This is a genomic window from Halomonas ramblicola, assembly GCF_030409215.1.
In the GTDB taxonomy this organism is placed as follows: domain Bacteria; phylum Pseudomonadota; class Gammaproteobacteria; order Pseudomonadales; family Halomonadaceae; genus Halomonas; species Halomonas ramblicola.
This window is the reverse complement of sequence record NZ_JAUFPL010000004.1, coordinates 49,071-138,094: the sequence shown is the minus strand read 5'-3', so window position 1 is coordinate 138,094 and position 89,024 is coordinate 49,071. Positions and strand designations below refer to the sequence as shown.

Here is an 89,024-nt window from a genome sequence, read left to right as displayed (position 1 = left end):
GTCGGCGTTCCTCGGAGTAGCGAGGCATGAGCAGCTCCTATCGCCCCCTGGGTTTTAAGAACAGGGTACCAGAGGACACGACACTCATCCTGACACTGGGGGTGATGGACCGCCGAGTGCGGCATCGCCATCGGTGGTTTTCATGGCACCGGCGTATCCCTCATGATCGACGGTGAGGTTGGCCGCGTGGACAGATCGAGATAGCGGCCTGCCGAGGAGGTCGGGATGTCTGACACGAGAACCTTGAGGGTTTACTACGACGGGGCCTGCCCCGTCTGTCGCCGCGACCGGGCGCGTTACGAGCGCTGGGCCGGCGAGGCGGGGGAGGCGGTGCACTGGTGCGACGTGACCGAGCACCGGGAGACGCTGCGCGCCAAGGGCGTCGATCCGCAGGCGGCGCTGCTCTCGCTGCACGTGGAGGAGGACGATGGGCGCCTCGTCGAGGGCATCGATGCCTACATCATGCTGATGCGGCGGGTACCCCGGCTCAAGCCGCTGGGCTGGCTGATCGGCCTGCCGGGGCTCAAGGAGGTGCTGCGCTGGTGGTACGACCGCTGGGTGCGGCGCCGGCTGGAGCGGGAGGGGCGCCTGCCGCGGTGAACGGCCGCCCTCAGCGATAGCCGGCCATCAATTCGCGGATCAACGGGGTGTCGGCGTCGCGGTGGGTGGGCAGCTCGAAGCGGGCGCGGGCGATGGCGATGCGCGTGAGCTCGGCGGTGATCAGCATCTCGCGGCCCTCGGCCTCGGCCAGCAGTTCGCCGCGCGGGCCGAGGATGCGCGAGCCGCCCCAGAAGTGGCTCGCGCCCTCGGGGCCGTAGCGGTTGGCCATGATCACCGGGGTGCCGTAGGTCATGGCGTAGAAGCGCAGGTTGAGCGCCCAGTTCTGCTCGTTGGAGAACTCCTCGCTGACGATGCCGCTGGCCGAGTTGATCGGCGCGCAGAGCACGGTGGGGCGGGGCAGCAGGGCGGCGTGCACCAGGGCGGGGTTCCACAGGTCGGCGCAGATCAGCTGGGTGGCCGACCAGCCGGGGCGCACCGTCACCTCGGTGAGCCGGCTTCCGTGGGCGAACCACTTGCCCTCCTCGAGCCCGCCGTAGGTGGGCAGGTTGAGCTTGCGGTGCACCGCGACGAGCTCGCCGTCCTGGAGGATGGCCAGGGCGTTGTAGTACTCGCCGGGGCTGGCCTCCTCGACGAAGCCCACCACCGTCTGCATCTCGCCGGCGGCCCGGGCCAGCCGGGCGAGGCGCGGGTCCTCCAGGGGCATGGCCACCTGCATCACGCCGCCGCCCAGGCCGTAGCCGGTCAGCGAGAGCTCCGGGAACACCAGCAACTCCAGCCGACGCGCGCGGGCCTCGGCGATCACCTCGAGGTGGTGTTCCAGGTTGGTGTCCACCCGGCCGAGGGTGGCATTGATCTGGGCGGCGCCCACCTGCAGACGATCCTGGTAGTGCATCGCTCGGCTCCCGGTACGCGAAGGGCCGCCCGCGGGCGGCCCTTCCGGTCTGGCACGCTTGGCCGGCATTATGCCAGCCGTGGGCGGGCGGTCACAGCAGGTCATTGTCCTCCAGGAAGGCCTGGGCCACGTCCTCGATGGTCTCGCGGTCGACGTCCACGCTGGCGTTGAGCTCGGCCATGGTGTCGTCGTCGAGCAGCGCCGAGAGGGCGTTCATCTGTTCCTCGAGCTCCGGGTGCGCCTCCAGGGTCTCCTGGCGCACCACCGGGGTCAGGGCGTAGGCCGGGAAGAAGCCCTGGTCGTCCTCCAGTACATGGAAGTCGAAGGCGGGGATGCGCCCGTCGGTGGCGAACACCAGGCCCACGTCCACCTCGCCGTCACGCAGCGCCTGGTAGACCAGGCCGGAGTCCATGCGCTTGATGTCGCCGCGGTTCACCCGGAAGTCGTAGGCCTCCTGCAACGGACGCCAGCCGTCCTCCCGGGCATAGAACTCGGCGTTCATGGCGAAGCTGAGCTCCTCGCCGTCGTTGACCGCCTGGGCCAGCTGGCCGAGGGTTTCGATGCCGGTCTCCGCGACACTCTCCTGACGCATGGCCAGGGCATAGGTGTTGTTGGCCGCCGAGGGCTCGAGCCATACCAGTCCCTTCTCGCCGTCGAGTTCCTTGACCCGCTGGTAGGTCTCCTCGGGCGAGAGGGACTCGGTGACGTCGTTGTAGTTGATCAGCGAGGTGCCGGTGTACTCCCAGTAGAGGTCGATCTGGCCGTTCTCCTGGGCCTGGCGCAGCACGGCGGAGCCCATGCCGGCGCGGCTGTCGACGTCGTAGCCCAGCCCCTCGAGGTACTGGGTGGTCATGCTGGCCAGGATCTGTTGCTCGGTGAAGTTCTTGCCACCGACCACGATCTCCTGGGCCTGGGCGGTGGCCAGCGAGCCGGCCATGGCCAGGCCGGCGAGGGTCGTCATCAGGCGTTTCATGGGGGTTCTCCTCTCGTTGCATGCAGGGGCATCAGGCCCGGGACGGGTTGACGCCGCGTGGCACCACCAGGAAGGCGACGGTGGCGACGAGGGCGTCGACCACGATCGCCAGCAGGGCCGTGGGGATGGCGCCGGAGAGCATCATCACCGGGTCGTAGAGGTCGATGCCGGTGAAGATCAGCTCGCCGAGGCCGCCGGCGCCGATCAGGAAGGCCAGCGGTACGGTGCCCACGTTGATGGACAGGGCCGTGCGGATGCCGGCGAAGATCACGTAGAGGGCGTTGGGCAGCTCGACCCTGAGCAGGCGCTGGGCGGGCGACATGCCGATGCCGGCGGCGGCCTCCATCAGCGCCGGATCGACGCCCTTGAGACCAGCATAGGTGTTGCGGGCGATCGGCAGCAGGGTAGCGACGAACAGGCCGAAGATCGCCGGGACCGTGCCGATGCCCAGGAAGCTCATGGAGAGTGCCAGCACCGCCAGGGTGGGGATGGTGGTGCCCACGTTGAGCACCTGCATCAGGCTCTCGGCGAAGCGCGCCATGCTGGGTCGCGAGAGCACGATCCCCAGGGGGATGGCCACGGCGATGGCCAGGCAACCGGAGATCGCGGTGAGCCACAGGTGCTGCACCGCCAGGTACTGGACGTCGGGCAGGTACCACAGGAAGCCGTCGATCACCCCGCTCGACTGGCTCCACACCCCGGCGAAGAAGATCGCCACCAGCAGCAGTGCGCGCAGGGCGCCCTTCAGGCTCTGGATGGGCATGGGCTCACGCCTCCCCGGCGGCGTCGGCGTCGAGGGCGCCCGCCTCGCGGGAGCGGAAGCGGGCCCCCAGGTGGTGGGTCATGGCGCGCTGGGTGATCTGCCCGCACACCCGGCCGTCGTCGTCCACGCAGGGCAGCCAGGTGGTGTCCTGGGAGAACATCAGCGAGGCCACCTTGCGCAGGTCGTCGTCGAGGTTGACGGTGGCCGGCACGTGCTGGAAGTGGTCGCGGCAGTAGCCGCGGGTGGTGCGCGCCACGGCGCGGGAGATCAGCCCCACCGGCTGGCGCTGGTCGTTCACCATCAGGATGGAGTTCTGGTAGCCGAAGTCGTCGATGCGGGCGAGTGCCGTCTGCAGGGTGTCGCCGGGCGTCACGGTGCCGATCTCGTCGGAGACCACCTCGTGCACCTTGACCAGGTTGAGGCGCTTCAGCGCGCGGTCCTCGCCGAGGAAGGATTCCACGAAGGCGTTGCGGGGCGCCGCCAGCAGTTCGTCCGGGGTGGAGTACTGCACCAGCTTGCCCTCGCGGAACACCGAGATGCGGTCGCCCATCTTGATCGCCTCGTCGATGTCGTGGCTGACGAACATGATGGTCTTGTTGAGCTCCTGCTGCATCTTGAGGAACTCGTCCTGGATCACCGCGCGGTTGATCGGGTCGATGGCGCCGAAGGGCTCGTCCATCAGCATCACCGGCGGGTCGGCGGCCAGCGCCCGGGCCACGCCGATGCGCTGCTGCTGGCCGCCGGAGAGTTCGCTGGGGAAGCGCTTGAGGAAAGCGTCCGGCTCCATGGCGATCATCGCCATCATCTCGCGCGCCCGCGCCCTGTACTTCGCCTTGTCCCAGCCCAGCAGCCGGGGCACCACCGTGATGTTCTCCTCGATGGTCATGTTGGGGAACAGGCCGATCTGCTGGATCACGTAGCCGATGTTGCGGCGCAGGGTCTGGGTGTCCATGCCGGTGGTGTCCTCGCCGTCGATGAACACCTTGCCCGAGGAGGGGGTGATGATGCGGTTGATCATCTTCAGGGTGGTGGTCTTGCCGCAGCCGGAGGGGCCGAGCAGGATGCAGATCTCGCCGGCCGGCACCTCCATGTCGATATGGTCGGCGGCGACCACGGCGCCCTTGGGCGTATCGAAGACCTTGGTCAGGTTATCGAGTCGGATCATGCGCGTGTCCTTGTCTGCGGTGGCGTCGGGGCCGGCTCAGGGGGTGGTGGCGGCGGCCTCCATGCCCCTGGGAGTGAGTCGCTTCTGCACGTAGAGCAGGGTGTAGTCGACGACGATCGCCAGCAGGCTGACCGCCACGGCGCCGACGATCAGCTGGCGCGGGTCGGACTGCGAGATGCCGCGGCTGATGAAGGTGCCCAGGCCCCCGGCGCCGATGTAGGCGGCGATGGCCATCACCCCGATATTGAGCACTACCGCCGTCCTGACCCCGGCCATGATCACCGGCACGGCCAGCGGGATCTCCACCATGCGCAGGCGCTGGTTGGGGCTCATGCCGATGCCGCGGGCGGCCTCGCGCAGGGCCGGGTCGACGTTGTTGATGGCCGTGTAGGTGTTGCGGATGATCGGCAGTTGGGAGTAGAGCAGCACGGCGATCACCGCCGGCAGGTAGCCGATGCCCTGGCCGATCAGCGAGAGCACCGGGATCATGATGCCGAACAGGGCGATCGAGGGAATGGTGACGATGATCGAGGCCACGTAGAGCACCGCCCGGGCCAGTCGCTCGCTCCGGGTGATGGCGATGCCGATGGGCACGCCGGTCAGGGTGGCGATTCCCACGGCCACGCCCACCAGGGAGATGTGCTCGAGGGTACGGGCGAGCAGCAGGTCGAAATTGTCCAGCGCATACAGGATCAGTTCCAAGTGGCGTCTCCTTCGGTTGCCCTCCCGGCCAGGTGCGACGCATCGCCTCACTCGGGTCATCTGATCTTAGCAAAGCCCGGCATCTATAGGCGTTGCTAATGAATGACGATGCTCAATGAGTAGAATTGATGTTGCTGATTCGCCGCGCCTCCCGGTGTCGGCAAGGGGGCGTGGCCGCTACCCTTGATAGGATCATGCCACCTCGGTGCGGCAGGGTGGCAAGGCGCCGATCGGCCGGTCATGGAGATATGATGGACACAGCACTGCTCTACTTCCCCGACGAGGCCGCCCCGGCCCGACGCCTGGCCGAGGCTGCTGGCCTCGCGGCGCATCCGGTGGCGTGCCACCGCTTCCCCGACGCGGAGCTCAAGCTGACCCTGCCCTTCGCCGAGGCGGGGGGCTTCCCGGCGACCCTGGGGATCTACCGCAGCCTCGACCGTCCCAACGACAAGCTGGTCGAGCTGCTGCTGGTGGCCCGCCATGCGCGCGCCCAGGGCGTCGGGCGCCTGGTGCTGGTGGCGCCGTATCTCGCCTACATGCGCCAGGACATCGCCTTCCATCCCGGCGAGATTGTCAGCCAGACCCTCGTCGGTGGCTTCCTCGCCGAGCTGTTCGATGCCGTGATCACCGTGGACCCGCACCTGCACCGCATCGAGCGTCTCGACCAGGCGATCCCCATCGGGCATGCCGTCGCGCTGTCCGGTGCGCCGCGGCTCGCCGAGCTGATCGCCGACAGGCACGAGAACCCGTTGCTGATCGGTCCCGACGAGGAGGCCGGGCAATGGGTGCGCCAGGCCGCGGCGACCACCGGCTTCGACCATGGCGTGTGTCGCAAGGTGCGCCACGGCGACCGCGACGTCACCATCGCGCTGCCCGACATCGAGGTGGCCGGTCGGGAGGTGGTGCTGATGGACGACGTGGCCAGCTCCGGCCATACCGTGGCCCGGGCCGCCGAGGCGCTGCTCGCCGCCGGTGCCCGGTCCGTGGACGTGGCCGTCACCCATGCGCTCTTCGCCGGCGATGCCGTCGAGGTGATCCGTGCCGCCGGCGTCGGCGAGGTGTGGAGTACCGATTGCATCGCCCATGCGAGCAACGCCATCGCCATGGCGCCGGTACTGGCGCAGTCGCTCGCCGCGTCGCTGAAGGGATAGGCCCCGAAAAACGGGGCAGGAAGAAACGACAGGGGCGGGCCCGCTGGCCCGCCCCGGCTGTCATTCGTTCGGCACTCCGCTACTCGGCGTTCTTCGACCCGGCGTCCTGCTCCGGCTTCTCCGCCCCTTGGTGGCCCAGCGCCCCGGCCCGGTCCAGGCGCGGATGGTTGTCGCGGAACTCCCGGTGCGGGTCGGGCAGGGCGTCCAGGGCCTGCACGCTGCGGGTGATGGCGTGGATGGCCGCCAGCACGTCCCGGCTGTTGCCGCTCTCCGAGATGGTGTGCATGTTGCGGATCGGGAAGCCGATGGAGGTGGCGGCGCAGTCCACCGAGGCGAGCACTCCGGCCATGCCGTCGGTACCGGTGTCCACCCCCACGATGTCGCGCTGCATGGGAATGCCGTGCTCGCGGGCGGTGCTCTCGATGAGGCGGTTGAGCTGCTCGCTGGCGATGGCGCCCACCGACAGGGTGAAGCCCTTGCCCATCTCCAGCGGCTGCATGCGCCGGTCGCCGATGCCGGGGGCGGCCACGTAGTCGTGGTTGACGTCCACGGCGATGATGGCGTCGGGGCGCAGCTCGCCGGCCAGCACGCGGCTGCCGAAGCGACCGATCTCCTCGTAGCTGGCGATGGCGAACATGACCCGCACCCTGTCGGTGCCGCCCGCCTCGGCGATCAGCCTTGCCACCTCGGCGGTGACGAAGCAGCCCAGGCCGTTGTCCAGGTAGGCGCCGTAGAAGGTGTCGGGGCTGAAGCCCTGGCGGATGGGGCGGTTGAGGATGATGGTGTCGCCGGGCCGCACGCCCAGGTTCTCCACCTGCTGCTTCTTGTTCTCGCCGTGGATCTGCAGGTCGAGATAGAGCTGCTCCTTCTTGATGCCCTTGCTGCCGTCGCGCACGGCGGGGTCGGCGAAGTGGATGGCGCCCAGCGCCTCCACGGTGCCGCCCTCGATGACCCGGTACTGCCCGGGGGCCTGCGGGTCCTCGCTGAACAGCGTCACCTCGTGGCCGATCAGCACGTTGGGCAGGAAGGAGTCGCTGTTGATCCAGATCTTGCCGTCCTCGCCGATGGAGCGCACCTGCATGCGGATCTTGTCGGCATGGCCGATGATCATCACCTTGAAGAGGTCGTCGCGGCCCGGGTGGGTGTCCAGCACCACGCCGGCGTGGCCCTTGAACTGGTGCAGTTGCCACTCCGACGGGGCGAAGCGCGCGAAGTAGGGCTTGAGCACGCCGTAGGTCATGGCGGCCTCCAGGCCCACCGGGCTGGGAGCGGCCAGGATGTCGCGCATCAGCGCAAACTGCTCGTCGGGCATGGGCTGGGACCAGGGCGGTGTCGTATCGCTCATCAACGTCTCTCTGTCTGTGGCGTGTGAAGAAGGAAGCTACCGGCGGTGCTGGAAGCGGACTAGGCCTTCAGCCTGGCGAGGGTGTCCACCAGGCGCCGGCAGATGGCGTCGAGCTTCTCGGCCTGGGCGGCGTCGCGCAGGCCGCCGGCGTCGTCGAAGGCGTCGACGGCACGGGCCACGGCGAGCTGGTCGGGGAGCACGGTGACGCCGATGTTGGTCAGCAGCTGGCGAGCCAGGGCCAGGCTGCGCATGCCGCCGAGCCCGCCGGGGGAGGCGGAAACCACCGCGGCCAGCTTGCCCTCGAAGGCCTTGAGGCCGCTCACGCCCTCATGGGGGCGGCTGAGCCAGTCGATGGTGTTCTTGAGCAGCGGGGTGATGAAGCCATTGTACTCGGGCGAGGCGATCAGCAGCCCATCGTGCTCCGCCAGGCCGCGGCGCAGCACCAGGGCGTTCTCGGGCAGGCCCTGGGTGGCCTCGAAGTCGCCGTCGTAGAGCGGCATGGGGTGGTCGCGCAGGTCGATGAAGGTGGGGCGGCCGCCCGCGGCCTCGATGCTCTCGGCGGCCAGCCGCGCCAGCCGCTTGTTGAACGAGCCGCTACGGGCGCTGCCGGCGAAGACGAGGATGCGGGGGGCGTCGGGGCGTTCCGTCATGAAGAGGCTCCTTGTTGAATGCCTACTGTCGACCCCCGGGGCCTGCCCGGGGTTCAGTGCTGCCCGTGCGGGGGCGGCGAAGGAGGAGATGACCCGGCGTCCGGCTCCCCTGGCACCGCCTCGGCAGCATACCACGGCGCGCCCGACCGCCGGCAGGCGAGGGCTGTGCCAAGCTTTCAGGAAAGCCCCACGGGAGGCGAGCATGGATGACCAGCAACGCAGGGCCCTGGAACGGGAGCATCGCCCGGAGGCGATCCGCCGGCGGCTGCGCGAGCCGGCGGGCGGGCAGAGCCTGCCGGATGCCATCCTCGGCGGCATCGACGGCTGCGTGACCACCTTCGCCGTGGTCTCCGGGGCCTTCGGGGCGGGGTTCTCGGCCACGGTGGCGCTGGTGCTGGGCTTCGCCAACCTGCTGGCCGACGGCTTCAGCATGGCCATCAGCAACTACGAGGCGATCCAGGCCCAGCGCGAGCACCTCGAGGGGGTGCGCCGCGACGAGCACCGCCATATCGAGGCGGTCCCCGAGGGCGAGCGCGAGGAGATCCGCCAGATCTTCCGCGGCAAGGGCTTCGAGGGCGAGGTCCTGGAGCGGGTGGTGGCGACCATCTGCAGCGACCGCGAGCTGTGGGTGGAGACCATGCTGCGCGAGGAGCATGGCCTGCAGACCTCGGGGCTGAGCCCGCTGCGCTCGGGACTGGTGACCTTCCTGGCCTTCCTGGTGGTGGGGGCCATGCCGCTGCTGCCCTATGCGGTCCCCGGGCTCGCCACCGGCGTGCAGTTCCTGGCCAGCCTGGCCGTGGCGGGGCTGATGTTCTTCCTGATCGGCATGGGCAAGAGCCTGGTGTACCACCGGCCGGTGCTGGCCTCGGGCCTGCGCACCCTGCTGATGGGCGGCGCCGCGGCGGGGTTGGCCTTCCTCACCGGGCACCTGGCCCAGGTGCTGTTCGGCGTGGGGCCGTGACTGAGCTGGCCCGCGGCGTGGGAAGCCCGGTATCGGGCCCCGAGTCCAGTGCCGAGGTCAGTCCGGGGGTGGCCCGACGAAGGCATCACGGTGAAAGCCTGCCGCGGCCTCGACCTCGGCGACGCCACGCTGGCCGGGTTCCGGCGGCTCGTCGCCGGCCAGCACCCGAAGCACCGACCTGACACCGCGTGACAGCGAGATCAGGTTGTAGCCGCCCTCCAGCACGAAGACCAGGCGTCCCTGGCAGTGCCGGCGGGCCAGGGCCTTGAGGATGCCGGTCATGGCGGCGAAGCCGTCATAGGAGACATCCAGGGCCAGGTCATGGCTGTGCGGATCGAACCCGGTCGAGACCAGGATCAGGTCGGGCTGGAACCAGTCGGCCGCCGGTACCAGGATCTCGCGAAAGGCCTTGAGGTAGGCGGCGTCGCCGGCGTCGGCGGGGAGGGGAACATTGACGTTGGTGCCATCTCCGAGGCCCATGCCGATCTCCTCGAGACTCCCCGTGCCGGGATAGAAGGGAGCGGCGCGGTGCAGGTCGAAGAACAGCACATCCGGGTCGGCCCAGAAGATATCCTGGGTGCCGTTGCCGTGGTGGGCATCCCAGTCGACGATCATCACTCGCTCACAGCCCAGTGCCATGCGGGCGTGAGCGGCGGCCACCGCCACATTGTTGAACAGGCAGAAGCCGCGGGCGCGCACCGGCTCGGCGTGGTGACCGGGCGGTCTCACCAGCGCGAAACTGCTCTCGGCTCGTCCCTCGACGACTGCCTCGACGGCGGCGATCGCCGTGCCGGCGGCCACCTCGGCGGCGTCGACGCTACCGGGTGACACGGCCGTGGTGTCCACGTCCAGCCAGGCACTCTGGCCGCGCAGCTCGAAGATATGGTCCAGGTAGGAACTGGAGTGCACGCGCCCCAGCTGCTCCCGCGTCGCCGCCCTGCCCGATTCGTAGGTCACGCCGGGAACCGGCTCGAGTTCCAGAAGATGCCGGATGGCGGTGAGCCTGGCGGAGTGTTCCGGATACTTCCAGGGGACGCCCAGTCCCGACAACAGTGAGCGAACACGATTGTCCATGCGGCCCGGCAGGAAAGGCACCTCGATATTCGGCTCATGGGCCAGCATCCGCTCGTCATAGAAGGCGATCACGCTGTTCTCGTCGGCCACGATGCAAGCTCCATGTCCATGGGGGTGCAGCGAAAAGGCGATTCAGGCGAAGCAGCCTGGCTACAGCATAGATGGGGCAGGGTAGTCAGGGGAAGCCGGTGTCGACGAGCTCACTCGGTGGCCAGGCACTCCGGCAAGCTGTCGCGCAGCGAACGGGGCGCGATGCCCAGGTCGTCGAAGGTCCCGATGCCGTCACCGACGATGTTGTCCTGCTGCATGAGGATCACCTGGTCGCGGGTCAGGGGAGGGCTGGGCAGGACCGAGGCCAATGCCGCCAGCGTCCGCCAGGCGAGGAAGGGCACCGGCAGCAGCCGCCGGTCGCGCTTCAGGTGGGCCAGCACCAGCTCGAGGATCTCGCGGTAGCGCATCACGTCCGGCCCGCCCAACTCGAACAGCCGTCGTTCGGTGAGCGGTTCGCCGAGCAATCGGATCAGGGCCCGGGCGACGTCCACCACATGCACCGGCTGCAGCCGGGTCCCGCCGTGGCCGAACAGCGGAATCACCGGCAGGCGGGTGAGGCCGGCGAGGGTGGAGAGGAAGGCGTCGCCCGGTCCGAACAGCACGCTGGGGCGCACGATGATCGCCTTGGGCAGGGCGTCGAGCACCGCGGTTTCGCCGGCGGCGCGGGCGCGCACATAGGCGGAGGGCGAGTCGTCCCGGCTGCCGATGCCCGAGACGTGCACCAGTCGCTCGATGCCGGCCTCGCGCGCCAGTCGCGCCAGCCGGCCGGCGCCCGCCACATGGACGGCCTCGAAGCTCGCCTGGCGGGACTCCACGTAGAGGCTCACCGCATTGACCGCAGCGCTGGCGCCGGCGAGGGCGGCGGCCGTGCTGGCCTCGTCACGGATATCGGTGCTGGCGAGTTCGAGTCGGTCGCCGTCCTCGGCCCAGTCGGGGATGGCCGGGTGGCGGGCGGCGATGCGTACCGTCTGGCCGGCGTCCACCAGCTCGCGGACGATGACGCCGCCCAGCAGGCCGGTGCCGCCGAATACCGTGGTGAACCCCTCGGGCATGCTCGTTCTCCGTCGACCTGGGTACCGGCCTATCCTGCCAGGCGGCGGGGAGGGCGTCATGCGGCCTGATGATGAATAATAATGATAACGATTATATTTATTGATGTGATCGGCGTCGAACGTGCCGCCAAGATGACGCCCGGGTGCCGGAAACGGCGTGGCGGGGTTCACATCACCCGCATAGAGGACTAAAATGGTCCGCAATCGAGGCGCGGCCCCTTTTCGGTCCGCGTGCCACGCAGGAGGGCAGCATGCTCAAGCTTTCACGGCTGACCGACTACGCCGCCGTGGTGATGGCGCAGATCGCCCGTCACCCCGAGCAGCCCCATGCGGCGGCCGAGCTGGCCGAGGCGGTCCAGCTGCCGCATCCCACGGTCAGCAAGACGCTGAAGATGCTGGTCAAGGCGGGCCTGCTGGAGTCGCGCCGCGGCGCCCAGGGGGGGTACTCCCTGGCGCGGTCGGCATCGCGGATCACCGCCATCGACATCATCACCGCCATCGAGGGGCCGGTGGCGATGACCGAATGCAGCCATGCCGAGGGGGACTGCGACCTGGCCGCCACCTGCGGCGTGGCGGACAACTGGCAGCGGGTGTCGCTGGGCGTGCGCACCCTGCTCGACAGCGTGACCCTGGCCCACCTGGCCAGTCCCACGCCGATCAAGCTGCCGGTCCAGTTGCCCATCCAGAGCGTGAGCCTGGCCGCCGACGGCACGGCCTGAGCCGCCCAACGAATCACCGAGGCGAGCTCGGCTCGCCAGCCCAACCGCCCGGGAGGGGGAAACATCATGGCAAGTCAGGAAATGGAACAGCTCGTCCGTCGCGACTACAAGGAAGGCTTCGTGACCGACATCGAGAGCGATACGGTACCGCCCGGCCTGGACGAGAACACCATCGCCTTCATCTCGAACAAGAAGGGCGAGCCGGAGTGGATGCTGGAGTGGCGCCTCCAGGCCTACCGCCAGTGGCTGAAGATGACGCCGCCGTCCTGGGCGCACCTGGACTATCCGCCCATCGACTACCAGGCGATCTCCTACTACAGCGCGCCCAAGCGCCCGGAGGATCGCCCGCAGAGCCTCGACGAGGTGGACCCCAAGCTGCTCGAGACCTACGAGAAGCTGGGCATCCCGCTGCACGAGCGCGCGGCCCTGGCCGGCGTGGCAGTGGATGCGGTGTTCGACTCCGTCTCGGTGGCCACCACCTTCAAGGAGAAGCTGCACGAGGCAGGGGTGATCTTCTGCTCCATCTCCGAGGCGATCCGCGAGTACCCGGAGCTGGTCCGGCAGTACCTGGGCACGGTGGTGCCCCAGGGCGACAACTACTTCGCGGCGCTGAACTCGGCGGTGTTCACCGACGGCTCCTTCGTGTTCGTGCCCGAGGGCGTTACCTGCCCCATGGAGCTCTCCACCTACTTCCGCATCAATGCCGCCAACACCGGCCAGTTCGAGCGCACCCTGATCGTCTGCGAGAGCCGCGCCCAGGTGTCGTATCTCGAGGGCTGCACCGCGCCGATGCGCGACGAGAACCAGCTGCACGCCGCGGTGGTGGAGCTGGTGGCCCTCGAGGACGCCTACATCAAGTACTCCACGGTGCAGAACTGGTACCCCGGCGACGAGGACGGCAAGGGCGGCATCTACAACTTCGTCACCAAGCGTGGCGACTGCCGCGGCGACCGTTCGCGCATCAGCTGGACCCAGGTGGAGACCGGCTCGGCGATCACCTGGAAGTACCCGTCCTGCGTGCTGCGCGGCAAGCACAGCATCGGCGAGTTCTACTCCGTGGCGGTGACCAATGGCCGCCAGCAGGCCGACACCGGCACCAAGATGATCCATATCGGCGAGGGCACGCGTTCCTATATCGTCTCCAAGGGCATCTCCGCCGGGCGCGCCAACCAGTCCTATCGCGGGCTGGTCAAGGTGGGGCCGCGGGCGAAGAACGCGCGCAACTTCACCCAGTGTGACTCGCTGCTGATCGGTGACCAGTGTGGCGCCCACACCTTCCCTTACCAGGAGATCGGCAACAGCACCGCCACCGTGGAGCACGAGGCGACCACCTCGAAGATCGGCGAGGACCAGCTGTTCTACTGCCAGAGCCGCGGCATCTCCGAGGAGGACGCGGTGAGCATGATCGTCAACGGCTTCTGCAAGGACGTCTTCCAGGAACTGCCGATGGAGTTCGCCGTGGAGGCCGAGGCGCTGCTCAGCGTCACCCTGGAAGGCGCCGTCGGTTAAGCCGGCCGTGTAGGAGGCCGGCTCCGCCGGGCGCATGGAGGCCGAAGGCCTCCCCAGAAGCCAGGCGCCCCAGGCGCCGCTCAGGTAACGAATCCTATTGCCGGGTCGCCGCGGTGGCCCGCCAGAATCGAAAAGGTAGCGAAGATGCTCGAAGTCAAGGATCTGCACGTCTCGGTCGAGGGCAACGAAATCCTCAAGGGTCTCAGCCTGACCATCAACGCCGGTGAGGTGCACGCCATCATGGGCCCCAACGGGGCCGGCAAGTCGACCCTCTCGGCGGTGATCGCCGGCAAGGAGGGCTATGAGGTCACCCAGGGCTCGATCACCTTCGAGGGCCGTGACGTGCTGGAGATGGAGGTCGAGGAGCGCGCCCAGGCCGGCCTGCTGCTCGGCTTCCAGCACCCCATCGAGATCCCCGGGGTGAAGAACATCTACCTGCTGAAGTCGGCGCTCAACGCCCAGCGCGAGGCGCGCGGCGAGGGCGAGATCCCGGCGCCGGAGTTCATGAAGCTGGTCAAGGAGAAGCTGGCCAACATGCAGATGGACCCCAGCTTCCTGCAGCGCGCCGTCAACGAGGGCTTCTCCGGCGGCGAGAAGAAGCGCAACGAGATCCTGCAGATGCTGGTGCTGCAGCCCAAGCTGGCGATGCTCGACGAGATCGACTCCGGCCTGGACATCGACGCCCTGCGCGTGGTGGCCAAGGGCGTCAACAGCCTGCGCGACGAGAAGCGCGCCATCCTGCTGGTGACCCACTACCAGCGCCTGCTCGACTACATCGTGCCGGACCGCGTGCACGTGCTGGTCGAGGGCCGCATCGCCAAGAGCGGTGACGCCGAACTGGCCCGCGAACTCGAATCCCGTGGCTACGACTGGGTCGTGGAGGAGTCCGCCGCATGAGTGACGTCCAGAGCGAAGTGCAGACCTTTCTCGATCGCCTGGCCGAGCGCAATGCGCGTCGCGGCGAGGAGCCGACCTGGATCGCCGCACGGCGCCAGGCCGGTGCCGCGCGCTTCGAGGCCATGGGCTTCCCCAACCGTCGTGTCGAGGCGTGGAAGTACACCGACGTGCGCGCCATCGCCCGGGGCGACTTCGCCCTGGCCTCCGACGCCGACTTCTCGCCGGCCACCGCGGCGGCCCTGACCCTGCCCATCGAGGCGCACCGGCTGACCTTCGTCGACGGTGTCTTCTCCGCGGCGCTGTCCCAACTGGAGGGCCTGCCCGAGGGCGTGCAGCTGCTGCCGCTGTCCCGGGCGCTGGAGGAGAACCACGAGGCGGTGGGCGGCCCCCTGGGGCGGCTGACCGGGGTGGAGTTCTCGACCTTCTCGGCGCTCAATACCGCCTTCATGGAGGAGGGCGCCGTGCTGCGCCTGGCGCCGGGCACCGTGGTGGAGAAGCCCATCGTCCTGCAGTTCCTCTCCCGCGCCAACGAGGCGCCGGTGATGAGCCATCCGCGCATCCTGGTGGAGGCCGGCGGGCGCAGCGAGGCGACCCTGATCGAGCACCACGTGGGCGAGGAGGGCGCCGCCAACTTCACCAACCTGGTGGAGGAGGTCATCCTCGACCGCAACGCCATCCTCACCCACTACAAGCTGCAGGAGGCGGCGCTGGCCGACCTGCACGTGGCCAGCATCCACGTCGAGCAGGCCCGCGACAGCCGCTACACCTCGTTCAACCTGAACCTGGGCGGCGGCCTGGTGCGCACCGACCTGATCACCGACCTCAACGGCCAGGGTGCCGACGCCCACTTCTACGGCCTCTTCTACGGCCAGGGCCGCCAGCACGTGGACAGCCATACCCTGGCCAACCACAACGCGCCCCACACCACCTCCAACGAGAACTACAAGGGCATCCTCGACGACCGTGCCCATGGCGTGTTCAACGGCAAGGTGGTGGTCAAGCGCGACAGTCAGAAGATCGAGGGCTTCCAGAGCAACGCCAACCTGCTGCTCTCCGACCGCGCCGAGATCGATGCCAAGCCGGAGCTGGAGATCTACGCCGACGACGTCAAGTGCTCCCACGGCACCACCACCGGGCAGCTCGACGAGGAGGCGATCTACGCCCTGCGCAGCCGCGGCATCGATCGCCAGACCGCCCGCGGCCTGCTGACCCTGGCCTTCGCCGGCGAGGTGCTGGAGCTGGTCGACCTGGATGCCATCTCCGAGCGCGTGGAGCTGGCGGTGGCCGGCAAGCTGCCCGAGCGCTTCAACCTGGCCGGGCTGGTGGAAGCCGCCGTGGCCCTGGGCGATGAGTGAGCCGACCCGAGAGCCTGCGAAGGAGGAGCCTGCCATGACCGACCTGGCCACCCGCGCTACCGAGCTGCCGACCCTGGACGTCGCGGCCGTGCGTGCGGACTTTCCGATCCTGTCCCGCCGGGTGCATGGCAGGCCGCTGGTCTATCTCGACAACGCGGCCACCAGCCAGACCCCGCGGCAAGTGATCGAGACCTTCGATGACTATTACGGCCGCTACAACGCCAACATCCACCGTGGGCTGCATACCCTGGCGGACGAGGCCACCGCGGTCTTCGAGGGCACCCGCGAGACGGTGCGTGGCTTCCTCAATGCCGCCGAGAGCCGCGAGATCGTCTTCACCCGCGGCACCACCGAGGCGATCAACCTGGTGGTGGGCGCCTGGGGACGGGCCAACCTCAAGGCCGGCGACGAGGTGCTGATCTCGCGCCTGGAGCACCACTCCAATATCGTGCCCTGGCAACTGCTGGCCAATGAGCTCGGCTTCACCATCAAGGTGATCCCGGTGGACGCACGCGGCGTGCTGGACATGGAGGCCTATCGCGAGCTGTTCACCGAGCGCACCCGGCTGGTGGCGGTCAACCACGTCTCCAACGCCTTCGGCACGGTGAACCCGGTGGGCGAGATGGCGGCCATCGCCCACGGCCACGGCGCGCGGATCCTGGTGGACGGCGCCCAGGCCGCCCCCCACCAGCCGGTGGACGTGCGCGCCATCGACGCCGACTTCTACGCCTTCTCCGGCCACAAGGTCTACGGCCCCACCGGCGCCGGCGTGCTCTATGGCAAGGCGGCGCTGCTCGAGGCGATGCCGCCCTGGCAGGGCGGCGGCGAGATGATCAAGACCGTCTCCTTCGAGGCCGGCACGACCTTCGCCGACATCCCCCACAAGTTCGAGGCGGGGACCCCGGCCATCGCCGAGGTGATCGCCCTGGGCGAGGCGCTGCGCTGGGTGGAGGGCGTCGGCCTGCCGGCCATCGGCGCCTGGGAGCAGCGCCTGCTGGCGCACGCCACCGAGCGCGTCTCGCAGATCGACGGCCTGCGCATCCTGGGCACGGCCCCCGACAAGGCCGGGGTGCTCTCCTTCGTGGTGGACGGCGCCCACGCCCAGGACATCGGCCTGCTGATCGACCAGCTCGGCGTGGCGATCCGCACCGGCCACCACTGCGCCCAGCCGCTGCTGGCCCAGTTCGGCCTGGACGCCACCTGCCGCGCGTCCTTCGCCGCCTACAACACCCTGGAAGAGATCGACGTCTTCGCCGACGCCCTGCACAGGGTCATCGGCATGGTGCGCTAAGGAGCCCCATGAGCGATATCGAGCAGATAGCCAGCCTCCAGAAGGGCCAGGAGCTGCCCCTGCAGCGCGACGTGGAGGCGATCTCCATCCCCTTCGGCAAGACGGTGACCCTGGCCGAGGACAGCGTGGTCAGCGTGATGCAGGCCAAGGGCAGCTCGGTCAGCGTCGGCTTCGAGGGCCGGCTCTACCTGATCGAGGGCGCGAATCTCGACGCCCTGGGGCTGGAGGCGCTGCCGCGGCCGACCCTGCCCGAGGACGCCTCGGACGAGGCGATCGAGCAGTTCGTCTGGGACCAGCTGCGTACCTGCTTCGACCCCGAGATCCCGGTCAACATCGTCGACCTGGGGCTGGTCTACGGCTGCCGTATCGAGCGGCTGATCAGCGGCGAGCGCATCGTCACCATCCGCATGACCCTGACCGCGCCGGGTTGTGGCATGGGGGACGTCATCGCCGCCGACGCCCGCAACAAGATCCTCGGCGCCCCCCAGATCAGCCAGGTGCACACCGAGATCGTCTTCGACCCGCCCTGGAGCCGGGAGATGATGAGCGAGGAGGCCAGGCTCGAGCTCGGCATGTTCTGACCGGCGGTGTCCCAGCAGGGTGGCAGCGACATGAAAATGGCGGCGTGGAAGGCCTTCCGGGGCATCCTGATGGCGCTGGGGGCGGTGGTGCTCCTGGCAGCGCTGCTGTTCGTGGCGGCCAACCTCTGGGTGCTGGGCCGTACCCAGGCGCGCATCGAGCATGAGCTTCCGCTGTGCGCCGCCGAGCGGGTGGGCATCGTCTTCGGCACCTCCCACTGGACCCGCAGCGGGGTGCGCAATCCCTACTTCGATGCCCGCATGAGCGCCTCGGCACGGCTGCTGCGCCTGGGCCGCGTCGATCATCTGCTGCTTTCCGGCGACAACCGCACCCTTTCCTACAACGAGCCGGCCACCATGTGGCGCGACCTGCGCGGCCGCGAGGTCGCCGACGCCGACATGACCCTGGACTACGCTGGCTTCAGCACCTTCGACACCCTGGCGCGGGCGCGCGATGTCTTCGGGGTGGAGCGGGCCTTGCTGGTCACCCAGGCCTGGCACCTGCCGCGGGCGCTGTTCATCGCCGAGGCACTGGGCATCGAGGCCCAGGGCTGCGCGGTCGCCTCACGGTCGGTGGCGGGGGTGTGGCGGCTGCAGGCGCGGGAGTGGGTGGCACGCGTGGCCACCCTGGGGGATCTCTACCTGTGGGGCAGGGAGCCCTACTTCCTGGGCCCCCTGGAGCCGCTGGAGATCGCCCCCAGCGTCTGGGAGGTGCCGCCGCTGCCCGGCGAGCCGGAGGCGTGACTCAGCGGCGGCGCTTCTGCAGGGCGTAGAGTTCGCGGATCAGCGCCCGGCAGCCCTTCCAGCACTCCTCGACCTTGGGCTCGACGGGATCGGGGAGGGGGTGGGTCATGAGATTGGAGAGGGCCTGCATCAGCACGCGCTCCTGCTCGAGGAGCTCGCCGATCACCACCTGGCTCTCGTTGCCGACGAAGCTCTTCAGGCGGCTCCACAGCCACATGTAGTCGTCGCGCTCCACGTCGGCGTCTCGCGGCAGCATGCTGAGGTGCTCGCGGGCCAGCTCCTGCAACTCGCGCATCGACCGGTCCCTGGCTTCGTAGTGCGGTTTCAGGGCGTCGCGCAGGGAAGGCCGCAGGCGCTCCAGATTGTCCTGAAAGTAGTCGATGCTGTCGGCCAACGCTTCCAGTACGCTGTCCATCGCCACCTGGCGATTGTCGAGAAACATGAGCGGTCACCTCCTCCGGTGACGCAGATTGTGGCGGGGGAAACACTGTTTTGCTACCCCCGGTGACGAATATTTTCCCCTTTTGAGCCCCGCATGCAATCAGCCGTTGGGTTTAGGCGGAGCCTTGCGCTTGGGCGCGGCGTGCTTCTCGAGATGGGCGATGATCAGCCCGGCCACGTCCTTGCCGGTGGCGATCTCGATGCCCTGCAGGCCCGGAGAGGAGTTGACCTCCATGATCACCGGGCCATGGTTGGAGCGCAGCAGGTCGACCCCGGCCACGCGCAGGCCCATGGCCTTGGCGGCGCGAATCGCCGTGGAGCGCTCCTCCGGGGTGATGCGGATCACGCTGGCGGTGCCGCCACGATGCAGGTTGGAACGGAACTCCCCCTCGGCGGCCTGGCGCTTCATGGCCGCTACCACCTTGTCGCCGATCACGAAGCAGCGGATGTCGGCGCCCCTGGCCTCCTTGATGTACTCCTGGACCATGATGTTGGCCTTCAGGCCCATGAAGGCCTGGATCACGCTTTCGGCCGCCTGGTTGGTCTCGGCCAGCACCACGCCGATGCCCTGGGTGCCCTCCAGCAGCTTGATGACCAGCGGCGCTCCCTTGACCATGGTGATCAGGTCGGGGATGTCGTCGGGGGAGTGGGCGAAGCCGGTGATCGGCAGGCCGAGCCCCTTGCGGGAGAGCAGCTGCAGGGAGCGCAGCTTGTCCCGGGAACGGGTGATGGAGACGGAGTCATTGAGTACGTAGGTGCCCATCATCTCGAACTGGCGCAGTACCGCGCAGCCGTAGAAGGTCACCGAGGCCCCGATGCGCGGGATCACCGCGTCGAAGGGTTCGAGGTCCGCCCCTTTGTAGTGGATGGAGGGGTGATGGGCGGCGATGCTCATGTAGCAGCGCAGGGTATCCACCACCCGGGCGGTATGGCCGCGCTGCTCGGCGGCCTCCATCAGCCGGCGAGTGGAGTAGAGGTTGCGGTTGCGTGACAGCAGCGCGAAGTGCATCGAGTGACTCCGGTTGGATGGGCCGTCGGGGCTCAGGGTTCGCCATGCAGGAAGGCGGCACCGGGCGCTACCAGCAGGCGGCGCAGGGCGCGGCGGCCGAGCAGCATGGGGTGGCGCATGTCGCGCCGGTCGGTCAGGGTCAGTTCCACCTGGTACTCCAGGTCACCCAGTTGCATCGGCGTACGGATCACGTAGCGCCACTCGTCCTGGCCGTTGGAGCTGCGCACCTTGCGGCGGTCGTGGAGGTGCAGGCGGAACACGTGGGGCGGCGTCTCGGGCCCGCCGCTGCGGGTGGTGAAGCTCACCCAGAGGTGGCCGTCCTCTTCATAGGACTCGATGTCCTCGGCATGCAGCGCCGAGGTGCGTGCCCCGGTGTCGGCCTTGGCGCACAGGGCCAGGCGCAGCTCCGGCAGGGTGACCATCTCGCGACGGCCGATCACCGCCTTGGGGGTGTAGGGCAGTTCCTTGATCATCGTCATGCAGTGCTCTTGCCTCTCAGCGCGTCAGGGCGGCCAGGCGACGGCCGATGGGCGAGGCCGGCTCGGCCTCGCGCAGGGTCATCAGCACCGGCAGCCGTAGCCGCGGGATCAGGGCCAGGTCGCGGGCCACGCTCATGAAGTCGGCCGTCTCGCACTGCGCCAGGCGTTCCAGGAAACGTGGCAGGCGTTCGGCATCCTCCAGGTGGCGCCAGCCGCGGCCGGCGATGGCGGCGAGCAGGTCGGGCCCGCAGGCGCCGCGATCCGCGAGCAGGGCATCGTACCAGGCACCGGCGAGCTCGGGGGCGGCCCCGGCCATGGCGCGCACGCAGACGCAGAACCCCTCGACGTCGCCGGCGTCGGCGGCGGCCTCGCCACGGGCGCGCAACGCCCGGGCCAGGGCGTCACCGATCGCCACATGCTCCAGACAGTAGCACAGCGAGGTGAGGACTTCGTCGGGCAGGGCGGGGAGGCGTTCGGCGAGGCGAGCGGCCGCCTCATCGTCCAGGCGCACGGCGAAGTCGGCCAGTCCCTGTAACCCCAGGGCCCGCCAGTCGATAGCCTGCTGACCGCTCAGGTAGGCCTCCACCGGCTCCAGGTGCTGGCTGGCCGGCAGGCCCAGGTCCCGGCTGGCGCGGGCGTGCAGCACGGCCTGGAAGGGCAGGGAGGGAGTGAAGGCCAGGGGATTGTCCTTCATCAGGTTATCCACCGCCTCGCCGTCGTCGCGGCCGACGTTGGCCACGCTGCGGCCCAGGGTTTCCAGCAGTCGCTGGACGAAGGCGTCCCGCGGGGCCGGGTCGAGCCGGCCCTGCTCGTCCAGGGGCAGGGCGAGGAACCAGATCAGCGGGTCGTGGACGTCCCCCAGGCGGAACACCAGGCCGAGGCGTGCCTCCCCCCGCCAGGGCGCCGGCCAGGGAGACTCGCCGCTCTCGAAGGCGGCCAGGGTCGCCAGGTCGCAGGGTTCGACACGCCGGCCCAGGTGGTAGAGCCACACCTCGGCCCCGCTGCGCACGAAGAAGTCGTGAAGGGTGTGGATGGGTTGCATGCGGCCTCCGGTCGTCGAAGCGTGCACTCTACCTTGGCTGCAGGGTGCTGTCAGTAGCATGGGAGGCAGCGCTTCCGCGTCTGATCAATTCTTGATCGATGGGGGCGAGGCCCCATGTCGACTGGCCTGGCGCGGCCTTTCCAACGATTATCCACAGGGACATTCAGCCATGCTGTGAATGGACGGCCGGGAGGTGCACGTCCCGACTGAGCACCCCTGGCCAGCACGGAATCGGGACGGGATAATGAGGGCAAATGCAATTCGAGGGTTTCGACATGACGGTTCACGACGAGCTCGACGTGGCGCTGCGTCGGCTGGAGGCCACCATGAAGGCCACCGACCTGTGGCGCATGGAGCGTCCCAGCCCCTCCGCTTTCCAGAGCGCGCAGCCCTTCTGCCTCGATACCATGGCCCTGCCCCAGTGGCTGCGATTCGTGTTCATCGCGCGGCTGGATGCCCTGGTCGAGGAGCGCGCCCCCTTGCCGGAGAAGTGCGATGTGGCGCCGGCGGTGGACGCCTTTCTGGACCAGGAGGGTGTGCGCGCCAACGACCGGCTGCTGTTATGCAAGGCGGTGGAGGAGATCGACCGCCTGGTCACCGAGAACTGATCCGGGAGGCGCCATGCCCTGGTACTTTGCCTATGGCAGCAACATGAACCCGGCGCGGGTGGTGGCGCGCATCGGCGAGACGCGTCGCGTGCTGCCCGGCGTGCTGCACGACCATGCGCTGCGTTTCGACAAGGCCTCGCGGGTGGCGGGCATCGCCCATGCCAATGTGGCGCCGACGCCGGGCGAGAGGGTCGAGGGGGCCCTCTTCGAGCTGGTCGAGCCGGAGCAGATCCGGCGCATGGATCCCTTCGAGGGCTACCCCCACGAGTACGACCGCCGGCGCCTGCCGGTGGTCACCGCCGAAGGCGACATCGAGGCCTGGGTGTATATCGCCGTACCCGGCACCACGGCCCCCTGCCTGCGTCCTGCACGCGAGTACCTGGCCCACCTGCTGGCCGGCGAGGCCTTCCTCAGCCCCGCCTACCATGCCCGGCTGGCGGCGGTGGAGGCGGTCGCCGGCCTCGACGATGCGACGCTGGGGACCCTGGGGCTCTCCCGCCACTCGCCGCGCTAGCACTCTTCCCCCCATACGGCAGCGGGCCCGCCATATCGGCGGGCCCGCTGCGTCGGGGTGTCGGGGCCACGATCAGAAGCGCAGGGTGACGCCGCCACCGATGGTCAGCGGATCCACCTTGGCCTCGCCGATCTCGGCGCCGCCTGCGGAGACATCGGGGTCGACGTCGGCGTAGTTGGCGAAGCCGTTGAGCATCAGGTTGTCGGTCACGGCGAGGTCGATACCGAACTGGCCGGCGGCACCATAGCTGTGATCGACATCGACGCCCTGCGGCTCGCCGGAGAAGCGGGTGTAGTTGACCCCGGCGCCCACATAGGGCTGGACACGGGAGTCCAGGCCGCCCAGCGGGTAGTAGTTGACCATCAGGTTGACCGGCATGCGGTCGACGCTGCCGGACAGGGCGCCGGCGGAGAACTCATGCTCGATCTCCTCGGAGCCGTTCAGCTCGACGCCGATCTTGTCGTGGAAGAGGTAGCCGGCACCGTAGGTGAAGCCGGTCTCGCTGCTGCTGACGCCATCCATTACGCCGTTGTCGGAGGTGGTGTCGGACTTGGCGAAGCCGCCACGCACGAAGATGTCGCCGGCGCTGTAGCCGTAGGCCAGGGCGGCCTGACTGGCGAAGGCGCAGCTGGCGGCGATGGCGGCGGCGGTGATCAGGCGGGTCGTACGCATGATAGGGTTCCTCCCTTGGGTTCATGCCGGAACGTCGTGCCGGAGTGTCCGGCGACCTTTGACGAAGGTATTATAAGAAACACTGTTTCCAAATGTCCCGAAAAGATTCTTGAAGAACTGTGAAAGCGCCTGTCGGTATCGGCCGACGGGTATGCCGGGTGACGCGGAGTCGTGGTGACCGATGGCCGGCCACGGGGATGGCGGGGTCGCGCGTTGCGCCGGAATCGTCTTGACTAGGGAGGAGGGCTTGGCGAGCCGGGAGGTGCGAGCATGCGCGTCGCGATATCACCGCAAGGGAACGGCTGGACCCTGGGGGCGCTGCTGCTGGCGGCGGCGCTGGCCGTCTGGCTGCTGCTGCAGCCGTCGCTGATTGAGGGGCTGGCACTCCCCCTGCGGCTGCCGGCGGTCCTGCTGGGGACCTGGGCGCTGGGGGCGGGGTTCATCGGGCCGCTGGAACCGCCGTCGCGTCGTCGCTGGCTGCGGCGCGCCGTCTCGCCGCCCTGGAACCTGCTGGCACTGGGGCTCTTCGCCCTGCTTCTGGCGGTCAGGTCGTTGGTCGTCTGAGGGGGGCCGCAACGCAACGAGGCCGCCCGGTGGGCGGCCTCGTCGCAGCGGGTTGTGCGCTCTTTCAGCGCTGGATTTGCTGATATTCACCGGCATCGGCAGTCACACTGCTCACCACCAGGATGGCAATGAAGGAAGCGATGAAGCCAGGAATGATCTCGTACACACCGGGCCCCCCCATGAACTCTCCGTTCCAGCCCAGCGAAATCCAGATCATCACGGTGACGGCACCCACCACCATGCCCGCGATGGCGCCGGCGCCGTTCGTGCGCGACCACATCAGCGACAGGATGATGAGCGGGCCGAACGCCGCACCGAAGCCTGCCCAGGCGTTACTGACCAGCCCCAGGACCTGGGAGTCCGGATCGGAGGCAATGACGGCGGCCACCAACCCCACCAGTACGACACTGATCCGGCCTATGCCGACGGTCTCCTTCTCCGTCGCCTCTTTGCGCAGGAACAGTCGATAGAAGTCCTCGGTCAGTGAGGAAGACGACACCAGAAGCTGGCTGGAAATGGTGCTCATGATCGCCGCGAGCAGTGCCGCATAGAGGAAACCGGTGATCAGCGGATGGAACAGCAGATCCGCCAGGATGATAAAGATCGTTTCCGGATCCTGGACATCCATACCATTGCGGATCGCATAGGCCCGGCCGAACACCCCCAGGGAGATCGCCCCGATCAGGGAGATGAGCATCCAGCTCATGCCGATGTTACGGGCAACGGGAACATCCTTCAGCGTCCGGATGGCCATGAAGCGCACGATGATGTGCGGCTGCCCGAAATAACCCAGCCCCCAGGTCACCGCAGACAGCCAGCCGATGACGGTCAGTCCCTCCGTCCACGATAGTAGCGTGGGATCGACTTCGTTCAGGGTCTGGGATGCCTGATCGAAACCGCCGCCACCTTCGCCAAAGAGCACCACCGCCGGCATGATCACCAGTGCCAGCATCATGATGCAGCCTTGCACGAAGTCCGTCATGCTCACGGCCAGGAAGCCGCCGACAACCGTGTAGGCAAGTACCACGCCCAGTGTGATGACGATGCCTGCAGCGTAGTCGCTCAGGCCACCGATGTTGATGACGCCGGAAAACGCGCTTTCGAACAGCTTGCCGCCTGCCACCAGGCCTGACGCCGTGTAGACCGCGAAGAAGACCACGATGACGATAGCGGATACCGTCCTCAGCGACATGGCCCGAGTCGGGAAGCGATTCGCCAGGAACTCTGGAATGGTGATCGCGTTACCATAGTGAACGGTCTGTTCGCGAAGGCGTGGTGCGACCAGGGTCCAGTTGAAGAACGCCCCCACGAGCAGACCGATACCGATCCAGGCCTGACCCAAGCCGGAGGCAAACAGCGCCCCGGGCAAACCCAGCAGCAACCAGCCGCTCATGTCCGAAGCCCCGGCCGACAGGGCCGCTACTTGTGGGCTGAGGGCTCGGCCACCCAGCATGTAATCTTCAGACGTAGACGTAGATTTGCGCATGGCATAGAAGCCGATGGCGATCATGAGCGCAAAGTAAGCAAAAAGACTGATCCAAACCCCAATAGCCATAAAAACTTCTCCAGTTTATTAGGCCAGACGCAGCTCCGACGCGTTGTTGGTACGCCTACAAGAGTACGAAGCTGATGGCCATGTTGTCAGCAACCATGGGCCGACTCCCGTTGTTGTGTGACCGCGTGCGGCGCCAGCCGGGTACGTAGATGGAGGGTGGCCGATTCGCCGCGCAGGAACCGGCCGCTTGATTAGATATTAGCGGTCACCAAAGTCTTTCGCCATTTCCCGGGCCCTGGCCGCGCAAGCCTGCATGGCATCGTCGACGATGCGGCGCAGGTCGGCCTCCTCGAAATGCTGGATGGCGCGTACGAAGACGATGCCCGGGGTCATGGAGGTGTCCTCGTGATGGGTGGAGTGTGTCGCACGACACCCCACTGTCATGGCCTGCGTTGCCATGACGGTCGAGTTTCGTGCCGATTAAGGGGCGGGACCCACACGGCCCCGCCCCAAGCGCTTATGCGTCTTCCAGCGCGAGCAGTGACGCGTTGCCGCCGAGCGCGGCGGTGTTGATGGTCACCGTCTTCTCGGTGGCGAAGCGTGGCAGGTAGTTGGGGCCACCCGCCTTGGGACCCGTGCCGGAGAGGCCCTGGCCGCCGAACGGCTGGACCCCCACGACGGCGCCGATGATATTGCGGTTGACGTAGACATTGCCGACGCGGACCTTCCGCGCTATTTCCTCGGCGAAGGATTCGTTGCGGCTGTGGACGCCGAAGGTCAGGCCGTAGCCGCGGGCGTTGATCGAGTCGATCACGGCGTCGAGGTCGCTGGCCGCGTAGCGCACGATGTGCAGCACCGGCCCGAACTGCTCACGCTCCAGGGCCTCGATGCCGTCGATCTCGAAGGCGACCGGGGCCACGAAGGTGCCGTGTTCGGTCTCGGCCGGGTCGAGGCGCGTCTCGGCCAGCAGTCGGCCCTTGCCCTTGAGCTTGTCGATGTGCGCCAGCAGCCCCTCGCGGGCCTCCGCGTCGATCACCGGTCCCACGTCGGTGCCCAGGTCGCGCGGGTCGCCCACGCGCAGCTCGGCCATGGCCCCCTCGAGGATGCCGATCACCCGGTCGGCCACGTCCTCCTGGAGGTAGAGCACGCGCAGCGCCGAGCAGCGCTGGCCGGCGCTCTGGAAGGCCGACTGGATGACGTCGGCGACGACCTGCTCGGGCAGGGCGGTGGAGTCGACGATCATGGCGTTCATGCCGCCGGTCTCGGCGATCAGGGTGGGCAGGGCGGCGCCCTCGCGGCCCGCCAGGGCGCGGTTGACCACCTGGGCGGTGTCGGTGCCGCCGGTGAAGGCTACCCCGGTGATGCGCGGGTCCCGGGTCAGCACGTTGCCCACGGTGGGGCCGTCGCCGGGCAGCAGCTGGACGACGTCGCGGGGCATGCCGGCTTCAAACAGCAGCTCCACCACCCGGTGCGCGACCAGCGAGGTCTGCTCGGCGGGCTTGGCCAGCACGGTGTTGCCGGCCACGGCGGCCGCCACCAGCTGGCCGCAGAAGATCGCCACCGGGAAGTTCCAGGGGCTGATCGCCGCGAAGACGCCCTTGCCACCCATCTGCAGGGCATTGGACTCGCCGGTGGGGCCGGGCAGGGGGACGGGCTCGGCGAACAGCGGCTCGGCGCGCATGGCGTAGTAGCGGCAGAAGTCCACCGCCTCGCGGATCTCGTCGACGCCGTCGGTGAGCAGCTTGCCGCCCTCGCGGGAGCAGAGCGCCATCAGCTCGGCCAGGTGCGCCTCCATCAGGTCGGCGAAGCGGCGCAGGATGGCGGCGCGCTCGGCCACCGGGGTGGCCTCCCAGCGCGGGAAGGCGGCCCAGGCGGCGTCCACGGCCCTGGCCGCCTGATCGGCGCTGGTCCACTGCACGCGGCCCACCGGCCGGCGTCGATCATAGGGGCTCTTCATCTCGTGGGTGCTGGCCGGGTCGTCGGCCACCTCGAAGGCCAGCAGCGGCCCGGCGCGATAGACCGTCTCCATGTGCCGGTTCATGGCGTCCATCAGCGGCCGGTAGTGGCTGCGCACGTTGAGGTTGACCCCACGGGAGTTGCGCCGGCCCTCGCCATAGATGTCGGCGGGCAGGGGAATGCGCGGATTGGCGTAGCCGGCCTGCTTGCCCAGGGTCTCGGCGGGGTGCTCGCAGAGCGACTCCACGGGCACCTTGGGGTCCACCAACTGGTGGACGAAGGAGGAGTTGGCGCCGTTCTCGAGCAGGCGGCGCACCAGGTAGGGCAGCAGGTCCTTGTGGGCGCCCACCGGGGCGTAGACGCGGCAATAGGTGCCCTGCGGGGCGCGCTTGAGGGCGGCGTCGTAGAGCGCCTCGCCCATGCCGTGCAGGCGCTGGAACTCGAAGGGCCGCGCGACGTCGTTGGCCTGCTCCAGGATGGCGCTGATGGTATGGGCGTTGTGGGTGGCGAACTGCGGGAAGATGCGCCCGCGGGTGTCGTCGGAGAGCAGGAAGCGCGCGCACACCAGGTAGGCCACGTCGGTGCAGGCCTTGCGGGTGTAGACCGGGTAGCCCTCGACGCCCAGCTGCTGGGACTCCTTGATCTCGCTGTCCCAGTAGGCGCCCTTGACCAGGCGCAGGGGGATCTCGTCGCCCTGGTCGTCGGCCAGGCGGTTGAGGTAGTGCAGCACCGGCAGGGCGCGCTTGGAGTAGGCCTGGACGACCAGGCCGAAATGCCCCCAGCCCCGGCCGACGTCGCTCTCGTAGACGGCGCGGAATACCTCCAGCGACAGCTCGAGGCGGTCCACTTCCTCGGCGTCGATGGTGATGGCCACGTCACGCTCGCGGGCCATGGCGGCCAGGCGCTTCACGCTGTCTACCAGCTCCTCGAGGACCTGGTCGCGGCGGCCGAACTCGTAACGGGGATGCAGCGCCGAGAGCTTGATCGACACCGAGGGCGCCGGGGTCTTCTCCGTGAGCGACTGGCGGGTCTTGCCGACCCGCGCGATGGCGCCGGCATAGTCGTCGAAGTACTTGGCGGCATCGTCGCGGGTGCGCGCGGCCTCGCCCAGCATGTCGTAGGAGTAGGTGTAGCCCTTGTCGAACAGCGGCCGGGAGCGCTTCAGGGCCTCGTCGATGTCACGGCCCAGCACGAACTGCTTGCCCATTACCTTCATGGCCTCGCGCATGGCGCGGCGGATCACCGGCTCGCCCATTCGGTTGACCAGCCTGTTGATAAAGCCGCTGGGCTTGCCTTCGCGGGGCTTGTCCAGGGTCACTACCCGGCCGGTCATCAGCAGGCCCCAGGTGGAGGCGTTGACGAACCAGGACTCGCTCTGGCCCAGGTGGGACTTCCAGTCGGCGGGGCCGAGCTTGTCCTCGATCAGGGCATCGGCGGTGGCCTTGTCGGGGATGCGCAGCATGGCCTCGGCCAGGCACATCAGCATCAGCCCTTCATGGGTGTCGAGGCTGTACTGCTGCAGCAACTCGTCGATGGAGTCCACCGCGGTATCCATCTCGCGCACCTCGCGCACCAGCTCGGCGGTCTTGCCGGCGATGCGCTCGAAGTCGCGCGAGTCGGCGCTCAGCACCTCGATCAGCTCGGCGACGAAGGCGTCCTCGTCGCTGACGTAGTGCTCGCTGATGCGGGCGAAGAGGGTATCGAGATCCTGCTGCCAGGTGGCGGCAGCCAGCATGTTGTCGGCGTCGAGCATCGGGGTCCCTTGGAGTTGGGGCAGGCGGATAGCATGGCCGTGGTGGCGGCGCTAGCCATGACTCTAGGAGGGCGGGACGGGGAGTGCTTGCCGATTCCGCGGGAGTTGTTGTCGGAAACGCGGATCCTGGCGGTCATCCGATGAGAGGGATTGAACTTTCGTCTAAGCTGTGGCGTTGGCCCGGGCGTGGCGCTCAGGAGAGCGCCGGGGCGTGCCGAGGCGAGGCCGCGGTCGCGAGGCGATGGCGGAGTCGGCTGGGCGGCTGGCCGTAGGCCTGGCGGCAGGCGTGGGAGAGCGCGCTCTGGTTGGCGAAACCGCTGAGGGCGGCGATCTCGGAGAGCGGCAGGCGGCTGTCGCCGAGCAGCCGGTGGGCCGTCTCCAGGCGTTTGCGGCGAACGTACTGCCAGGGGCTGAGGCCGGTCTGCTCGCGAAAGCAGTGACGAAAATGGGCCTCGCTGAGGCAGGCCTCGCGGGCCAGGTCGGCGACGCTCAGGCGACCGGCGATGTGACGCTCGATGAAGCGGTCCAGCCGCGGCAGGTCGAGCCGAGGGCGCGGGGCCGCCTCTTCATTCGCCAGGCGAGCGTGCAGGCAACCCAGCAGGGTGGCGGCGAGGCGGTCGCCCTGGTGACCCGCGGGCGGAGACGACGTGGCCTCCAGTTCCTTGAGCAGGAAGTCGAGGTAATGCTTGAGCGGTTCATCGAGGGTGAAGAAACGTGGGGCGTCGAACAGCCTGGCGAGCTCATGGTGCGGCCCGGTGAGGGCCGGCGCCTCGGCCGGCAGGTCCAGGATCAGCTGGCGGTTGTCGCCGGTGCCGGCATAGTAGTGCAGGTGGTTGGCGGGCACGATGCAGCCGGCCAGGGCCTCGAAGGCGCCGCCCAGCCCCGAGATCTCGAACTCTGCACGGCCGCGCAGCCCGATCACGATCTGGTGGTAGTCGTGGGCATGGTGGCAGGTGGCGGTGTCGAGAGGAATCTGGCGGATGGCGCTCCGCATGTCGGCCTCCTTCAGGCGAGGTCGAGCCCCAGTCTAGCGGAGTCGCGGCAGAATCTCACTCGTTGCCACCTCCCTGTTCGTGCAGCGCCTGGCGGCTGGCCAGGTGGTCGCGCAGGGCCTTGAGCTCCTCGCGGCCCTCGGCATCCAGCAACGGCTTGCCCCGCGTGGCCCGTCCATGGTTACCATGCTCGTCCATGAGGCGCCGGGCGCGGCGCCGCACGCCGTCCAGGTAGTCGTCGTGACGGATCGGGTAGTCCATGACGGTGTTCCACTCGGTCTCGCCCACCTGGCTCTCCAGGGCCCTGTCGAACAGATCGAGCAGCTGCTGCGGTTCGGTGCGGTAGCGTGGTGTGCCCGACAGCAGCAGGATAGCCAGCATGCCGCCGAAGATCAGCAGGCAGACGGCGAAGACGAGCAGGAAGAGCGCCATGGCGTGCTCCTGGCGTGGCCCAGGTATGGCTGGAAGCGGGAGGGCCACGGAGGGCGGGGAAGCGGTGGAGCGGGTGAAGGGAATCGAACCCTCGTCTTAAGCTTGGGAAGCTTCTGCTCTACCATTGAGCTACACCCGCAAGGCGGTTTGGATAGTAAAACCAATCGCTTAGCCTTTGCAAGCCGGCAGGCGCATTTTCCGGCATTTCGGCGATAACTGCTTGTTTTGCCGTTTACCGCCCGGCAGGCTGGGCGTGCGGAGGGGACCAGGCGTCGATTGAGCGCGAAGGGGACAGAAATTTTCGCACCTCGGAGAACTTTTGCGCTCTATGCTGTCAGAACTGGCACAGGGTACAGCGCAGCGATAGCAGTCGCTAACACTGTTGCCCTGGCTAGCAGTTTCGATCGATGCTTGGCCGTCTCCCTTCGGAGGCGGCTTTCTTTTTGGCAGGCACAACGCCTCGCCCCGCCGGTGGGCGAGGCGAGGAGGGGAAGGCGTGGTGGCTCAGTTGTGGCGCATGCGCAGGATGGCACTCAGCACGTCGCGGCGGGTCACGATGCCGACCAGACGCCCCTGTTCGACCACCGGGTAGACCTTGGGCTTCTGGCCCAGCATCTCCTGGGCCAGGTCGGTGATGCTCTTGGTGGGGGACACCGAGAGCACCTCGTTGCGCATCAGCTCGCGGACCAGGGGCGGCTCCTCGTTGAGGTAGGAGCTCTCCAGGACCTTGCCGAGCACGTCCTGCTCGGAGATGAAGCCGATCAACTGGTCGTGGTCGTCGACCACCGGCGCACCGGGCAGCCGATGCAGTGCCAGGCCTTCGGCGAGGGTCGACACCGAGGTCTTGCCGGCGACCCGGTAGCAGTCGCGGGACATGATCTCACGAACGATGGTGGGGGCCTTGCGGGGCATGGCGTGTCTCCTTGTGCCGTGTCGCCTTCAGCATAGCCGACAGGGCGCATCTGCCGGCCCGGCGATCTGTCAACGCTGCCACGGCCGGCCGCCTGGAACCCCACGGGGCGAGCCGGCCTCCAACGAAGGGCACCACCCATCCATTCGGCCGAGGAGGCGATCCATGGACGCTCGAGAATATCTCTCCAGGAAGGGGCTCGACGGCCAGCGCGACGGCGAACGCCCCAACACCCTGGAGGAGAAGGCCTGGTCGCGGGCCCGCGAGGCCGGCGGCCATCGACCCCATGCCGGTACGCCCTTCGACTGGGAGGATTGGGAGCGTTACCACGACGACCTCGCCGGCGAGGCCGATCGTATCCAGCAGAAGATCGACAAGGAGGCTCACCGTCGCGCCCTGGAGCACGAGGATGGCGACGGGCCCGCGGGCGAGGCCCCGGATGACGGGGCGGTACAGACCATTACTCCGCCGGTGCAGCCACCCGACGAGCCCGCCCCGGCGAAGGCACCACACCTCGCCCTGCTGGCCCTGGCGGTGCTGTTGCCGCCGCTGGCGCTGGGCCTGTCGGGCCATCCCGCACGGCGGGTGGCATTGAACCTGCTGCTGACGCTGCTGGGCTGGCTCCCCGGCGTCGTGCATGCCCTGTACCGGATCCGGCGTGGCTGAACCCGGTCGATGAGGTCCGCTGCACCCTTGGCTGGGCGGCACCGACGCGTATAATCCCGTCAACCGTTTTCATGCCAGGAGTTGACCATGGGGTTCCTCGTCGGCGTCACCGTGTTGTGGGCCTTCTCGTTCTCGCTGATCGGCGTCTACCTGGCCGGCCAGGTGGACAGCTACTTCGCCGTGCTGATGCGGGTCGGGCTGGCCGCGTTGGTGTTCCTGCCCTTCCTGCGTCCGCGGCTGCTGCAGGGGCGTCAGCGCCTGACCCTCATGGGCATCGGGGCGGTGCAGCTGGGAGTGATGTACATCTTCTTCTACCAGTCCTTCCTGCTGCTCTCGGTGCCGGAGGTACTGCTGTTCACCATCTTCACGCCGCTCTACATCACCCTGCTCGACGACGCCCTGTTCGGGCGCTTCACGCCCTTCTACCTGCTCACCGCGGCGCTGGCCGTGCTCGGCGCCGGGGTGATCCGCTACGACGGTGTCGATAGCGGCTTCTGGTTCGGCTTCCTGGTGGTGCAGGGAGCCAACCTCTGCTTCGCCCTGGGACAGGTGGGCTATCGGCGCTTCTCTGCCGCGCTGCCCGACAGCCTGCCGCGCTACAGCGTCTTCGCCTGGTTCTACCTGGGGGCCCTGGCGGTGGCGCTGCCGGCCTTCGCCCTGCTGGGCAATGCCGGGGCCCTGCCCGCCAGCGGCGTGCAGTGGGGGGTGCTGCTGTGGCTGGGCCTGGTGGCGTCGGGGATCGGCTACTTCCTGTGGAACCTGGGGGCCACCCGGGTGGACGCCGGGGCCCTGGCGATCATGAACAACGCCCTGATCCCGGCCGGCCTGCTGGTCAACCTGGTGATCTGGAACCGCGACGCCGACCTGCCGCGGCTGGCGCTGGGCGGAGCGATCATCGTCGGATCGCTGATCCTCAACGAGTGGTGGCGTGTGCGTCGCGCGGCCGAAATGACCTGAGGCAGGTTTGCCCGGGGTCAGGCCAGTCGCCATAATGGGCCGCTGCGATGCGAGAGGCCCGTGCATGCCACCCGAACAGAGCTCACTCCGCGGGCGCACCGAACAGGGAGCGTCCTTCCGCAACATCGGCCTGATCGGCCGCCTGGGCAGCGCCAGGGTAGTCGAGACCCTCAAGCGCCTGATGCGCTTCCTGGACGAGCGCGACTACCACGTCATCGTCGAGGATCGCACCGCCACGGTGCTCCTCGATCACGGCCATCCCGAGGCCAGCCGGCGCATGCTGGGCGAACTCTGCGACCTGGTGATCGTGGTGGGCGGCGACGGTAGCCTGCTGGGCGCCGCGCGCACCCTCTGCTACAGCGGTACCCTGGTGCTGGGCGTCAACCGTGGCCGCCTGGGCTTTCTCACCGACATCTCGCCGGACGAACTCGAGGCGCGAGTCGGCGAGGTGCTGGAGGGGCGCTACGAGGTGGAGGAGCGCTTCCTGCTCGATGCCGAGCTCTACCGCGACGGCACCCTGATGGGCAGCGGCGATGCCTTGAACGAGGTGGTCCTGCACCCCGGCAAGGCGGTGCGCATGATCGAGTTCGAGCTGTTCATCGATGACCAGTTCGTCTATAGCCAGCGCAGCGACGGCCTGATCGTGGCCACCCCCACGGGCTCCACCGCCTATTCGCTGTCCGGCGGCGGGCCCATCATGCACCCCCGGCTCGACGTCCTGACCCTGGTGCCGATGTTCCCGCACACCCTGTCCAGCCGGCCCATCGTCATCGACGCCGGCTGCGAGATCCGCATCCACATCGGCGAGACCAACCAGACCTACCCGCACATCAGTTGCGACGGCCAGACCCGGGCGGTGGCCAAGCCCGACGACGTGCTGGTGATCCGCCGCAAGCCCCAGACGGTGCACCTGGTGCATCCCCTGGGGCATAACTTCTACGAGGTCCTGCGCAGCAAGCTGGGCTGGAGCCATCGCCTGGGGGATTGACGTGAAGAAGCGGGCGAGGCTCGAGGGGTACGACCTGATCGGTGACATCCACGGCTGTGGCGCCACCCTGGCGGCGCTGCTGGAGAAGCTGGGGTATCACCAGCGCGGCGGCGTCTACCGCCACCCGCGGCGCAAGGTGATCTTCCTCGGCGACCTGATCGACCGCGGCCCGCGCATCCGCCTGGCGGTACAGATCGCCCGGCGCATGGTGGAGGAGGGCGAGGCCCACATCGTGATGGGCAACCACGAGGTCAATGCCCTGGCCTATTGCCACCGGGCCCCGGCGGACCTGGGGCGCGACTGGCTGCGCGAACACACGCCCCGCCATACTCGCATCATCCGCGAGACCCTGGAGCAGTACCGTGACCACCCCCAGGAGTGGGACGAGGCCCTGGCCTGGTTCCTGGACATCCCGCTGTGCCTGGAGCGCGATGGCCTGCGGGTCGTGCACGCCTGTTGGGACCAGGCGCTGATCGACGACCTGCGTCGCGAGCGGCCGGACGGACGCATCGATGAGGCCTTCCTGGCGGCTTCGGTCAGACCCGGCTCGCGGCCGTTCCGCATCCTCGATCGCCTGACCCGCGGCCCGCACATCCCGCTGCCCGCCGGGGTGGCGATCCACTCCGGCGACGGCTTCACCCGCCAGAGCTTCCGCGCCCATTTCTGGGCTCGCGAGCCCGAGACCTGGGGCGATGTGATCTTCCAGCCCGACAACCTGCCGGATGACCTGGAAAGGCGCCCCCTGGCGGCGGAGGAGCGGGCCCGGCTGAGCTATTACGGCCCCGAGGAGCCGCCGCTGTTCATCGGCCACTACTGGTGCGAGGGCATCCCGGCGCTGCCGGCGCCCAACATCGCCTGCCTGGACTACAGCGCGGTGAAGTTCGGCCGCCTGGTCGCCTATCGCTGGAGCGGCGAGCGCCGCCTGGATGCCGACCACTTCGTCTGGCTGCGGGTGCCGCGGGAGGAGCAGACCCGCCCGCGCCCCTGGGAGATCGATCTCGATTGATACAAAGTTTTACAAAAAACTCGCCGGCGGCGATGAACTCCCGGCGATGACCGCCATCAGAGTAGGTGTTCCCTTGAATGATCCCTTGCTCTTGTCCGGCGGACCCCTCCGCCGGATTTTTTATGCGCGTCCGTCGGGCGGGGCTTCCCGGCCGATCCATCCGCACGAGGAGCCGCCATGTACCGGGTGATGCTGTTGCCCCATGACGCCGACACCCGTGAGCTGCGCCGCGCCCTCTGGGCCCAGCGTATCGGCCACCGCATCACCGAGGATGCCGAGGGCCAGATGCTGTGGCTGGCCGACCCGGCCCAGCACCAGGCGATGCTGGCGCTGGTGGCACGCTGGCAGCGTGGCGAGCCGCTGGAGGCCGAGCCGCCGCGGCGCAGCCGCTCGACGGGCGATGGTGCCACCCTGCTGGGTTCCCTGCGCCAGGTGCCGGTCACCACGGTGAGCCTGGGGCTCTGCCTGCTGGTGTTCGCCGCCATGGCGCTGCTCGGCGACCTGGTGATCGCCACCCTGGCCATCGTGCCGCTGGGAGTCAGCCCCGGTGGCAGCCTGGCGGTGGGCAACCTGACCGAGGCCCTGGCCAGCGGCCAGGTATGGCGGCTGCTGTCGCCGGCCTTCCTGCACTTCGGCTGGATGCACCTGATCTTCAACATGCTGTGGCTATGGTACTTCGGGCGCCAGGTCGAGGCGCTGCAGGGCAGTCGGCGCATGCTGACGATCCTGCTGGTCGCCGGTATCGGCGCCAACCTCGCCCAGTACGCCGCCGGCACCGCGCTGTTTGGCGGCATGTCCGGCGTCGATTTCGCCCTGCTCGGCTACGTCTGGTTGATGTCGCGGCGCGCGCCGTGCAGCGGCTTCTTCGTGCCCCAGATGCTGGTGGTCTTCATGCTCGGCTGGATGGTCTTCACCATGACCGACATGGCCGGCCTCGTGGGCTTCGGCAACGTGGCCAACCAGGCTCACCTGGGCGGGCTGGTCGTGGGCCTGGCGCTGGGCTGGTACCATTCCGGGCGAGCTCGCCGCCGGCGCTGAGCTCGCCGTTCCCCTGGAGAGATTCCCGATGAGCGATATGACCTTCGAGCGCATGATCCAGCAGATGACCCCGACCATCTACGCCAGCCTCAAGCAGGCCGTGGCCCTGCGCAAGTGGCCCGACGGCCGCCTGCTCACCCCCGAGCAGACCGAGCTGTGCCTGGAGGCAGTGATGCGCTACGAGCACGAGAACCAGGTCCCCGAGGAGCAGCGGGTGGGCTACCTGGAGCAGCGCACCTGCGGCGGGGCCAGCAGTGGTGCCGGCGTCTCCCCCGAGCTGGCGGGGCTGGCCCGGGATGTCGGCCGTGACTGAGTCGCGACGCATCGCGGCGGTCACCCCGCTGCAGGGCTGCCTGACCAAGATGGCCATCGAGCCCGGCGCGCCGGCACGCTACACCCTGCGTGCCGGCGCGCAGCGCCTGGACCTCAACGCCCGCCTGGGCGGGCCGCTGTCCCTGGAGTGGACCGGCGCGATCGCCTGTACCCACTGCGGCCGGGCGACCAGGAAGAGCTTCGGCCAGGGCTACTGCTACCCTTGCTTCAAGAAGCTCGCCCAGTGCGATACCTGCATCATGAAACCGGAGCTCTGCCACTACTTCGAGGGCACCTGCCGCGAGCCGGAGTGGGGCGAGCGTCACTGCTTCCAGCCCCATGTGGTCTACCTGGCCAACGCCTCGGGCCTCAAGGTGGGTATCACCCGCCGCACCCAGATACCGACCCGCTGGCTCGACCAGGGGGCGCTACAGGCGCTGCCGATCCTCGAGGTCGATAGCCGCCAGCAGTCGGGCTTCGTCGAGGCGCTGTTTCGCGAGGAGGTCTCCGACCGCACCAACTGGCGCGCCATGCTCAAGGGCAACACCGTGGCGCTGGACCTGGCCGCCGAACGCGATCGCCTGCTGGCGCGGCTCGAGGGCGGCCTGGCCAACCTGCGCGAGCGCTTCGGTGCCGACGCCATCCGCGTGCTGGACGAAGCGCCGGTCCGCCTCGACTACCCGGTGCTTGAATATCCCACCAAGGTGGTTTCCCACAACCTCGACAAGCACCCCGAAGTGACCGGCACCCTGCTGGGGCTCAAGGGGCAGTATCTGATCCTCGACAGTGGGGTGATCAACCTGCGCAAGTACACCGGCTACGAGGTCAAGGTGGTGGTCTGAGGCCTGGGCTATCCTGTCGAGGCGGGTCATCCACGCCGTGTCGACAGGAGGAGCATCGTGATCGACTCCATGCGGGCCATGCGTTTCCACTCTCCCGGCCGTCCCCTGGTTCTGGAGGAGTTGCCCCTGCCCAAGCCTGCCTCCGGCGAGGTGCAGTTCCGGGTGCTGGCCTGTGGCGTCTGCCGTACCGACCTGCATGTGGTGGACGGCGAACTGCCCGATCCGCGCCTGCCGCTGGTGCCGGGGCATGAGATCATCGGCGAGGTGACTGCCCTGGGGGAGGGGGTGGATGACCTCGCCCCCGGGCAGCGCATCGGCGTGCCTTGGCTGGGCTGGACCTGCGGCGAGTGCGAGGCGTGTCGAGCCGGACGCGAGAACCTCTGCGGGCGGGCCGAGTTCACCGGTTACACCCGTGACGGCGGTTATGCGGAATACGGCGTGGCCGACACGCGCTACTGCTTCCCCGTGCAGGATACCGACGCCCAGGGCCTCGCCCCGCTGCTCTGTGCCGGCCTGATCGGCTACCGCACCTGGCGCCTCGCCGGTGGCGAAGAGAACCGACGACTGGGCCTCTACGGCTTCGGTGCCGCCGCCCATATCCTGATCCAGCTGTCGGTGGCCCGCGGACAGAGAGTCTTCGCCTTTACCCGCCCCGGCGATACCACCGCCCAGGCCTTCGCCCGGCGGCTGGGCGCCGTCTGGGCCGGCGGCAGCGACGAGTCGCCCCCCGAGCCACTGGACGCCGCCTTGCTGTTCGCCCCGGTGGGCGCGCTCATCCCGACGGCACTCGCCCAGGTGCGGCCCGGCGGCACCGTGGTCTCGGGCGGCATCCATATGTCGGATATCCCGGCCTTTCCCTATCGGCTGTTGTGGGAGGAGCGCTGCGTGAAGTCGGTGGCCAACCTCACCCGTCGCGACGGCGAGGAGTTCCTGAGCCTCGCGCCCCAGGTTCCCATCCGCACCGAGACCCGCGCCTATCCCCTGGGGGAGGCCAACCGGGCCCTCGCGGATCTGCGCGAGGGACGGCTTACCGGTGCCGCCGTGCTGATCCCTTAGGTGCTGCCTTCAGCCGAAGAGATCGCCCTGGGCGCGGGGCGGACGGAAGGCGCCGGTGTCCAGTCCCATGGCATCGGCGCCCGCCGGGGTGTTGAACTCCAGCCGTCGGCAGGCCACGCGGAAGCGCTGCTCCAGCAGGTCGGCGAACACGCCCTCGCCGCGCATGCGGTGACCGAAGCGGGCGTCGTAGGTCTCGCCGCCGCGGCACTGGCGCATCAGGCTCATCACTCGCCCGGCGCGTTCGGGATAATGCGTCTCGAGCCAGGCCTCGAACAGCGGCGCCACCTCGTGGGGCAGGCGCAGCAGCATCCAGCCGGCGGTCGTGGCACCGGCCTCCCTCGCGGCTTCCAGCAGCCGTTCCAGCTCCTGGTCGGTCAGGCCCGGGATCACCGGGGCCACCAGGGTGCCCACCGGCACGCCCGCCTCGCGCAGCCGTCGAATCACCTTGAGGCGAGCCGAGGGCGAGGCGGCGCGTGGCTCCAGGGCGCGCTTGAGCTCGCGGTCCAGGCTGGTCAGGCTCACCATCACCCGTACCAGGCGGCGTTCGGCGAGTGCCGCCAGCAGGTCCCGGTCACGCAGGATCAGCGCGCTCTTGGTCACCAGGGTCACTGGGTGCCGGCACTCCAGCAGCAACTCGAGCACCGCTCGCGTGGTGCCCAGCTCGGCCTCGATGGGCTGGTAGCAGTCGGTATTGCCTGACAGGTTGATCGGTCGGCATACATAGCCGGGCTTGCACAGCTCCTCGCGCAGCCGTTCCACCAGGCCGCTGCGGGCGATCAGCTTCGTCTCGAAGTCCAGGCCCGGCGAGAGGTCCCAGTAGGCGTGGCTGGGGCGGGCATAGCAGTAGATGCAGCCGTGCTCGCAGCCGCGATAGGGGTTGAGCGAGCGGTCGAAGGGCAGGTCCGGCGAGGTGTTCCAGGAGAGCGCGCTGCGGGTGCGCTCTTCGCGTACCTCGGTGGCCAGGCTCGCCGGCGCTTCCTCCCGCCACCAGCCGTCGTCTTCCGCCTCGCTGGTCGTGGGCGCGAAGCGGTTGTGGGGGGCAAAGGTGGCACCGCGCCCCTTGCGGGCCATACCGTCTGCCGGGGGCGATGGGGTCATGGGTCGTCTCCTTTGGCAACTATTTCTGTATATTTATACAGTTATCTGACCAGTATAGTCGCCCTGGCCCGAGCTGTCAGTGGCCGTCCGCCGCCTGGGTCCGTCTCTGGTAAGATGGGCGCCGCCGAATGGATTCCCGCCAGGAGAGGCCCGTGTGAGCGTCATTCCCGAACGTCTTCCCCCCCGCGATATCGTCGCCGCCGAGCGTGCCGCCCAGCGCCTCGACCGCCTCACCAAGCCACCGGGCAGCCTGGGGCGCCTGGAGCGGTTGGCCGTGGCGCTGGCGGCGATCCAGGGCGAGGAGCGACCGCGGGTCGCGCCGCCCGGCGTGCTGGTGTTCGCCGCCGATCATGGCGTGGCGGCCGAAGGCGTCTCGGCCTTTCCCCAGGTGGTCACCGCCCAGATGGTGGCCAACTTCGCCGCCGGCGGGGCGGCGATCAACGTCTTTGCTCGCCAGCACGGTGCCCGCCTGGAGGTGACCGACGTCGGCGTGGCCACGCCGCTGCCCGAGAGGCTGGCCGACCACCCCCAACTGGTGCATGACAGGGTGCGTCCCGGCACCGCCAATATGCTCGAGAGCGACGCCATGCGCCGCGAGGAGGCCGAGCGCGCCATCCAGGCGGGTGTTCGTGCCGCCGAACGGGCGGTGGCCGCCGGCTGTCGCTGCCTGATCGTCGGCGAGATGGGCATCGCCAACACCACCGCCAGCAGCGCCCTGCTGGCGGTGCTCACCGGCGAGCCGCTGGATCGCCTGGTGGGGCCGGGCACCGGCATCGACGCGGCGCGCCTGGCCCACAAGCGGGCGGTGATCGAGCGGGCCCTGGCCGCCCGCCGGCCGGACCCGGCCGACCCCCTCGGTGCCCTGGCGGCGGTGGGGGGCCTGGAGATCGCCGCCATGGCCGGAGCCTTGCTGGGCGGGGCGTCGCATCGCCTGCCGTTGCTGGTGGATGGTTTCATCGCCACGCTGGCGGCCCTCATCGCCTGTCGGCTCGAGCCGGCGCTGCGCGACTATCTGGTGTTCGGCCACCGCTCCCGGGAACCCGGGCACGAGCTGGCCCTGGCGGCCCTGGAGGCGCATCCGCTGCTGGACCTGGAACTGTGCCTGGGGGAGGGCAGCGGGGCGGCCCTGGCCTTCCCACTGCTGGATTCGGCCTGCCGCATGCTCGCCGAGATGGCCACCTTCGACGATGCCGGCATCGCGGGGGCGAGCGTCGATGGCTGAACCCTTCTCGCTCTCCCTGCTCGGCCTGGTGGGGGCCGCCGTGGCCCTGGACCTGGTCATGGGCGATCCCCGCGGCCTGCCGCACCCGGTGGTGGGCCTGGGGGCGGCGATCGCCCGACTGGAGCGGGCCTGGAACTGTGGCACGCCCCGGGCGCGGCGCCTCAAGGGGGCGCTGATGACCGCCCTGGTGGTGCTGGGCTCCTATGCCCTGGCCTGGGGCGCGCTGGCGCTGCTGGCCCGGCTCCACCCCTGGCTGGGCTGGCTCGCCGAGTGGTGGCTGCTGGCCAGCTGCCTGGCCATCAAGGGGCTGCGCGACGCCGCCCGAGCAGTGGCGACCCCGCTGGCGGCCGGCGATCTGGTCGCCGCCCGCCGGGCGCTCGCCAGGGTGGTGGGGCGCGATACCCAGCGCCTCGATGAGGCCGGGATCACCCGGGGCGCGGTGGAGACGGTGGCCGAGAACACCGTCGATGGCATTACCGCACCGCTGTGCTTCGCCCTGCTCGGTGGCGCGCCTCTGGCGCTGGCCTACAAGGCGGTGAACACCCTGGACTCCATGGTGGGCTACCGTAGCGAACGCTACGTCGATTTCGGCAGGGCCTCGGCGCGTCTGGACGATGTCGCCAACTGGCTGCCGGCGCGGCTGACCGTCCTGACCCTGTGGTTGGGTGGCTTCGTCGTCGGAGGCCTGCGTACCCGAGGTGCCCTGGTGGCCACCCGCCGCGAGGCGCCGCGCCATCCCAGCCCCAACGCCGGCTGGCCGGAGGCCATGGTGGCCAACCTGCTGGGCGTGCAGCTCGGCGGCACCAATTACTACCGGGGCGAGGTCTCCGAGCGGGCGCGGCTCGGCTCGCCCCACGAGCGGCTGCGGGGCGAGCATATCGACGCCGCCATCCGCCTGATGCACGGCGGCTGGACCGGCTGCCTGGCGCTGCTGGGGGCGCTGGTGCTGTTGAAGGAGACGCTGCCATGAGCCCACTCGACTGGCCCCTGCACGGCGGCCGGGCGGCGCCGCTGCTGGCCCGCTTCGGCCTGTCGGCGGACACTCCGGTGCTGGATGCCAGCGCCAACCTCAACCCCCTGGGACCGCCGGCCTGGCTGGCCGGCTGGCTGGCGGAGCGGGTCGCCGGCCTGGCCGACTATCCCGATCCCGACTATACCGAGGCCCGTGCCGCCATCGCCGCCCATGAGGGCATCACGCCGGAGCGGGTGCTGCTCACCAACGGCGGCGCCGAGGCGATCTTCCTGGCCGCCGCCCTGCATGCCGGCCAGCACCCGGGCCGGCCGGCGGCCATCGTTCAGCCGAGCTTCGCCGAGTATGCCCGGGCCTGCGCGGCCCAGGGACTGCCGGTCGTCGAGGTTCCGCTCGCGCCACCCGGCTTCCGCCTCGACCCCGACGCCGTGGTCGCCGCCCTGGGCGAGGCCCGGCTGCTCTTCCTGTGCCGGCCCAACAACCCTACCGGTGGCCTGCTGCCCCGAGGCGAGATGGAGTGGTTGCTCGAGCTGACCGCGGCGTGCGACTGCCGGGTGGTCGTCGACGAGGCCTTCATCGATTTCGTGGACGACGAGGGCGGGGAGGGGCAAGCGCAGGAGGCGCTGACGCCGCTGCTGGCGCGCTTCGACCACCTGATCCTGTTGCGTTCGCTCACCAAGCGCTACACCCTGCCGGGGCTGCGCCTCGGCTACCTGCTGGCCGCCCCCGAGACGGTGGAGGCCGCGGCGTCGCTCCAGCCCGCCTGGAGCGTCAACGGCCTGGCCGCCGAACTGGTGGCGCCGCTGCTGGCGGATCGCGACTTCCTGGACCGCACTCGACGTTGGCTCGCCGTCGAGCGGCCGCGGCTGCAGGCCGGGCTCGCGGGCCTGGGCCTCGAGGTGGTGCCGAGCCGCGCCAACTTCTTCCTGGTGCGCCATCCCGAGGGGCGCGTGGCAACCCGGCGGCTGCTGCCGGCGCTGCTGCGCCGCGGGGTGCTGGTGCGCCATACCGAGTCCTTCCCCGGGCTCGACGGTGGCTGGCTGCGCCTGGCGCTGCGCGACTCCGAGGAAAACGACCGCCTGCTGACGGCGCTGGCCGGCGCGCTGGCGGACAGTGGCGGGGAGGACGCGCCATGATCGCCTTCGTCAGCGGCGGCGCCCGGTCCGGCAAGAGCCGCTGCGCCGAGGGCCTGGCCCACGAGTGGCAAGCCGCCCGCGGCGGCGAGCGCGTCTATCTCGCCACGGCGCGGGCCGCGGACGCTGAGATGGACGCACGCATCGCCCGCCACCGGCGCGAGCGCGGTGACGGCTGGCGCACCCTGGAGGCGCCCCCGGCGCTGGACGCCGCCCTGGCCGAGGTGGGGGGCCGCGATACCGTCCTGCTGGACTGCCTGACCCTCTGGGCCAGCCAGTGGCTCTATGCCGGCGGCGGTAGCGAGGCGGAGGGGGAGGCGATGCTGGCGCGGGTGATCGAGACGGCACGGGCCCGTGATATCGCCCTGGTGGTGGTCTCCAACGACCTCAACGAGGACCTGCCACCCTCGGACGGCGAGACCCGGCGCTACCTGGCCTTCCTGCAGCGGCTGCATATTCGATTGGCCCGGGAGGCCGACCGGGTGCAGGAGGCGGTGGCCGGCCTGCCCCTCGAATGGAAAGCCATCGACCGGGAACCCGACGACGGCGGCAGGGAGACGACGCCATGAGGAACGCCTTCCACGGCCTGGTGCTGGCGCTGCAGTTCCTGACCCGAGTGCCTGTGCCCATCGCCTGCCCCTGGCATGCCGGCAGCTGTCGCTGGGCGCTGCGTGCCTTCCCCCTGGTGGGGCTGCTGATCGGTGCCGGCCTGGCCCTGCTGGCCGCGCTGTGGCAGGGACTGCCCACCCCGCTGCTGGCGCTGGCGCTGCTCAGCCTCTGGGTGGCGCTATCCGGCGGGCTGCACCTGGACGGGGTGATGGACGTCGCCGATGCCCTGGGCAGCAACGCCCCCCTGGAGAAGCGCTGGGCGATCATGAAGGATGCCCAGGTGGGCAGCTTCGCCATCCTGACCCTGGTGTTCCTGCTGGCCTGGAAGGGCGTGCTGCTCTGGGCGCTGCTCGAGGCCGGGGCAAGCCCCGGGTTGCTGGTGCTGCTGCCGGCCCTGGCGCGCTTCGGCGCGCTGGCGCTGCTGCGCCTGGCGCCCCTGGCCCGTCGCGAGGGACTGGCCTGGACCTGGCGACAACATCTGGCGCGGCGCGACCTGGCGCTGTCGCTGCTGCCGCTGGCGGTCGTCTTCGGCTTCCTGCCCGTCGGCGTCTGGCTGCTCGCCGCGCTGCTGGTGTTCCTGCTTCTGCTCTTTTTATCGTTATTTGGCCTGGCCATGGTCCGGGTCTTCACCGGCATCAACGGCGATATCGTGGGTGCCGCCATCGAGGGAGGAGAACTATGGCTGCTGCTCTGCGCCTGGAGCTGGTGGTGGTGCGTCATGGCCTGACCGCCTGGAACCGCGAACGGCGCTACCAGGGCCAGCGCGACATCCCGCTGCAGATGCCCGAGGCGCTGCCCGACATGGACCGGCTGCGCGACCATCTGGCGGACCTCGCCTTCGATGCCGTCCACTGCAGCGACCTGAGGCGCTGCCGGCAGACGCTGGCCCATGTGCTGGAGGGCCGTGCGCCCGGGACCCCGGAAGAGGCGCCGTGCTTCGATGCCCGGCTGCGCGAACTGGACTTCGGTGACTACGAGGGGCGCACCTGGGAGGAACTCAAGGACGACCCGGGCTATCGCGCCTGGGTGGACAGCCAGGGGCGGCTGGCCACACCCGGCGGCGAGTCCGCCGACGATCTCTGGGCGCGGCTCTCCGCCTGGCTGGACGACGTACTGGCGGAGGCACAGGCGCATGGCCATCGCCGCGTGCTGGCGGTGAGCCACGGTGGGGCGATCCGCGAGCTGCGCCGCCGCCTGGAGGCGGCCGACTTCTGGGAGGGCGTGGTGGGCCAGGCCCAGGGGCGCCGTTTCGTTTTCGTGCATGAGGAGGGAGACTGGCGATGCAGTGCTTCATCGGCGGTGCCTGCTCCGGTCGACGCGCCCTGGTAGCCGAGCGCTTCCCCGCGGCGCGCTGGCACCGACTGGCCGCGGGGGAGGGCGTCGCGACCCGGTACGATGACCCGGCGCCCGGCGTGCCCCTGGTGGTCACCGGTTGGGCCGACTGGCTGGCGGCGGCCCTGGCCGAGGGCGACGATGACGGCGTGCGGGCGTCCTGGCGGGCCAGGCTGGACGCACTGGCCGAGGTGCAGCGTGCCGCGGGCGGCGAAGTGGTGCTGATCCTCGACGAGATGGGGCGCGGCATCGTGCCCATGGCCCCCGACGCTCGCCGGTTGCGCGATCTCAACGGCTGGTTGGCCCAGGAGGTGGCGGCGCGCTGCGAGGCGGTGTGGTACGTGCGTCACGGCCTGGCGCGGCGGATCCGTTGAATCATGTCAAGGGCGCGGTCGTGCCGATTGACGCCCCTCGCCGGGGTTGCTAGCTTACGCGCACTCTCGGGTGCTGGTGGACGAGGTTCCACCAGGTAAACGGGAAGTCGGTGCGCTCCACGAGCCAGTCCGACGCTGCCCCCGCAACGGTGATCGAGATGCGAACCGCCAGGACGCCACTGTGCCGAACCGGCATGGGAAGGCGGCGGTTCCGGAGGTGCCTCGCCATCCAGGCCCTTCGCTCGTCAGCCCGGAGACCGACCCGAGAGTTCATGCCGGGCCGCGGAGGGCGGTCGCGAGGCTGGGCACCCGCCGGCATGACGCCGCTTCCGTCCCTCCTCTCGCCCCCTCCCGCCGGCCGACCATAACGCCATACGCCGTGCGGGTGAGTACGGTGAGCAAGGGACCCGACATGACCATCTCACGATCTTACCGTGACCTGGCGGCCTTCGCCCTGGCCGCGCTGCCGCTGGCCGTTCAGGCCCAGGGCGAGACGGCCTCCGCCGAGGACGACGCCCAGACCCTCAATCCGCTGGTGGTCACCGCCGCGCTGGCACCGCGCACCGCCGACGAGAGCCTGTCCTCCGTCACCCTGCTCGACGAGGCGACCCTGGAGCGCCAGGATCCGGTGAGCCTCATCGACCTGTTCCGTGGCCAGCCGGGCGTGGACGTCACCACCAGTGGCTCCTTCGGCAAGCAGAGCAGCGTCTTTATCCGCGGCACCAATAGCAACCAGAACGTGCTGCTGATCGATGGCATCCGCCTGCGCTCGGCCACTTCGGGGGCGCCGGCTTGGCAGTTCCTCGACCCGCGGATGTTCCAGCGCGCCGAGATCGTGCGCGGCCCACGCGGAAGCCTCTACGGTGCCGATGCCGTGGGTGGCGTGGTGCAGCTCTTCACCCCCGAGGGCGAACGAGGGCCCACGCCGCGCCTCTCCGCCGGCGGGGGGTCCTTCAAGACCCAGCGCTACAGCGCCTCGCTCTCCGGGGCCGAGGGGGGGACCCGTTATCACTTCGCCGGCAGCCGCTTCGATACCGATGGTGCCCCCATTCGCCGCGGCGGCGAAGACAAGGGCTACGATAACACCAGCGGTCTGTTTCGCCTCTCTCACACCTTCGACAATAGTGCGGAGATCGGCGGCCTGGCACTTCGGGCGAAAGGCAATACCGAGTTTGATAGTTTTGGCGCACCTGCCAAAACTGACTTCGTACAGCAGGTGGCTGGGCTCTACGGGGAAGTGCCCGTGACTGACAGTTGGCGCAGTCGTCTGACTCTGAGCGAGTCGCGTGACGAAGGTGATACGGTCGATGCCTTCGGGTTTTCGGTCTTCGATACCCGAACGCAAACGGTGCGCTGGGACAATACCCTGGAGGTCGGCTTCCATGAGCTGATTGTCGGTATAGAACACGACGAAGACGAGGTCAGTGGCACGTCGGACTATGACGAGAGCAATCGGGATAATACCGCACTTTTCGCTCAGGGGCTGCTCGATTTTGCGCCGTTTTCCCTTCAGGCCAGCTTGCGCCACGACGACAATGAGGCCTTCGGCGAGGAAACGACTGGTAGCCTGGCGTTGGGCTACGAGGTAAGCGAACACCACACCTTGCGGGCCAGCTATGGTACCGCCTTCAGGGCGCCCACCTTCAATGAGCTCTTCTTCCCGGGATTTGGCAATCCTGAGCTCAAGGCTGAGACCTCGGACACCTTGGAAATCGGCGTTCGGGGGCAGTTTAATCGTAGTTTTTGGGACTTGGCGTTGTATCAGACGGACATCGATAACCTGATTATCAATGTCGATTCTGACGGAGACGGTTTTGTAGACATTCCAAAGAACGTTCAACGAGCCCGAATTCGCGGTGTGGAACTGAGTGCGGGGGCGGAACTCGATGCCTGGACCCTGGCGGCGGCGCTCACCTATACCGATCCGGAAGATCGCGAAACGGGCAATCGCCTGCGCCGCCGTGCGTCTCAGAGCCTGCGCCTGGACGTCGACCGCGCACTGGGTGACTGGTCGCTGGGCGGCTCCTGGATCGTGCAGAATCACCGCTATGACGACGCCGACAACGAGGAGCGTCTTGGTGGCTATGGCAACGTTAACCTGCGCGCCGGCTGGGCGTTTGCTCCCATGTGGTCGGCGCGCCTGACCGTGGAGAATGTCCTGGACAAGGAGTATGAGACCGCGCGTGACTTCCCCAACGCCGGCCATGCCACCTTCCTCAGCGTGCACTTCGGTGAGTGATGGCTAGATTCCCCCGCAGCGCACTGACGGCCCTCGTCCTGTGCGGTGGGTTGCTCGGCCCGGTCGCCTCCCCGGCCCGAGGCGAGGTGTGTGCCGTGGACGACACCGACCGCGAGGTGTGCCTGGCGGCCCCGGCCCGCCGCATCGCCGCGCTCTCGCCGGGGGCCACCGAGCTGGTCTACGCCGCCGGTGCCGGCGAGCGGGTAGTGGCGGTGGTGGCCTACAGCGACTATCCGCCCGAGGCCCGCGAGGTCGCCTCGGTGGGTAGCCATACCCGGGTCGACCTGGAGCGCCTGGTGGCCCTGCGTCCCGAACTGGTGATCGGCTGGGTCACCGGCAACCCAGCCGAGCAGCTGGAGCGCATCGAGGCCCTGGGCGTGCCGGTCTTCTACATCGAGCCGCGCTCCTTCGAGGGGGTGGCCAGCGCCATCGAGCGCCTGGCCCGGCTGGCCGGCACCCGGGTGGCGGGTGACGCCGAGGCCGAGCGCTTCCGCCAGGGCATGGCGGCGCTCGCCGAGCGCTACGCCGAGGCCGCGCCGGTGCCGGTCTTCTACCAAGTGTGGGACGAACCGCTGATGACCATCAACGACGATCACCTGATCGGCCAGGTCTTGAACCTGTGTGGCGGCGTCAACGTCTTCGGCGACCTGGAGCGGCTGGTGCCGCGCCTCGACGAGGAGGCGGTGCTGGCCGCCGATCCCGAGGCGATCCTCGCCGGTGGCATGGGCGAGGAGAACCGCGACTGGCTGACCCACTGGGAGCGCTACCCGGAGCTCACCGCGGTGGACCGCGACAACCTCTTCTTTGTGCCGCCGTCGCTGATCCAGCGACCCACCCCGCGGCTGCTGGAGGGCAGCCGGCTGTTCTGCGAGAAGCTCGATCGGGCTCGCGAGCGGCGCGGGGAGCAGGGCTCGTGATCCCGATGATCCGCCCCCTCGGCGCCCTGGCCCTGGCCGCCCTGGCGGCCCTGGCGCTGTCGGTGGCACTCGGCAGCGTGACACTGCCGCCGGAAGAGATCCTGGCCGCCCTGGGCGGCCGGGGCGAGGCGCTCTCCCGCACCCTGATCCTCGAGCTGCGCCTGCCACGGTCGCTGGCCGCTTTCGCCGTGGGCGGGCTGCTCGCCGTGGCCGGAGCGCTGATGCAGGTGCTGTTGCGCAACCCGCTGGCCGATCCCTATGTGCTGGGGCTCTCCGGCGGCGCCTCGGTGGGCGCCCTGCTGGCCATGCTGGCGGGCTTCGGTAGCGTGCTGGTCTCGGGTTCTGCCTTCGTCGGGGCACTGGTCTCGACCCTGCTGGTGTTCGGCCTGGCCCATGGTCACGGCGGCTGGACGCCGGCGCGGCTGCTGCTCACCGGGGTGGTGGTGGCCGCCGGCTGGGGCGCGGTGATCACCCTGATGCTGGCGGTGAGCCCCGCCCAGCGACTGCCCGGCATGCTCTACTGGCTGATGGGCGACCTGTCCCATGCCGGTACCCCCTGGCCGCTGCTGGCGCTGCTGCTGCTGGTCTGCCTGCTGGTGGTGCCGCTGGGGCGTAGCCTCAACGTCCTGGCGCGGGGGCCGCTGCAGGCCGCCGCCCTGGGGGTCGCGGTGCGCCGCCTGGAGTGGACCCTCTACCTGGCGGCCAGCCTGCTCACCGCCGCGGCGGTGACCGGCGCCGGCAGCATCGGCTTCGTCGGCCTGGTGGTGCCGCACATGCTGCGCCTGGTGCTGGGCAACGACCAGCGCCTGATCCTGCCCGCCTGCGCCCTGGCCGGCGGTACCCTGCTGCTGCTGGCCGACACCCTGGCGCGCACCCTGATCGCCCCGGAGCAGCTGCCGGTGGGGGTGATCACCGCGCTGCTCGGGGTGCCCACCTTCCTGTTCCTGCTGTACCGGGGGCAGTGATGGAGCGCATGCCGACGACCCCGACGCCCGCCCTGGAGGCCCGCGACCTGGTGATCGACGTGCCGGGGCGCGACGACGGCCGGGCGCTGGACTTGTGCGTCGCGCCCGGCCAGGTCTGGGGCGTGCTGGGCCCCAACGGGGTCGGCAAGACCACCCTGCTGCACACCCTGGCCGGGTTGCGCACGCCGCGCCGAGGCGAGGTGCGCCTCGACGGCCGCCCGCTGGGCGCCCTGCGCCGACGCGAGGTGGCCCGCCGCCTGGGGCTGGTGTTCCAGGAGCGCCACGACGGCTTCCCCGCCGCGGTGCGCGAGACCGCGCTGATCGGCCGCCATCCCTATCTGTCGCCCTGGCAGCTGGAGAGCGCCGAGGACCGGCGCCTGGCCGAGGCGGCGCTGGAGCGGCTCGACGTGGCCCACCTCGCCGAACGCCTGGTGAACACCCTCTCCGGCGGCGAGCGCCAGCGCCTGGCCATCGCCACGGTGCTGACCCAGGCGCCGGCGCTGTGGCTCGCCGACGAGCCCACCAATCACCTGGACCTGCACCATCAGGCGGCGGTGATGGCCCTGCTGGCCGAACAGGCCGCGGAGGGACGCGCCGTGCTGATGTGCCTGCACGACCTCAACCTGGCCGCCCGCTGGTGCGACCACCTGCTGCTGCTCTACCCGGACGGGGAGGCATGCTGGGGCCCCGCGGATGCCATGCTGGTGCCCGAGGCCCTGGAGCGCCTCTATGGCCAGCGCCTGGCCACCGCCTGGGTCGACGGCGCCCCCGTCTTCGTGCCCGCGAGATGACCTGCCTCACAGGGCGTGGCGGAAACGCATGATCCGGCCGTGATCGATGGGGTCATCGACGATCTCGACGTGGACCCCGAAGGTACGACGCAGCCTCTTGGCCGTCAGCACTCGCCCGGGCGCGCCGATGTCGACCAGGCGCCCGGCATCCATGACGCCGATGCGGTCACAGTCCATGGCCTGATTGAGGTCGTGCAGGGCGATGACCACCGTGATCGGTAGCTCCCTGACCAGCTGCAGGATCGATAGCTGGTGGCGAATATCGAGGTGGTTGGTGGGCTCGTCGAGCAGCAGGATGCTCGGCTGCTGCGCCAGGGCGCGGGCGATATGCACGCGCTGGCGTTCGCCGCCGGACAGCGTGTGCCAGAGACGATCCGCCAGGTGTCGCATGTCGACATCGTCGAGGGCCCGGGAGACGATGGCGTCATCCCGGTCGGACCATGGGCGGAGCGGCGAGAGGAAGGGGGTCCGGCCCAGGGCCACCGCCTGTCGTACCGCTATCCGGTCGAGGGTCTCCGCCTGTTGTTCGACGAAGGCGATGGCGCGGGCGATGTCACGCTGGCGCATGCTGGCCATCGGCCGGTCGTTCATCAGGACGCGTCCGCGCTTCGGCTTGCGCAGCCCGGCGAGCACCCGCAGCAGGGTGGTCTTGCCCGAGCCGTTCGGGCCGACCAGGCCGAAGGTCTCGCCGGGCGCCACCCGGAGGCCGACGTCATCCAGCAACTTGTGCCCGTGGACCGTCCAGTCGATCCGTTCGGCGGTCAGTGTCATCTTGCCCTCGTCCCGCGAACCAGAATCATGGCGAACGCCGGGGCCCCGATCAGCGCCGTGACCACGCCGATCGGCAACACCTGCCCCGGCACCAGGATGCGCGAGAGGATGTCCGCGCCGATCAGGAAGACCGCGCCGGCGAGCGCCGAGGCAGGCACCAGGCGGGTGTGGCGACTGCCGACGAGAAAGCGCATGGCATGGGGAATCACCAGGCCCACGAAGCCGATGGCGCCGACCATGGAGACCATCACGGCGGTCACCAGTGCCATGGCGGCGATCAGCACGCCCCGGACGCCGTTCACGGCGATGCCCATCGAGGCGGCGCTGTCGGCGCCGAAGGTGAAGGCGTCCAGCGCCCGCCGGTACCACAGGCAGATCAACAGGCCGCCCAAGGCGGCGGGCAGTCCCAGGATGACGTCGTCCCAACGCACGCCGGAGAGGTTGCCCATCAGCCAGAACATGATGCCGCGCGCCTGCTCGGCACTCGCCGACTTGGCAATGATGAAGGCGGTGAGGGCATTGAAGAGTTGGGAGCCGGCGATACCGGCCAGGATGATGGCCCCTGCGGCCTGGGCGCCGCGTCCGCCCCCCGTGCCGCTGCCGGCGGCATGGGCGAGCAGCACCACCAGGCCGAAGGCCAGGCTGGCCCCGGCGAAGGCGCCGAGCGAGAGCGTCATGGTGCCGGCGCCGAGCCCGGTGATGGTGACAGCCACGGCACCGGTCGAGGCGCCGGCGGAGATGCCCATCAGGAACGGATCGGCCAGGGGGTTGCGCAGCAGGGCCTGCAGGACGACACCGGCCAGGGCCAGCCCGGCGCCGCAGCAGGCCGCGAGAATGGCGCGGCTGAGCCGGTAGCTCCAGACGATGCCGGCGTCGATCCGATCGACGGGATAGTTCGCTCCCCAGAGCCGGTTGGCCAGCACCTTGAGGATGGTGTCCACCGGGATCGGCGTCTCGCCGATCGCGGTGCCGGCCATCACCGCGAGGAACAGGATCGGTGGCACCGACCAGGCCCAGCGCCAGCGGGAGCGAGCCAGTGAATGTCGTGCCGTTGCCGAATTCATCGTTCGAAGGACAGGGTCGACAAGGCGTCGACCAGCGTCTCGAGGCCGAAGAGCGTGCGCATGGTGGCGCTCATCGCATGGGCGTCCATCTCGATGATACGGTCGTTTTTCACCGCCGACATCTCGCGGGTCACGGGGTCGCTGTGGAGAAATTCGAGCTTCTTGTCGACATCGTCGGCCGGGTAGCGACGACGTTCCATGCGAGCTACCACGATGATGTCGGGATCGGCCTGGGCAATGGATTCCCAACCGACGACGGGCCACTCCTCGTCCGATTCGATCACGTTGCGGATGCCGAGCTTGTCCATCATGTAGCCCGGTGCGCCGAGCCGGCCGGCGACATAGGGGTCCACCGACTGGTCGGGGGAAGAGAACCAGAATACCGCCGACAGGTCCTCCGGTAGCGCGAGGCCCTCGGCGTCGGCGACGGCACTGGCCTCGCGCGCCTCGAGGTCGGCCACCAGCGCTTCACCGGCGTCCTGCACGTCGAAGATCGTGGCCAGCTCGGTGATGCCCTTGTAGACCGAGTCGGGGGAGAAGGCGCCGGTGCGGGTGCCATCGCCGCCGGTGGAATTGTCCTTGGTGTCGCAGTCGGCCGGCATGATGTAGGTGGCGATGCCCAGGTCATGGAACTGGCGTCGGGTCGCCACGCTGCCGGTGGGGCCGACATGCCACTCGTACTGGGCGGCGACGAGGTCGGGTTTCTTGTTCACCACGGCCTCGAAGCTCGGATCGTTGTCGGTAAGGCGCTCGATATCGGCATCGACATCCCGGAACTCCGGCAACACCGGGTTGAACCAGACCGAGGTGCCCTCGACCCGCTCGGACAGTCCCAGGGCATAGAGGATTTCGGTGGCCGATTGGCCGACCGTGACCGTACTTTCGGGAGCGGATGGAATGCGGATTTCCTGGCCGCAATTGGTCAGGGTCAGCGGATAGGAGGTGGCATCGGCCACGGCATGGGAAGCCGAAATAAACGATAGCGTTGCCAATACAGGACGAGCGATGTTCATGAGTTTATATCCGGGTTTCAGGGAAGAAATGGCCGGTCACGCCGTGGTGATTGTCGAGCTTCATGCCGTTTTTTTCATGGCCATGCCGCGATGATGCTCGCCTCGACCTCGGCATGTCGATCGCGAGCGGCGAAGATCATGTGATAGAACCGCATGAAAAAACAACCCCCGGCATCCCCATGAGGATCGGGCCATCGGCCCGCACCCCAGTGCCCCGGTGCCTGCCCGGCGGGCGGCCCGGGCGCACCAGGAGCGCGGTGCGGAACGGGTGCAGGACAATCGCAGTTACCCATGGCGAGGGGCGCCGGGGCGAGGCTGCCATCCGCGATAGTCCTGGCGGATGATGGCCATCGATTGCGCCTGTTGCGGCAATTGCTTTAGGATGGCCCGACTGAGACGGGTGCCCCTGCATCAGGGGATAATCGGGAAGTATGGTGAGGCCGTACGGCCAAGTCCATCGCTGCCCCCGCAACGGTAATAAGCGAGTCGCCTGCGAAGACCACTGGCATGGGCCGGGAAGGTGCAGGCGTTGGCGTGATTCTCTCGAATGCGCCCTCCTTAGAGCCCGGAGACCGGCCCGTCGTTTCGTTTCATCCAGTGATGGTGCGGTGGGCACCGGGGATCAGAGTGTGTCTGCGACTCCTTGCTTTCCTTCCCAACGGGCTTCCCGTTCCCGTCGGCTACCGACCCGCCGGCCGTGTGCCATCGTCCTGACGTCTCTTGCCGCCCCCGTGCGAGGCCATCATGCCCGCCGCGTGTGAGTTTCCCTTTGCCGCCGTGGTCGGCCAGGAGGCGCTCAAGACCGCCCTGCTGCTCAACGTCATCAACCCCCGGGTGGGTGGCGTCTTGATCAGCGGCCCCCGGGGGAGCGCGAAGTCCACCCTGGCACGGGCGCTGGCGGCGATCCTGCCCGATGACGCCGAGGGCCGGCGGCCGCCGTTCGTCACCCTGCCGCTGGGCGCCAGCGAGGACCGCCTGACCGGCAGCCTGGATCTCCAGCGGGTGCTGGCCGAGCGCGAGGCGACCTTCCACGAGGGCCTGCTGGCCAAGGCCCACGGTGGCGTGCTGTATGTCGACGAGGTCAACCTGCTGCCGGACTCCCTGGTGGACCTGCTGCTCGACGTGGCGGCCAGCGGCGTCAACATCGTCGAGCGCGACGGCATCAGCCATACGCATCCCGCCCGCTTCGGCCTGATCGGCACCATGAACCCGGACGAGGGGGAACTGCGCCCCCAGTTGCTCGATCGCTTCGGCCTCTGTCTCGAGCAGGAGGCGGTGGTGAGCGTGCGGGAGCGGGTGGCCATCGTGCAGCAGCGAGAGGCCTTCGACCGCGATCCGCAGGCCTATGTCGCCCGCCACGAGGCCGACCAGGCGGCGCTGACCCGGCGCATCCGGCGGGCGCAACGGGCGCTGACCGAGGTCACCGCCGAGCCCTGGGTCTACGACCATATCGCGGCTCGCTGCGAGGCCGCGGGGGTCGAGGGCCTGCGGGCGGATGTGGCCTGGCATCGCGCGGCGCAGGCGCATGCCGTCTGGCGAGGCGCGACGACGGTGAGCCGGGAGGACCTGGAGACCGTCGAGCCCTGGGTCCTGGCCCATCGCCGTACGACGCAACATACGACGCCACCCTCACAGTCCGGAACGCCGCCGCCCCCCGGCGGGGGGAGCGCCGGCGCCGACAGGCAGACACCGGCCGGCAGCGGTGGCCACGGCGCGGCTTCGGAGGCGCAGGGGCAGTGGGGCGCCATGCCGCCGGTGACACAGAAAAGCGTCAGCGTGCCGGCGGTGGAATTTCCGGACATCCCCGCGGAAACCCGAGCGAAACAGCCGGCATCGGTGCCGTCCTCGCGCCTGTCCTCCAAGCGCCTGGGCAAGGGGCACCAGCCGGGGCAGCGCCGGGCCCATGCCGAGGCACAACGACCGGACTGGTTCGGCACCCTGATCGACAACCGCGGGCACTGGCCCTGGCGACGCCTGCGCTATCGCCGGGCCCGCACCGGGCAGCCGGTGCTGCATCTCATCCTGCTGGATACCTCTGCCTCCACCCTGGGCCAGCGCCTGCTGGGCCGGGCCAAGGGGCTGGTCGACCGGCTGGCGCGCCAGGCCTACGCCGTCCGGGAGCAGATCGTGGTGCTGGGCTTCGGCAATGACGGCGTCACGGAGGTCCTGCCCCGGCGACGCGCGCCCAAGGACCTGCTCGAGCGGCTCGATGCCGCGGACGGCGGCGGTGGGACCCCGATCCGCGACGCCGTCCTGCGGGCGGCGCGGCTGATCCGCCAATGGCGGCGTCAGGACGCCGGCCTGCATGTCCGCACCTACCTGATCACCGACGGCCGCACCCGGCAATCCCTGGCCGGCCTGCCGTCACTCGGCGATTGCGTCGTCGTGGATACCGAAGGGGCCGCCGTCAGGCGGGGGCGGGGGCGTCAGATCGCCGAGCAGTTGGGCGCCCTTTACCAGCCCTTGCCGGAGACGGCGGGCGTCATGCGGACCGGAGGTCAACGATGATGGACGATGTCACCGCACCGGCGAGTGCCGCCTGCCCCGCGGTCTTTATCGCCGCGCCGGCATCGGGGCAGGGCAAGACCACGGTGACCGCGGCGCTGGCCCGGATGCTGCGCAACGAGGGCAAGGTGGTCCGGGTCTTCAAGACCGGTCCGGATTACCTGGATCCGCTGGTGCTGGCCCAGGCGTCGGGCCGGCCGGTCGATCAGCTCGACCTGTGGATGGCCGGCGAGGCCTACTGCCGCCGACGCCTGTTCGAGGCCGCGCTCGAGGCGGACCTCATCCTGGTGGAAGGCGCCATGGGGCTGTTCGATGGCGAACCCTCCAGCGCCGATCTGGCGGCCCTGTTCGGCCTGCCGCTGGTCATCGTCATGGACGTGAAAGGAATGGCCCAGACCGCGGCGGCGCTGGTGGCCGGCCTGGCGGGCTTCCGCGACGATATCCGCATCGCCGGGCTGATCGCCAACGCCTGCGGCTCAATGCGCCATCGTGAGCTGATCGCGGCGGCGCTGCCGAAAAGCGTGCCGCTGCTGGCCGCGGTGCCCCGCGATGCCTCCCTGGCCCTGCCCGAGCGCCACCTGGGGCTGGTCCAGGCCGAGGAGATCCGCGAGGACCTGGAGGCCCGCTTCGAGGCCGGCGCCGAGGCGCTCGCGGCCGAGGGGCTGGCCGAGGCCCTGCTGGCCTTGCCGCCGGTGACCTTCGCGACGGCACCCCTTGATACGGCCGCGCCGCCGCCGTGGCTGGCCGGCCGCACCATCGCCGTGGCGCGGGACGCCGCCTTCAGCTTCATCTACCCGGCCAACCTGGACCTGCTGGAGCGGATGGGGGCGAGACTGCGTTTCTTCTCGCCGTTGGCCGATGGCGGCCTGCCACCCTGCGATGCCCTCTGGCTCCCCGGCGGCTACCCCGAGCTCCACGCCGCGCGGTTGGCGGCGAACGCCGCCATGCGCGACGACATCCGCCGCGCCTTTGCCGCGGACCTGCCGATCCTGGCCGAGTGCGGCGGGATGCTCTATGCCCTCGACACCCTCACCGACCAGAATGGCGAGACCCACACCATGCTGGGCCTGCTGCCCGGGCATGGTGCCATGCGCGGGCGGCGGGGTTGCCAGGGGATGCAGACCGCCGAGCTGCCCGAGGGGTCGGTCCGGGGCCATGCCCATCACCGCTCGGTGGCGGAGGGTACCCCCGCCCCCATCGCCCACGGGCGGCGCCAGCGCCATCCCGCGCCAGGGGAGGCCATCTATCGCCAACGACGGCTGACGGCGACCTACCTGCACCTGTTCTTCCCCGACAATCCCGCCGCCGTGGCCCGCCTGTTCGCGCCGGGCCCGGTATCGGCACGCCAGACCAACGACACTCATTCCATCACCACTGAGGAATCCCACGGATGCGACTGAACAAGATCCCCGCCACGGTGGTGACCGGCTTCCTGGGCAGCGGCAAGACCACGCTGCTGGCCGGCATTCTGCGCCAGGTCACCGGCAAGCGCATCGCCGTCATCGTCAACGAATTCGGCGAGCAGGATATCGATTCCAGCCTGCTGCGCGGCTGCGCCCTGGGCTGCGAAGAGGGCGGCGAGGACGCACGCCCCGTGGAAGGCGAGGACGGGGGTATCTACGAGCTGGCGAATGGCTGCATCTGCTGCACGGTGGAAGAGGAATTCCTGCCGGTGATGAAGAAGCTGGTGGCCCGCCGCGACGACATCGACCATATCCTGATCGAGACCAGCGGCCTGGCCCTGCCCAAGCCGCTGGTCCAGGCGTTCAACTGGCCGGAGGTGCGCCAGCACTGCACCGTCGATGCCATCATCACCGTGTTCGACGGGCCGGCCGTCGCCGCCGGCCGTTACGCCAGCGATGTCGACAGGGTGGAGGCCCAGCGCCGGGCCGACGACAGCCTGGACCACGATCCCAGCCTGCGGGAATTGCTGGACGACCAGCTGAGCGCGGCCGACCTGGTGCTGGTCAGCAAGACCGACCTGCTCGAGCCGGCCGACAGGGCGCGGGTCGAGGCCCTGATCCAGGCGCGCGTCCCCGAATCGGTCAAGACCCTGTTTATCGACCAGACCCTGGCCACGGATACGGCCCAACTGGAAGCCCTGATGGGCATCGGCGCGGCGAGCGAGGCAAGCATCGACCGCATCGAGAACCACCACGATCGCCATCATGCCGTGGGGGCGCATCACGACCACGCCCACGATCATTTCGATTCCTGCGTGATCCGGCTGGGGGAAGTCGATGGCGACGCCCTGGCGGACAGGCTCCAGCAACTGCTGAAAACCCACGAGATCTATCGAGCCAAGGGCTTCGCGGCCATTCCGGGCAAGCCCATGCGCCGGGTGATCCAGGCCGTGGGCGAGCGCCTGGACGGCTATTTCGACCGGCTATGGGGGCAGGACGAGCCGCGCCACACCCAGCTCGTCATCATCGGCAAGGCGCTGGATAGTGAGGCCCTGCACACGGCCCTGGCCAGCGCCGAGATCGCGACGACCGCCTGATGCATCTTTTCGCCGCCAAGCCCGGGGGCTTCGTCGACGACGAGGGCATCGTCGACCTGCAGCAGAGCCCCGCCGAGATCGTCATCCTGTCGGCCGCCGACAGCAGCCTGTCGGCCCTGGCGCAGGCGGTCGAGCGGCTGGTCGCGACGGTCGGGGACGATTACCCCTCGGTACGGCTCGCGAACTGGATGAACCTGGTCAAGCCCGCCGCCTACGACCTCTACGAGGATCGTGTGCTGGAAGAGGCGCGCCTGGTGATCGTCTCGCTGATGGGCGGCAGCGCCTACTGGCGCTACGGCTTTGATCGTCTGCTGGCCTGGGCCACCGCCGGCCGGGGGCGCCAGCTGATCCTGGTGCCGGGCAGTGACGAGCCGGACGACGCCCTGCTGGGCGAGTCCAGCGTGCCGGTCGAATCGGCCCACCGGGTCTGGCGCTACCTGCGCGAGGGCGGCGTGGACAATGCCGAGCAACTGTTGCGCTGCGTCGGTACCGAGTGCCTGGGGCTGGCGCTGGACTGGCAGGAACCCAAGGCGATTCCCGCGGCGATGCTCTACGATCCCCACACTGCGGGTCGACGGGAAGCGACCCTGAGCGAATGGCAAGCGCGTCGGGATCCTGATCGCCCGGTGTGCCTGCTGCTGTTCTACCGCAGTCACCTGCAGGGCGCCAATACCGCCGTGCTGGACGGCCTGATCGAGGCGCTGCGGGCCCAGGGGCTCGAACCGCTGGCGGTGGCGGTGGCCTCGCTCAAGGACGACGCCTGCGTGGCCTTCGTCAATCACCTGATCGAGCAGACCGGGGCCGGGCTTCTGGTCAATACCACCGGCTTCTCCGTCAACCGCAACCCGGACGACATGGACGCCCTGGGCGGCGAGGTTCTCGACAGTCCCTTCGTCGGGCGACCGGTGGTGCTGCAGGCGATCCTGGCGAGCAGCACCGAGGAGGACTGGCAGGCCAAGGCGGCCGGCCTGCATAGCCGCGACGTGGCCATGCAGGTGGTGCTGCCGGAGATGGATGGGCGCGTCATCACCCGCGCGGTGGGCTTCAAGACGGAGGCCCACTACAGCGAGCGCTGCCAGCTGTCGGTGACGCGCCACGCCCTGCATCCCGAGAGGGCCGCCTTCGTCGCCCGGCTGGCGCGGCGCTTCTGTCGTTTGCGTCAGACGCCCAATGCCGCCAAGCGCCTGGCGCTGGTGCTGGCCAATTATCCCAACCGCGATGGCCGCATCGGCAACGGCGTCGGCCTGGATACGCCGGCCTCGACGATAGAGATCCTGCGGGCACTGGCCGCGGCGGGCTATCCGGTGAGCGACGTGCCGGAGGACGGGGACGCCCTGATCCGGCGGCTGCAGGGCACCGTGACCAACGATCGGCGTGCCCTGGACCAGCGCGGCTGCTGGCAGAGCATCGGGCTCGACGACTACCTGGCGTGGTTCCGGACCCTGCCGGAAGCACTTCAAGAAGCGGTATGCGGGCGCTGGGGAACGCCGTCGGACGATCCCAAGTGCCACCAGGGCCGGCTGATGATCGCCGGTATCCGCCTGGGGGAGACCTTCGTCGGCATCCAGCCGGAACGAGATTTCATCGACGACCCGACGCAGAGCTACCACGATACCGAACTGGTGCCGCCCCACAGTTACCTGGCGTTCTATCTCTGGCTGCGCGAGCACTACCGGGTGGACGCGGTGGTCCACGTCGGCAAGCACGGCAACCTGGAATGGCTGCCGGGCAAGAGCACGGCACTCTCCGCCGAGTGCTGGCCGGATCTCGCCCTGGGGCCGCTGCCGCATTTCTATCCGTTCATCGTCAACGACCCGGGCGAGGGCGCCCAGGCCAAGCGCCGCAGCCAGGCGGTGATCATCGACCACCTGATGCCGCCGCTGGCCCGGGCCGAGCTCTACGGGGCCATGGCGGAACTGGAGGCCCTGACCGACGAGTACTACCAGGCCCTGGGCATGGACCCGCGGCGCGAGGCGCTGCTGCGTGAGCGGATCCTGGCACACCTTCACCGGACCGGTATCGACCGGGAACTGAGCCAGACGACGGAGGGCGCGGATGACGAGCGCCTGCTCAACGAGCTGGACACCTACCTGTGCGATATCAAGGAAGCCCAGATCCGCCATGGCCTGCACGTGCTGGGCACCCTGCCGCCGCCGGACAAGCTGGCGGGGACCCTGGTCGCCATCCTCAGGCTGCCGCGCGGAGAGGGGGTGGTCCAGCGCGGCCTGCTGCACAACCTGGCGGACGACCTGGGCCTGCGGGAAGACGGCGGGTCCTTCGATCCCCTGACGGCCGGGGTCGACCCCTGGACCGGTCCGAAGCCGCCGGCCCTGGCCGAGCTGGAGGCGTCCGCCTGGCGCACCGCCGCCGATACCCGGGAGCGTCTGGAACGGCTCGCCCATCGGCTGGTGACCGACTACGTCCTGGAACCGGGCTGCCTGACAGAACTGGCCCGTGACTACCCGGCCACCGTTGAACAGTGTTGCCATGCCCGCGAGCGGCTCTGGGCCGCCATGCGGCGGGGCGCCGAGATGGAGATCCAGTCGCTGCTGGACGGGCTCGATGGCCGCTTCGTGCCGCCCGGGCCGAGCGGCGCCCCCAGCCGGGGGCGGCTGGATACCCTGCCCACCGGGCGCAACTTCTTCAGCGTGGACAATCGCGCGATTCCGTCGCCCGCCGCCTGGTCCCTGGGCGAGGCCTCGGCGCAGGCGTTCGTGGAGCGTTACCTGCAGGATCACGGCGACTACCCGCGCCGGCTGGGGCTGTCGATCTGGGGCACCGCGACCATGCGTACCGGCGGCGATGATATCGCCCAGGCCTTCGCGCTGATGGGGGTGCGGCCGGTCTGGTCGCTCGGTTCGCAGCGGGTGATCGATATCGAGGTGATGCCCGCCATGCTGCTGCAACGCCCGCGGGTGGACGTCACCCTGCGGGTATCCGGCTTCTTCCGCGATGCCTTTCCCAATGTCATCCGCCTGTTCGATGCCGCGGTGCGGGCGGTCGCCGAGTACGAGGAGCCCGGCGACGGCAACACCATTCGTGCGGCGGTGCTGGCGCGCCGGCAGGCACTCGAGCGCCGGGGGTTGTCGCCCGAGGCGGCCGCCCGCGAGGCCGGCTACCGGGTCTTCGGCAGCAGGCCCGGGGAGTACGGCACCGGCCTGAACCGGCGCATCGACGACCGCGCCTGGAACAGCGCGGACGACCTGGCGGAGACCTACCTCGCTGCCGGGGCCTACGCCTACGGCCAGTTCCCGGAATCCGGGGTCGCCGCGCGAGGGGCCTTCGAGCATCAGCTCGAGAGCCTGGAGGCGGTGATGCACAACCAGGACAACCGCGAACACGATATCCTCGATTCGAACGGCTACTACGAGTTCCAGGGCGGCATGGCCAACGCCAGCCGTTCCCTCGGGGGGCAGGCGCCGTCCATCTACCACGCCGATCACGCCAACCCGGCGCAGCCGCGGATCCGCACCCTCAAGGAGGAACTGGCCCGCGTGATCCGCTCCCGGGTGCTCAATCCCAAATGGATCGAGGCCATGCGCGAGCACGGCTACAAGGGCGCCTTCGAGATGGCCGCCACGGTGGACTACCTGTTCGCCTATGACGCCACCACCGACCTGGTGGCCGACTACCAGTATGCCCAGGTGACCGACGCCCTGGTGCTGGACGAGGCCAACCAGGCGTTCCTCCGCGAACATAACCCGGCGGCGATGGAGGAGATGGCCGAGCGGCTACTGGAAGCCGTCCAGCGCGGGATGTGGCAGGACCCCGGGGAACAGGGCGCGGCCCTGCAGGACCTGCTGCTCGAGATCGACGAGACCCGGGAGCTCGCCCCATGAGCGCCGAGGTTCGCGTCAGGGGCTGGTGTCCCGGGGCCTGGCGACCCATGGCGACCGGCGATGGCCTGCTGGTGCGCGTGCGTCCCCGCCTGGGGCGGCTCACGCGGGGCCAGATGCTGGCGCTGTGTGACGCGGCTGAGGCCTTCGGCAGCGGCCTGATCGAACTCACCAGCCGCGCCAACCTGCAGCTGCGCGGCGTGTCCGAGGCCGGCTGGCCCGGGCTGATGGATGTCCTCGTCGCGCAGGGGCTGGTCGACCCGGTCCCGCAGGCCGAGCGCCGGCCCCCACTGCTGCTGGCGCCGGATTGGCAGGCGGGCGACGCCACCCATGAGGCGGCCCGCCTGCTGCAGGCCCACCTCGCCGAGCTGCCGGACCTGCCGGACAAGGTGGGGCTTGCCCTCGATGCCGGTCCCGCGCCGGTGCTGAGCGATGCCTCCGCGGACTTCCGCCTCGAGCGGTCGGCATCGGGCGCCTTGCAGCCGCGGGCTTCGGGCGGCCTATTAGTCCGGGCCGATGGACGCGCCCGGGGCACCCCGGTGGCCTCGGTCGCCGCCGCCGTCGAGCTCCTGGTGCGCCTGGCGCACTGGTTCGTCGACAGTGGCGGGCGGGACGCCGGACGGATGCGCCGGCATCGGGCGCCGCTGCCGGCCTGGGCGCCGGCATCGATACGGCCTGCCGAGGCCGGCCCCCGGCTGGCATTGGGCGACCATGCGCGGGGTCGGGTGCTGGGCCTGCCGTTCGGCCGGGCGCCGGCGCCGGCGTGGCGTGCCGCCGTCGACCCTGCCGAGGTCACCGCCGTACGGGTGACGCCCTGGCGGCGTCTGCTGGTGGAAGGCGCCGTAGAGGCAGCGGTCCCGGGGCTACTGGACGACGACCGTGATCCGCGATTATCCGCGGATGCCTGCCCGGGCGCCCCCTACTGCGCGCAGGCGAGTGTCGAGACGCTGGCGCTGGCAGAACGCCTGAGCGGCCTGGTCGCGGGCGCCGTGCATGTGTCCGGCTGTCCCAAGGGCTGCGCCCGCCGGCAGCCGGCCGAGGTCTGCCTGACGGGGCGGGCCAGCCGCTTCGACCTGATCGTCGGCGGCCGCGCCGATGACACGCCAGAGGCGACCGGGCTGACCGACGCCGAGGTCTTGGCCGCTCTGGAAGAGAAGAATGGATGAGGAGAAGAATATCGATGCCCCACGCCTATGAGACGGACGGCCCGGCCATCTACCGGGAGTCCTTTGCCATCATCCGGCGCGAGGCGTCGCTTTCGCGCTTCTCGCCGGAGGAGGAGCCGGTGGCCGTGCGCATGATCCATGCCGCCGGCCTGGTGGAACTGGCCTCGCACATCCAGTTCCGCGGCGACGCGGTGAACCGGGCGCGCCAGGCGCTGGAGCGGGGCGCGCCGATCCTGTGTGACGCGCGCATGGTGTCCGAGGGCATCACCCGCCGGCGCCTGCCGGCGGACAACGCCATCCTCTGCACCCTGCACGACGAGCGGGTGCCCGGCCTGGCCCGGGACCTGGCCAACACCCGCTCGGCGGCGGCCGTGGAGCTCTGGCGCCCCTACCTGGACGGCGCGGTGGTGGCGATCGGCAATGCTCCGACCGCGCTCTTCCACCTGTTGAACATGCTGGAAGCGCCGGATTGCCCGCGCCCGGCGGCCATCATCGGCTGCCCGGTGGGCTTCGTGGGGGCCGCCGAATCCAAGCAGGCCCTCTGGGCGAGCGACTCGCTACCCTGTTGCATCGTGCGCGGACGGCTCGGCGGCAGTGCGGTGACGGTGGCCGCCCTCAATGCCATGGCGGATCGTCGCGAATGAGCCGGGGAACCGTTTACGGCGTCGGCCTCGGGCCCGGCAGCCAGGATCTGATGAGCGTGCGCGCGGATCGACTGATCCGCCGGGCGTCCCACATCGCCTTCTTCCGCAAGAAGGGCCGCACCGGCCACGCCCGTCGCATCGTCGAAGGCCTGGTGGCGTCGGATGCCATCGAGTTGCCGATGGAGTATCCGGTCACCACCGAGATCCCGTTCGACGACCCCCGTTACAACGAACTGCTGGCGGCCTTCTATGAACGCCAGGTCGCGCAGCTGACCGAGATCGCCGAGGCGGGCCAGGATGTGGCGGTGCTGTGCGAGGGCGATCCCTTCTTCTACGGCTCCTTCATGCACCTCTATACCCGATTGCAGGGAAGGGTGGCCGTTGAAGTGGTGCCCGGCATCACCGGCATGTCCGCCGCCTGGACCGCCACCGGGCAGCCGGTGACCTGGGGCGATGACGTCATGACCGTGCTGATGGCCACCCTGCCGGAGGCGACGCTGGCCGAGCGCATCGCCCGGACCGATGCCCTGGTGGTGATGAAGATCGGCCGCAACCTGGACAAGCTCAGGCGGGCGCTGGCCCGGGCCGGCCGCGCGGAGGAGGCCTGGCTGATCGAGTATGCCTCCATGCCCCAGGAGAGGGTGGTGCCGTTCCGCGACGCCGGCGACAGCGTGCCGTACTTTTCCCTGCTGGTGATCCACGGCCAGGGGAGACGGCCATGAGAGAAACGGCCATGAACGGTTGGCTGAAGATCGCCGGCCTGGGGCCGGGCGACGCCTCGCTGGTCACCCCGGAGGCCTCGGCCGCGCTGGCCGAGGCCACCGATGTGGTGGGCTATGGGCCCTATGTCGAGCGGGTGCCGCCGCGGCCGGGGCTGACGCGCCACGGCTCGGACAACCGCGAGGAAATCCGGCGGGCGGAGCAGGCGCTGCGGATGACCGCCGAGGGCCGCCGGGTGGTGGTCGTCTCCTCGGGCGACCCCGGCGTGTTCGCCATGGGCGCGGCCGTCTTCGAGGCGCTGGAGGCGGGTGAGCCGGCCTGGCGCGCGCTGGACATCCAGGTATTGCCGGGCATCTCCGCCATGCTGGCCGCCAGCGCGCGGCTGGGCGCTCCCTTGGGCCACGACTTCTGCTGTATCAACCTGTCCGATAACCTCAAGCCCTGGGCGCTGATCGAGAAGCGCCTGCGGCTGGCCGCCGAGGCCGACTTCGCCATGGCCTTTTACAACCCCCGCTCCCGGGCGCGACCGGCGGGCTTCGCGCGTGCCCTGCGGGTGCTGCGGGAGGCTTGCGGGCCAGGGCGTCCGATCGTGTTCGCGCGGGCCATTGCCACGCCGGAGGAAGCCGTGCGGGTCACGACCCTGGGCGAGGCGGAGCCGGAGATGGCCGACATGCGTACCCTGGTGATGGTGGGCTCCAGCCTGACGCGGCGCATCGCGCGCGAGGAGGGGGAGTGGGTCTATACGCCGAGGTCGGCGTCGGGGGCGGGCTCATGACCGAGCCACGCCAGGACCTCCTCGATGGAGTGGGCTTCCCGGCGCGGCGGCGGCGCCGGCCGCTCGATCATCACCACCGGCAGGCCCAGTCGGCGGGCGGCGGCGAGCTTGGCCACCGCACCCGCGCCGCCGGCATTCTTGCACACCAGGCGCTCGACGCCATGCTCCCGGAGCAGGGTCAGGTCGCCGTCCAGGGTGAAGGGCCCCCGGTCGAGGGTGACGCTGTGACGGGGCAGGGGCGGCGGGGCCTCGGGCCGGTCGACCAGCCTGAGCAGGTAGTGGTGCTGGGGCTGGGCCGCGAAGGCGGCGAGATGCTGGCGCCCGATCGCCAGCAGCACCCTCTGCGGCGGCCCGGAAAGCGCCTCCACCGCCGCCTCGACACCGGCGACGCTCTGCCAGCGGTCGCCGGCCATCGGCGCCCAGGGGGGCCGCGTCAGGGCGAGGCAGCGGACGCCGCGGCGCTGCGCCGCCGAGACGGCGTGGTGGCTCATGCGTTCGGCGAAGGGGTGGGTGGCGTCGACCAGGTGGGTGATGCGGTTGTCGGCCAGGAAGGTGGCCAGGCCCGCCACCCCGCCGAAGCCGCCGACGCGGGTGGGCAACGGCTGCGGCTTGGGCGTGGTGACCCGGCCGGCATAACTGAACAGGGCGGGGATGGAGCGTTCGGCCAGGGCGCTGGCCAGGGCACTGGCCTCGCTGGTGCCCCCCAGGATCAGGACTCTCATGATGGCTGACGTTGACGACGCTCCCTGGCTGACGCTGCTCGGCTGGGGCGAGAGTGGCACGGCGGGGCTGACGCCGGCAAGCCGCGACGCGCTGGAGGACGCCGAGGTGGTATTCGGCGCGCGTCGCCACCTGCGCCTGTTGCCGCCTGTGGCCTGCGAGGTGCGCGAATGGCCGGTGCCCTTCGCCGACGGCATCCCTCGACTGTTGGCCGAACGCGGCCGCCGGGTCGTGATGCTGGTCTCCGGCGATCCCTTCTGGTTTGGCGCCGGCACCAGCCTGACGCATCAGCTGGGGGCCGGCGAATGGCGGGCCCTGCCGTCGCCCTCCACCTTCAGCCTGGCGGCATCCAGGCTGGGCTGGTCGCTGGAGGGCGTGACCTGCCTGGGCCTGCATGCCAGGCCCCTGACGCGACTCCGGCCCCACCTGCATCGCGGCAGGCGTCTGCTGGTGCTGCTGCGCGACGGCGAGGCGGTGGCCGAGCTGGCCGGCTGGCTTTCGCGCTGCGGCTTCGGGGCGTCCCGGTTGCATGTGCTGGAAGCGCTGGGCGGTGACGATGAGCGGCTGCGCAGCGTGCGGGCACATGCCGCCCTGCCGGACGATATTCGCCACCCGGTCGCGGCGGGCCTGGAGGTCGCCGGTGACGGGCCGGCCCTGCCGCTGACACCCGGCCTGCCGGACGAATGGTTCGAGCACGATGGCCAGATCACCAGGCAGGCCGTGCGCGCCCTGACGCTGGCCGCCCTGGCCCCGGTAGCGGGGGAGCGGCTGTGGGATATCGGCACGGGCTCGGGCTCGATCGCCATCGAGTGGCTGCTGGCGCACCCGGACAACCGCGCCCTGGCCTTCGAATGCGACACTGAGCGGGCGGCACGGGCGCGTCGCAATGCGCGAACGCTGGGCGTCGACTGGCTCGAGGTGGTGGAGGGGAGCGCCCCCGACGTTCTGGGCGATCGGGCGCTGGACGAGCGTCCGCCGCCCGATGCGGTCTTCATCGGGGGCGGGCTGTCGGAGGCGTTGCTGGAGGCGCTGTGGCGGCGGCTGCCGGCCGGCGTGCGCCTGGTGGCCAATGCGGTGACCCTGGAGTCCGAGGCCCTGCTGGCCCACTGGCAGCAGCGGGCCGGCGGCGAGCTGCTGCGCCTCGAGCTGGCCACCGCCGCCCCCCTCGGCAGGCGGCGGGGCTGGAAGGCCGGCTACCCCATCGTGCAGTGGCGGGTGACCCGGTGATGGTGATGGGGGATGCGATCACGGTGGCGGGCTTCGGCTTTCGACGGGGGGTGCGGCTGGCGTCGCTGATTGATGCGCTGGATCGGCTCCACGAACACCACGGCGCCATCGACCGGCTGGCCGCGACCCGGACGATGTGGCCGCTGGTGCAGGAACTGGGCCGCGCGCGGGGGCTGGCGGTGATCGCCGTGGCCGACGCTGAATTGCCCATGGCCGCCACGCTCACCCGCTCCCGGCACAGCCTGCGGGCCCGGGGCACGGGGAGCGTCGCCGAGGCCGTCGCCCTGCTGGCGGCGGGACCCGGGGCGGCATTGCTCGGGCCCCGGCTGATCTCGGCGGACCGATCGGCCACCGCCGCGGTGGCCCGAGCGCCTCTGAAGAAAGGAGAGCGAGCATGACAATCCACTTTATCGGCGCCGGCCCCGGCGCGCCGGACCTGCTGACATTGCGAGGGCGGGATCTCATCGCTTCCTGTCCGGTGTGCCTCTATGCGGGGTCGCTGGTGCCCGAAGCGTTGCTCGAGCACTGCCCGGAAGGCGCCCGGATCATCAACACGGCGCCCCTGTCCCTGGATGAGATCATCGACGAGATGCGTCGCGCCCATGCCGCGGGCCTGGACGTGGCCCGACCGCACTCCGGGGACCTGTCGGTCTGGTCCGCCATGGGGGAGCAGCTGCGCCGGCTGCGCGAGCTGGCCATACCCTATGCCATTACGCCGGGCGTGCCGTCCTTCGCCGCGGCGGCCGCCACCCTGGGGCAGGAACTGACGCTGCCGGGGGTGGCGCAATCCGTGGTGCTGACCCGGACGCCGGGGCGTGCCAGCGCCATGCCGGATGGCGAGACCCTGGCCAACTTCGCGAAGAGCGGCGCCACCCTGGCGATCCACCTCTCCATCCATCACCTGGCCCGAGTGGTGGAGGAACTGATGCCCTTCTACGGCGCCGATTGCCCGGTCGCCATCGTATGGCGGGCCAGCTGGCCCGATGAGCGGGTGGTCCGGGGGCGCTTGTCGACGGTGGCCTCCCGGGTCGATGGCACCCTGCAGCGGACGGCGTTGATCCTGGTGGGCCCGGTGCTGGAGAGTGAGGATTTCCAGGAAAGTTGCCTGTATTCAATCGGCTATGATCGTCGCTTTCGGCCCCAGTCGGCGGACTCGCCCTTCGCCGGCACCGCTCCCGGCGCCTCTCCCGAAGACAGGGGAGGCGAGGCATGATCCGGCTTTCGCTGATCGGCATCGGCACGGGCAATCCCGAGCATGTCACCCTGGCCGCCGTGCGGGCGCTCAACGCGGCGGACCTCATCCTGTTGCCACGCAAGGGGGAGGCCAAGTCGGACCTGGTGGACCTGCGTCGGCTGCTGTGTCGCAATCTCCTGGAGGAGCCGGCCCGGTCCCGGGTCGTGGAGTTCGACCTGCCCCGACGCGAGGCCCGTGCCGATTACCTGGGCGCGGTGGACGCCTGGCACGAGGCGATCGCTGCTGTCTGGGCGGAACTCATGGAGTCCCATCTACCGGAGGGCGGACGGGTCGCCATGCTGATCTGGGGGGATCCCTCGTTGTATGACAGTAGCCTGCGCATCGCCGAAAGGCTCAGATCTTGTATGAAAAGCGCCACCGGGCGGGCGGTCGAGGTGGACCTGAAGGTAGAGATAGTGCCGGGCATCACCAGCCTGCAGGTCCTCACCGCCGCGCACCGCATCCCCCTCAATGCGCTGGCCGAACCGGTCCAGATCACCACCGGGCGGCGTCTGCGCGAGCGTGGCTGGCCCGACGATGCGGCCAGCGTCGCGGTCATGCTCGACGGCGGCGGGGCCTTCCAGGCGTTGCCGCCGGAGGGGCTCTATATCTGGTGGGGCGCCTACCTGGGCATGGACAAGCAGAGCCTGCTCGACGGCTGGCTGGCCGAGGTGGCCCCGTCGATCGTCGAGCGTCGTGCCGCCCTGCGCGAGCGGCATGGCTGGATCATGGACATCTACCTGCTGGCCCGGACGCCGCTGCTGCCGAGCCAGCCGAACAGCCCCATCGACACCGCAGGAGAGTGAAATGAAGAAGGTCGATCCCAAGCGCCACGCCGAGCGCATGGCCATCAAGCAGAAGATCATGAACGAACGCATCGCCCAGGCCGACAAGGATCAGGGCGTACTGTTGGTGCTGACCGGCCCCGGCAAGGGCAAGAGCAGCTCCGGCTTCGGCATGCTGGCCCGGGCCCTGGGTCACGGCATGAAGGTGGGGGTGGTGCAGTTCATCAAGGGCAACTTCAGTACCGGCGAGGAGGCCTTCTTCCGCCAGTTGCCGAACGTGGAGTACCACGTGATGGGCGAGGGCTACACCTGGGACACCCAGGACCGCGAACGCGATATCGAGAAGGCGGAGGCCGCCTGGGAGGTGGCCCGGCGCATGCTGGCCGATCCGAGCTTCGATATGGTGCTGCTCGACGAGCTCAACATCGCCCTGCGCTTCGAGTACCTGGACCTGGATCGCGTGCTGGATGATCTCCAGGCCCGCCCGGCGATGCAGCATGCCATCGTCACCGGTCGCTACGCCCCCGAGGCGCTGATCGAGCTGGCCGACACCGTCACCGAGATGAAGGTGGTCAAGCACGCCTTCAAGGAGCAGGGCGTCAGGGCGCAGAAGGGCGTCGAGCTCTAGACATCCACGACGTTGCCAGGAGAGAGCCGCATGGCAGAGCCGAGCGAGCGACCCGACCATGCCTTCCCCGAGGCGCAGAAGGCCGGGGTCTACCGGGCCATCCACGAGCGCCGGGACGTGCGCGCCCAGTTCCTGCCGGAGCCGATTCCCCCCGAGGTGCTGGCGCGCCTGCTGGAGGCCGCCCACCATGCTCCCTCGGTGGGTTTCATGCAGCCCTGGGACTTCCTGGTGATCGACAGCCGCGAGGTGCGCGAGCGGGTGCATCGGATCTTCGAGCGCGAGAACGCCAGGGCGGCCGAGTGCCATGCCGGGGAACGCGGGCAGCTTTATCGACGCCTCAAGCTGGAAGGCATCCGGGAGAGCCCGCTCAACCTGTGCATCACCTGTGACCGAAGCCGGGGCGGCGAGCATGTACTGGGCCGACACAGCGTCGTCGACACCGACCTGTTCAGCACCTGCCTGGCGGTCCAGAACCTGTGGCTGGCGGCCCGCGCCGAGGGCATCGGCGTGGGTTGGGTCAGCATCCTCGACCAGGACGAGCTGGCCGGGGTGCTGGGGTTGCCGGAGTCGGTCTATCCGCTCGCCTACCTGTGCCTGGGCTATGTCGGCGACTTCCTCGACCGGCCCGAGCTGGCCCGTGCCGGCTGGCGGCAGCGCCTGCCGCTGGCCGAGCGGGTGCATGGCAATGGCTGGGAACAGATGCCGTCTTCCACGGCCCTGGGCGAGGCGCTCGAGGCACTCGGAGCCCGCCAATGAGCACCCTGATGATCCAGGGCACCACCTCGGATGCGGGCAAGAGCACGGTGGTGGCCGCGCTGTGCCGGGCCCTGGCCCGGCGCGGGGTGTCGGTGGCGCCCTTCAAGCCGCAGAACATGGCGCTGAACAGCGCGGTGACGGTGGACGGCGGCGAGATCGGCCGATCCACGGCGCTGCAGGCGCTGGCCGCCGGGGTAGACGCGCACAGCGATATGAACCCGGTGCTGCTCAAGCCGGAGAGCGACCGCGGCGCCCAGGTGATCCTGCGCGGCCGGGTGCTCGGCCACATGGACGCCCTGGACTATCACGCCTACAAGCGCGAGGCGCGCGCCGGCGTGCTGGCGGCCTGGGAGGCGTTGTCCGCGCGTCATGACGTGATCATCGCCGAGGGGGCGGGCAGCCCGGCGGAGATCAACCTGCGCGAGAACGATATCGCCAACATGGGCTTCGCCGAGGCGGTGGACTGCCCGGTGCTGCTGGTGGGGGACATCGACCGTGGCGGGGTCTTCGCCCAACTGGTGGGCACCCTGGCATTGCTCTCCGAGTCCGAACGGGAACGCACCAAGGGCTTTATCATCAATCGCTTCCGTGGCGACATGGCGCTGCTGCAGCCGGGGCTCGACTGGCTGGCGGGGCATACCGGCAAGCCGGTGCTGGGCACCCTGCCATACCTCCCGGGGCTGGTGCTGGATGCCGAGGACAGCCTGGGCCTGCACGGCCGGCGCTCGGGCGAGCCGGCGCTCGAAGTGGTGGTGCCGGCGCTGCCGCGCATCAGCAACCACAACGACTTCGACCCGCTGCGCCTGCACCCGCGGGTGGCGCTCACCTTCGTGGGACCGGATCGGCCCATCCCGCCCGCCGACCTGATCGTGCTGCCGGGCAGCAAGAGCACCCGCTCGGATCTCGACTGGTTGCGCGCCCAGGGCTGGGAAGCGGCCATCCGCCGCCACCTGCGCTATGGCGGTCGGGTGCTGGGCATCTGCGGCGGCTTCCAGATGCTGGGGTGGGCCATCCACGATCCCGAGGGGCTGGAGGGGCCGGCGGGGAGCAGCCCGGGGCTGGGGCTGCTCGAGCTGGAGACCCGCATGGTGCCCGGCAAGCAGCTGAACAACGTCCGCGGGCGCCTGCTGCCGGAGGGTGTGCCCCTCGCCGGCTACGAGATCCACAACGGCGTCACCACGGGGCCGGCGCTCGAGCGTCCGCTGTGCGAGCTGGCGGGGCGGCCGGACGGGGCGGTCAGCGACGACGGCCAGGTGATGGGCACCTACCTGCACGGCCTGTTCGACGGCGCCGCGGCCGGTACGGCCTTGCTCGCCCGCTGGGGCCTGGAGGAGGCGGGCGATGCGGTGGACCTGGCCGCCCATCGCCAGGCGGAGCTGGACCGCCTGGCGGATGCCCTGGAGGCCAGCCTGGATGTCGCCGCTATCGAACGATCACTGTGCCGGCGCCGTCGGGCGGCTCGGCCTCCGGCAGGTAGTGGGTGAAGAGGCCCGGGTCGTCGCTGATGGCGCTGTCCACGCCCCAGTCCCACTGGGTGGCGAAGGCCACCGGATCGTTGGGGGTGTAGCAGAGCAGGGCGTAGCCCGCCGCCTTGATCTCCCGGGCCCGCTTCTCCTTCAGGCGTCGCCAGTCCACGTGCAGGCTGAAGGCCTTGAGCGCCTCGGCGCTGCGTCGCCACTCCTTGGGCGGCTTTTCGTGGAGAATGCCCAGGTGCAACGCGTCGCCGGCCGGTTGCAGGGCCCGGGCCGCCTCCAGTGCCTCGGGATGGAAGGAGGAGACGATCAGGCGCTCCGGGGGCAGGGCGTCCAGCGCCCGGGGCAGGGCGGTCGCCACCAGGGCCTGGGGGTCGCGGCCGCGATGCACCTTGAGCTCCAGGTTGAGGCCCAGGCCGAGTTCGTCGGCCAGGGCGAGCATCTCGTCGAGGGTGGCCAGGCGCTCGCCGGCGAAGTTGCGGCCGAACCAGGCCCCTACGTCCAGGGCCCGGGCGCGTGGCAGCTCCATGTTGGCCAGCTTGCCGCGGCCGTTGGAGCAGCGCCGCACGCCCTTGTCATGCCAGATCACCGGCGTACCGTCGCCGAGCAGCTGGACGTCGAGCTCCACCCAGCCACAGCCCTCGGCATGGGCGGCGCGCACGGCGGTGAGGGTGTTCTCGGGGGCATGGGCCGAGAGGCCACGGTGGGCGATCAGGCGGGGCAGGTGGACGGTCGGTCGTGACATGGGGCGCCTCTCGTGGGTGGCGGGAACCTCTAGGCATCATCCTACCCTGCCATGACAACCGTGTGTCGTTGGTCGCTCGATGGGCGACCTGTGCTAGGCTGCGCGCGATTGCCTACCACGAGGGGAGAGTGCCGATGAGGGTGGTGAGTCTCGAGCCGGGCGAATGGCGCGACGCCTGCCTGGCCCGGCTGTGCGCGGCGGTGCACGGCACGTCCGCCGGCTTGACGCCGCTGGTGGCGTTCAGTGGCACGCGCCATCTGTTGTTCGCCACCGAGGCGGCACGGCTCTGGGCACTGGTGGACGACGCCGAGGCACCACTGGCGTTGGCCCTGCTGGTACTCGACGAGGCTGGCGCCGCCATGACGCTGGCACTGAGCGCCTCGCTCGGGGAGGGGCGCGAGCCCCGACAACGCCTGATTCGCGAGCTGGCGCTGAATGCCCCGCTGCGTGTCGAGCCCACGGACGACCTCGACGAGGCATTCCTGCGCCAGTGCGGTATCTCGCGCTGGATCGAGGACGACCGCGGTGCGCGCGTGGGGCTGTCCCGCCGCCACCCGGCTGCCCGGGCCGGTGAGCTCGAGCCGACGCTGTCCTTCGACGAGCAGGAGGTGCTGCGCCGTTTCAAGCACGACGCGCGTTTCTTCGAGGAGGAGAAGCGCCGGTTCGTCGAGGGCCTGGCGGTTTGTCCCGGCGGCTAGGCCAGAGAATCGACTTGACCCCTTCGTCCGGCGGCGCTTCCATGGTGAACCGATCCCGTTAGCCGAATAAGGAAAGCTTCCCATGGCCAAGCGTATCCAGTTCTCCCGCACCGGCGGTTCCGAAGTGCTCGAGTGGGTCGACGTCACCCCTGCCGAACCGGGCCCCGGCGAGGTGCGGGTCGCCAACCGCGCCGTGGGCCTGAACTTCATCGACATCTACTTCCGCACCGGCCTCTATCCGGCGCCGTCGCTGCCCTCCGGGCTGGGCACCGAGGCGGCCGGCGTGGTCGATGCCGTGGGTGAGGGCGTCACCCGGCTCGAGGTGGGCGATCGGGTCGCCTACGCCCAGGGGCCACTGGGCGCCTATGCCGAGCGGCATACCCTGCCGGCGGCCAAGGTGGTGAAGCTGCCCGACTCCATCGACTTCGAGACCGCCGCGGCCAGCATGCTCAAGGGCCTTACCGTGCAGTACCTGATGCGCCAGACCCACGCGCTGAAGGGCGGCGAGACCATCCTCTGGCATGCCGCGGCCGGCGGCGTGGGCTCCATCGCCTGCCAGTGGGCCAGGGCGCTGGGCGTGAGGCTGATCGGCACGGTGAGCTCGCCGGAGAAGGCGGCGCTGGCCGAGCGGAACGGCGCCTGGGCGACCATCGACTACACCCGCGAGGACGTGGTGGAGCGGGTCCGCGAGCTGACGGGCGGCGAGATGTGTGACGTGGTCTACGATTCGGTGGGCAAGGACACTTGGGAGACCTCGCTGGACTGCCTCAAGCCGCGCTCGCTGATGGTCAGCTTCGGCAACGCCTCCGGGCCCGTGGAGGGGGTCAACCTGGGCATCCTCAACCAGAAGGGCTCGCTGTTCACCACCCGCCCCAGCCTCAATGGCTACGCCGACACGCCTGAGCGGCTCGCGATGATGGCCGACGACCTCTTCGCCATGCTGGAGAGCGGCAAGGTGAAGGTCGACGTCTCGCACCGCTACCCCCTGGCCGAGGCCGGCGAGGCCCAGGACGCCCTGCAGGGCCGCCGGACCACCGGTTCGACCATCCTGGTACCCTGACCCGGCTTCGCCGGGCCAGGAGCTCGAAGAGCGGCGCTTCGCGCCTGGAAGCCTGAAGCTGGAAGAAAAATCCGGTTCATCGCACTTTGGCGTGAAACCTGTCGGTAGGAGGGCACGGTTCGACGCCTCGACTTTGCTGCGCGACTGGCGCCGTCAGGCGCCTAGCGGCGTTGCCAGGCGTCGGCTGCCCCCGCCGGGAGGCCTTCGGCCTCCAATCGCCCAACAGAGCCGAAGCGTCGGACCGTGGCCTCCTACAATTCGTTTTCACGCTGATCTGCGAAGAACTAAAAATCCTTGACCCCAGGGTTGGCGGGATCATGCCAGCTTCCAGCTATCCCCGTTCCACGTAAGCGCCCATCTCCCGCATCCGCGACTCGAAGCTCGCCACGTTGTCCACCAGGTCGTCGGGGCCGAAGGCCACGCACTCCGCCAGCAGCGTCTCCACCAGGGTGATCGCCGCCAGGATGGAGGGGAAGAAGTGCGGCGTGGCATTGGCCACCGGGAAGGTGACGCTGGCGCCGGGCACCAGTGGCGAGCGCAGGGTATCGGTGACCACGATGGCGTTGACGCCGTTGGCCCGGGTGACCTCCAGGGCGCGCACCGTCTCGGCGCAGTAGGGCTCGAAGCCGAAGACTACCACCGCGTCGCCCTCGCCGAAGGGCGCCAGCTCGGTGAGCAGCCCCCCTTCCTGGCCACGGATCAGCTGGACATTGGGCATGGCGATGCGCCCCACGTAGGCGAAGTGGTAGGCGCAGGCGAAGGTATCGCGGAAGCCCACCACGGCGATCTTCCCGGCATCCAGCAGCAACTGGGCGGCCTCGCGGACCCGTACCTGGTTGTCGGCGGTGAACAGCCGGCCGATGTTGTCGAAGGCGGCGTCACCCACGTCGAGGAACACCTGGTCGTCGGTCTGGCTGGCCAGGGTGCGCAGGTTGCTGGCGCGGCCGGAGAGTTCCACCGGGCCGGCCTGTACCGCCGACTGGAACACCTCGCGGAACTGATCAAAGCTGTCGAAGCCCAGCCGCTTGGCCAGGCGCACCAGGGTCGAGGCGGTGACCTCGGCGGCGGTGGCCGACTTGCGGATCGACTGGAAGGCGATCTCCACCGGGTGTTCCAGCACATAGCCGGCGGCCAGCTTGAGTTGCGGGCTCAGCTCGGGATAGACCTCGGCGAGCTGCTGGTTCACCGCGTCCAGGCGGCTCGGGCCGGCGTCCGGAGTGGCGTCGTCACGAGGATGCTGTTCCAGCACGGCGATCTCCTGGCTGAGGGCGGGGCGCGCCATTGTAACCGATGCGCGCCGCCCGGGAGCGATACAATCGTTTCTAGTGGATGAAAATAGTGAAACGCGCGTGTTGACGTCATCCGCGGCTCCGGTTTAGGCTAGGCTCAGCACAAACGTGTTGTATGACCATCGATAATGACACGTTTGTTTTTAGTCCGGCATTACCCTGTCGGGCGTTATCGAACCCCCAGCCCCCCGAGCCGAGAGTGTCCCCTCCATGAGCCACGCCCACTACGAGACCCTGATCACCCGCCACCGCGGCCAGGTGATGGAGATCCGTTTCAATCGCCCCCACCGCCTCAACGCCGTGGTCGAGACCTTCTACACCGAGCTGCTCGACGCCCTAGGTCGAGCCGAGTCCGACAGTGCGGTGCGCGCGGTGATCCTCACCGGCGAGGGGCGGGCCTTCTGCGTGGGGGCGGACATGAAGGAGCACGGCAGCGCCAAGCGCAGCCTCTACCAGCGCCGCCAGTACCTGCAGCTGGGCAACGACGTCTGCGAGGCGATCCTGCGCCTGCGCAGGCCGGTGATCGCCGCGGTGAACGGCTACGCCCTGGGCGCCGGCGCCGAGATGGCGGTGGCCTGCGACTTCATCGTCATGGCCGACGACGCCCAGCTCGGCTTCCCCGAGACCGGCATCGGCACCTGCGTGGGGGGCGGCGTCTCCAAGCTGCTGCCCCAACTGGTAGGGCTCCCCATGGCACGCCAACTGCTCTATACCGGTCGACGCATCGACGGCGAGGAGGCGGTGCGCATCGGCCTGGCGGCCTCCAGCTGGAGCGGCGAGGCGTTGCTCGACGAGGCGCACTGCCTGGCCGACACCCTCGCCGCCCAGGCCCCGGTCTCCATGGCCATGCTCAAGCGGCTGGTCAACCAGGGCAGCGACACGCCCCTGGAGAGCCAGCTGGCCCAGGAGCTCGATGCCGTCTTTACCTGCTCCACCACCGCGGACTGGCAGGAGGGCGTCGACGCCTTCGCCGAGAAACGCGCGCCGCGCTTCCAGGGCAAGTGACGTCCCGTTGAACCCCGGCTCGCCGCGAGCCACGACGACGGTCCGGTCGCCGCCGGACCATGGCCATCTTCCACCGATCCCAGAGGTCAAGGTCAGCAGCACATGAATCCCATCGAAGGACACCTCCCGACCCGCAGCCCCCTCCACGACATCCTGGCGCCCGGCGGCATCGCCGTGGTCGGCGCCTCCAGCGACCCCACCAAGCGGGGCTACAAGGCCATGGTCGGGCTGATCAAGGACGGTTACCGCGGGACGATCTACCCGGTGAATCCCAAGGCGGACATGATCCTCGGCGTGCGCGCCTGGCCTTCGGTGTCGGCGATTCCCGGCAACCCGGAGCTGGCACTGATCTGCACCCCGGCGGCCACGGTGCCGGAGCTGGTCGCCGAGTGCGGCCGCCGCGGCATCAAGGGCGCGGTGATCCTGGCCAGCGGCTTCGCCGAGATCGGCGGCGAGGGGGCCGAGCTCGAGCGGCGCATGATGGACAAGGCCCGTGCCCACGGCGTGCGCATCATCGGCCCCAACACCTCGGGTGTGTTCAACCTGCACCACAGGGTCAACCTGCTGGCCCTGGACAACGTCAGGCCGGGTGGCGTGGGCATCGTCTCCCAGTCCGGCAACATGCTGCTGTCGCTGGCGCTGGAGGCCCAGCACAACGGCCATGTGGGCTTCTCCACCTACGTGGGGCCGGGTAACCAGAGCGACATCGGTTTCGACGACTACCTGCGCTACCTAGGCGAGGACCAACACACCCGGGTGGCCACCCTCTACGTGGAGGGCTTCCGCGACGGGCGTCGCTTCCTCGACGTGGCCCGTGAGGTCACCGCCATGAAGCCGGTGGTGGTCTACAAGTCCGGCGCCACCGAGGCCGGCCAGAAGTCGGCCAGCTCCCACACCGGCGCCCTGGCCGGCAGCTACGCCATGACCGTGGACCTGCTGCGCCAGGCCGGGGTCAGCGTGGTGCAGTACTCCGACGAGATCCTGCCGGTGGCCGAGGGGCTGGGTCTGCTGCAGAAGGCCCGCGGCAAGCGGGTGGCGGTGATCTCCGACGGCGGCGGCCAGGCCACCATCGCCGCCGACCGCCTGGCCGAGGCGGGCCTGGAACTGGCCGAACTCGCCGAGGAGACCCGGGCGAAGCTGCGCGGCGTGCTCTTCCCCCAGGCCTCCACCGTCAATCCGGTGGATGTGGCCGGTTCCACCGACGCCAACCCCTCGCTGCTGGCCACCTGCATGGAGATCGTCGCCGCCGACGACAACGTCGACAGCGTCTTCCTGGTGGGCATGTTCGGCGGCTACAGCATCCGCTTCGCCGAGTCGCTGCTGGGCGACGAGATGCGCGGCGCCGAGGCGATGGTGGATCTCTCCCGGGTCACCGACAAGCCGCTGGTGGTCTACAGCCTCTATACGCCGATCAAGCCACCGGCGCTGCGCCGCCTGCACGAGGCGGGGTTACCCATCTACGCCTCCATCGAGCATGCGGTGCGCCTGCTCGCCGCCCTGGGCGAGCGCGGCCAGTACCTGGCGCAGTGCCGCGAGGCGCGGGAGGCGCCGCCGGTCGTCGAGCCCCGGCCCGAGCAGCTCGAGTGTTTCGACCGGGCCCGTGCCCAGGGGCGCGACCTGCTGGAGCCGGAGGCCAAGGCGCTGCTGCGCGCCCACGGCGTTGAGGTGCCCGAGGAGCGGCTGGTGCGCGGCGAGGCGGAGCTCGAGGCGGCCGCCGCGGCCTTCGGCGAGACGCCGCTGGCCATGAAGGTGGTGTCGAAGGATATCCTGCACAAGTCCGACGCCGGCGGCGTCAGGCTCGAGCTGGTGGGGGCGGCGGCGCTGCGCGAGGCTCGCGAGGCGATCCTCGCCTCCTGCCGCGCCTATGACCCGCAGGCCGAGATCGAGGGGGTGCTGGTCACGCCCATGGCCAGGAAGGGCGTGGAGGTGATCGTCGGGGTGATCCGCGACCCCATCTTCGGGCCGGTGCTGATGTTCGGCCTGGGTGGGGTCTTCGTGGAGATCCTCGAGGACGTGGCCTTCCGCGCCATCCCGCTCTCCCGCCACGACGCCGAATCCATGGTCGAGCAGATCAAGGCCCGTCGGATCCTCGGCGGGGTGCGCGGCGAGAAGGCCGTCGACAAGGCGGCCCTGGTGGACCTGCTGCTCAGGGTCTCGAGCCTGGTGGCGGCCTATCCGGCGCTCGCCGAACTGGACCTCAACCCGGTGATCGTCAATACCGACGGCTATGCGGTGGTGGACGCCCGGGTGATCGTCGCCCCCGAGACCCCACAACGGAAGGAGGACGACGCATGAGCACGACACGGCCCACACTGACCGACGCCCGCCTCGCCCTGGAGGGGCGGGTGGCCACCCTGACCCTGGACCGCCACGACGTGCGCAACGCCCTGACCGGCACGGCGCTGGTCGACGATATCGTCGCCACCGCCGACTGGGTCAACGCCTGCGACGCGGTCTCGGTGCTGGTGATCACCGGCGCCGGCAGCGCCTTCTCCGCCGGCGGCAACGTCAAGGACATGGCCAGCCGCGGCGGCGACTTCGCCGGCGACGTGGCCGAGGTGGCCGATCGCTACCGCCGCGGGATCCAGCGCATCCCGCTGGCGCTCGACGCCGTGGAGGTGCCGATCATCGCCGCGGTCAACGGCCCGGCCATCGGCGCCGGCTTCGACCTGGCCAATATGGCCGACCTGCGGATCGCGTCGAGCCGGGCGAAGTTCGGCGAGACCTTCCTCAACCTGGGGATCATCCCCGGCGACGGCGGCGCCTGGTTCCTGCAGCGGTTGATCGGTTACCAGCGTGCCTTCGAGCTGACCCTCTCCGGCCGAGTGATCGACGCCGAGGAGGCCCGCGAACTCGGCATCGTGCTGGAGGTCTGCGAACCCAAGGCGCTGATGGCGCGGGCGGAGGAGCTGGCCGCGCGTATCGCCGCCCAGCCGCCCAAGGCGACGCGCCTGACCAAGCGGCTGATGAAGATGGGCAGTCGGATGGAGCTCAAGGACTTCCTCGATCTCTGTGCGGTCTTCCAGGGCATGTGCCACAACGAGCCGGAGCACCTGGACGCGGTCCACGCCATGCTGGAGAAGATGGCGAAATAACCTTTCACGAGGCGATCGTGCCGCCCGCCAGACGCCCGGCATTGGCCGGGCGTCGGCGTGTGGGGAGAGAAAAGGCTTGTCGTAGGGGGACCCGGCTGGCGATGCTGGAGGCATCGACATTCACAGGGAGGTGAGGGGCATGGCCGACAGCACCCTGGTCTTCATCGTGCTCGGGTTGACCCTGGCGGCCTTCGTCTGGGGGCGCTTTCGCTACGACCTGGTGGCGCTGGCGGCCCTGCTGGGCTCGGTGATGCTGGGCCTGGTGCCCGGGGAGGAGGCCTTCCTGGGCTTCGGCCACCCGGCGGTGATCACCGTGGCGGCGGTACTGGTGCTCAGCCGCGGCTTCGAGCGCTCCGGGGTGGTGGACGTGATCGCCGACCAGGTGTTGCGGGTGGGCGAGCGACTCTTCCTGCAGCTGCTGGTGCTCACCGGCACCGTGGTGGTGCTCTCCGGCATCATGAACAACGTCGGCGCCCTGGCGCTGCTGCTGCCGGTGGCCATGCGCCTGGCCCGGGAGCACGACGCCTCGCCCTCCATCCTGCTGATGCCGCTGGCCTTCGGCTCGCTGCTCGGCGGCCTGACCACCCTGATCGGCACCCCGCCCAACATCATCATCGCCAGCTACCGCGGCAATCTCACCGGCGAGAACTTTGGCATGTTCTCGTTCTTCCCCGTGGGGGCCACGGTGGCCGTGGTGGGACTGGCCTTTATCGTGCTGCTGGGCTGGCGCCTGACCCCCAAGCGGGCCGGCAAGGCCACCACCGAGGCGATGTTCGACACCGCCAGTTACACTCTGGAACTCGCGGTGGGGGAGGACGCCAAGGCGGTGGGCTGGACGCTCTCCGACCTGCAGCGCGAGCTGGAGGAGACGATCCCGGTGCTGGCGGTGGTGCGCGACGACAAGCGCCGGGCCGGCCACGCCTTCCATGGCCAACTGCGCGAGGGCGATATCCTGCTGGTGGAGGCGGGCCCCGAGGAGATGAAGCTGCTCGAGGACAAGGCGGGGCTGACCCTGGGCACCGAGCCCGACGAGGCGGACGCCGAGGCCACCCGGGAGGAAGCGACCGGGGGCGACGGGGAGAACGAGGACGGGAAAGGGAAGAAGGAGAAGAAAGAGAAGAAGGAGAAGAAGGAGAAGAAGGAGAAGAAGGAGAAGAAGGCCTTCGACACCGAGGGACTGCAGCTGGTGGAGGCGGTGGTGCGCAACGACTCCATGATGATCAACCGCACGGTCATCCAGTTGCGCCTGCACAACCAGTTCGGCCTGCACCTGGTGGCGGTGGCCCGGGACGGCGGTCGCCTCAAGCAGCGCCTGCGCGATATCCGCTTCCGCGCCGGCGACGTCCTGCTGCTGCAGGGCGGCGAGAGCGAGCTCTCCGAGAGCCTGGCGACCCTGGGCTGCCTGCCGCTGGCCAAGCGCGACCTGAACCTCGGCCAGCCGCGCCTGCTGCTGGTGTCGGTGGCCATCTTCGCCGCGGCCATCCTGGCCATGGTCGCGGGCCTGCTGCCGGCGGCGGTGGCGCTCTCCACGGCGGCCCTGACATCGCTGCTGGTAGGGGTGTTGCCGCTGCGCGAGGCCTACCAGGCCATCGACGGCCCGGTGATCGTGCTGCTCGGGGCGATGATCCCGGTGGGCCAGGCGCTGGAGACCAGCGGCGGGGCGGGGCTGGTCGCCGAGGGCATGCTCTCCCTGGGCAGCGGCTGGCCGGTGGTGGTGACCCTGGTCGGCCTCTTCCTGCTCTCGATGGTGCTCTCCAACGTCATCAACAACGCCGCGGCGGCGCTGCTGATGGCGCCCATCGCGGCGAGCCTGGCCAGCGGCTTCGACGCCTCGGCGGACCCCTTCCTGATGGTGGTGGCGGTCAGCGCCTCCAGCGCCTTCCTCACGCCCATCGGCCACCAGTCCAACACCCTGGTGATGGGCCCCGGCGGTTACCGCTTCGGCGACTACTGGAAGCTGGGGTTGCCGCTGTCGCTGGTGGTGCTGGCCGTGGCCATCCCGATGATCCTGCTGGTCTGGCCACTATGACAAAACGCCCCGGCCTTGCCGGGGCTGCTTGCCAGGGGGCGGTGAGCGCTATGCGGCGTTATGGCGCAACACCTTGGCCTTGTCGATGACGAAGGCGTCGTACTCGAAGTCGTCGACGCTGAGCAGTTCCAGCACCCTGGCCTCGCGCTCGCGCATGAAGGTGGCGTCCTCCTCGCTGATCAGCCCCTTCTCCAGAGCCGCTTCCACCTTCTGCTCGGGATGCAGCGCCTCGGCGGGCAACTCGCCCTTGGCGTGGGCCTTGTTGACGGTGCGGTAGAGTGCCTCGGCGCGCTCCTGGGTCGCCAGCAGCGCCTCGTAGCGGGCCAGGAAGTTGGGCTGCGCGCCGTCGTCGGCGTCCCAGGCGCCGCGCAGCAGCTTGCCGCGCAGGGCGCTGGCGGTGGAGACGTCGGCGGCGATGGCCCGGGTCAGGTCGTCGTGGGGACGCTTGAAGCGCCGGCCGCGGGGCATCACCAGCAGGCGCAGGGTGCGTCCCAGGGCGCGGTTGGGCAGGTTGTCGAACAGCTCGTCGAAGGCCTGCTCGGCGCGACCGAGCAGCAGCCGGCAGGCGTAGTGCAGCAGCGCGGCCTCGCCCGTCACCTTGTCGCCCTCGTGCCAGCCCTTGAGCACCATGGAGGCCAGGTAGAGGTTGGAGAGCACGTCGCCCAGGCGGGCCGAGAGCATCTCGCGCAGCTTGAGGCTGGCGCCCAGGCTGGCCATGGCGGCGTCGCTGCACAGGCCGAAGCCGGCGGAGAGCCGGGCGATCTCCTGGGCGTAGTGCCGAGCCTCGCCGTCGAAGGGCACCGCCGGCCTGCCGAGGCCCAGGGCCTGGGTGAAGGCGCGGGCGGCGTTGCCGAAGATGAGCCCGGCGTGGGCGAAGAAGGTGCGGTCGAAGGCCGCGATGTCATCGGCCTCCTGGGCGGCCAGCTCCGCCAGTACGTAGGGGTGGCAGCGGATCGCCCCCTGGCCGAAGATCATCAGGTTGCGGGTCATGATGTTGGCGCCCTCCACGGTGATGGACACCGGGTTGGCGCTGTAGCCGATGCCGAGGTAGTTGCGCGGCCCCAGGGTCACCGCCTTGCCGCCGTGGACGTCCATGGCGTCGGCGAGCACCCGACGCTGGAATTCGGTGAGCTGACTCTTGAGGATCGCCGAGGGCACCGCCGGCTTCTCGCCGCGGTCGATGGTGTTGGCGGTCTGGTAGACGGCGGCCTGGGCGATGTAGAGGTGGGCCGCCATGCGCGCGAGCGGTTCCTGGACGCCCTCCATCTCGGCCACCGGCACGTTGAACTGGCGGCGGATGCGCGTGAAGCCGCCGCTCCAGCCCAGGGCGTAGCGGGCGGTGCCGGTGGCGCCCGAGGGCAGGGTGATGCAGCGCCCCACCGACAGGCACTCCACCAGCATGCGCCAGCCCTGGCCGATCATCTCCTCGCCGCCGATGATGGTGTCGAGCGGTACGAAGACGTCCTTGCCCTTGATCGGGCCATTGAGGAAGGGGCTGCCGATGGGGTGGTGGCGGCGGCCGATCTCCATGCCATCGGTGTCGCGGGGGATCAGCGCCAGGGTGATGCCGCGGTCGGCCTCCTCGCCGAGCAGGTGGTCCGGGTCGAAGAGGCGGAAGGCCAGGCCCACCACGGTGGCGATGGGCGCGAGCGTGATCCAGCGCTTCTCGAAGTTCAGGCGGATGCCCAGCACCTCCTTGCCGTCCACCTCTCGCTTGCAGACGACGCCGGTGTCGGGCAGCGAGGTGGCATCGCTGCCGGCGCGGGGGCCGGTGAGGCCGAAGCAGGGAATCTCGCGGCCGTCGGCCAGGCGCGGCAGGTAGTGGTCCTTCTGCGCATCGGTGCCGTACTTGAGCAGCAGCTCGCCGGGACCCAGGGAGTTGGGCACGCCCACGGTGACCATCAGCATCTCGTTGATGGCCAGCTTCTGCAGCACCAGGGACTGCGCCTTGGCGGAGAAGCCCAGGCCGCCGTATTCCTTCGGGATGATCATGCCGAAGAAGCGCTCGCGCTTCAGGTAGTCCCAGAGCGCCTGGGGGAGGTCGGCGCGCTCCTTGGCGACCTCCCAGGCATTGCACATGCCCGAGGCCACGCTGCACTGCTCATCGAGGAAGGCGCGTTCCTCGTCGCTGAGGCCGTCGTCCCGATAGTCGAGCAGCGCCTGCCAGTCGGGCCGGCCGGTGAAGAGTTCGCCGTCCCAGGCCACGCTGCCGGCCTCCAGCGCGGTACGCTCGGTCTCCGAGACCGTAGGCGCGACCTTCTTGAACAGGTCGAACAGCCGCGGGCTGAGCCACCTGGCTCGCAGCGCCGGCAGGCCGCAAGCCGCCACGCCGACGGCGCCCGCCAGCAGCAGCACGCCGAGCACGGCGGAGGCGAGCAGGAGGCTGGCCAGGCCGGTGGCGGTCAGCACGGCGAGCGCCGGCAGGGCGCCCGCCTCGCGGCGCATCACGACGAGCAGACCGGCCACGGCCAGCACGAGCAGGATCAGGGTGAGCATGGGCGTCTCCGGGTCGTTGTCATTGGCAAGTATTCGAACAGATGTTTGAATTCTTGCAGGCTAGCCCACTTCCCTGCAACCGGCCAGTACCCAAGAAAACGCTGGGCTTCTCGGGTTGGGCTAACCCGCTTGAGGCTTTCCCGGCGGCAGGCTTGTTCGGGGGCGCTGTGAACCCATCCCTGGGCGCTACCGATGCCCTGCTGCGCTCTCGCATCCTGCTCCGCTTGCAGGGCCGGTGCTGGCCATCCATGGCCAGCCCGTTCGGAGGAATCCTCCTCACCCATGGCATAGGACCCCCTCCAAGCCTACCCCCGGCGCCTCTCGCTACGCGTAACGGCGTTAGTCTGAAACGCCCCGCGCTGCGCAGGCAGGGCGAGGCGTCGTCGCGCGGGCAGGGCGGCCTCAGTCGAGCCGGCGCTGCGGCTCTTCGCGGGCCGGGGCACCGTTCGCCACGTAGTAGGGCGCGTCACTCTTCGGCAGCGGCTCGCGGCCGCGGATCTTGTCGGCCAGCTTCTCGGCCAGCATGATCGTCGGCGCGTTGAGGTTGCCGGTGGGGATCAGCGGGAAGAGCGAGGCATCCACCACCCGCAGGCCCTCCAGGCCGTGCACCCGGCCGGCGCCATCCACCACGGCGTCGTCGCCCTCGCCCATGCGGCAGCTGCCGCAGGGGTGGTAGGCGGTCTCGGCATGGGCCCGCACGAAGGCGTCCAGCTCGGCGTCGGAAGCCACGTCCGGCCCCGGCGAGATCTCCCGGCCGCGGTAGGGATCGAAGGCGGGCTGGTCGATGATCTCGCGGGTCAGGCGAATGGCGTCGCGAAACTCCTGCCAGTCCTTCTCGGTGGACATGTAGTTGAACAGGATGCTCGGGGCCGCCTTGGGATCCCGGGAGGTGAGGCGGATGCGCCCGCGGCTCTCGGAACGCATGGAGCCCACGTGGGCCTGGAAGCCGTGGGCCTGCACCGCGCTCTTGCCGTTGTAGCTGATGGCAATGGGCAGGAAGTGGTACTGCAGATTGGGCCACTCCTCCTCGTCGCGGGTGCGGATGAAGCCGCAGGACTCGAACTGGTTGCTGGCGCCGATGCCGGTACCCAGGAACAGCCACTCGGCGCCGATCTTCGGCTGGTTGTACCACTTCAGCGCCGGGTACAGCGTGATCGGCTGCTGGCATTCGTACTGGATGTACATCTCCAGGTGGTCCTGGAGGTGGGCGCCGACGTTGTCGTTGACGGCCACCGCCTCGATGCCGAACTCGTCGAGCACGTCCTGCGGGCCCACGCCGGAGCGCTGCAGGATCTGCGGCGAGGCGACGGCCCCGGCGCACAGCAGCACCTCGCGGCGGGCGCGGACCCGCTGGGGCTGGCCCTTGCGCGCGTAGCGCACGCCCACAGCGCGCTTGCCCTCGAATTCGATGACGTCGGTGGTGGCGTGGGTCTCGATGGTCAGGTTCTCGCGCCCCTTGGCTTGGTCCAGGTAGCCGCGGGCGGTGGAGGCGCGGCGCCCCCGGGGCGTGACGAAACGGTCCATGGGGCCGAAGCCCTCCTGCTGGTAGCCGTTGACGTCCTCGGTCTCCGGGTAGCCGGCCTGCTTGCCCGCCTCGATGAAGGTGCGATAGAGCGGGTTGTTGCCCGCCTTGGGCGTGGTCACGCTGACCGGCCCGTCGCCGCCGTGGTAGTCGTTGGGCCCGATGTCGCGGGTCTCCGACTTGCGGAAGTAGGGCAGGCAGTCGGCGTAGGTCCAGTCCTCGAGGCCGGGCGCCTTGGCCCAGTTGTCGTAGTCCAGGGCGTTGCCACGGATGTAGCACATGCCGTTGATCAGCGAAGAGCCGCCCAGGCCCTTGCCGCGGCCGCACTCCATGCGGCGATTGTCCATGTGGGGCTCGGGGTCGGTCTCGAAGGCCCAGTTGTAGCGCTTGCCCTGCAGCGGGTAGGCGAGCGCCGCCGGCATCTGGGTGCGGAAGTCGAAGCGGTAGTCGGGGCCGCCGGCTTCCAGCAGCAGGACGCTGACGCCCTCGTCCTCGGTGAGGCGGGTGGCGAGCACGTTGCCGGCGGAACCGGCGCCGATGATCACGTAATCGAATTCGCGGATCTGGGTCATGCGATCTCCTTAAAACACCGATTCGAAGGGGCCCATCTCGATCTGCACCGACTTGGTCTGGGTGTAGTGGTGCAGGGTCTCGAGGCCGTTCTCACGGCCCACGCCGGACTGCTTGTAGCCGCCCACCGGCATCTCGGCGGGGGACTCGCCCCAGGTGTTGATCCAGCAGATGCCCGCCTCCAGGCGGTGGATCACCCGGTGGGCGCGGTTCAGGCCCTCGGTGAAGAGCCCCGCGGCCAGGCCGTAGTGGGTGTCGTTGGCGCGGCGGATCACCTCCTCCTCGTCGTCGAAGGCGAGGATCGCCATCACCGGGCCGAAGATCTCCTCGCGCACGATGCGCATCGCGTCGCTGCAGTCGGTGAAGGCCGTGGGGGCGGCCCAGGCGCCGCGGGCCCAGTCGCCCTGATCCCAGGCGTCGCCGCCGGCCAGGACCCGGGCGCCTTCCTGCTTGCCCAGCTCGATGTAGGAGAGCACCTTCTGCTGGTGTTCGAAGCTCACCAGGGGACCGTAGTTGACGCTCGGGTCCAGCGGGTCGCCGGCCTTGATGCGGGCCATGCGTTCCTTGATCCTCGCCTCGAAGGCCTCCTTCACCGCGGTGGCGACGAAGACCCGGGTGCCGTTGGTGCAGATCTGCCCGCTGGAGTAGAAGTTGGCCATCATGGCGGCGTCGGCGGCGCGGTCCAGGTCGGCATCGTCGAAGACAATCAGCGGCGATTTGCCGCCCAGCTCCATGGTCACCTCCTTGAGGGTGGAGCCGCTGGCGGCGGCCATCACCTTCTTGCCGGTACCCACCTCGCCGGTGAAGGTCACCTTGTCGATGCCGGGGTGCTCGGTGATCTGCGCGCCGACGCTGCCGTCGCCGTGGACGATGTTGAAGACGCCGTCGGGCAGCCCCGCCTCGGTGAGGGCCTCGGCCAGCGCCATGGCGGTCAGCGGGGTGACCTCGCTGGGCTTGAACACCACGGCATTGCCGGCGGCCAGTGCCGGGGCGGTCTTCCAGCAGGCGATCTGGATGGGGTAGTTCCAGGCGCCGATGGCGCCGATCACGCCCAGTGGCTCGCGGCGGGTATACACGAAGGAACCCTCGCGCAGCGGCACCTGGGTGCCCTCGATGGCCGGGGCCAGGCCGGCGTAGTACTCCAGCACGTCGGCACCGGTGACGATGTCCACCGCGGCGGTCTCGCTGATCGGCTTGCCGGTGTTGCGGCTCTCCAGCTCGGCAATCTCGTCGTTGCGTTCGCGGAGCAGCGCCACGGCGCGATTGAGGATGCGCCCGCGCTCCATGCCGCTCATGGCGGCCCAGGTGCGCTGACCGCGGCGGGCGGCCTCCACGGCGGCGTCCAGGTCGGCGCTCGAGGCCTGCTGCACTTGGGTCAGCAGGCTGCCGTCGTAGGGGTTGATGACCTCGAAGGTCTCGCCGGAGGTGGCGTCCACCATCCGGCCGTCGATGTAGAGGGGGAGGGGATCTCGTTGTGCCATGGGACTCTCCTTCAGGCAGCGGAAGTGGAATGGGTGGAAAGCAGCTGGTCCAGGGTGGCCAGGGCGGCGCGACGCGCCGACTCGGCGTCCAGGCCCTCGGGGGTGAGGGCGCCGCGCAGCCACAGGCCGTCGATCAGTGCCGCCAGGGTACGGGCGGCGTAACGGGCGTCCTGCTGGGGCATGACGCGCCGGAATTGGGCACAGAGGTTGGAGTATAGGCGCCGATCATTGACCTGCTGCAGCCGCGCCAGCTCGGGCTTGTGCATGCTGCTGGCCCAGAAGGCCAGCCAGGTCTTGGCCACCGGGCCGGTGACCTGGCTGCGGTCGAAGTTGCCCTCGATGATCGCCTGCAGATGGGCCCGGGGGCCGTGATTGGCCAGGCCGCGCCGCCGGGCGGCCACGGCGTCGCCGAGGTCCGTCAGGATCTGGCGCATGGTGGCCTCCAGCAGGCCGTCCTTGCCGCCGAAGTAGTGGCTGATGATGCCGGCGGAGACGCCGGCGTGCCGGGCGATACGCATCACCGTGGCATCGGCCAGGCCGACCTCGTCGATGGCCGCCATGGTGGCAGCGATCAGCTGCTGGCGGCGGATGGGTTCCATTCCGACCTTGGGCACCGTTGCGGGCTCCTCTTCCGGGGAAACTTGCGACCACACCCTGCAGCATGGTTACCATGCGTACAGCTTGCCATTCTTTTATTGAACGTTCAATCAATAAAAGAATGGCAAGCTGTCACGGCCTTGGACCATCGGGGCGAGGGTTATTGCAGCGGATGATCGACGACGATGCCTTCGGCCTGGGCGATTGGCGGCCGATCGATTCCAGCGAGGTGGGCTTGCCAAGCGGCCGGCCCGCGTGCATAATCCTCCCCCGTTGCCCGGCCCCCGGCCGGGCAGCTTCGTGAAAAGGCTACGTAGCTCAGTTGGTTAGAGCACATCACTCATAATGATGGGGTCCCCTGTTCGAGTCAGGGCGTAGCCACCAGATACCAGGACGCCCGCCCGGCATCGCGCCGAGCGGGCGTCCTGCTTTGCGGGGGGGCGCGTATTAGCGGGGCGCGGCAATGGGTCCTTGACCTGGCGACCGCGATCCGTATACTACGCCCCGTGTTCGACGCCGTTCCCCGATAGCTCAGTTGGTAGAGCAAGTGACTGTTAATCACTGGGTCGCAGGTTCGAGTCCTGCTCGGGGAGCCAGACGAACGCCAGGTTGCCAGGCGATTCCTCGATAGCTCAGTTGGTAGAGCAAGTGACTGTTAATCACTGGGTCGCAGGTTCGAGTCCTGCTCGAGGAGCCAGACGCCACCCGCCTTCCAGGTCATTCCCCGATAGCTCAGTTGGTAGAGCAAGTGACTGTTAATCACTGGGTCGCAGGTTCGAGTCCTGCTCGGGGAGCCAGCCGCCAGC

General features: G+C 69.6%; 84 protein-coding genes, 5 tRNA genes and 2 riboswitches. Of the genes, 57 read left to right on the top strand and 32 right to left on the bottom strand.

The genetic code is table 11. The features are described 5' to 3' along the window. The first annotated feature begins 225 nt into the window (after window positions 1-225). Window positions 226-600 (top strand): thiol-disulfide oxidoreductase DCC family protein, encoded by a 375-nt coding sequence (locus tag QWY80_RS01180; protein WP_290228830.1) that lies wholly within the window; start codon window positions 226-228, stop codon window positions 598-600. Between the two features lie 10 nt (window positions 601-610). On the opposite strand, the gene QWY80_RS01175 is transcribed toward QWY80_RS01180, so the two are convergent. From QWY80_RS01175 to QWY80_RS01155, 5 genes are all read right to left on the bottom strand, one after another. Beyond that, window positions 611-1,453 (bottom strand): nitrilase-related carbon-nitrogen hydrolase, encoded by an 843-nt coding sequence (locus QWY80_RS01175; protein ID WP_290228829.1) that lies wholly within the window; start codon window positions 1,451-1,453, stop codon window positions 611-613. A 91-nt stretch (window positions 1,454-1,544) separates the two neighbouring features. Then, the gene (locus QWY80_RS01170) at window positions 1,545-2,426 is read right to left on the bottom strand and encodes a glycine betaine ABC transporter substrate-binding protein (protein ID WP_290228828.1); all 882 of its coding nucleotides are present in this window, start codon (window positions 2,424-2,426) and stop codon (window positions 1,545-1,547) included. A 31-nt stretch (window positions 2,427-2,457) separates the two neighbouring features. Continuing rightward, complete coding sequence (locus tag QWY80_RS01165; RefSeq protein ID WP_290228826.1) at window positions 2,458-3,189, bottom strand: ABC transporter permease; 732 nt, start codon at window positions 3,187-3,189, stop codon at window positions 2,458-2,460. A gap of 4 nt (window positions 3,190-3,193) precedes the next feature. Then, entirely contained in the window at window positions 3,194-4,354 is a 1,161-nt protein-coding gene (locus tag QWY80_RS01160; RefSeq protein ID WP_290228825.1) for an ABC transporter ATP-binding protein, read from the bottom strand. 36 nt (window positions 4,355-4,390) lie between these two features. Beyond that, window positions 4,391-5,056, bottom strand: coding sequence for an ABC transporter permease (locus QWY80_RS01155; protein ID WP_290228824.1), 666 nt, complete (start codon window positions 5,054-5,056; stop codon window positions 4,391-4,393). Between the two features lie 248 nt (window positions 5,057-5,304). On the opposite strand from QWY80_RS01155, the gene QWY80_RS01150 reads away from it, so the two are divergent. Further along, entirely contained in the window at window positions 5,305-6,207 is a 903-nt protein-coding gene (locus QWY80_RS01150) for a ribose-phosphate diphosphokinase (protein WP_290228823.1), read from the top strand. A 79-nt stretch (window positions 6,208-6,286) separates the two neighbouring features. On the opposite strand, the gene QWY80_RS01145 is transcribed toward QWY80_RS01150, so the two are convergent. After that, window positions 6,287-7,552: a M20/M25/M40 family metallo-hydrolase gene (locus QWY80_RS01145; RefSeq protein WP_290228822.1), complete on the bottom strand. Its 1,266-nt coding sequence runs from the start codon at window positions 7,550-7,552 to the stop codon at window positions 6,287-6,289. 59 nt (window positions 7,553-7,611) lie between these two features. Continuing rightward, complete coding sequence (locus QWY80_RS01140; protein ID WP_290228821.1) at window positions 7,612-8,202, bottom strand: NADPH-dependent FMN reductase; 591 nt, start codon at window positions 8,200-8,202, stop codon at window positions 7,612-7,614. Window positions 8,203-8,404: 202 nt separating this feature from the next. On the opposite strand from QWY80_RS01140, the gene QWY80_RS01135 reads away from it, so the two are divergent. Next, entirely contained in the window at window positions 8,405-9,163 is a 759-nt protein-coding gene (locus QWY80_RS01135) for a VIT1/CCC1 transporter family protein (RefSeq protein WP_290228820.1), read from the top strand. Between the two features lie 57 nt (window positions 9,164-9,220). On the opposite strand, the gene QWY80_RS01130 is transcribed toward QWY80_RS01135, so the two are convergent. Next, window positions 9,221-10,327 carry a histone deacetylase family protein gene (locus QWY80_RS01130; protein WP_290228819.1) on the bottom strand — a complete coding sequence of 369 codons (1,107 nt, stop codon included), beginning with the start codon at window positions 10,325-10,327 and terminating at the stop codon, window positions 9,221-9,223. Window positions 10,328-10,437: 110 nt separating this feature from the next. Then, window positions 10,438-11,340 (bottom strand): complex I NDUFA9 subunit family protein, encoded by a 903-nt coding sequence (locus QWY80_RS01125; protein WP_290228818.1) that lies wholly within the window; start codon window positions 11,338-11,340, stop codon window positions 10,438-10,440. Window positions 11,341-11,591: 251 nt separating this feature from the next. On the opposite strand from QWY80_RS01125, the gene QWY80_RS01120 reads away from it, so the two are divergent. From QWY80_RS01120 to QWY80_RS01090, 7 genes are all read left to right on the top strand, one after another. Continuing rightward, window positions 11,592-12,059 carry an SUF system Fe-S cluster assembly regulator gene (locus QWY80_RS01120; protein ID WP_290228817.1) on the top strand — a complete coding sequence of 156 codons (468 nt, stop codon included), beginning with the start codon at window positions 11,592-11,594 and terminating at the stop codon, window positions 12,057-12,059. A 66-nt stretch (window positions 12,060-12,125) separates the two neighbouring features. Further along, window positions 12,126-13,568: a Fe-S cluster assembly protein SufB gene (gene sufB, locus QWY80_RS01115; RefSeq protein ID WP_290228816.1), complete on the top strand. Its 1,443-nt coding sequence runs from the start codon at window positions 12,126-12,128 to the stop codon at window positions 13,566-13,568. 144 nt (window positions 13,569-13,712) lie between these two features. Beyond that, window positions 13,713-14,465, top strand: coding sequence for a Fe-S cluster assembly ATPase SufC (gene sufC / locus QWY80_RS01110; protein WP_290228815.1), 753 nt, complete (start codon window positions 13,713-13,715; stop codon window positions 14,463-14,465). Then, a complete protein-coding gene (gene sufD / locus QWY80_RS01105; RefSeq protein ID WP_290228814.1) occupies window positions 14,462-15,820 on the top strand; it encodes a Fe-S cluster assembly protein SufD in 1,359 nt (452 codons plus the stop codon). Before sufC ends, sufD begins: the two co-directional genes overlap by 4 nt. Window positions 15,821-15,854: 34 nt before the next feature. Beyond that, window positions 15,855-17,111, top strand: coding sequence for a cysteine desulfurase (locus QWY80_RS01100; RefSeq protein ID WP_290228813.1), 1,257 nt, complete (start codon window positions 15,855-15,857; stop codon window positions 17,109-17,111). An 8-nt stretch (window positions 17,112-17,119) separates the two neighbouring features. Then, window positions 17,120-17,692, top strand: a complete 573-nt coding sequence (gene sufT, locus QWY80_RS01095) for a putative Fe-S cluster assembly protein SufT (protein ID WP_290228812.1) — start codon at window positions 17,120-17,122, stop codon at window positions 17,690-17,692. Window positions 17,693-17,722: 30 nt separating this feature from the next. Beyond that, a complete protein-coding gene (locus QWY80_RS01090; protein ID WP_290228811.1) occupies window positions 17,723-18,433 on the top strand; it encodes a SanA/YdcF family protein in 711 nt (236 codons plus the stop codon). Between the two features lies 1 nt (window position 18,434). On the opposite strand, the gene QWY80_RS01085 is transcribed toward QWY80_RS01090, so the two are convergent. From QWY80_RS01085 to QWY80_RS01070, 4 genes are all read right to left on the bottom strand, one after another. Beyond that, window positions 18,435-18,875 (bottom strand): hypothetical protein, encoded by a 441-nt coding sequence (locus QWY80_RS01085; RefSeq protein WP_290228810.1) that lies wholly within the window; start codon window positions 18,873-18,875, stop codon window positions 18,435-18,437. Between the two features lie 99 nt (window positions 18,876-18,974). Then, window positions 18,975-19,883, bottom strand: a complete 909-nt coding sequence (rimK, locus tag QWY80_RS01080) for a 30S ribosomal protein S6--L-glutamate ligase (protein ID WP_290228809.1) — start codon at window positions 19,881-19,883, stop codon at window positions 18,975-18,977. A gap of 32 nt (window positions 19,884-19,915) precedes the next feature. Then, the gene (locus QWY80_RS01075; RefSeq protein WP_290228838.1) at window positions 19,916-20,353 is read right to left on the bottom strand and encodes an ATP-dependent zinc protease family protein; all 438 of its coding nucleotides are present in this window, start codon (window positions 20,351-20,353) and stop codon (window positions 19,916-19,918) included. A 25-nt stretch (window positions 20,354-20,378) separates the two neighbouring features. Continuing rightward, the gene (locus tag QWY80_RS01070; RefSeq protein ID WP_290228807.1) at window positions 20,379-21,404 is read right to left on the bottom strand and encodes a DUF3549 family protein; all 1,026 of its coding nucleotides are present in this window, start codon (window positions 21,402-21,404) and stop codon (window positions 20,379-20,381) included. A gap of 275 nt (window positions 21,405-21,679) precedes the next feature. On the opposite strand from QWY80_RS01070, the gene QWY80_RS01065 reads away from it, so the two are divergent. Next, entirely contained in the window at window positions 21,680-22,012 is a 333-nt protein-coding gene (locus QWY80_RS01065) for a YqcC family protein (protein WP_290228837.1), read from the top strand. 13 nt (window positions 22,013-22,025) lie between these two features. Beyond that, window positions 22,026-22,526, top strand: a complete 501-nt coding sequence (locus tag QWY80_RS01060; RefSeq protein ID WP_290228806.1) for a gamma-glutamylcyclotransferase family protein — start codon at window positions 22,026-22,028, stop codon at window positions 22,524-22,526. A gap of 72 nt (window positions 22,527-22,598) precedes the next feature. Here the strand turns inward: QWY80_RS01060 and QWY80_RS01055 are convergent, their stop codons facing one another. Beyond that, window positions 22,599-23,198, bottom strand: a complete 600-nt coding sequence (locus QWY80_RS01055; RefSeq protein WP_290228805.1) for an OmpW/AlkL family protein — start codon at window positions 23,196-23,198, stop codon at window positions 22,599-22,601. 270 nt (window positions 23,199-23,468) lie between these two features. Between QWY80_RS01055 and QWY80_RS01050 the strand changes: the two genes are divergently transcribed. Next, complete coding sequence (locus QWY80_RS01050) at window positions 23,469-23,762, top strand: hypothetical protein (protein ID WP_290228804.1); 294 nt, start codon at window positions 23,469-23,471, stop codon at window positions 23,760-23,762. A gap of 64 nt (window positions 23,763-23,826) precedes the next feature. Here the strand turns inward: QWY80_RS01050 and putP are convergent, their stop codons facing one another. From putP to QWY80_RS01015, 7 genes are all read right to left on the bottom strand, one after another. Beyond that, window positions 23,827-25,317, bottom strand: a complete 1,491-nt coding sequence (gene putP / locus QWY80_RS01045) for a sodium/proline symporter PutP (RefSeq protein WP_290228803.1) — start codon at window positions 25,315-25,317, stop codon at window positions 23,827-23,829. A 198-nt stretch (window positions 25,318-25,515) separates the two neighbouring features. Beyond that, window positions 25,516-25,716, bottom strand: coding sequence for a pyrroline-5-carboxylate reductase dimerization domain-containing protein (locus QWY80_RS01040; protein ID WP_290228802.1), 201 nt, complete (start codon window positions 25,714-25,716; stop codon window positions 25,516-25,518). Between the two features lie 58 nt (window positions 25,717-25,774). Continuing rightward, complete coding sequence (gene putA, locus QWY80_RS01035) at window positions 25,775-28,966, bottom strand: bifunctional proline dehydrogenase/L-glutamate gamma-semialdehyde dehydrogenase PutA (protein WP_290228801.1); 3,192 nt, start codon at window positions 28,964-28,966, stop codon at window positions 25,775-25,777. Between the two features lie 193 nt (window positions 28,967-29,159). Next, window positions 29,160-29,960: an AraC family transcriptional regulator gene (locus QWY80_RS01030; RefSeq protein WP_290228800.1), complete on the bottom strand. Its 801-nt coding sequence runs from the start codon at window positions 29,958-29,960 to the stop codon at window positions 29,160-29,162. Between the two features lie 55 nt (window positions 29,961-30,015). Continuing rightward, window positions 30,016-30,390, bottom strand: a complete 375-nt coding sequence (locus QWY80_RS01025; RefSeq protein ID WP_290228799.1) for a hypothetical protein — start codon at window positions 30,388-30,390, stop codon at window positions 30,016-30,018. A 65-nt stretch (window positions 30,391-30,455) separates the two neighbouring features. After that, a tRNA-Gly gene (locus QWY80_RS01020) sits at window positions 30,456-30,529 on the bottom strand. A gap of 365 nt (window positions 30,530-30,894) precedes the next feature. Next, on the bottom strand, window positions 30,895-31,302 hold the full coding sequence (locus tag QWY80_RS01015) for a CBS domain-containing protein (RefSeq protein ID WP_290228798.1): 408 nt from the start codon (window positions 31,300-31,302) through the stop codon (window positions 30,895-30,897). A 163-nt stretch (window positions 31,303-31,465) separates the two neighbouring features. On the opposite strand from QWY80_RS01015, the gene QWY80_RS01010 reads away from it, so the two are divergent. The 8 genes from QWY80_RS01010 (at window position 31,466) to QWY80_RS00975 (ending at window position 38,165) form a co-directional block, all read left to right on the top strand. Further along, entirely contained in the window at window positions 31,466-31,966 is a 501-nt protein-coding gene (locus QWY80_RS01010; protein WP_290228797.1) for a YqaE/Pmp3 family membrane protein, read from the top strand. 87 nt (window positions 31,967-32,053) lie between these two features. Next, window positions 32,054-32,923, top strand: a complete 870-nt coding sequence (locus tag QWY80_RS01005; RefSeq protein ID WP_290228796.1) for a carboxylate/amino acid/amine transporter — start codon at window positions 32,054-32,056, stop codon at window positions 32,921-32,923. Window positions 32,924-32,987: 64 nt separating this feature from the next. Next, a complete protein-coding gene (locus QWY80_RS01000; RefSeq protein WP_290228795.1) occupies window positions 32,988-33,911 on the top strand; it encodes an NAD(+) kinase in 924 nt (307 codons plus the stop codon). A gap of 1 nt (window position 33,912) precedes the next feature. Next, window positions 33,913-34,917: a metallophosphoesterase gene (locus QWY80_RS00995; RefSeq protein ID WP_290228794.1), complete on the top strand. Its 1,005-nt coding sequence runs from the start codon at window positions 33,913-33,915 to the stop codon at window positions 34,915-34,917. A 177-nt stretch (window positions 34,918-35,094) separates the two neighbouring features. Then, window positions 35,095-35,955 (top strand): rhomboid family intramembrane serine protease, encoded by an 861-nt coding sequence (locus QWY80_RS00990; protein WP_290228793.1) that lies wholly within the window; start codon window positions 35,095-35,097, stop codon window positions 35,953-35,955. 28 nt (window positions 35,956-35,983) lie between these two features. Then, window positions 35,984-36,268 carry a YeaC family protein gene (locus QWY80_RS00985; protein ID WP_290228792.1) on the top strand — a complete coding sequence of 95 codons (285 nt, stop codon included), beginning with the start codon at window positions 35,984-35,986 and terminating at the stop codon, window positions 36,266-36,268. Between the two features lie 49 nt (window positions 36,269-36,317). Further along, window positions 36,318-37,109 carry a DUF2797 domain-containing protein gene (locus QWY80_RS00980; RefSeq protein ID WP_290228836.1) on the top strand — a complete coding sequence of 264 codons (792 nt, stop codon included), beginning with the start codon at window positions 36,318-36,320 and terminating at the stop codon, window positions 37,107-37,109. A 57-nt stretch (window positions 37,110-37,166) separates the two neighbouring features. Continuing rightward, on the top strand, window positions 37,167-38,165 hold the full coding sequence (locus QWY80_RS00975; protein ID WP_290228791.1) for a zinc-dependent alcohol dehydrogenase family protein: 999 nt from the start codon (window positions 37,167-37,169) through the stop codon (window positions 38,163-38,165). A 9-nt stretch (window positions 38,166-38,174) separates the two neighbouring features. Here QWY80_RS00975 and QWY80_RS00970 read toward each other — a convergent pair whose 3' ends face one another. Further along, window positions 38,175-39,263, bottom strand: a complete 1,089-nt coding sequence (locus QWY80_RS00970; protein WP_290228790.1) for a PA0069 family radical SAM protein — start codon at window positions 39,261-39,263, stop codon at window positions 38,175-38,177. A gap of 154 nt (window positions 39,264-39,417) precedes the next feature. Here QWY80_RS00970 and cobT point away from each other — a divergent pair, with 154 nt between their 5' ends. The 11 genes from cobT (at window position 39,418) to QWY80_RS00915 (ending at window position 49,815) form a co-directional block, all read left to right on the top strand. Continuing rightward, window positions 39,418-40,485 carry a nicotinate-nucleotide--dimethylbenzimidazole phosphoribosyltransferase gene (gene cobT, locus QWY80_RS00965; protein ID WP_435389192.1) on the top strand — a complete coding sequence of 356 codons (1,068 nt, stop codon included), beginning with the start codon at window positions 39,418-39,420 and terminating at the stop codon, window positions 40,483-40,485. Continuing rightward, window positions 40,478-41,455 carry an adenosylcobinamide-phosphate synthase CbiB gene (gene cbiB, locus QWY80_RS00960; protein WP_290228789.1) on the top strand — a complete coding sequence of 326 codons (978 nt, stop codon included), beginning with the start codon at window positions 40,478-40,480 and terminating at the stop codon, window positions 41,453-41,455. The genes cobT and cbiB overlap by 8 nt, the downstream gene beginning before the upstream one ends. After that, complete coding sequence (gene cobD, locus QWY80_RS00955; protein ID WP_290228788.1) at window positions 41,452-42,591, top strand: threonine-phosphate decarboxylase CobD; 1,140 nt, start codon at window positions 41,452-41,454, stop codon at window positions 42,589-42,591. The genes cbiB and cobD overlap by 4 nt, the downstream gene beginning before the upstream one ends. Then, window positions 42,588-43,157, top strand: coding sequence for a bifunctional adenosylcobinamide kinase/adenosylcobinamide-phosphate guanylyltransferase (locus tag QWY80_RS00950; RefSeq protein ID WP_290228787.1), 570 nt, complete (start codon window positions 42,588-42,590; stop codon window positions 43,155-43,157). Before cobD ends, QWY80_RS00950 begins: the two co-directional genes overlap by 4 nt. Then, a complete protein-coding gene (locus QWY80_RS00945; RefSeq protein WP_290228786.1) occupies window positions 43,154-43,924 on the top strand; it encodes an adenosylcobinamide-GDP ribazoletransferase in 771 nt (256 codons plus the stop codon). Before QWY80_RS00950 ends, QWY80_RS00945 begins: the two co-directional genes overlap by 4 nt. Continuing rightward, on the top strand, window positions 43,876-44,526 hold the full coding sequence (locus tag QWY80_RS00940; protein WP_290228785.1) for a histidine phosphatase family protein: 651 nt from the start codon (window positions 43,876-43,878) through the stop codon (window positions 44,524-44,526). Before QWY80_RS00945 ends, QWY80_RS00940 begins: the two co-directional genes overlap by 49 nt. Continuing rightward, window positions 44,478-44,903 (top strand): bifunctional adenosylcobinamide kinase/adenosylcobinamide-phosphate guanylyltransferase, encoded by a 426-nt coding sequence (locus QWY80_RS00935; RefSeq protein ID WP_290228784.1) that lies wholly within the window; start codon window positions 44,478-44,480, stop codon window positions 44,901-44,903. The genes QWY80_RS00940 and QWY80_RS00935 overlap by 49 nt, the downstream gene beginning before the upstream one ends. Window positions 44,904-44,954: 51 nt before the next feature. Beyond that, a riboswitch (cobalamin riboswitch) is annotated at window positions 44,955-45,183 on the top strand. Between the two features lie 132 nt (window positions 45,184-45,315). Further along, window positions 45,316-47,142, top strand: coding sequence for a TonB-dependent receptor domain-containing protein (locus QWY80_RS00930; RefSeq protein WP_290228783.1), 1,827 nt, complete (start codon window positions 45,316-45,318; stop codon window positions 47,140-47,142). Then, the gene (locus tag QWY80_RS00925) at window positions 47,142-48,059 is read left to right on the top strand and encodes a cobalamin-binding protein (RefSeq protein WP_290228782.1); all 918 of its coding nucleotides are present in this window, start codon (window positions 47,142-47,144) and stop codon (window positions 48,057-48,059) included. Before QWY80_RS00930 ends, QWY80_RS00925 begins: the two co-directional genes overlap by 1 nt. Before the next feature lie 5 nt (window positions 48,060-48,064). Continuing rightward, complete coding sequence (locus tag QWY80_RS00920; RefSeq protein WP_290228834.1) at window positions 48,065-49,024, top strand: FecCD family ABC transporter permease; 960 nt, start codon at window positions 48,065-48,067, stop codon at window positions 49,022-49,024. 8 nt (window positions 49,025-49,032) lie between these two features. Continuing rightward, the gene (locus QWY80_RS00915; protein ID WP_290228781.1) at window positions 49,033-49,815 is read left to right on the top strand and encodes an ABC transporter ATP-binding protein; all 783 of its coding nucleotides are present in this window, start codon (window positions 49,033-49,035) and stop codon (window positions 49,813-49,815) included. A 6-nt stretch (window positions 49,816-49,821) separates the two neighbouring features. Here QWY80_RS00915 and QWY80_RS00910 read toward each other — a convergent pair whose 3' ends face one another. Genes QWY80_RS00910 through QWY80_RS00900 form a run of 3 tightly spaced genes read right to left on the bottom strand, consistent with a single transcriptional unit; the run spans window position 49,822 to window position 52,663 of the window. Continuing rightward, window positions 49,822-50,586 (bottom strand): ABC transporter ATP-binding protein, encoded by a 765-nt coding sequence (locus tag QWY80_RS00910; protein WP_290228780.1) that lies wholly within the window; start codon window positions 50,584-50,586, stop codon window positions 49,822-49,824. Next, window positions 50,583-51,650 (bottom strand): FecCD family ABC transporter permease, encoded by a 1,068-nt coding sequence (locus QWY80_RS00905; protein WP_290228779.1) that lies wholly within the window; start codon window positions 51,648-51,650, stop codon window positions 50,583-50,585. The genes QWY80_RS00910 and QWY80_RS00905 overlap by 4 nt, the downstream gene beginning before the upstream one ends. Continuing rightward, complete coding sequence (locus QWY80_RS00900) at window positions 51,647-52,663, bottom strand: ABC transporter substrate-binding protein (protein ID WP_290228778.1); 1,017 nt, start codon at window positions 52,661-52,663, stop codon at window positions 51,647-51,649. The genes QWY80_RS00905 and QWY80_RS00900 overlap by 4 nt, the downstream gene beginning before the upstream one ends. Before the next feature lie 381 nt (window positions 52,664-53,044). Continuing rightward, window positions 53,045-53,258, top strand: a riboswitch (cobalamin riboswitch). Window positions 53,259-53,407: 149 nt separating this feature from the next. On the opposite strand from QWY80_RS00900, the gene QWY80_RS00895 reads away from it, so the two are divergent. Genes QWY80_RS00895 through cobJ form a run of 8 tightly spaced genes read left to right on the top strand, consistent with a single transcriptional unit; the run spans window position 53,408 to window position 64,809 of the window. Beyond that, entirely contained in the window at window positions 53,408-55,171 is a 1,764-nt protein-coding gene (locus QWY80_RS00895) for an ATP-binding protein (RefSeq protein ID WP_290228777.1), read from the top strand. After that, complete coding sequence (locus QWY80_RS00890) at window positions 55,168-56,568, top strand: cobyrinic acid a,c-diamide synthase CobB (RefSeq protein ID WP_290228776.1); 1,401 nt, start codon at window positions 55,168-55,170, stop codon at window positions 56,566-56,568. Before QWY80_RS00895 ends, QWY80_RS00890 begins: the two co-directional genes overlap by 4 nt. Beyond that, a complete protein-coding gene (cobW, locus tag QWY80_RS00885) occupies window positions 56,559-57,668 on the top strand; it encodes a cobalamin biosynthesis protein CobW (protein WP_290228775.1) in 1,110 nt (369 codons plus the stop codon). Before QWY80_RS00890 ends, cobW begins: the two co-directional genes overlap by 10 nt. Then, the gene (cobN, locus tag QWY80_RS00880; protein WP_290228774.1) at window positions 57,668-61,507 is read left to right on the top strand and encodes a cobaltochelatase subunit CobN; all 3,840 of its coding nucleotides are present in this window, start codon (window positions 57,668-57,670) and stop codon (window positions 61,505-61,507) included. Before cobW ends, cobN begins: the two co-directional genes overlap by 1 nt. Then, window positions 61,504-62,670, top strand: coding sequence for a ferredoxin-like domain-containing protein (locus QWY80_RS00875; RefSeq protein WP_290228773.1), 1,167 nt, complete (start codon window positions 61,504-61,506; stop codon window positions 62,668-62,670). Before cobN ends, QWY80_RS00875 begins: the two co-directional genes overlap by 4 nt. A 14-nt stretch (window positions 62,671-62,684) precedes the next feature. Continuing rightward, the gene (locus tag QWY80_RS00870) at window positions 62,685-63,314 is read left to right on the top strand and encodes a precorrin-8X methylmutase (RefSeq protein ID WP_290228772.1); all 630 of its coding nucleotides are present in this window, start codon (window positions 62,685-62,687) and stop codon (window positions 63,312-63,314) included. Then, entirely contained in the window at window positions 63,311-64,036 is a 726-nt protein-coding gene (cobI, locus tag QWY80_RS00865) for a precorrin-2 C(20)-methyltransferase (RefSeq protein ID WP_290228771.1), read from the top strand. Before QWY80_RS00870 ends, cobI begins: the two co-directional genes overlap by 4 nt. An 11-nt stretch (window positions 64,037-64,047) precedes the next feature. After that, a complete protein-coding gene (gene cobJ / locus QWY80_RS00860) occupies window positions 64,048-64,809 on the top strand; it encodes a precorrin-3B C(17)-methyltransferase (protein ID WP_290228833.1) in 762 nt (253 codons plus the stop codon). Here cobJ and QWY80_RS00855 read toward each other — a convergent pair. Next, the gene (locus QWY80_RS00855; RefSeq protein ID WP_290228770.1) at window positions 64,773-65,531 is read right to left on the bottom strand and encodes a cobalt-precorrin-6A reductase; all 759 of its coding nucleotides are present in this window, start codon (window positions 65,529-65,531) and stop codon (window positions 64,773-64,775) included. The genes cobJ and QWY80_RS00855 overlap by 37 nt on opposite strands. Window position 65,532: 1 nt before the next feature. On the opposite strand from QWY80_RS00855, the gene cbiE reads away from it, so the two are divergent. From cbiE to QWY80_RS00820, 7 genes are read left to right on the top strand one after another with little or no spacing between them, the layout of a single operon-like run. Further along, complete coding sequence (gene cbiE / locus QWY80_RS00850; RefSeq protein ID WP_290228832.1) at window positions 65,533-66,756, top strand: precorrin-6y C5,15-methyltransferase (decarboxylating) subunit CbiE; 1,224 nt, start codon at window positions 65,533-65,535, stop codon at window positions 66,754-66,756. Next, a complete protein-coding gene (locus QWY80_RS00845) occupies window positions 66,756-67,154 on the top strand; it encodes a cobalamin biosynthesis protein (protein WP_290228769.1) in 399 nt (132 codons plus the stop codon). The genes cbiE and QWY80_RS00845 overlap by 1 nt, the downstream gene beginning before the upstream one ends. Beyond that, a complete protein-coding gene (cobM, locus tag QWY80_RS00840) occupies window positions 67,151-67,969 on the top strand; it encodes a precorrin-4 C(11)-methyltransferase (protein ID WP_290228768.1) in 819 nt (272 codons plus the stop codon). Before QWY80_RS00845 ends, cobM begins: the two co-directional genes overlap by 4 nt. Then, window positions 67,966-68,796: a precorrin-6A synthase (deacetylating) gene (gene cobF, locus QWY80_RS00835; RefSeq protein WP_290228767.1), complete on the top strand. Its 831-nt coding sequence runs from the start codon at window positions 67,966-67,968 to the stop codon at window positions 68,794-68,796. The genes cobM and cobF overlap by 4 nt, the downstream gene beginning before the upstream one ends. A 1-nt stretch (window position 68,797) precedes the next feature. Further along, a complete protein-coding gene (cobO, locus tag QWY80_RS00830; RefSeq protein ID WP_290228766.1) occupies window positions 68,798-69,403 on the top strand; it encodes a cob(I)yrinic acid a,c-diamide adenosyltransferase in 606 nt (201 codons plus the stop codon). Between the two features lie 30 nt (window positions 69,404-69,433). Then, window positions 69,434-70,159: a 5,6-dimethylbenzimidazole synthase gene (bluB, locus tag QWY80_RS00825; protein ID WP_290228765.1), complete on the top strand. Its 726-nt coding sequence runs from the start codon at window positions 69,434-69,436 to the stop codon at window positions 70,157-70,159. Continuing rightward, window positions 70,156-71,643, top strand: coding sequence for a cobyric acid synthase (locus QWY80_RS00820; protein WP_290228764.1), 1,488 nt, complete (start codon window positions 70,156-70,158; stop codon window positions 71,641-71,643). Before bluB ends, QWY80_RS00820 begins: the two co-directional genes overlap by 4 nt. On the opposite strand, the gene QWY80_RS00815 is transcribed toward QWY80_RS00820, so the two are convergent. After that, window positions 71,582-72,376, bottom strand: coding sequence for a glycerophosphodiester phosphodiesterase family protein (locus tag QWY80_RS00815; RefSeq protein WP_290228763.1), 795 nt, complete (start codon window positions 72,374-72,376; stop codon window positions 71,582-71,584). The two genes, QWY80_RS00820 and QWY80_RS00815, sit on opposite strands and share 62 nt — an antisense overlap. Before the next feature lie 134 nt (window positions 72,377-72,510). Between QWY80_RS00815 and QWY80_RS00810 the strand changes: the two genes are divergently transcribed. Together QWY80_RS00810 and QWY80_RS00805 are read left to right on the top strand one after the other, a co-directional pair. After that, window positions 72,511-73,074, top strand: a complete 564-nt coding sequence (locus QWY80_RS00810) for a hypothetical protein (RefSeq protein WP_290228762.1) — start codon at window positions 72,511-72,513, stop codon at window positions 73,072-73,074. 82 nt (window positions 73,075-73,156) lie between these two features. After that, window positions 73,157-74,134, top strand: coding sequence for an NADPH:quinone reductase (locus QWY80_RS00805; RefSeq protein ID WP_290228761.1), 978 nt, complete (start codon window positions 73,157-73,159; stop codon window positions 74,132-74,134). Window positions 74,135-74,465: 331 nt separating this feature from the next. Here QWY80_RS00805 and QWY80_RS00800 read toward each other — a convergent pair whose 3' ends face one another. Further along, window positions 74,466-75,383 carry a MurR/RpiR family transcriptional regulator gene (locus tag QWY80_RS00800; protein WP_290228760.1) on the bottom strand — a complete coding sequence of 306 codons (918 nt, stop codon included), beginning with the start codon at window positions 75,381-75,383 and terminating at the stop codon, window positions 74,466-74,468. Between the two features lie 250 nt (window positions 75,384-75,633). Here QWY80_RS00800 and QWY80_RS00795 point away from each other — a divergent pair, with 250 nt between their 5' ends. The 4 genes from QWY80_RS00795 to QWY80_RS00780 all read left to right on the top strand — a co-directional run bounded on the left by QWY80_RS00795 (window position 75,634) and on the right by QWY80_RS00780 (window position 81,552). After that, complete coding sequence (locus QWY80_RS00795; RefSeq protein ID WP_290228759.1) at window positions 75,634-76,428, top strand: enoyl-CoA hydratase/isomerase family protein; 795 nt, start codon at window positions 75,634-75,636, stop codon at window positions 76,426-76,428. 102 nt (window positions 76,429-76,530) lie between these two features. Then, complete coding sequence (locus QWY80_RS00790) at window positions 76,531-78,723, top strand: acetate--CoA ligase family protein (protein ID WP_290228758.1); 2,193 nt, start codon at window positions 76,531-76,533, stop codon at window positions 78,721-78,723. Further along, entirely contained in the window at window positions 78,720-79,523 is an 804-nt protein-coding gene (locus tag QWY80_RS00785; protein ID WP_290228757.1) for an enoyl-CoA hydratase-related protein, read from the top strand. Before QWY80_RS00790 ends, QWY80_RS00785 begins: the two co-directional genes overlap by 4 nt. A gap of 139 nt (window positions 79,524-79,662) precedes the next feature. Continuing rightward, entirely contained in the window at window positions 79,663-81,552 is a 1,890-nt protein-coding gene (locus tag QWY80_RS00780) for an SLC13 family permease (RefSeq protein ID WP_290228756.1), read from the top strand. A gap of 48 nt (window positions 81,553-81,600) precedes the next feature. Here the strand turns inward: QWY80_RS00780 and QWY80_RS00775 are convergent, their stop codons facing one another. From QWY80_RS00775 to betI, 4 genes are all read right to left on the bottom strand, one after another. Continuing rightward, window positions 81,601-84,048 carry an acyl-CoA dehydrogenase gene (locus QWY80_RS00775; protein ID WP_290228755.1) on the bottom strand — a complete coding sequence of 816 codons (2,448 nt, stop codon included), beginning with the start codon at window positions 84,046-84,048 and terminating at the stop codon, window positions 81,601-81,603. Between the two features lie 402 nt (window positions 84,049-84,450). Beyond that, the gene (betA, locus tag QWY80_RS00770; RefSeq protein ID WP_290228754.1) at window positions 84,451-86,142 is read right to left on the bottom strand and encodes a choline dehydrogenase; all 1,692 of its coding nucleotides are present in this window, start codon (window positions 86,140-86,142) and stop codon (window positions 84,451-84,453) included. 9 nt (window positions 86,143-86,151) lie between these two features. Continuing rightward, entirely contained in the window at window positions 86,152-87,621 is a 1,470-nt protein-coding gene (gene betB, locus QWY80_RS00765) for a betaine-aldehyde dehydrogenase (RefSeq protein ID WP_290228753.1), read from the bottom strand. An 11-nt stretch (window positions 87,622-87,632) separates the two neighbouring features. Next, the gene (gene betI / locus QWY80_RS00760; RefSeq protein WP_290228752.1) at window positions 87,633-88,235 is read right to left on the bottom strand and encodes a transcriptional regulator BetI; all 603 of its coding nucleotides are present in this window, start codon (window positions 88,233-88,235) and stop codon (window positions 87,633-87,635) included. A 290-nt stretch (window positions 88,236-88,525) separates the two neighbouring features. Between betI and QWY80_RS00755 the strand changes: the two genes are divergently transcribed. From QWY80_RS00755 to QWY80_RS00740, 4 genes are all read left to right on the top strand, one after another. Next, window positions 88,526-88,602: transfer RNA gene (locus QWY80_RS00755), tRNA-Met, on the top strand. A 136-nt stretch (window positions 88,603-88,738) separates the two neighbouring features. Next, window positions 88,739-88,814: transfer RNA gene (locus QWY80_RS00750), tRNA-Asn, on the top strand. Between the two features lie 25 nt (window positions 88,815-88,839). Next, a tRNA-Asn gene (locus tag QWY80_RS00745) sits at window positions 88,840-88,915 on the top strand. A 24-nt stretch (window positions 88,916-88,939) separates the two neighbouring features. Next, a tRNA-Asn gene (locus QWY80_RS00740) sits at window positions 88,940-89,015 on the top strand. Window positions 89,016-89,024: the final 9 nt, after the last annotated feature.

Coding starts and splice junctions, on each gene's coding strand:
- QWY80_RS00930 (WP_290228783.1), top strand. CDS start 45,316: ATGACCATCTCACGATCTTACCGTGACCTGGCGGCCTTCGCCCTGGCC.
- QWY80_RS00925 (WP_290228782.1), top strand. CDS start 47,142: ATGGCTAGATTCCCCCGCAGCGCACTGACGGCCCTCGTCCTGTGCGGT.
- QWY80_RS01175 (WP_290228829.1), bottom strand. CDS start 1,453: ATGCACTACCAGGATCGTCTGCAGGTGGGCGCCGCCCAGATCAATGCC.
- QWY80_RS01150 (WP_290228823.1), top strand. CDS start 5,305: ATGATGGACACAGCACTGCTCTACTTCCCCGACGAGGCCGCCCCGGCC.
- QWY80_RS01180 (WP_290228830.1), top strand. CDS start 226: ATGTCTGACACGAGAACCTTGAGGGTTTACTACGACGGGGCCTGCCCC.
- cobM (WP_290228768.1), top strand. CDS start 67,151: ATGACAATCCACTTTATCGGCGCCGGCCCCGGCGCGCCGGACCTGCTG.
- QWY80_RS01010 (WP_290228797.1), top strand. CDS start 31,466: ATGGACGCTCGAGAATATCTCTCCAGGAAGGGGCTCGACGGCCAGCGC.
- bluB (WP_290228765.1), top strand. CDS start 69,434: ATGGCAGAGCCGAGCGAGCGACCCGACCATGCCTTCCCCGAGGCGCAG.
- QWY80_RS00870 (WP_290228772.1), top strand. CDS start 62,685: ATGCCCCACGCCTATGAGACGGACGGCCCGGCCATCTACCGGGAGTCC.
- QWY80_RS01070 (WP_290228807.1), bottom strand. CDS start 21,404: ATGCAACCCATCCACACCCTTCACGACTTCTTCGTGCGCAGCGGGGCC.
- QWY80_RS01145 (WP_290228822.1), bottom strand. CDS start 7,552: ATGAGCGATACGACACCGCCCTGGTCCCAGCCCATGCCCGACGAGCAG.
- rimK (WP_290228809.1), bottom strand. CDS start 19,883: ATGCACTTCGCGCTGCTGTCACGCAACCGCAACCTCTACTCCACTCGC.
- QWY80_RS00910 (WP_290228780.1), bottom strand. CDS start 50,586: ATGACACTGACCGCCGAACGGATCGACTGGACGGTCCACGGGCACAAG.
- QWY80_RS00780 (WP_290228756.1), top strand. CDS start 79,663: ATGGCCGACAGCACCCTGGTCTTCATCGTGCTCGGGTTGACCCTGGCG.
- sufB (WP_290228816.1), top strand. CDS start 12,126: ATGGCAAGTCAGGAAATGGAACAGCTCGTCCGTCGCGACTACAAGGAA.
- QWY80_RS00900 (WP_290228778.1), bottom strand. CDS start 52,663: ATGAACATCGCTCGTCCTGTATTGGCAACGCTATCGTTTATTTCGGCT.
- sufC (WP_290228815.1), top strand. CDS start 13,713: ATGCTCGAAGTCAAGGATCTGCACGTCTCGGTCGAGGGCAACGAAATC.
- putA (WP_290228801.1), bottom strand. CDS start 28,966: ATGCTCGACGCCGACAACATGCTGGCTGCCGCCACCTGGCAGCAGGAT.
- QWY80_RS00845 (WP_290228769.1), top strand. CDS start 66,756: ATGGTGATGGGGGATGCGATCACGGTGGCGGGCTTCGGCTTTCGACGG.
- QWY80_RS01065 (WP_290228837.1), top strand. CDS start 21,680: ATGACGGTTCACGACGAGCTCGACGTGGCGCTGCGTCGGCTGGAGGCC.
- QWY80_RS00970 (WP_290228790.1), bottom strand. CDS start 39,263: ATGACCCCATCGCCCCCGGCAGACGGTATGGCCCGCAAGGGGCGCGGT.
- cobN (WP_290228774.1), top strand. CDS start 57,668: ATGCATCTTTTCGCCGCCAAGCCCGGGGGCTTCGTCGACGACGAGGGC.
- QWY80_RS01100 (WP_290228813.1), top strand. CDS start 15,855: ATGACCGACCTGGCCACCCGCGCTACCGAGCTGCCGACCCTGGACGTC.
- QWY80_RS00990 (WP_290228793.1), top strand. CDS start 35,095: ATGTACCGGGTGATGCTGTTGCCCCATGACGCCGACACCCGTGAGCTG.
- QWY80_RS01135 (WP_290228820.1), top strand. CDS start 8,405: ATGGATGACCAGCAACGCAGGGCCCTGGAACGGGAGCATCGCCCGGAG.
- QWY80_RS00895 (WP_290228777.1), top strand. CDS start 53,408: ATGCCCGCCGCGTGTGAGTTTCCCTTTGCCGCCGTGGTCGGCCAGGAG.
- QWY80_RS01030 (WP_290228800.1), bottom strand. CDS start 29,960: ATGCGGAGCGCCATCCGCCAGATTCCTCTCGACACCGCCACCTGCCAC.
- QWY80_RS00790 (WP_290228758.1), top strand. CDS start 76,531: ATGAATCCCATCGAAGGACACCTCCCGACCCGCAGCCCCCTCCACGAC.
- QWY80_RS00915 (WP_290228781.1), top strand. CDS start 49,033: ATGCCGACGACCCCGACGCCCGCCCTGGAGGCCCGCGACCTGGTGATC.
- QWY80_RS01165 (WP_290228826.1), bottom strand. CDS start 3,189: ATGCCCATCCAGAGCCTGAAGGGCGCCCTGCGCGCACTGCTGCTGGTG.
- cobD (WP_290228788.1), top strand. CDS start 41,452: ATGAGCCCACTCGACTGGCCCCTGCACGGCGGCCGGGCGGCGCCGCTG.
- QWY80_RS00950 (WP_290228787.1), top strand. CDS start 42,588: ATGATCGCCTTCGTCAGCGGCGGCGCCCGGTCCGGCAAGAGCCGCTGC.
- cobO (WP_290228766.1), top strand. CDS start 68,798: ATGAAGAAGGTCGATCCCAAGCGCCACGCCGAGCGCATGGCCATCAAG.
- QWY80_RS01120 (WP_290228817.1), top strand. CDS start 11,592: ATGCTCAAGCTTTCACGGCTGACCGACTACGCCGCCGTGGTGATGGCG.
- QWY80_RS00795 (WP_290228759.1), top strand. CDS start 75,634: ATGAGCCACGCCCACTACGAGACCCTGATCACCCGCCACCGCGGCCAG.
- QWY80_RS01170 (WP_290228828.1), bottom strand. CDS start 2,426: ATGAAACGCCTGATGACGACCCTCGCCGGCCTGGCCATGGCCGGCTCG.
- QWY80_RS00985 (WP_290228792.1), top strand. CDS start 35,984: ATGAGCGATATGACCTTCGAGCGCATGATCCAGCAGATGACCCCGACC.
- QWY80_RS01040 (WP_290228802.1), bottom strand. CDS start 25,716: ATGGCAACGCAGGCCATGACAGTGGGGTGTCGTGCGACACACTCCACC.
- QWY80_RS00775 (WP_290228755.1), bottom strand. CDS start 84,048: ATGCTCACCCTGATCCTGCTCGTGCTGGCCGTGGCCGGTCTGCTCGTC.
- putP (WP_290228803.1), bottom strand. CDS start 25,317: ATGGCTATTGGGGTTTGGATCAGTCTTTTTGCTTACTTTGCGCTCATG.
- QWY80_RS00940 (WP_290228785.1), top strand. CDS start 43,876: ATGGCTGCTGCTCTGCGCCTGGAGCTGGTGGTGGTGCGTCATGGCCTG.
- QWY80_RS01060 (WP_290228806.1), top strand. CDS start 22,026: ATGCCCTGGTACTTTGCCTATGGCAGCAACATGAACCCGGCGCGGGTG.
- QWY80_RS01140 (WP_290228821.1), bottom strand. CDS start 8,202: ATGACGGAACGCCCCGACGCCCCCCGCATCCTCGTCTTCGCCGGCAGC.
- QWY80_RS00935 (WP_290228784.1), top strand. CDS start 44,478: ATGCAGTGCTTCATCGGCGGTGCCTGCTCCGGTCGACGCGCCCTGGTA.
- cobJ (WP_290228833.1), top strand. CDS start 64,048: ATGAACGGTTGGCTGAAGATCGCCGGCCTGGGGCCGGGCGACGCCTCG.
- cobF (WP_290228767.1), top strand. CDS start 67,966: ATGATCCGGCTTTCGCTGATCGGCATCGGCACGGGCAATCCCGAGCAT.
- QWY80_RS00820 (WP_290228764.1), top strand. CDS start 70,156: ATGAGCACCCTGATGATCCAGGGCACCACCTCGGATGCGGGCAAGAGC.
- QWY80_RS01085 (WP_290228810.1), bottom strand. CDS start 18,875: ATGTTTCTCGACAATCGCCAGGTGGCGATGGACAGCGTACTGGAAGCG.
- QWY80_RS00920 (WP_290228834.1), top strand. CDS start 48,065: ATGATCCGCCCCCTCGGCGCCCTGGCCCTGGCCGCCCTGGCGGCCCTG.
- betA (WP_290228754.1), bottom strand. CDS start 86,142: ATGACCCAGATCCGCGAATTCGATTACGTGATCATCGGCGCCGGTTCC.
- sufT (WP_290228812.1), top strand. CDS start 17,120: ATGAGCGATATCGAGCAGATAGCCAGCCTCCAGAAGGGCCAGGAGCTG.
- QWY80_RS01125 (WP_290228818.1), bottom strand. CDS start 11,340: ATGCCCGAGGGGTTCACCACGGTATTCGGCGGCACCGGCCTGCTGGGC.
- QWY80_RS00855 (WP_290228770.1), bottom strand. CDS start 65,531: ATGAGAGTCCTGATCCTGGGGGGCACCAGCGAGGCCAGTGCCCTGGCC.
- cbiB (WP_290228789.1), top strand. CDS start 40,478: ATGGCTGAACCCTTCTCGCTCTCCCTGCTCGGCCTGGTGGGGGCCGCC.
- QWY80_RS00945 (WP_290228786.1), top strand. CDS start 43,154: ATGAGGAACGCCTTCCACGGCCTGGTGCTGGCGCTGCAGTTCCTGACC.
- betB (WP_290228753.1), bottom strand. CDS start 87,621: ATGGCACAACGAGATCCCCTCCCCCTCTACATCGACGGCCGGATGGTG.
- QWY80_RS00785 (WP_290228757.1), top strand. CDS start 78,720: ATGAGCACGACACGGCCCACACTGACCGACGCCCGCCTCGCCCTGGAG.
- QWY80_RS00890 (WP_290228776.1), top strand. CDS start 55,168: ATGATGGACGATGTCACCGCACCGGCGAGTGCCGCCTGCCCCGCGGTC.
- QWY80_RS00875 (WP_290228773.1), top strand. CDS start 61,504: ATGAGCGCCGAGGTTCGCGTCAGGGGCTGGTGTCCCGGGGCCTGGCGA.
- cobW (WP_290228775.1), top strand. CDS start 56,559: ATGCGACTGAACAAGATCCCCGCCACGGTGGTGACCGGCTTCCTGGGC.
- cobI (WP_290228771.1), top strand. CDS start 63,311: ATGAGCCGGGGAACCGTTTACGGCGTCGGCCTCGGGCCCGGCAGCCAG.
- QWY80_RS01090 (WP_290228811.1), top strand. CDS start 17,723: ATGAAAATGGCGGCGTGGAAGGCCTTCCGGGGCATCCTGATGGCGCTG.
- QWY80_RS00815 (WP_290228763.1), bottom strand. CDS start 72,376: ATGTCACGACCGACCGTCCACCTGCCCCGCCTGATCGCCCACCGTGGC.
- sufD (WP_290228814.1), top strand. CDS start 14,462: ATGAGTGACGTCCAGAGCGAAGTGCAGACCTTTCTCGATCGCCTGGCC.
- QWY80_RS00805 (WP_290228761.1), top strand. CDS start 73,157: ATGGCCAAGCGTATCCAGTTCTCCCGCACCGGCGGTTCCGAAGTGCTC.
- QWY80_RS01055 (WP_290228805.1), bottom strand. CDS start 23,198: ATGCGTACGACCCGCCTGATCACCGCCGCCGCCATCGCCGCCAGCTGC.
- QWY80_RS01050 (WP_290228804.1), top strand. CDS start 23,469: ATGCGCGTCGCGATATCACCGCAAGGGAACGGCTGGACCCTGGGGGCG.
- QWY80_RS00810 (WP_290228762.1), top strand. CDS start 72,511: ATGAGGGTGGTGAGTCTCGAGCCGGGCGAATGGCGCGACGCCTGCCTG.
- QWY80_RS01160 (WP_290228825.1), bottom strand. CDS start 4,354: ATGATCCGACTCGATAACCTGACCAAGGTCTTCGATACGCCCAAGGGC.
- QWY80_RS01015 (WP_290228798.1), bottom strand. CDS start 31,302: ATGCCCCGCAAGGCCCCCACCATCGTTCGTGAGATCATGTCCCGCGAC.
- QWY80_RS00980 (WP_290228836.1), top strand. CDS start 36,318: ATGGCCATCGAGCCCGGCGCGCCGGCACGCTACACCCTGCGTGCCGGC.
- QWY80_RS00905 (WP_290228779.1), bottom strand. CDS start 51,650: ATGAATTCGGCAACGGCACGACATTCACTGGCTCGCTCCCGCTGGCGC.
- QWY80_RS01005 (WP_290228796.1), top strand. CDS start 32,054: ATGGGGTTCCTCGTCGGCGTCACCGTGTTGTGGGCCTTCTCGTTCTCG.
- cbiE (WP_290228832.1), top strand. CDS start 65,533: ATGGCTGACGTTGACGACGCTCCCTGGCTGACGCTGCTCGGCTGGGGC.
- QWY80_RS01025 (WP_290228799.1), bottom strand. CDS start 30,390: ATGGCGCTCTTCCTGCTCGTCTTCGCCGTCTGCCTGCTGATCTTCGGC.
- QWY80_RS01000 (WP_290228795.1), top strand. CDS start 32,988: ATGCCACCCGAACAGAGCTCACTCCGCGGGCGCACCGAACAGGGAGCG.